Origin of the sequence: Pseudomonas sp. OG7 (genome assembly GCF_014192825.1) — a bacterium.
Classification (GTDB): domain Bacteria; phylum Pseudomonadota; class Gammaproteobacteria; order Pseudomonadales; family Pseudomonadaceae; genus Aquipseudomonas; species Aquipseudomonas monteilii.
This window is the reverse complement of sequence record NZ_JACHYK010000012.1, coordinates 1-114,509: the sequence shown is the minus strand read 5'-3', so window position 1 is coordinate 114,509 and position 114,509 is coordinate 1. Positions and strand designations below refer to the sequence as shown.

The window sequence follows — 114,509 nt, the reverse complement described above, 5'->3', positions numbered from 1 at the left end:
GAATAGGCCAGTTCGACGGTGCCACGTGCCACCCCCAGCTCCTTAGCCATGGCGCGCGCCGACGGCAAGCGGTCACCGGGGGACAACGTGCCAGCGGCAACGGCGGCCAGCACGCGGTCGTACAGTTGACGATACAGGGGCAAGGCGGACTGCTCTTCCAAGGGAGCAAAAGGCGGCTTGGGGGAGGTCATCATGGCCTAGTTCATATCCCATTTCTTGGATCAATCAAGTGGGTCAATGGTAGTCCAATATAGCTCCATCACCTACTGATGAGGGCAACTCCCATGAAATTCCCTTTGCACAACTTCATACCCAGCGTGCTCGACCTGGCCGATACCGCCCTGCGTCCCTTGGACAGCACCCATGACCTGTGCAGCGCATTCCCGGTAATGCAGCAATTGCGCCCTCATCTGACGAGCGAAGCCGACTTCGTCAGCCGCATCGAGCGTATGCGCCTTGAAGGCTATCGCCTGATTGGCGCTTATGACGCAGGCGTTCTTGTAGCACTGGCTAGTTACCGCTTTCAGGAAAACCTGGTCTACGGCGCATTCCTGTATGTCGATGACCTTGTAACCGCCGAGGCTCAGCGGGGTGGCCAGTGGGGATCGCGCTTATTGCAAGCTTTGGAACGACTGGCGCGCGCCAGCGGTTGTGCACGCCTGGTGCTCGACACGGGTTTGGCCAACGCCCGCGCGCAACGTTTTTACTTCCGTGAAGGCCTGTTGACGGGTGCACTGCGCTTTCAAAAACAGTTCGATACGCCATAACCCGCATGCACATCCAAGGAGGCAAACCTCATGACATCGTCCCAACAGCCACTTGCTCCTTTGCGCATTCTTCGCCTGGTCACCAGCCCCAATGCAGAGGCTTCGGAAAGTCTGAAGCTGTCCCAGCAGATCCTGTTCGCCTTGGCCACCGAGGCCGGCAGAAGGGGTATCCAGTTGACCGATTTAGACCTCAACACCATGGCCCCAGTCGATGCCCCTTACGCCCAGGCATTAGCGAATCAACGCGTAGTCACGGCAAGTGGGCGGGACAGTACGTTGAGCCGTTCCAACGAATTGATCGACCAACTGCAAGCATGCGACGTACTGCTGATTGCCACGCCGATGCACAACTACAGCGTGCCCGCTCCACTCAAGATGTGGATCGACCACGTGGTACGCGTGGGCAAAACGTTTGTGGGCACCGCCAAAGGCAAAGTCGGAAATCTGACGGATCGTCCGGTTTACGTCGCAATCGCTAGCGGGGGCTACATCAACGGCCCACAGGCCCGTCAACCGGACTTTCTGCGCCCCTACCTGTCCGCCGTCCTTGCCACCATCGGTCTCACTCAGGTGCATTACTTCACCGTTGAGGGTACCGCCAAGGGGGTAGAGTCACTGAATACTGGAAGGGCAACAGGGTACGGTGATGTGCAGGCGTACTTTGTTAGGCATAGCCGTCGAGTGGATCAAGTCTAAAGTCCGCTTCAGGGCCGACATCTACTCCAAGTGTTTAGGTTTGCATCTCAACTGGGCCGTATGCCAACAAGCGGCCACGCTCTTCATCGCTCATACAAAGGAAAAGAAATCATGAATCGTCTCAATTGGTTTGAAGCTTCGCCTGGTGCAGCTAAGGCCCTCGGCGGCGTGCATCATTTCGTGACCACCGCGACAAATTTGCCAGCCTCGTTGATCCACCTCGTGTTTCTCAGAGTGTCTCAAATCAACGGCTGCGCTCATTGCATTGATCTTCACTCACGCGATCTGATCAAAGCAGGTATGTCAGTGGACAAGGTGCTGTTAGTGCCGGTATGGCATGAAGCGCAATATTTGTTCTCGGATCAGGAGCGCTCAGCACTGGCTTGGGCGGAAGAAGTCACCAGGGTAAGCGAGACACAGGTATCCGACGAAGCTTATGCAGCCGCATCGGCGATGTTTGTTGAAAAGGATCTTGTTGACCTGACAGCGGCGATTGCCGCAATGAATGCGTTCAACCGTATGGGCGTCAGCTTCCGACTCAAACCTGCGGCTAGGGCTTGATGACCTAGTGACTCGGCCTGGAGAGGTAATACTTCGGAGACGGCACCTCGCTCCTATCGCGGACCGTCTGCTTCAGGCCAATTGCTGCCCTTTCCGAACGACCGCTATGGGTCGATTGCGGTCATTCGCGAGCGACCGCTATCGATCCAAAGCGGTTCTTCGTCGAGGTCGGTAATCGGCCAATAGTGGTCAGTCAGAAATCGTGCGAATGCAGTTCGGAATCTGAAAACTCAGCTCGATAATCACTGTGCGTCAGTGCCACTCCCTACAACAGTGCATACATTGACGCGCACGCCAAGTCTTTAGCTGCCCGCCGCAGAATGAGCAGCGGGCAATTTTTTGCTTGCACAGATGCCTCATCCGGTGGCGGAAATATTCCCAGACAACATTCGGATCGATATTTTCTCGGCGGGCTATCTCATCTACTACTGCCTGATCACTTTTCTCGTGGAACCACCCGATGATCGCTAGCGTTTCAATTGATGGACAGTAAGCAGTAATTGATTCGCCGCATCGATTACAAACACGTTGACCATGGTGAGTAGACATAAATTCGGTTCGGTGCCTGGAACAGGAAATGACCTTTTTACTAGACGCAGGGTGCAGTGACAACGTCCGCTATGGGTAGATTGCAGCCGTTCGCGACTGACTGCTATCGACACCCATAGCCGCCGGTGAGCCGAACATCAATCTTTGTGGGAGCGGGTTTACCCGCGAACACCGGCACAGCCGGTGCCATCCACCGCGGCGCCTGCTTCGCGGGTAAACCCGCTCCCACAGAGTCCGCGTCGCGCTGTAGTTCAGCACCCGCAATGGATCGATTCCTGCCGGTCAAGACGTACCCGTGCGCTGGTCACGTCCGATGCAAATGGCTGGTCAAGTCGAATGCAAACAGGTCGTCAACTCAGTGCAATTACCCAGCCGCTGAGCAATCCGGTCATTGCTGGCAGCCCGCATTGGCTGGAATGCGAGATTCACGCGAGCATGTTGCAGGCGACCATGTGATCGTTATCGGTGAAGTGAAGGCGTTGAACCTTCAGGAAACCACTGCTGAATTTCAAAGGGCAATATTGCAACCTCGGCGAGCCTGCCGTGATTTGAGCGTGAAGGTTCAGCCGTGAATAAAGACGCCCGGTGTTTCCGTAGGGCGTCTTTTTCACTCCTTCGCGTGGCGGGATCTGGTTGCCTGCCTCGATCGCGCCAAACGAGTTCTCAATCAAAGCGAAAGCTCACTGCTCTCAAAAATCGAAGGTCAGTCCCGCATAACCGTATATCCTATTTAGATGTCCGCATAACCTGGGTCGCCGTTTAGCGGGCACGAGCAGAAAAAAACTCAAAGTTTTCATACTGAGCTATAATGAGCGACTCACCAACTAAAAGCAAATCATGTTCATGATAACACTTCCTGGCAGCTGGATATATATACTGCTTAGCTCTTCGGATTACACTCGCTGCAAGATAGGTCGAACTGATGGAAATCCTTTAATAAGGTTCAGGAATCTTAGAACTGGCGATCCCAATCTAGGGTTGCACGTAGCATACTATGTACCCAAAAGATTGGCTCCAATCTCAAAGATTGAGTCGAGCATTCACTATGATTTTAAAGACTATAGAATCACCAATCACGAGGACACAAATTCTGAATGGTTTAGGGTCGATTTTGAGCAAGCAGAAATGTATATAGACTATCTGCTAGAAGAGCTTTTGGATCACCGGCTTTCAAATCAAGCAGATATCCACCTAGACATTCCAACAAAGATGTATGAGTCAGATCTAAGGGATATTTATGAACCTGACCCTCATGACCGAAGCTTTGCAGAATGGATTATAAAAAATACTGGAGATTAACTGTAGTCAAAAATTTCGATGCGTGTTCGTGTGTGTTAACTACATTTAATTTCCCATAAGATCAGCCCTTCGACACGACCGCATTTTTACGACTTCGCCTACGATCTATGCAATATAGAGGCAATTTTGACTCTGTTGCACTGTGTGAACACGCATAGCTACTATGCGGTCGTTGATGTTTTTCAGCGACCTGAAAAACGAACGTCCATTCGTAGCGCACCTAAAGACCGCCCGTCCAGGCGGTTTTTTTGTGGCTGGCTTTCAGGCTCTCATTCGTTGCTCCGTAATGGCCTCCTGCTACTAAATTACCCTTCCGACGCGCTTGCTCCCGTGATAAAAGCCATTTACAGCACACAGAGTGCACGGAGTGCGTTACGCCATCCGGGACAGGCTTTCCAACAGGACGGAGAAGCAAGATGCATTTGAAGCGGATCAGGGCGTCGAATTTTAGGGCGTTTGGCGATGGTACGGCGGCGCCAGCACTTGATTGGGAGCTCGCCCCCGGCCTCAACATCCTTGTTGGGGAAAACGATTCAGGCAAGACCTCGGTAGTTGATGCGATCCGCTACGTGCTCTGGACAACCAGCTATGAGTTCGTCCGCCTCTTCGAAACAGATTTTCACATCAAGGGTAAGACCCGAGCCTGTTCTTTGTTCATTGAGGCCACCCTTGTGGACCTCGACCCGGCGCAAGAGGCTTCCGTTCTCGAATGGATGACCCACGAAGCGGACGGGTCTCATAGCTTGGTCGTCTATCTGCAAGCGCGTTGGATACCACCCAAGGCCAACAAGCGTGGGCGAGTCGAGGCAATCACCTGCTCAGGTCCGAATGGCACGGGGCCCGAGATTGGTACGGCGGTTCGTGAACTCATCCGGGCCACCTACTTGCGTCCCCTTCGAGATGCCGAAGCCGAGCTACGCCCGGGTCGTCAGTCTCGCTTATCGCAAATTCTGGGCGCTCATAAGCGTATTGATGGGCAGGAGAAAAATGACTTCGACGTCGCTGCTCCAGCTACCGTCCCCAGCAACCTGGTAGGGTTGATGGCGTTTGCTCAGCACCATCTGGGCGAGCATCAGGTCATCAAGGATGTTCAGGACGACGTCAATGACAACTACCTGAACAAGTTTGCGTTTGCTGGCGATGCCCTGTCCTCACGTATCCAGATCGCTCCGGAGCTGGGCCTGCAGCCCATTCTGGAGCGTTTTGAGTTGGCGCTGCTGCCATCCTCCACCATCGATCCAGGTGAGCGATGCATTCGCGGGCTCGGCTATAACAACGCTCTGTTCATGGCAACTGAACTGGTTCTTCTGCGTGACGGTGAGGAGCTCGGATTACTGTTGATCGAGGAGCCTGAGGCCCATCTCCACCCGCAGTTGCAGGAGCGCGTTCAGCAGCTTCTGGAGCGCACCGCCAAGGCAGTTGAGCAAGATAGCCGACCTGTTCAGATCGTGATGACCACCCACAGCCCATCTCTGGCGGCGGGCGCCGACATCGCGAGCCTCACCTTGGTGAACCGTGCTCAGCTGTTCAGCTTGGCTCACGGGAAGACCAAGCTGCTGAAAAGCGATTACGAGTTCTTGAGACGTTTTATTGATGCCACCAAAGCGAACCTGTTCTTCGCTCGCGGTGTTGCGATCGTAGAGGGGCCAGCAGAATCGCTACTTTTGCCCGCCTTGGCGGCGGCCGCAGGATACTCTTTCAACGAACACGGGATCTCTTGTGTAAACGTCGGCGGGGTTGGGCTTTATCACTACGCTCGAATCCTCCAGCCGAGTGATGGTTCGGCGACTCCCATTCCTGTCGCCTGCATCACGGATCGTGACATCGTTCCTGACGAGGCCACTTACGTATCCGCTCCCAAGAAAGGTAAGCGATTCGAAAAAGACTATACGCCGGAGGAGGCCGAGGCGTTGGTCAAGACAAAGATCGACCGTGCCCAGGGCGGCAGCACAATTGTCTGTGTCTCCAACAAATGGACATTGGAATACGATCTCGCCTTTTACGGATGCGACCGGTTGATGCATGACGCGATTCATCTGGCTAAGAAGGCAAACTCGAGGGGTGAACGGCTGACGGAGGAAGATGAGAAGAAAGCCATTGTCGAATCAGCAGCGTTCTGGGAAAAACTCTCGAATGCCGGGCATTCGAAAGCGGAGCTGGCGTCCATCATCTATCAACCGCTCGTAGAGAAAGAAGCATCAAAAGCCATCACCGCCCAATACGCGGCTCACCTGATTTCAACAGGCGATTATGGGAAAGGAGATGAGCTGTTCAACAATCTGCCGCCTTATCTACAGCAGGCGCTGCGTCATCTGACTGGTAGGACGGAGCCATGACCGTCCCTGTGATCGGCGCTGGAGATCTTGATGCTCTACACGACCTGACTCCCGACTTGAACTTCAATGATCACGAGCGGCGTACGGTGCTACTGGAGAACCAGTCTCGTGACATCAACGCCGCGCCAGGTAGTGGTAAGACCACAGTGCTTGCAGCGAAGCTGTTGATGCTAAGCCGCAGATGGACCTCAAGCCGCGCAGGTGTTTGTGTACTCAGTCATACAAATGTTGCCCGTGATGAAATTCAGCGCCGGTTAGGTACAAGCCATGACGGGAGTCGCCTACTCACGCATCCTCACTTCATAGGGACGATTCACGCCATGGTGAATCAGTTTCTGGCTCTGCCGTACCTGCGAAGCAAGGGGATGACCGTCGATGTGATCGACAACGACATCTTTGCCCGTCGAGCACTAGGTTTAGCCAATGCCAATTACAGCTTGCGGCGCTATATGGAAATGAACCCAGGTGTTGCGCCCATGCTAGAGGGGCTGGTCTACAAAGGATCATCTCTGGACCTAGCCAGTGAATCCGGCTCACTCCCCAAGCCAAGCGCGAAAACCTATCCGACAATTGTCGGTATCAAACAAACACTCGCCGCCGAGGGAGTTTTCCGGCACGCGGACATGTTCGCGTACGCGGAGTGCCTGTTAACTCAATTCCCCAAGGTTCGGGCCCAGCTATCCCGTAGGTTCCCTGTCGTCTTCATCGACGAAATGCAGGATACGTCCTGGGAGCAAGAGCGTTTGTTGCAGTTGATGTTCGACGACACCGTCATCATTCAGCGCTTCGGCGATATCAATCAGCGAATCCTAGGTAGTTCGGAAGGAGCGGAACACTTGACGTTCCCACGAGGCGACGCGCTGCCGATATCCTCCAGCAAACGCTTCGGTCCTCACATCGCTCAGTCCGTGTCCAGAACACAGCTGACGGGTGCCGCTGTAACTGGAGAGAGCGAAGACCGTCACGCCTCCATGTTGATCGTCTACAGCACCGAGCGTGTACAAGATGTGATCTCGACGTTTGGAGAGCATGTCTTAGACCGCTTCAGCGATACCGACCTGACCAAAGGGAAAGTCAAAGCTCTTTGCGCTCGGAAACAGGGCGATGCCGCAAAACAGATAGCTGGGCGTACCCTACTGGACTACTGGCCTGCTTCCACTGGCGACCAACTGCCTGGGCTCAAGCTTGTGCGATTTTGGGCACTTCTCGGTGGGTCAAAACCTGCCGTAAACGCATCGTTTTCATCACGATTTGAAGAGATCCGCAGAGCGTTATTTCTGGTGCTGCGCGCTGCCAAAGCGGAGATTGTCGAAGGCTTGAAAGCTGATCATCAGCTGATTCGCAAATTGCGCGATGCTGATAAGGACGTGTCGGCTTTCCGGTTGCTGATTCGTAATCTATGCATGGCAAACGTGGCGGAAGCAGATGAAGAAAGGCGCGTCCGTATCGTGAATACGCTTTACGTAAAGCTGCGCTCGCTGCTCCCAGATCATCTGACACTGCAGATGTTCACCGAGCTTCCGGTTTTTCAACGGCCAGCGCCCATGGCTATTCACGGGCTTCACCGATCGATTTGCTCAGTCGAAAAAAAAGGTCGCAGCTTAAACATTCACATCGGCACACTCGCCTCGATGAAAGGTGAAACGCACTTGGCAACCCTCGTCATGGAGTCTCTAGGTCATCCAAGTCGTCGTTTCGATCTGGAGCTCGCGCTGCCCATCATTGCAGGGATCGGTACTCGAGCTAAAAAAACGCCTGAGAGCCAGCTATCTCAGTACCGCAATCTGTATGTCGGAATGTCACGACCTACCAGTTTTCTTTGCCTGGCAGTCAACGCAGAACGGGTTTCAGAAGAGTGTAAAGCGGCGTTAGCTGCGCAAGGGTGGGTTATTACCCATCTGCTGTAGCCGAGCAATGGCGGATTTGTGGGAGGCGACCAACGATATTTAGACAGTTATCGTGCCGTTGTTTCCCTCGCGCCTCTAGCTGAGTAAATGTATGTACTTGACCCCCCATTTGCATTCGACTTGACCGGTCGTTTGCGTCGGATTTGACCTGCCCACGCTCCGACTCTGGCCCGAAGAAATCGGCCAGTTACATGTCGCAAAGGGCTGCGATCGACCGATACCCGTCGTTCGGGACGGGCGGCGAACGGCCAGAAGCGGTCGCGGGCTCATTCCTAAAGCAGCTTGAACCCCTTCTTCGTTACCATCTCACGCAAACCTTTACGTCCGCCCATGTACTCCATGCTTGTCATGGAATTGTGCAGGGCAGCTTTCCAGGTTTTGGGCGACTGTTTGAGTCCGGTGTACTCGTACCCATCCTTGAAAAACACACGTGCGCAACGATATCCATTTCTGCGATTTACCCATCAAACAAGCAGTTGAATGCGTGTGTTCGTGGCTTCGTAGACTGGATTGCCGAGCGGCTAGCCCATTAAACGTAGCGATTGGTGACGGAGCGCGCCGCGAGCTAGAGACCGGGTATGAGCGTCTAGGGTCGATTGCGGTCATTGGAGAGTAATGCGTAGCCGATCCAACACACTTGCGCCAGTGACTCACGACGTACTCACTGAAGTCTTAGACTCTAAAGTGAAGGATCAAAGATCCCTTTAATCCATGCCAAAAACGTCCTAATTCCTCAGGGTGAATGCCAGATCTAAGGCTGGAATTCACCATGAAAACTACCTCCTCCGTCCTATTTCTTGCTTGCCTGGTGTCTCTCGGTACCGTCGCTCAAGACGCGCCGGAGCGATCAGATCTCGGCCTGGTGCAGCGACAGATCACTGCCATCGAACTGTTGGCCGACCGTGCCAACAGCGGCTCAGTCGATGCCGCAGGCGCCCGCTATCGCTTCGACTACTCGAGGTTCGCAGCAGACCTTGGACGTATGCGTCAAGGCATCCACAACTACCTTTCGCCCTCGCGTGCGCAGCCAGCTGATCAGGTCGAGCTGACCGGTGATTACCGTGCCGAAGCGGCCCCTGCGAGGCCATCCAATGAGCATGACTGACGCCCAACTAAGCGCGTTCTCTGCCGTGGCCGGGTTCACCCCGCAGCTCAGTTCAGTGCTGTGGCGCTCATCGGTACTGGTGCTCGCCTTGCTCTGGTGCACCTGGGCGTTGTGGACCGGCTACCGCGGGTGGGCGGCCGGCAACCTCAATTTCGGCGCACTCGGGGGCAGCACGCTGCGCCTGGCCCTCGTCCTGATCGTGTTGATGTTTTTCATGCTGTCGTAACCAGGAGACCTTGCTATGAACCTCTCCCGCCAATGCCACCGCCCGCTAGCACTGTTGCGGGAATCCTGTTCGCAAGTCCTGTTAGGTGGTCTGGTGCTGCTGAGCTCGACGCTGGCTTGGGCTGATCTGCCGACTATGGAGGCCCCCTCCCGCGGCGAGGGGTCGGGCCTGATCGACACCATCAAGAACTACGCCTACGACGGCGGCATCCTGCTCGGCCTGTTGATCGCCACCCTCGCCTTCCTTGGCGTGGCCTGGCATTCGCTCACCGTCTACGCCGACGTGCAAAACCAGCGCAAGACCTGGAAGGACCTCGGCGCCGTTGTGGGCGTCGGCGCCCTGCTGGTGGTGGTGATCCTCTGGTTCCTCACCAAAGCCGCAACGATCCTGTGAGGTCACTATGTCCGACGCCCCAGCCACTCTGCCTGACGGCACGCTGACCTTCCTCCCGGAACGTCTGAATCGTGACCCGGCCGTCCTGCGCGGGCTCACCAATGACGAGATGTGGGTCGCGCTGATCGTCGGCGCCGGCTTGGGTGTGATCCTCGGTGCACCGCTGGCGGTGGCCACCGCCTCCATCGCCACCCTCCCCACCTGCATGTTCATCTGCATGGCGCTGGTGCTGCTCGGTGGCGGCAAGCTACTGCGCCGGGCCAAGCGCGCCCGCCCCGAAACCTGGCTGTACCGGCGTCTACAGTGGCACCTGGCAGTGCACTGGGGTGTTGGCACTCATCAGTTGATCCTGCACTCAGGGCCCTGGACCGTCCGCCGTACGCGTCGGCATGCGGGGTCGACGCCATGAGCCGCTTCCGCAACAAAGTAGACGCGCAGCAGGCGCATATCTTCAGCCTGCGTCTGGCCGTTTCGATACTGGCACTGCTGTGCTGCGGGCTTTGGTACGGCTGGCAGTCCGCACCCTCCGAGCTCACCATTCACGTGCCGCCCGATCTGCGCTCTGGCAGTACGCGCAAGTGGTGGGATGTCCCCCCGGAAAACATCTATGCCTTCGCGCTGTACATCTTCGGCCAGCTCAACCGCTGGCCCACCGACGGCGAGGTCGATTACCACCGCGCCATCTTTGCTCTGCAGTCCTACCTGACACCGGCGTGCAAGACCTTCTTCGACGGCGACTTCGAGTACCGCAAGGCTGCCGGCGAACTGCGCGGCCGGGTGCGCGGCGTGTACGAGGTGCTGGGCCGCGGCTACAGCGACGACCCCGACCTGCGGGTGAAGCAGCTGGACAAACACAGCTGGCTGGTGAAGCTCGACCTCAACGCCGACGAGTACTACGCCGCCGAGCCGGTGAAACGGGTGGTGGTGCGCTATCCACTACGCGTGGTGCGCTTCGACGTCGACCCCGAGCACAACAAGTGGGGCCTGGCCCTGGACTGCTACGAAGGCACACCGCAGAAGCTGACGCTGCCTGGAGGTGCGGGATGATGCGTGTCTTGATCATGATGCTGGCGATAGCCGCAGGCTGGTGTTCAGCCGTTGGTGCTGTTGAGGTCAAATACTGGGATCGTCTACCGCTGGCCGTTCCACTTACGGTGGGCCAGGAGCGAGTCCTGATGCTGGATGAGGATGTCCGCGTAGGGGTACCAGGTGCGATCGCTGACAAGCTGCGCGTCCAGTCCGTCGGCGGCACGGTGTACCTGCGCGCCGCTGGACCCCTTCCCCCTACCCGGCTGCAACTGCAGTCGGTGAAGTCAGGCGACATCATCCTGATCGACATCGAGGCGCTCGAGAGCACCGAGGCACTGGAACCGGTCAAGATCGTGGCCCAGGCTCAGGCACCGGACGTGGAAGCTGCGAAGGACACGTCACCTGCAAAGACCCCGGTATCGGTGGTGCTCACCCGCTATGCGGCGCAGAACCTCTATGCGCCCCTGCGTACCGTGGCACCTCTACCCGGTGTGCGGCGGGTGCCGCTGAGCGACTCCACCGCGTTCAGCACCTTGCTGCCCACCGAACGGGTTTCGATCAAGGCACTCGCAGCCTGGCGGCTGGGCGACTACTGGGTTACCGCGGTAAAGATCGTGAACCGCGGCCCCGGCAAGGTCGCGCTTGACCCGCGTCACCTGCAGGCCACGCTGTACGCCGCAACCTTCCAGCACGCGGACCTCGGCCTTGCCGGCACGCCTGAAGACACCACCGTGGTCTATCTCGTCACCCGCGGCGGCGACCTGGAGCATGCGCTGCTGTTGCCCCCGCCAAAGCCGGAGGCTGACGATCATGAAAGCTAATGGCCTGCTGAAATGGTTGGTGCCTGCGGTCCTGCTGGGCATCGTACTGATCATCATCAAATCGTGGGTGGCCGCTCCAGATGGCCAGCCCACTCACGATCCGGACAATGCCACACTAACTGCCGAGCAGGCCAAGGCCTTGGGCATCGCCGGCGACACTCCACGCGACACCGTGGCCACGTTGATCGGCCAGGTCAAGGCGATGCGCAGCGAGATGCAGACGCTGAAGAAAGGCAACGATGCCCTGCAGACCGAGAACAACCGGCTGCGCACGCGCGAAGGCAATATCAATACGCGCATCCAGAGCACGCTGAGCAGTGTCACCCAACAGGTTACCGAACAACGCCAGCAGGCCAACGATGCCCGGCAGAAGGCCGAGCAACAGCACCGCGAGACCCAGGGGCTACTCTCCAGGCTCAAGGATCAGCTAACCGGTAAGCCCGCCGTAAAGTCGGATGTTCCTGCGGGATTCGGTCTTGAGCCAGGCGACGAGCAGCAGTTTGCAGGCCCTCAGGCACCGGCAGATGCGGTGCAGTGGATCGAACCATCGAATGCCCGCGCCGGGCAAGAGGATACCGGCAAAGCCGAGGGACCGCTGTCGTCGTTGACCTCGAAGTTCAAGGATCTGCACGGTCTGGACGACAACGCCATCGACCGTGGCCAGGATCGCTTGCGTGCCGTCGCCAAAGGCGAACGTGACCTGGAGAACGCCCAGGACCGTACTGAAGGTGCCCGCCCCGTCTACACCATCCCCGAGAACTCGACGCTGATGGGCTCGATCGCCATGACCGCGCTCATTGGCCGGGTGCCGGTGGACGGCACAGTGAACGATCCCTATCCATTCAAGGTGCTGGTGGGGCCAGACAACCTCACTGCCAACGGCATCGACCTGCCGGACGTGGTCGGCGCGGTCATGAGCGGCACCGCCGCCGGTGACTGGACGTTGTCCTGCGTGCGCGGCCAGGTCGAGTCGATCACTTTCGTCTTCAGCGACGGTACTGTCCGCACGGTGCCGCAGCCGCAGAAGGTCGTCAGCCGTAATCGCAGCAGTACGCAGACCTCGGACACCGAGAAGATCCGCGGCGGCCTGGGCTACATCTCCGACCCTTACGGCATCCCCTGCATTTCCGGCGAGCGCCGCTCCAACGCCCAGCAGTATCTGGGCAGCCAGAGCCTGATCACCGCAGCCGGCGCCGGCTTCGCTGCAGCCCTGGGCAGCGAGCAGACCAACACCTCGTTCATCAATTCGGCCAGCGGCAGCCTGGGCCTGTCCCAGAACAGCGGCAACAGCGCGCTGAACTCGGTGATCAGCGGCGGCATTGGCGACATCCGCGAGTGGATCAACAAGCTCTACGGCGAAGCCTTCGCCGCGATCTACGTGCCGCCTGGGGCCAGAGTGGCCCTGCATCTGGACCACGAAATCAGCATCGACTACGAACCCAAAGGCCGGAGAGTGAACCATGAAAGCCCATCCGTCTCGGTACTGGATCTGGATTAGCCTGCTGCTCGGCCTGCACCTGGCCGGCTGCTCCACCAGCAAGGAAGAAATGCTGCCCCACGGCGATCACACCATGCTTGATATCTGGAACGGCGGTGGCTCGGTCGGTACTCAGCAACAGCTATTGGAGGCGCGTGGCGAACTGCGTCGCCCGGTGCTTGATCCCGAACGCCTGATCAACGACCAGGGCGCCTACACGCGCACGGCGGCCAACGAGATCCGTGCTCAGTTCCCGCGCCTGCCTAACCCGGACCTGGTCATGTACGTCTACCCGCACCTGGCCGGTACCCAACAGACGCCCGTGCCTGGCTACTCAACCGTATTCCCGCTGTACGAGAAGGTCCAGTACGCGCTGCCCGGCGAGCGCCTGGACGATCTGTGATGGCCGAAGACGCGAGTCGCGACCCGCTGCGCTGGAGGCCCTGGCGTGCGGCGCAGCGTCGGCGCGCCACGCTGGCGGATGAGGCCGCCCAGTATGCGCACAACCCCAGCTTCACCGACCACCTGCCCTGGGTCGAGTATCTGGAAGAGGGACAGTGCTTTTTGCTTGATGACAACCGTTCCGTGGGCGCCGTGTTCGAGCTGCAGCCAATCGGCACCGAGGGACGTGAGCCCGAGTGGCTAATGGCGGCACGCGATGCGCTGGAAGATGCACTGCAGGACAGCTTCGACGAGCTCGACCAGACGCCCTGGGTGGTGCAGTTCTTCTGCCAGGACGACAGTGACTTTGCCCCGTACCTCGAACGCCTGGAGCGCTATATCGCGCCGCACGCGCGAGGCACGCCGTTCACCGAGGCCTTCCTCACGTCGATGCAACGTCACCTCGACGCCGTCGGCAAACCGGGCGGACTCTTCGACGACCATGTGGTGTCTCACCTTCCGTGGCGCGGTAGCAATCGGCGTATTCGCCTGGTGGTCTACCGCTGGCTCGGGGAGCAGGCTGACGAGGATGGGCAGAGCCCGGTCCAGCTGTTGAACCGCACCTGCGACCGCTTGGTGGCCTCGCTGCAGGCCTGCGGGGTCAGCCCTCGACGGTTGACCGGGCGCGATTTCTACGCTTGGTTATTGCCTTGGTTCAATCCAGCCCCTGCCCTCACCGACGAAACGCCTGCCGCATTCTATCGGCGCGTGCCTTACCCGGAAGCGGATGATGGCGAGGATCTGCCGCTGCCGTTCGACCACGATTTTGCCGAGCGGCTGTTCTTCCAGGAACCGCGCTCCGATAGCGAGCAGGGTCTGTGGTACTTCGATCAGCAACCCCACACCGTGATGGTGGTCGACAAGCTGCGCAGACCGCCGCATATCGGCCAGCTGACCGGTGAGACGCGCAAAGGCGAGGCGTTGAACGCCTTGTTCGATCAATTGCCCGAGCAGTCGGTCATGAGCCTGACCTTGGTGATCACGCCCCAGGATGTGCTTGAGGAGCAGCTCAATCGTCTGGGACGCAAAGCCATCGGCGAGAACCTCGCCTCGACCCAGACCCGCCAGGACGTGGAAGAGGCCCGCGCGCTGATTGGTCGCCAGCACAAGCTGTACCGCGGCACCTTGGCGCTGTACCTGCGCGGTGCCGATGAACAGCAACTGCGCCAGCGTTCGGTCCAGGCTGCCAACGTCCTGCTCGGTACCGGCCTGCAGCCGGTGCGCGAGGGGGATGAAGTGGCCGCCTGCAACAGCTACCTGCGCTGGTTGCCGATGGTCTACAACCCGGTGCGGGACCCACGCAATTGGTACACCCGGCTGCTGTTTGCTCAGCACGTCGCCAATCTGCTGCCGCTCTGGGGGCGCAGCATCGGTACCGGCAACCCGGGCATCACCTTCTTCAACCGCGGTGGCGCGCCGCTCTCATTCGACCCGCTGTCGCGCTTTGACCGCTCGATGAATGGCCACCTGCTGTTGTTCGGCCCGACCGGTGCCGGCAAGTCGGCCACCCTGGTCTCGGTCCTGATGCAGGTCATGGCCGTGTACCGGCCGCGACTGTTCATCGTCGAAGCCGGCAACTCCTTTGGCCTGCAGGGCGACTACTTCGCCACCCTCGGGCTGTCCGTCAACAAGGTTCAGCTCAAACCGGGCAGCGATGTGAGCCTGGCGCCATTCGCCCATTCCCGGCGTCTGATCGAACATCCTGACCAGGTCGCCAGCTTGTCGACCGAAGACTTGGATGAGGCCGCGCCGGACAGTGACGAGCAGCGCGATGTGCTGGGCGAGCTGGAGATCACCGCGCGACTGATGATCACCGGCGGCGAAGCCAAGGAAGAGGCGCGCCTGACCCGAGCAGACCGCAGTCTGATCCGCGAGTGCATCCTCGATGCCGCCCGACATTGCGCGACGACTGAGCAGCAGGTGCTGACCCGCCATGTCCGCGATGCCCTGCGTAAGGTCGCCAGCGACACTCACCTGCCCGACAAACGCCGCGAGCGCGCGCAGGAGATGGCCGAATCCATCGACCTGTTCTGCCAGGGTTTCGAGGGTGCCTTGTTCGACCGGACAGGCACACCCTGGCCAGAGAGCGACGTGACGATCGTCGACCTCGCCACGTACGCCCGTGAGGGTTACGAGGCGCAGATGTCCATCAGCTACATCAGCCTGATGAACACGGTGAATAACATCGCCGAGCGCGATCAGTACCTGGGGCGACCGATCATCATGGTCACCGACGAAGGCCACATCATCACCAAGAACCCGCTGCTGGCCCCCTTTGTGGTCAAGGGCACGAAGATGTGGCGCAAGCTCGGTGCCTGGTTCTGGCTGGCAACGCAGAACATGGCCGACTTGCCCGACGCGGCGCAGACCATGCTCAACATGATCGAATGGTGGATCTGCTTAAACATGCCGCCAGCGGAAATCGAGGAAATAGCCCGCTTCAAGAAACTCACGCCGGCGCAGAAAGCGCTGCTGCTCTCCGCAAGCAAAGCCTCGGGCAAGTACACCGAGGGCGTGGTCCTGTCGAAGAACCTGGAGACGCTATTCCGGGCGGTACCACCGAGCCTGTACCTCGCGTTGGCCATGACCGAGCCCGAGGAAAAAGCTCAGCGCTGGCGGTTGATGGAAGAGCACCAGCAGTCCGAGCTGGAAGCCGCCCTGCAGGTCGCGGCGGAGATTGATCGCCTGCGCGGCATCTCGTGAACGACACCGTCAGCGCTATCCGAGCCGTTCTGCTCAGTAAAAATCGGAAAGAGCACATTTGTACTCCTCTGGCAGTTTGCTCATCTCGCGCCGCTAAATCGAGCGCCCGACGAAACCGATCACCCCGGACTCGGTTTGTCCGCCCTCCTCCAGCACCGGATCCGGGATGCTGAAACTTGGCGCACGGATGCACACCGCTGCCACCTGCCGAGCGTTGCCCATGAACGTCACCGCCTTCACCCAAAGCAAAGCGCCGAAACCCAGAAGGGCTCGCCGTGGCCGTGCCTTCACCGCGGCTGCTCTGCTTGTCGCCGCCGAGCAGTGTCTGGCATTGACCGCGCCAACCCTCATCGCCTCCGTCACTTCGCTGCAGTGCCTGGAGTATCGGGTCGTAGGAATCTGCTACTGGCTGCTCTGTACACCCTTCGGCTGCACGGTGCGAACCTCACCGAAGATCCGTCACTTCATTCCCGAGCTGGTGGTGTCGAGCTATGCCGACACCGGCGGCAATCCCTGGAGCGAGATGTCCTCGCTGTCGACGCCGACGCCGACGTCGCAAGGAGGGAGCAACCTGATCACCCCTTCGCCGCAGCGCGATAACCTGCCACGGTTCAAGAATGTCGATGGCATTGGCCATCCCGGCGGGGCAGCCCTCACCGCTTTGGCGCACACGTTCGGCTATGCATGCCCGAGCGGAGCGGTGCCGTTTGCGCCCTATTACCTCAGCACACTCGACCCGCTGGCTTGGCGCCAGGCCGTTCCCGAATCCGTCTACCCGCAGGCGCTGGTCCCGGGAATGCGTGAGATCGGCAATCAGGCACTCGGGGACATGTGGGGCAGCGTGTATCCGCGACACGGCTTTCTGGTGCAGCCCGATGATTTCAAGGCGGCTGCCGTGATGGCCCAGCGCGCCAGCGACTTCATTACCCGCGTCGGCCAGCCGCACGTTTATCTGCCGCTGCAGCCGATGCCGGCTCCCGGCTACTGGCCGCCGCAGCCGGTGATGGAGAACAACGTCAACAACCACCGCTGGCAGTTGCTGGTCCCGGTGATCCAAAACACCTGCGCCATCTTCCCCAGCCCAACGATCCAGAGCGCCGACGGCGCCTATGCCTGGTCGCTGTGGCGGCCCTACCGCTGCTGCCAGCGTATGGGTCAGACGTTTCTGTTTAGCATCGACTTTGATGGAGGCCAGTGATGAAAAACCTCGCGCTCGGGTTGGTGTGCTTCCTTGTGTGTGCCGCAGGCCATGCCGCAGAGAACGGCTACCACCTCGGGGACCAAGCCCAGGTCCTGGATGACCGCGTGATGTACACCATCGGCGGCGGCTCCGCTGCCGGTGCGCCCTCCTCGCTTTACCGTCCAAACGGCCTCGGCGTCGGCATGTCCTGGCGGGCCAACATGATGTGCGGAAACATGAACCTCTCGAACACCCTGCAGAACCAGCTCAATGGCGCCACCCAGGGCTTCCAGCAGATCATGGGCAACGTCATCCAGAACGCCACACAGGCGGTCATGTCGCTGCCGGCGATGATCATTCAGCGCGCCAACCCTGGGCTCTATGAGCTGCTGAGCAATGGCGTGCTGCAGGGGCGCATCGACTTCGATCGTTCCAAGCTCACCTGCCAGGCAATGGCGGCGAAAATGGCCGACAAGGTCGACCAGGCCGGATGGGGTGCGCTGGCCCAGAACCAGGAGATGCAGCACAACCTTGAGCAGTCCGGCGGCGATGCCGTAATGGCGGTGAAGGATACCGAGTCGAACAACGGCAACAACGGGGTCAGCTGGGTCGGTGGGCAGAAAGCCGGAGGTAACGGACAGCAACCCATCCGGGTGACTTCGGATGTGGTAAAGGCCGGCTACAACCTGCTGCACAACCGATCCGTCGAGGACACCTCGGCCATCGGTTCGGGCTGCCAGAATGGCGCCATCTGCCAAGCCTGGTCGAGCCCCGAGGAGGCCTCGGATTGGGCGACACGGGTGCTCGGTGAAACCGAGGTGGAAACCTGCGATGACTGCGAGACGCTGCGTGTAACCGCCGGTACGGGCCTGTCGCCGCTGATCCAGGAAACCTACACGGAACACCTGGAAGGCCTGCAGCACATGGTCACGGGCGCCGACCAGCCTACCCCAGAGAACCTCAGCAAGGTCTCCAGCCCCTTGTTGCAGGTCTCCCGCGGCGTCATCGAGGGGCTGCGCGATGACCCCGACCAGAACTTGCTGGCCCGGCGTCTGGCCAGTGAGACCGCACTGTCCAGCGTGATCTACAAGGCGATGCTGCTGCAGCGCACGCTGTTCGCCGGCAGCCACGAACCGAACGTGGCGTCGGCGCAGCCGGCCACTACCGCCCTCAACAGTAACGTCGAAACCCTGGAACGCGAGATCCGCCTGCTGCAAACCGAGCTGCAGGTACGCCAGTCGCTGGCCACCAATACCGCCAGCCTGGTCCTTGATCGCCACGCCGGCGGTGCCGACGCCTCGCGCAGTATTGATCAGCGCGATCCGGAGCCGGACCGACTGCGTCGGGCTGACCAGGAAAGGAGCACGCCATAATGCCGATTTCTGTGAGGTATTCGATCGCCCACGTGCTGCTGATCCTCGGCACCATGCTGATCATGTTGCTGATTGCCTGGATGGCACTACAACTGCCCGCCGCCCAACTGGATTGGCTCGCACCAACGCGGGCAACTGCCACCTACTTCGCGTGGTGGCGCGTCCTGCTGTACACCCTGATCTTCACCGGTTGGGCCGCAGCGCTGCGCATACGGCCAGCGCCTGTGGACCAGCAACGGCTAAAGCGTCTGGGGTTGATCGGCTTCAGCTCGATCATCCTGGTCGAACTGTCTCGCATGTGAGGTGCGGCCATGAACATGAGCACCAACAGCTACCTTGAGTACTACCTGTCGCTGCTGGCCTGGATCATCAACAACGGCATCTGGAACACGCTGGTGGACACCGGGCTGTTCGCCGCTCCCTTCGGTGCGGTGATCCTGCAGGAATGGCTGTCGGCCCGCCAGCAGGGTGCTGACGAAGGCAACAAGGGCCTGCTGTCGATCCCTCGCGTCGAGAACCGGCTGTGGATGAGCTACCTGGTCATTCTGTTCGGGTGCATGCCGTTCTTCCCGTTGAGCCTTTCATCCGTGACTTTCGACGATGCCGCGAGCCAGCGCTGTGGGGTCTCAATGGCCAGGCCTGCCGACACGGCCTGGGATACGACCTTCAACACCATCGGCGAGAAGTCAGCGAATGTGCCGGTGTGGTGGTTTCTCGTGCATGCAATGAGCAAAGGCATCACCGCCGCCGCGACCGCGTCGATTCCCTGCGCGCCCGACATCCGTGCAATGCGCATGGAGATCGACAGCTCGCGCATCAATGACCAAGTGCTGCTGCAGGAAGTCGCCGACTTCACCCGAGACTGCTACGGCTTTTCGCGCTCGCGGCTGTTCACCAATCGTCCCGAGCTGGATGAATCGAAGAGCTACGACGCGTCCTGGATTGGCTCGACGTACCTACTCAACACACCGGGCTACTACGATACCGACCGCTCGCGAACGCCCCGTGTCGAGTGGCCCTATGATGAGACCCGGGACACCTCACTGCCTCAGCTCGACAACGGCGCCGGCTACCCCACCTGCAAGCAGTGGTGGAGCGACGGCACGATCGGACTGCGCGATCGCTTGGTGGCCGAGGTTGATCCATCACTGCTATCGCAGCTACGGGGCTGGCTGACGGGGCGCACCTCTACGGAGGTCGAAGACGCCACCTTGCGCGAGCTGGTGAGCCCACGGCAGCAGTCATTGAGCATGGCACCTGGGCAGGTGTTCCAGGACTACGGCAGCAGCGCCCGCGGCGGTTCGCTGACGCAAGGGCTGAACAACCTAGCCACCAACACCGGTCTCGCACTGGGCTCGTTCAGTCACTTCCCGGCGATGAATGCGCTGCGCGCGGCATTGCCAATGGTTCAAGCCTTTCTGATCATGGGCACGATCATCAGTCTGCCGCTGGTACTGCTGATCAGCACTTGCCAGCTCAAAGCGCTCATGACGATCACATTCGCGCTGTTCACGCTGCACATGCTCACCTTCTGGTGGGAGCTCGCGCGCTGGATAGACTCGAGCATACTCGAAACCCTGTACAACCAAGTTTCTGCCACAGACCAAGCACTGTTGTCGTTGCCAACAGCAGGATTCATGGATGGAACAGTCACCGCACAGGTGATCGAGTACGTGATGGGTGCAATGTTCGTAGTGCTGCCGATGTTTTTCCTCGGCATCATGAGTTGGGCGGGATACAACGTGGGCAGCGGTATGCAAACGCTCCTCACCCGGGGAACAGAAGGTGCTCAGGTACAAGCAGAGAAGGGATCTTCACAGGTCATGTCCGGTGCCCGCAGACTGAAGTAACCAATCACCTGGGGGCCCCGTTATCGTCGTACATTTCTGGGAATCTAAGGTGATGTCGAGGGTGGCTCATTTCATGCATCCGGGGCTCTCTCTCACTACTGATTGGCAGCGCGGCAATGGTCCATAAAGCAAGCATCCCGAGCGCGAGAGATATCGCAACTGAACCAACGACGAGCATCAGGATCAACTTAACTACCTGAAATCCAATTTTGCGATATTTGAACGGCACGGCGGCCAAAACGCGGGAGTTCAAAACCATGGATTCGAATCTGTTCACCACTCGACCAGCACCAACCGCAGCGCGAATAAGATGCTTGCCGATACCGGTGCTGCCAGAAGCTGAGGATGCTTGAGTCGACATTTGATTGCCTCCCTTACCTATCACCGCGCACGCGGTCCAGCCGCTACCGCTAATTTGGATCCAAGCTTTAGCTTACTCCTCTGTCGCTGAATTCCATGACCGTTGATCACTTGGACAACGCGGGTCATCGCCGGTGGCGCTCATTGGATAGGGGATATTCCCTTTGCCCAAAAGCGCCGTTGACGCAGTGCCGGATCGCTTGGTAAACCAAGTGTGCAATCGCTGGTTTTCCAGCACCCCAGGTAGCCATAACCTTTGAGGCTACGTCACGCATGTGATGGTTACCCCGAAATGCGATTCGCGTTCGGCAGCTCGCATGGTCACCGATCCCCGGTGATGAACGCTTTCTAATCCCCCGGGTTCATTGAACCTGCGTCTTCGTTGCACCTTACTCACATCCATTCCAGTGCTGGGAACTCTCCCACACGGGATGACGTTCCTCCGCACCCTTTGGAGGATCTCATCATGCTGCGTTTCACAGGCACTGAACTTCACGCCGTATTGGCCGAGGCCGGTATCAATGGTTGCAGACTGATACTGGTGAAGGACCACGGTGTTTACCTCATGTCCGAGATCGGCGAAAGCAAACCGGATGGTGGTGGCCGTAAACGCGTGGCCTATGCCACTGGCTACAACCCCAACGTCGACAACTTCGACACCTGGTGGAATCGCGCCCGCGATGAATTCGGCGGCGATGATTTTGCCGAGTACTTCGACATCGATGATCCTGTCCTCGCCAGCCTTCGCGGCACTGCAGGATCGTTGGTGGTAGAGGCCACCTCCACCCACCTGTACCTGGCCGCCGAGGTTGATCCGGCAGGCAAGTCTTGAACGCAGAAGCGAGCTCCAGGCGTACCCAGAGCGGCACCTTAACCGGGCCTCTCTGCGCGCCTCTCGCATCCATCTTCAGTCGGTTGAAGATCGCCGTTTGTCAGGAGTCCAAGGACGGAAGTCTTCGCTGGAACTCCCTGGATAGAGCCCTCTATATGAGGTAGAGATCGGAGATTGACCTCACGTCCAAGCGCGGTTTAATACATGGACGCACCCTGCTCAATGCCTTGCTCGGATTGAGCAGATCTATGCACAAACCTCACATGAGGTGTCTCGGGATCAGCTACGCGGAGGTCCCAATGTCCAGGATGAAGCGCTTTTCCGATGCGGTGGTGCTGAGCCCAGGCGTTTGGCAGCAGTTCATTGAACCTGCCACAGGCGAGGAACCCATAGGCCAGTCAGCTCTGCGCTTGGCAGACCTGCTCAACAGTGTGCTGACCTCGACACCTTCTACCTCACACTGCCCCGTTGAGCTGCAACTCGGCCGCTCGCGGCGCAACGGCACTTCAGTCTCTGCTCACCTGCCGCAGCTTCAGTTGGCTCGCATCACGCCACACAGCGGCCCGGCTTTTCTGCTCATCCGGCTATCCGGCGAGACCGTAGTCGATATCGCCGCCCTCTAACCCTGTAGCACCGCTACTGCCTGACTACCCCACCGGGAACCCTTCCCGGCTGGGCAGCGTTCCCCCTACACACCCGGAGAACGCCATGTCAGATGTCTATCTGGATGTCACCAACAAGATCGTCAGCGCCTTGAGCCAAGGCGTGATCCCCTGGATCAAGCCCTGGACCACCACCGGTTCAAATGCTGACTCCCCTTTCCCCATCAACGCCATCACCAGACGCCCCTACGCCGGGATCAACATTCCTCTGCTGTGGGCCGAGGCGCGCCTGCGAGGTTTCACCCAGGATCGCTGGCTGACCTTCAACCAGGCACGCAAAGCTGGCGGCCATGTCCGCAAGGGCGAGCAATCCACCCTCGCGGTGCTGTACAAACCCATGAGCAAGGAGGCGCACGACGAGGACGGCCAGGCCGTTCGCGATGACCAAGGCAATATCAAGATGGTGCAGTTCGCCCTCTTGCGCACGCACTGCCTGTTCAACATCGAGCAGACCGAAGGCTTGCCTGACGAGGAGCCAGGCCCCACCGAGCACGCCGAGCCGCTCGCCTTTATTGACCATGCCCCGGCCGAGCAGTTGCTGCTGGCCAGCGGCGCGCAGATCGAGCATTGCTATGGCGACAGCGCGTTCTATCAGCCGCTGCGCGATCGCATCCAACTGCCCACCAAGGCTCAATTCGAGGACGTTGGCAGCTACTACGCGACGGCCCTGCATGAGCTGACTCACTGGTCGGGTCATCGATCGCGCCTGAACCGCGATGGCATCACCGGCGGGCACGCGTTCGGCTCCGCAGCCTATGCCTTCGAGGAACTGGTCGCGGAAATGGGTGCAGCGTTTCTTTGCGCGCTGACCGCCACACAGGGCGAGTTGCGCCACGAGGAGTACTTGGCCTCCTGGCTGAAGATCCTCAAGGAGGACAAGCGTGCGATCTTCCGCGCCAGTGGCCAGGCCCGTGAGGCTTCGGAATTCTTGCTAGCCCTGCAGGCCGACCGCACCACAGAAGCGCCGAAGCGACTCACAGCGTGAATTCCCTCAACCAGCAAAAAGGCCCCGATTTGGGGCCTTTGTTTTGCCTGCAGCGCCGTGTATCGGCAGTTGCGAATGCGCAGTCGATTACTCCAGCCAGCTCTCGACGGTATCCGAGCCGTGTTCCTGCTTCCACTGCTTGAGGATCTTGTGATTGCCACCCTTGGTTTCCACGACCTCGCCGCTGTGCGGGTTCTTGTAGCGCTTGACCTCGCGCGGCTTGCGCTGAGCCGCGCTCGACGCGCTAGCGGCACTCACGCTCACGCCTTTGGACGGGTCCAGAATGGTGATCACCTGACGCAGGCTCATGCCGTACTCTTCCAGCAAGGCCTTGAGCTTCTGTTCAAACTCGATTTCCTGCTTCAGGCCGGAATCGTTTTTCATCGCATCCAGCTGTTGAAGTTGTGCGGCCAGCTGCGCTTCCAGTGCTTTGAATTCGGCAAGTTTGGACATGAGAAATCTTTCCTGAGTATGAGACACGTGAAGGTATAGTAACTGAGCCACACCCAACTTCCGAGTATTTATTCTCAGTTTAAGATGCGTTTTCGTGTTGGTTCATTACAAAGTTTTGTGACAGATCAATCAGCCAAGTTCTGGCAGAGGTGCGCCACCACTTCGCGAGGCGCCGCGCTGTTGCCAATCTTGAACAAGATCTCGCGCTGGCTGCGCGGCAACTTTTTCGCACAGCGCTTGGCGGCAGACCGAATGGCAGCATCAGTGCCATGAATTCGGTCCGCCAGCAGCACGATCAATACAGCATCACTCAGCGTCATCAGCGCCCCAGATCAGAAACATGATGCCGAGCAGTCTACCCCCACTCGAAAGGGGCGGCTATGCCGATCGGCCGGCTAACCCGACGCGCCAGACTTCGGATTATCGCACTCGCGAAAAAGGTCAAGGCGGTAAAGGGTAATGGTGTCAATGGAAGGGGCGCAAGGGTAAGAGGCTTATCCGAAAAGGCAAAAGGACCTTTTGAACGCAAGGCAGGTACTGCGATGAAACGCTGGTGGTTCAAACCTCAAAAAGGCCTTCCCGAAGAGACCACTCCCGCCGCCGAGGGTTTTCATCAACCACTGTCGGCGGAATCACTGCTCGCTGTCAGCCACCGGAAAAGGCTGCTCGAGCGCATCTGGCAATACACGGCCCTCTCCCCGCTACAGTTCGAACAACTCTACCTCGAACCGATTCGTCGCTACGCCACCTATGTACAGCAACTACCGGCCAGTGAGAGCCATCACCATGCCTATCCAGGTGGCATGCTCGACCACGGTTTGGAGCTGGTAGCGTGCAGCCTGAAGTTGCGCCAGTCCTACCTCCTCCCCAGTGGTGCCGCACCGGAAGACCAAGCCGCGCAGGCTGATGCCTGGAGCGCCGCGATTGCCTACGGCGCCCTGCTCCATGACGTTGGTAAAATCGCCGTCGATCTCCAGGTGGAGTGCCAAAATGGTGAACGCTGGCACCCCTGGCACGGCCCCCTGAACCAGCCTTACCGCTTCCGCTACCACCCCGACCGGGATTACCAGCTACACGGCGCCGCCGCAGGGCTGTTGTATACGCAGATCCTGCCCCCCGCCCTGCTCGACTGGCTCAGCAGTTACCCTGCCTTGTGGGGGCAATTGCTGTCCTTGCTGGCCGACCACTACGAGCACGCCGGCACCCTCGGAGAGTTGGTGCTGCAAGCAGACCGGGTGTCCACGGCACAAAACATCGGGGCCAACCCGATAAAGGCACTGCAAGCCCCCAAACACTCGCTGCAGCATCACCTACTTGCGGGCCTCCGTCACCTAGTCAAAAACGAGTTCAAGCTCAACCAGCCTGGCGCTGCCGGCTGGCTCACCGCGAACCATCTGTGGCTGGTCAGCAAAACCGCGACCGACAAACTACGTGCTTACCTGCTGGCTCAATCGGTGGACGGTATTCCCTCCTCCAACATCGCCTTGTTCGATGAACTGCAATCACACGGATTAGTGGACGCGACACCTGAGGGCAAAGCGGTATGGAATGCCAACGTAACAGACGATGACTGGCAACATCGCTTTACCTTTCTCCGTCTGCAGCCGAGCCTGATATGGGCTGATGAACCCCGGCCAGACTGCTTTAAAGGAACTGTTGAGCCGATGACGGAGCATCCTCTGCCGGCCGGTGAAACTTGCGAGTCGGCTTTGGATCGACCGCAACCAACGCAGGAAGAAGAACAGCCCGTACCCGAGCACCCGAACCAGGATTTTGACTATCTCGACGATTTGATGGACATGCTGCAAGAGCCGAGCGAGGTCGACACTGGACCAAGCGCGGGAAGCCTGCAGTCCACCACTACGCCACACATGGATGCCGAGGGGCTGGCCTTCCTCGAGTGGCTGCGAGACGGAATCCATACTCGTCGCTTAGTGGTCAATGACAGCAAAGCCAAGGTCCACACCGTGGACGGAACATTTTTCCTAGTCACGCCGGGCATATTCCAGCGATTTGCCGCCGAGCATCTAAAGCAAGCTGACGGAGCCGCCCATAAAGAACATTGGCGGCGGATTCAACGTGATTTTGAGAGGCTCGGCATTCATCAGAAACGAGCTAATGGGCAAAATATTTGGACCTGCGCGGTGAGAGGTCCTCGCAAAAGTAGTGTTTTGAATGGCTACCTGATGCTACGAACAGCAGGACTTACCAGTGAGCATCCGGTAGACAACCCATACCTCGCATTGATCAGGTAAACCAGCCTCGAAGGGCAGCTTTCGACCCAAACGGCCTGTCGCGAGGGGCAAAAATCGGCCAGAAGGAGCCGGTCATCACTTAGTTTTGGTAGCCGATTAAGGCTGTAACCGGTCATGGGTGTCTGTGTGCTGCCCGACATCGATTGTCACCAGAGATCATTCAGCGTGTCATGGGTTGATTGACCATTTGGCAGCGGTTACGCACCTGGCAGGACGAAAGCGCTATGACCGCTTGTACGACACTTGAGTCCGATGCGGTTCGAGAGCTGACGCCGGCGAACTCAACTTACTTTGTTCTCCAGTCGTGCCGGCAAATGTTGCTCCGGACAGCGGGTGCCCGAAGCGCTGATTTGAACGTGACGCGACTTAGTCAGGCCGTCTAACGGCGAATCCATAACGAATACTGAATCCGCCGCCGGTTCCACGCCCTCATAAACGGCTACTGCGCTCAAGAATGGCGGCCTCCCCTCGCCTGATTTGCCGCCAAGCCCTAAACGAACCGCAAAAAAAGAGCAGTGATGCACGCACCATCACTGCCCAAACCGCATCCATGAGGGATGATGCGGTACCCGCTACCAAGGAGCCAGAATGAACATTTCTACACTGACATAAGCCTTAAATATCCAGGACTAACCGAGCCGTTTTTGCGCGAGAGCAGCAAGGAGTGAATACATCATTCGCTTTCTGCTCGTCCTCGGTAAGGTACATGTCGCGATGCTCAGGCACCCCGTCCAGCACACGCGTGACGCAAGTGCCGCAGATGCCTTGTTCGCAGGAGAGAGGGATATCTACACCGACAGCTATCAATGCTTCAGCAGCCGTGGTTTCTGCTCCGACCGTGATTATTTGGCCGGTGCTGGCAATCTGCACCTCAAAGGAACCATTGTCCGCATCAGATTTCGGCTCGACACTGAAATACTCGCGGTGCAGTTGGCCTGCCGCCCACCCCTGGGCTTCTGCAGTCTTGAGGACAAAGTCCATAAACCCTGAAGGCCCACAGACATATAGATGATCCTCTGCACCGGGCGAGCTGAGCAGGCTCGGAATATCGGCTGCCTTCTCATCGTCAAAGTGGAAGCTTGCATGTCCTGCGAAAGGAGCTTGTTCGATTCGCCCTACAAATGCTGCCTGCTCCCTCGACCGCGAGCAATAGTGGAGCTCAAAATTCGCACCAACCTTCTGCAGGCTTTCCGCCATGCAGAGGATAGGGGTGATACCGATGCCTCCAGCGAAAAGCAGCGACCGTCCTTTTGCTTCGACGAGGGGGAAAAAATTCCGAGGCTCGCCGATTTTGATTTCCGCCCCCTCTAGCAGTTCATGCACGGCTTTTGAGCCGCCGCGAGAATTCGGATCGAGCAACACACCAACCACATAACGATCACGCTCATGGGGGGCGTTACACAGCGAATACTGACGGATCAAACCGTTAGGAAGATGGACATCGATGTGTGATCCGGCTTCAAAATGCGGGAGCTGTACTCCATCAGCCGCAACAAACTCCAGGCTTACAACATCGCGGGCTTCACGATTGATCGATTTAATTTGCACGGCCAGCATAATACACCTCCGGCTTCAGGAGCAGCTTTCACCGCCCCTGGAGCAATAGCATTTTTATTATTTGTCAGCTTTATTACTAAGCGACTGAACTCTCTTTGGCGATCAACTGGTGCTCATCTGCGAGCAGCCGATCAAGCACTCGACGCGACTGCACACCACCAGAATCAATGTTCAGCTTAAGAAGGCCACGTTCAGGGTAGGTCAGCAAGTTACTTTGCTGCTGCTCAAGCATGTCGAGGTCTTCACCAAAGATTTTCCCTTGCCCTTCACGGATAGTGTCGGTCAGCGCCAAGTCGTCAGGCTTGAATTTCCGGGCCATGCCCCAGAAGTACCAGTGAGAGGTTTCCGTTTCTGGCGTAATGAAATCGACCACGATACTCGAAGCCTTGAGGTGATCCGGAGCGTCATATCCTCCGTTTCCAGCGTGAGCGACACCCACCTCGATCATGACGTGGCTGGGTGGTGTGAAGCGGCAGATCTGCCAACGGTCTACAGGTACATCATCAGCGAGATCGTTGCCACGCAATGCCATTCGCCAAAATGGCGGGGCCATAATGTTGTCCATGTGTCGCGCCGTGATCACTTCGTCGCCGTTCACGGATGTGGTAGGCAGCGCCTCATCGATCTCCTTCTGGCCGATACTCGAGGAGTGAACATACGTCTCATGGGTCAAGTCCATGAGGTTGTCGATCATCAAGCGGTAGTCACACTTGATGTGGTACAGGCCACCGCCATACGCCCAATCAGGGCTCTCAGCCCATTCCAGATGATGGATCAAAGCGGGGTCGGCAAGCTCTTTCTCACCTGGCCACACCCAAATGAATCCATACCGCTCAACGACAGCGTAGGACTTGATGCATGGGAAGCCACGCACCCGCTGCCCGGGCATGGATACGGTTTTACCATCACAGCCCATCACGAGCCCGTGATAACCGCAGACCAGATTTCCATCTTCCACATAACCGAGCGAAAGTGGAGCACCACGATGGGGGCAGAAGTTCTCTACCGCAGCGACTTGGCCTTCATTACCACGATAGAAGGCAATATTTTCACCGCAGATTTTCCTTCCGAGAGGCTTGCTTTCAATTTCATCAGGCGTGCAAGCGACATACCACGAGTTTTTTAAAAACATGACATTCTCCAGCTGATTATACTTATTGCCGGTTTATTCTTAGAGGCTCAGCTATGCGCTTTGAGCTTTTCAACGATTTTACGGGCACGATTCGGGCCTACGTCGACATGTATGTCGATCATCGGCCTATCACCGAACCGGAGCATATTTTTGTACTGCGACTCGATGACGACTTTGTCTTCATCAAAGGTCATCTTCGACTGCTCGATAACTTTCTGCTTCGTTTCTTCCGGGTCGCGGACTGGGTTTGTCGCAACTGACCAGAAATAATGGCAGGTCGTTTCTGTCTCAGGGGTAACACCATGGAAACCCTTCATGTGGAAACCACCTCGATTCGGATCATTCAAATCGCAGGTTCCTGCGTCCGCCGCCCCTGACCAAATACGCAGGTGGTTGACGTGAAATTCAATTTCCTGCCAGCGGTCGACCTCACCTTTGAACGGGAAGGCAGCAGTGTAGGTTGGCGGTGGAGTTGAACCAGGCATATGGCGGACTACCCGCACCCATTCATCACCTGCCTCAACCTTCATCTCGGCATTCATGTGAACTTTGGCATTGCCACCAATGGTTCGAAGGTGCACATACCCCAGATGGCTCAAATCCATCAAGTTGTCGTGGACTAACTGCCAAGGCGCGTCGTAGTGATAGACATCACCGTCGAACAGGTAGCGACCGCTGCTGTGCACATCGTATTGGGGAGGCTCGAAGCTCGGCTCGCTATCGCTGGAACTGCCAAACCAGATCCACAGAATTTGATCCTGTTCACGGATATGGTACGCAGGGACTATGGCTTTGCCGGGGATTTTGGTTTGTCCCGGAATATCGATGCACCGACCAGTACCGTCAAAAAGAAGGCCATGGTAACCGCAACGAATTCCCCCCTCCTCCACCGTGCCATCAGACAGCGGCAGAGCGCGATGGCAGCAGCGGTTTTCCAAGGCGCAGAAATCACCTTCAAGCGTTCTGAACAAGACAATCGGCTTATTGAGAAATGTCCGGCCAATTGGCTTGTCTTTCAACTCCCATGAGAAACCCGCCACATACCACTGATCAAGAGGGAACTGCGGGGTTGGTGCAGGCTCGGCTGCTCTCGGTTCGACGATCTGTACTGACATTTTATTCTCCTTATACAGTAATCGTTGTGACGCAAGCAGCGGACGACGTTGTCGATCCCTGCTGTATGTAAGCCCATAGCTTGATAGCGACGAAGGACGGCTTACCTCATCGAAAATCTTGTGGGATTGCCTAGAGAAGACTGGAGCAGAGATGTCACGGTCATGTCTTTCACCATTCTTCTTGTTTGAGGCGCCGCCATAGGTCGGCGAGGGCCATGAGCCGAGGATAATCAATCTAGTTGATATGTCAACCAGCTTGAGCCGCATTGGGACGAACGATGACTGCTGGCGATATCCCCCAGCCGGAGCGTGAGAGTACGGCTCACGCCACGGTTTACGAGCGCTGTGGCGTGGTCAAACTCCAATCATTGCCGAGCGGTAGGGAAAGCAATGCGGTATGGTAAAACGTGCCTTTCGTCACCTCCGGAGCTATGGCCTTCACATGCACACCCCACGTCTCGACCTGAATCGCTACGTCCCTGGTCTACTAGGATTCATCTACAACAAGATGTCTGCCGGCGCTTCCGCCTGCTATCGTAAGGAGTTCGGGGTAGGAATAATCGAGTGGCGGATGCTCTCGATGCTTGCTGTGGAAGAGGACATCACCGCGAACCGAATCGCCCAGGTGATCGGCTTGGATAAAGCAGCGGTCAGCCGAGCAGTTCAGGCGCTCATCAAGTCTGAACATATCGCCACGAAGGTAAATCCGAACGACGGCAGAAGCGTGACGCTGAGCCTGACAGCCAAAGGCTTTGAGCTTCACGACCAGATCATCACCGTTGCCCTGGAGCGAGAGAAACGGCTGCTGGGCGGCCTCTCCAAAAAAGAAGTCGAGACCTTGCTCGACCTGCTCCGCCGCATGCACGGAAATGTGGCACATGCCAATTTCGCAGGGGGTGTCACTGAGGAGTGAACCACCCCAGACCTCCTACGCCTGGTAAGCAACCCAGCTCCACTCTGCGACGACCTGCACCGCCCAGCGAACAATGCGCGCCTCTCCGCCAACCTTGTTGACACCTCAACCAGATTGGGTTTATCTCTATAGCAATCGATGACTGCAAGCTGCAGATATCGATGCGGTGAAGTGCCCATGACCAGGCCCCTAAATCTGTCTAGGGGCCGCGTGCAAATAGCCGTAAAGCATGAATGCCTACACAAAAATAAGAGGCTTACCATCATGAATGCTGCATTGACACTCTCAGACCACCTGCCCGCCCTGCGCGGTAATCACCCTCGACTCACCCCGGAAGAACTGATCAGAAGCAAAACCTCCCGCCCCGAGATATCGCGGGTAAGCTCCAAACGACTCAGCGCGTGCGAGAACGCAAAAATGCGACTGCCTGAGGGTGTCATTCCAGCACGCGTCTTCGGTGAGAACCGCCGTTCTTCTAACACCGATCAGGTAATGCCGTGCGCAGGGAATGCGGCGCCCAATACCGCCAGCATCCCAAACCCGCAAGCGCTAGCCACGCCGAATCTAGGGTATGCAACGATTACCGACTGCAACTACGTCGACTCGTTCACCGCATTCTTGCTAGTGGCCTAAAGTCAAAGCATTGGCACGCGTGCATTGTGGAGCTCGAGACACGCGTCCGACTCTGCAGAACCGAATCCTGATCTCGGTACCTCTTTATGAATAATAAAAAAATCGTCGGCCTGATGGTCGCAGCAGCGGCATGTTCCTCCAATAGCTGGGCTACGCAAGGGACACACCTTGTCGGTTATGGCGCTAAAGCTCAGTCGATGGGCGGAGCATCTGTCGCATATCCCCAAGATGCAATCGCCGCTGCAAATAATCCGGCTGGCATGGCCCTAGTCGGCAATAGGGTCGATGCTGATGTCCAAATCATCTACGCATCCGCTGATTTGGAGCTCGGTTCTGCCGAAAACAAACACAGCGGTTCTATAGTTGTGCCCATTCCTGAATTTGGAGCCAACTATCAACTTACTCCCAATATCACAATAGGCGTGTCCACCTATGCCAGCGGGGTTGGCTTTAAATACGACGATCCAGTGCTTCCTATTCCTGGTCTTCGGCGGGCACGAGGAACGCTTAGTCAGGTCGACATCCTCCCCACTATCACGTACAAATTTGAGAACGGTCTAGCACTTGGCCTCTCACTTGTCTACGGCATTCAAAAGTTTAATGTGCAAGGTCTACCCGGCCCCTTTCCGGGCGGTCAAAACGAAGACTTCGGTACTGAGAAGGCATACGGTCACAGTTGGAAGGCGGGAGCCTTGTGGAGTTTTGATAACGGATTTGCTGTTGGTGCAAGCTACAAGCCGAAAATGAAAATGAGTGAGCTATCCGGCTATAAGGATGAGCTCCTGTCTGGCTCCGGCGGCTCTATTGATAGCCCCGGAAGTTATGCCCTGGGCATTAAGCAAAAATTCAATGAGAAATGGACAGCAGCCCTCGATTACGAGCATATCAGCTGGTCAAACGTGGACGCCTTTGCAGTAGGGTTCGGATGGCGAGACCAAGACCTTGTGAAGTTGGGCGTCGAATACAACTACAGCAATGACTGGCAATTCCGAGCAGGGGTGAGTCATGGCCGACTCCATACAACCGGAAAATATGCTAACCCAAACTTCCTGTTAGTCGGAATTAACAGCACAGCACTGACAGCGGGCGCCACTAGGAAAATCAGTGAAAATGGAGAGATAAATATCACTGCCGAGTACGACTATGGCACAACCTTGGATGGCTCAGGCCCAAGCGAAGGTACAAAACTTGATGCTGATATGTACACATTGACTGTTGGCTATGGGTGGAAATTTTAACTTATCTATGCGGAGCCTTGGGGATACAGCCACCATTGTATAGTAAGACAATGCAGCCGAGGGAGAGCCTATAGGGGCGCTTAACGTGCTGCGGTCACCGACCATCAAAGCCCTAATGCTTGGTGCTTGTAGTTGTACGCCCTGAAAAAATTCTACAGAGACCAGGGAAGAAAGCGTTTTATAGACGCTTAAAAATGGATGTATTAACCATGATACGGGAGCTTTCTTTATGAGTGGCAATCGCGGCGTTGTTTATCTCGGTGCAGGGCAAGTCGAAGTCAAGAAGATCGACTATCCAAAAATGCAAGATCCGCGCGGCAAGAAGGTTGAGCACGGGGTCATTCTGAAGGTAGTTTCCACCAATATCTGTGGTTCGGATCAACATATGGTACGCGGTCGTACCACTGCTCAGGTAGGCCTGGTACTAGGCCACGAGATCACTGGTCAGGTTATTGAAAAAGGACAAGACGTTGAACACCTCAAAATCGGTGATCTCGTCTCGGTTCCATTCAACGTTGCGTGTGGACGCTGCCGCTCCTGCAAAGAGCAGCACACAGGGGTCTGTCTGACCGTTAACCCTGAACGTCCGGGCGGGGCCTACGGCTACGTAGATATGGGTGACTGGACTGGTGGCCAAGCAGAGTACGTGTTTGTGCCATACGCCGATTTCAACCTTTTGAAGCTCCCTGATCGCGACAAAGCGATGGAGAAAATCCGCGACCTTACCTGCCTCTCAGACATCCTGCCGACCGGCTACCATGGAGCCGTTACCGCCGGAGTAGGCCCGGGCAGCACAGTGTATGTCGCAGGAGCTGGGCCGGTGGGATTGGCTGCTGCAGCGTCGGCCCGACTTCTGGGGGCTGCCGTTGTTATCGTTGGCGACGTCAACCCTGTTCGCCTTGCCCACGCTAAGGCTGTCGGTTTCGAAGTCGCAGACCTTTCTACAGACACCCCGCTGCACGAGCAGATCGCCGCCCTTCTCGGCGAACCTGAAGTCGATTGTGCCGTTGATGCCGTTGGATTCGAGGCGCGTGGCCACGGCCATGCGGGCGTTAAGCAGGAAGCTCCTGCCATTGTCCTAAACTCCCTCATGCAGATTACTAGGGTTGCCGGCAAGATCGGGATCCCAGGGCTGTATGTGACCGAGGATCCAGGTGCAACAGACGATGCCGCGAAGCTTGGCAGCTTGAGCGTTCGCTTCGGTCTCGGCTGGGCAAAATCCCACAGCTTCCACACCGGCCAAACCCCGGTGATGAAGTACAACCGTCAATTGATGCAGGCGATCATGTGGGATCGCATCAATATCGCGGAAGTAGTCGGCGTGCAGGTCATCAGCCTGGACGACGCCCCTAAAGGGTATGGAGAGTTTGACGCGGGTGTGCCTAAGAAATTTGTGATTGACCCACACAACACCTTTAGCAAGGCCTCGTAAATAGAGAAAAGGCAAAGCGCACTGCGTGACCATCGAGCAGTGCGCTCTTTTTTCACCCTCTGGCTAATCACATGCTCTAAACCAACCTGCCCAGGTCAGCACTAAGCTGACTGCCTTCACTACCTAATAAGAAAAATGAACAGACCCAAACCAATGAACAGTGGCGCCCTCAGCAACTTCAACGTTCAGAAAAAACTCATTATTGTTTTTTCTTGTGTAATTTTAATGGGCATGGGTGTCACGATTACTGGCTTCATAGGCAACCATCTTCTTCACAAGCTCTATATTCAGACGCAAGCGGTCAACAGCATCACCAACCTGATCTACTCCAAAGCATACGACACTCAAACACTCACAGGCGTACCGAAAACCTACGCCTCGACAGACTACACCTTTCTTAGCGCTAAAATTGATAGCTTAAAAGACACTGGTCTTGAGGAACAGCACCTAGCCAGGATCACTAGCCAGGCTCAGAAAACCACTGAAAACTCTGCGTTACCCAACACCATACCTGCAGATGTAAAGCCTCTTATAAAATCACTATCCGAAGTTTCCTCAGACCTAGAATCGACGTATGCAAAAACAACGGAAAACATCTACTTTTTACTGATAACCGGTTCGCTTATGGCAATCTTTGGAAGCGCGGCATCTGTATGGATGATCTCCAAAGAACTCGCACCTCCCCTCCAGGGCCTAGCTGAAATTGCCAGCCATATCGCGAACGGCAACCTCATCGAGACTGCCCCAACGACCAGGCATGATGAAATAGGCGAGTTGGAACGGGCCACCTCCAAAATGGCGAACGGCTTACGTAACCTTGTCGGTAACATCCAGGGATGTGCCGCCCAGCTCAACCAGGCATCCAAGCATCTTCAAAGCGAGAGCACGACCGCACAACAAGATGCATCGATGCAAAAAATTGAGGTCAACCAGCTGAGCCATGCGATTGATGAACTGGTGCTGACGGTTCAAGACATTGCAAGGAATACAGGCCAGGCAGCTCTTGCTGCTAGCGAAGCTGATACCAAAGCGGGCGCAGGCGAGGAAGCTGTAATGAACACGGTTTCTCAAATGGAGAATTTGGCGCTTGAGGTGCAGCAGCTCGGATCTACCATGACGCTTTTGCAAGGTGATGGAGATCGAATCGGGCAAATCGTGGACGTCATCAATGCGGTCGCTCAGCAAACCAACCTGCTTGCCCTTAATGCGGCGATTGAAGCGGCTCGAGCCGGCGAGCAAGGACGTGGCTTTGCCGTTGTGGCTGATGAAGTCAGGGCGCTCGCCATGCGAACGCAGCAGTCAACCACTGAAATCGAAGCGCTGGTATCTACTCTGCAAAAAAGAAGCGAGGCCGCAACTGCCTTAGTAATGCAAGGAAACACCCGGTCTATCGAAGTCGTGAAGAATGCTCGAGTAGTGCGGGCTTCCCTAGGCGAAATCAGGACATCGGTTGCAAGCATCCAGTCCATGAATCAGCAGATAGCCGCCGCCGCTGAGGAACAAGGCGCAGCCGTAGGAGAAATCCATCAAAACATCACTAATGTGAGGCAGCTTGCAGACACCTCTGCAGAAGCCTCGACCAAAGCGCTTCACGCGACTGAACACATTTCCCGACTTGGGGCAGAGCTGCGGGATTCCGTTGAAAAATTCTCGCTTTAATGCCGACCAATAGACTGGACAAGGAGGGTTAAAAAGCGCCCTCCAGTCTACTGGGCATGGCATGGGTCAGGGCGCTGCGGCAGCAGTTACAACCCAACCTTCTCCAGCAGAGCGATTAAGTGAGCTCTCTCGTCAGGGCTCAGATTGGCCGCAAGGCGCTCTTCATAAGCTCGGATCTGGTGGGTCAGTACATTCAGTTCCTGGTGCCCCTCAGCCGTGAGATTAAGAGCATAGCTTCGACGGTCTCCTTCAGTGGCACGACGCTCAATGAAGCCTCGAGACTCCAAGGCATCAATCACCTTGACCATGGCCGCTCGACTGATTGCCAGCCTTTCAGCAAGAGCCGATTGTGTCACGCCCGGTTCCATGCCTATCAGAGAGAGGGCGGTCATGCGGCCTGGCGATATCGCATCTGCTCCCACTACCGAGAAGAACATTTCATAAGATCGCACCTGGGCGCGTTTGAGGGCATATCCAAGGGTACCGGTAAGCACATCCACGTCAGGACGCGTACCTCCAACCGATCCGCCGCTCGTTGCATGAGTCACCGATGGAGCGGCTCCCTCGACCTTCTCGGCCAGAACGGTTACCGCCTGCTCCCCGTCTGAAACCGAATTTCGATTCTGCACTTTCTCGCTCCAGTGTGTTGAAAACTGGATGTTAGCATGCCAGACTGCTAACCAGGTTAACAGTATACCAAGGCACCAATTTTCGGCGGTTGCCTTGCTCACGTGGAGATAGCAGAAATGTCCTCGGATGAAGCAGTCACGAACCTGGTCGATGTCGTAATCGAAGACAACATCGCTACCGTCACCCTGAAGCGTGCACACAAGCGAAATGCGCTGAACCTGGCGCTGCTGCACGAGCTGCAAAGCGCTTTCTCGAGCCTTCCCTCTACAGTGAAAGTAGCCATCCTGACCGGTGACGGTGCTCATTTCAGCGCCGGGCTTGACCTCTCCGAGTTGAAGGAGTCAACGGCAGCCGAAGGTATCCACTCATCGATGATCTGGTACGAAGCCTTCCACAAGATCCAATTCGGTCGAATTCCGGTCATTGGCCTGCTCCATGGCGCTGTCGTAGGTGGAGGCTTGGAGCTTGCGGCCTCACTGCACGTTCGTGTAGCCGAGGCAGATACGTACTTCGCCCTGCCTGAAGGGCAACGGGGCATTTTCCTGGGTGGCGGGGGCTCAGTGAGAATCACAAAGCTCATCGGATTCTCCCGTGTGACCGAGATGATGCTGACTGGCAATGTCCTGGACGCAGATGAGGGTCACCTCATCGGACTGGCGCACTACGTTACAGAGAAGGGCCAGGGTATGAAGAAGGCCAAAGAACTGGCAGGGAAGATCGCCCAGAACGCGCCTCTGTCAAATTTCGCAATCCTGAATGCGCTACCGCTCATCGCTGAACAGCCTATGTCACATGGTCTTTTCACCGAAGCGCTTATGGCCTCCGTCACTCAAAGCGACCCTGAGGCCAAAGAGCGAGTTAATGCCTTCCTGCAGAAACGTGCCAGTAAGGTTACCCCTGTCTAGGTTGATTTGAGCCAGCAGCTCAGATGACCAGAAAAACGAATTACAAGAATAAGAGGTGTCCGATGGAAAATAACGCAGTTAGCCCTGTCAACAACAAGCTCGACATGAACCCCATTCTTCGGCCCCGCTCTGTCGCGATCATCGGGATGTCGACCAAACCAGGTTCAGCTAGCCAAGTGGTTTTGAACAACCTCCTTACCGGCGGCTATGACGGAGCAGTTCACCTTGTAGGAAGAAGTGGCGGCACCTTCGAAGGCCACACCATCCTGAGCTCGATTTCAGAGCTCCCTGAACATGTTGACCTGGCCATTTTGATGGTGCCGTCCACGGCTGTCCTGGAAACCATTACCGATTGCGTATCTCGTAAGGTTCGCGGAGCGGTGTGCTTCGCTTCAGGCTTCGCTGAGATGGGTGATGATGGGCGAAATCAGCAGCAGGAAATCGCGAAAATCGCTCGCGCTGGCAACCTGACCCTGTTGGGGCCTAACACTGTTGGCTACTTCAACTATGTAGACGCGTTCTACGTAATGATGGTGCAACTGGTGCTCCCTCCGAAGCTCGATCGGAGCCAAGGGCCTGCAGTCGCGGTGGTCGCTCAGAGCGGAGGCATTGGCGCCCACATCGCAGCGTCGCTTCAAGCCCGTGGCGTCCCACTGTCTTACATGATGACGACTGGCAACGAGGCTCAAACCGGGCTTGCCGAGCTGATCGAATACTTCGCAACTGATGCGCACACTGGCGCGGTGGTGGTTTACGCCGAACAGATCAAGTCAGCCCCTGAATTCGTAGCTGCAGTTCGCAATGCCCGCAGCCATGGCAAGCCTGTCGTACTGCTTCACCCAGGGCGAAGTGAGCGATCGCAAGAAGCCGCAAAGTCTCACACCGGTGCCCTGGCAGGTAATCATGCTGCGATGCAGCTAATGGCCGAATACGCCGGCGCGACCGTGGTGGACAGCCTGGAAGAAGCGATTGACGTAGGCCAGCTCCTGTTGCGTTACCCGAAATCTACTTCGGGGGGCTTGGGCCTTGTCACGGCCTCTGGTGCGATTTGCGGTCTCGTCCAGGACTACGTCGAACCATTGGGGCTGGAACTGCCTGATCTGGCCGAAGCTCAAGCCAACGCTTTGCGTGAACATCTCCCCGAGTTCCTTCCAGCTCGCAACCCCCTCGATTTGGGCACGTTGTTCACCTACAAACCTGAGCTGATCGAGATCGGCGTTTCCAACGTCCTTGCCGATCCAGCAGTCGGCAGCCTGCTGGTATCGATGGCCATGCCTGGCCCTGAGGCGTCGTTGATCTGGCTGCGTCATTATCTGAAAGGCACTGCCTCTCAAAGCCAAAAACCAGCCATTTTCGTGATGCAGAACGAAGATGTGCCCCTCGCTCCGGAATTCATCGAGGAGGCTCGGCAAAATCGAGCCATCATCATGCGCTCACCTGAGCGCGCCATCCGAGCACTGGCCCGCGTCACCAAATTTGGCCGGCGACAAGAAGAGCTGGACAGCAGCTCTGCCACCACGCCGATTTCCATCCCGGCAGATCTGCAACTTGGGAGCGGTGTTCAAACCGAGTGGATTGGTAAACGTGCCCTCAAGAAGCTCGGGATCACTGTCCCTAAAGGCGACCTAGCCACCTCCAGTGAGGAGGCAATCCGCATCGCGAACTCTATTGGGTACCCAGTGGTAATCAAGGCCCAAGCGGCAACCCTGGCTCATAAGAGCGAAGTTGGGGGTGTCCTTCTGAACATCTCTGACGACTCGGCCCTTAAAGACGCCTGGGCTCAGCTATATGAGAACGTCGCCAAGGGTGCACCAGGCCTCGAGCTTGAGGGCGTACTCGTTGAAGCCATGGGTCAACGTGGCCTCGAGCTGGTCGTAGGCGCTACGCGTGACCCGCAGTGGGGCCCGATTGTGATGATTGGTCTTGGAGGCGTGTGGGTTGAGGCACTCGGCGACGTACAGCTGTTGCCACCCAAGCTTCCACAGCCCGCGATCATTGATCGCTTGCTAAGCCTGAAAGCTCGCAAGCTGCTAACTGGCTTCCGTGGCACCCACGCCGTAGATCTGAAAGCTGTGGCAGAGGTCGTGGCCACGGTAGGCCAACTGATGCTTGATCACCCAGAGATCTCCGAGATTGATGTCAATCCACTGGTTGCTTACTCCGAAGGCAATGGTGTCGTGGCTCTGGATGCCCTGATCGTCTGCGATTGAACTCAACAACTTGGACATAGAACGGAGAGGCAATCATGGATCTCAAAAATACTGCCGTTTTGGTAACTGGTGGGGCTTCCGGCTTGGGCGAGGCAACTGCCAGGCATTTGGCTTCAAAGGGTGCTCGTGTTGCGATTCTGGATATCCAGCTTGAACGCGCAGAGCTGCTCGCATCGGAAATTGGGGGCATAGCAGTCCGCTGTGACGTCACCGACCCTGCAAGTGCAACAGAAGCTATCGCTCAAGCGCGGGAGGCGCACGGTGTAGCCCGCCTGCTCGTGAATTGTGCCGGAGGCGGTGCTGCGCGTCGTGTTGTAGGCAAAAACGGCCCGATGGCCTTGGAAGACTTTACCAAGGTGATCAACCTCAATTTGGTCGGTACTTTCAACATCATCCGGCTGGCAGCTGCGGACATGATTGCGGCGGAGCCTGACGCTCAAGGCGAGCGCGGCGTCATCCTCATCACCACGTCAGTCGCTGCGTTCGAAGGACAGATCGGCCAAGCGGCCTATACCGCAGCCAAAGGTGGACTGGCCTCGCTCACCATCCAACTGGCGCGTGAATTTGCTCAGTTCGGTGTTCGCGCAATGGCTGTCGCCCCGGGAATCTTCGAAACGCCGTTGATGGACAACGCCTCACCCGAACTCCGCAACGCATTGAGCGATGCGATCCCCTTCCCGAGCCGACTGGGTGATCCGAAGGAGTTCGCAGAGCTCATCGCCCACATTGCGGAAAATCGCTACCTCAATGGAGATGTGATCCGCCTGGACGGTGCCGTTAGGTTGACTCCTCGCTAAAAGGGAATGACATGCTGAGTTATAACCCGCCTACCAGAGACCTGGAATTTCTCCTCCTGGATGTCCTCGACGTCGAGAAGGAACTGAAGGAAATTCCACGCTATACCGCTGTCGATGGAATGACACTGCAATCGGTCATCCGAGAATCCGGACGATTTGCAGCTGATCAGCTAATTGCTGTCAACGCTGCGGCTGATCACGAAGGATGCAAATGGTCTGCGGGCAGCGTCGTTACTAGCTCAGGTTACTCGGATGCGTGGAACGCATTTCGAGAGTTGGGCTGGCCAACGATATCCGCTGATCAACAGGTAGGTGGGTTAGAACTTCCGCTGTTAGCTTGGAGCATGGTTCATGAGCAGGTAGCTTCTGGCAGCCACGCATTCGTGATGACAGCAACGATTAATCACTGTGTTTCAACCTGCCTCAAAAAGCATGGCAACGAAGACCTCAAAGCTACATGGCTCCCGCGCCTGACCAGCGGCGAGGTACTGTCAACGATGTGCATGACGGAGCCCCAAGCTGGCTCTGATGTGGGCCTTGTTCAAACTAAGGCGGTACCGGATCACCAGGGTGAAAGCTACCTGATTTCGGGTACCAAGATTTTTGTCAGCGGAGGCGAACACGACCTGGCAGAAAACATTCTTCATTTCGTGCTCGCCCGGCTCCCTGGGGAACCTCCAGGAGTGCGCGGTTTGTCCCTCTTCTTAATCCCTAAGCTTTCGGAAGACGGAAGTCTGAACGGGGTACATTGCGACGGCATTGAGGAGAAAATGGGTTTACATGGCAGCCCAACTTGCACCATGCGGTTTGATCAAGCACGGGGCATATTGGTCGGGGAGCCGGGAAAAGGACTGGAAGGCATATTTCCAGTCATGAAGCAGGCACGGCTTCTGTCGGGGCTGCAGGCTGTCGGCATCAGCGAGATCGCGATGCAGCAGGCCTTGTCGTATGCCCAGACTCGTCGCCAAGGCAGATCGGGCCAAAACCCCTACCCTAGCCTGCTTTCCGAGCATGATGATGTCCAGCGAATGCTACTCACCCAAAAAGCATGGACTGAGGGTGGACGAGCCTTGGCCCATTGGGTAGCCGTGATGTTGGACATCTCAGAATACCATCCAGATGTACGAGTCTCCGACAAGGCCATTGATGCACTTGATCTGGTAACGCCCATCGTTAAAGGCTTTCTGACTGAAAACGCTCAGCAGTCAGTTTACCTGGCCATCCAGGTACTGGGCGGCCACGGGTATATACGCGAGTCAGGCATCGAGCAACTAGCTAGAGATGTGAGGGTAACCACGCTGTATGAAGGTACCTCGGGCATTCAAGCCAAAGACCTTTTGATGCGTAACGTTATCGCTGACAGCGGCAAGCGGCTGGAGGGCCTCCTATCACTTATTCACGAGTGGATTGAGACGTGCGGGCAAGCTCAAACAGTGGATGAGTTTCACGCTCCGCTAAAGCACTTGCTTGACTCAGTCAGTGATATTTCGAGGTTCCTGATCGACCTGGAGCTTACAGAGCAGGGTCGTGCAACCAGTAAATGCTCTGCATACCTCAGGCTACTTGGCCATTTGATGATCGCGTGGTTTTGGGCCCGGATCGCTCGAGCAGCCAGATTAGCTTCCCGAAAAAATGACGATCCATGGTATGCGCTCAAGGTAGCGACTGCTCAGTTTTACTACGCGGAAATGCTGCCTGAGACGCTCTCCCTTGAGGCCGTATTGGCAGCTGAAACGGATAATGTTTCCTCCCTATTAGCGCAACAAGAACAATGAGGACACTCACCATGAGCCTTAAAGGGCAGGCTTACATTGTAGGCGCCTACGAACACCCTACCCGGCATGCTGTGGACAAATCTTTGAGTCAACTGCACGTTGAGGTCGCACTGGGCGCCCTCGCTGACGCCGGCTTGAGCATAGAAGATGTGGACGGCTACTTCTGTGCGGGCGATGTCGCTGGCTGGGATGCACCTGGTGTTGGCCCCACCTCGGTAGTGGAATACCTGGGTCTGAAGCTTCGGCATCTGGACACCACCGAATCTTGGGGATCGGCATACATCAACCATGTGGAGCATGCCGCACGCGCCATTGCTGCCGGGAAATGCCGTGTCGCCTTGATTACCCAAGCGGGCAGACCACGAGCCGAAAAGATGTCGCCTGAGCTAGCACATCGGCTTCAGGCTCAAACTGCCCCTGAGTCTCAGTTTGAGCTCCCCTACGGCCCAATCGTGACCAACATGTACGGCATGTGCGCGATGCGGCATATGTACGAACACGGCACGACATCGGAGCAATTGGCGTGGATTAAAGTGGCTGCGTCCCATCACGCCCAGCACAATCCAAACGCGGTGCTTCAGAATGTTGTCACCGTGGACGAAGTCTTGAACTCCCCTGTGGTTGCCACACCCCTTCACAGGTTGGACTGCTGTGTGATCAGCGACGGCGGAGGGGCTGTAGTGCTTGCCCATCCTGACGTAGCAAAAAGTCTCAATAAGCCGTTGGTAACGCCTATCGGCGCCGGTTTCACCGTGAAACACCTCAATGGCGGTTACTTCGACATCCTAGCGTCGGGTGGTGTCCAGACGGGCGCCGAAGCCTTTGCCCAGGCGGATGTTCGACCTGCAGATATCCAATACGCATCGCTTTACGACAGCTTCACAATCACCGTGCTAATCCAACTGGAAAACCTGGGCTTCTGCCCACCTGGCCAAGGCGGTCGCTTTGTCGCCGATGGTGGGCTGATTTCAGGTGTTGGAAAACTCCCCTTCAACACTGATGGAGGAGGTCTGTGCAATAGCCACCCCGGTAACCGGGGCGGTATGACAAAAATCATTGAAGCCGTCCGGCAGCTACGCAATGAGGCTCACCCAGCAGTACAAGTGCCGTCCTGCGGACTCGCGCTGGTGCACGGCACTGGAGGCCAGCTTGGAGCACGACACGGTAGCGCAACCTTGATCCTTGAGCGGGAGGTGTAAGCATGTCGAACAGAATTCCAGCGGCGCCACAACCGTGGCCAGAGACCGAAATCTTCTGGAAGGCAGCGAACGAGGACAAACTCCTGCTGCAACGCTGCCCCGCCACCGGCAAAGCATTCTTCTACCCTCGCACCTACAGCCCGTTCACCGGGGCTAGCCCTTGCGAGTGGTTCCAGGCATCAGGACGTGGAGTGATTTACTCGTTCAGCATCCTGCCTCGTGCTCAGCCGCCTTATTGCATTGCCTACGTTACGCTTGAGGAAGGCCCGAAAATCCTTACGAATATCGTCACCCCTGACTACGAATCCCTGAAGATTGGGCAGTCCGTACAGGTCATTTTCGTCGAGAGCACGGACGGGCAGAAGGTGCCCATGTTCGAGCCATCCTAAACGACCGATAATCGAACAAAAATAGGCTGACAGGGCACCGCAACCGTCGAAATGTAGTTGACCTGTCAACCTGTTTCATGAAGTAATGGTACCCATAACTACAAAAACTACATCCACGCGTTCCGTGGAGTTTGATGGAGGCACTGCACGATGCAACATCCAATCATTGCCTGTGACGCTGCCGCCCCCTCCTCCCGGTATCAGTTACCCGGTAGTTGACTTCTTAGCCCCCGAAATTCCCAGTTGCTGACCGTCCTTCATTAAACTTGGAGGTAAGTCCTTGCGCGACAATTAAGATGTAACCGTGCGGATCCAAGTATTGCTTGGTCGTATCCACACGCCCAGAAAAAGCTACACCTGCCAAATTTATTCCTAGTACAAAAATAATAGGGAAGGCAAGCAATGATAAATAACAATCATAACAGTTATTGTTTTTTGTTGATGGGCATGGCTTCAAGCGTCTCCGCCAGCGCCTCTGGTTTTGTGGATGGTAGTGAGGCGACCCTTACTGCTCGTAACTACTACATGGATCGGGAATATAAAAGTACCTCTCCACAGAATCACTCCAGAGAATGGGCGCAGGGATTCATCCTCAAAGCAAACTCAGGGTACACCAATGGCGCAGTAGGTTTTGGCCTAAACGCTATAGGCCTCATGGGAATAAAGCTGGATTCGTCAACTGACCGTAGAGGTACGGACTTACTGCCTTACAACGCTCAAGGCGAAGCGGCTGACGAATACTCGGAGTTAGGCCTCACTGCCAAGATGCGAGTGGCTAAAACCTTAGTTCAGGCGGGAATCCTGACCAACACTACTTTCCCCATGGCGTATCCTAGTGTCTCACGCCTTCTCCCTCAAACCTTTCGCGGCGTGCACGTATCGTCTACTGATCTTGAAAATTTTACGTTGATTGGAAGCTACATCGATCGCATCAACAAGCGAAATTCGACCGACTACGAAAAGTTTACAATGGGTTCACCGAATGGACGGTACAACCCAACTGCCGAATCAGACCAGGCCACCTTCCTTGGCATCGAATACCGGCCAACCAGTGCCTGGACACTGCGATATTACAACGGCACTGTAGAAAATTTATACCAGACAAATTACATCAACCTTGAAAATATTCAGAATTCTGAGAATTCCAGGCTCAAATCTGAATTTAGTTGGTATTCATCTCGAGACGAAGGAAGCGCAGGTGCTGGAAAAGTAGACAACGACACTTATCTTGCTGAATTCTCTTACTCGGTAGGTGGCCACAGCTTTATCGGGGGCTATCAAATCCTGAGTGGTGATACTGCCACCCCTTATATTTCTGGCACTGAAATGTTGACTCTTGGTAAGTACATGCTCGCGTCTGACTTCCTCAATCCCAATGAGCGCAGCTGGCAAGCCATGTACGTGTACGATTTTGTGGCATCCGGAATCCCTGGTTTGAAAGCCACAGTGCGTTATTTGAAGGGTGATGAAATCGAACTCCCCACTGCACTGGGAGGCAGTGGCCTCAGCGAAAGTGAACGGTACGTAGAGCTTTCCTACGTAATCCAAAGCGGGCCACTCCGTGATGTCGCGATCCGAGTGAGGAACTCTAAATACAGAAACGATTTTGCCAGTAATGCAAGCTTTCGTGACGAAAATCAAACTCGGATCAATGTCGACTACACCGTGAAACTCTGGTGACGGGACGTCCACTGCAGACTCATCAGCACTATAATGCCTGAAGCGAGGTAAACCATGAGTATCGACCTACGTGCATCAATAGATCTTCGCCCTATGGGTGGCTTTCAGTGGATTGCCGTTTCCATTTGCGTGTTCCTTAACCTCATCGATGGATTTGATGTGCTGGTTATGGCCTTTACTGCAAGCGCCGTTTCAAGTTTCTGGCAGCTTACCGGTGCTCAGCTAGGTTACCTCCTTGGTGCGGGCCTCTTGGGCATGTCAATCGGCTCACTGTTCGTAGCTCCTTGGGCAGATAAGTGGGGCCGACGCCCATTGGTACTCGTCTGTTTAACAGCCAGCGGGATCGGAATGATTCTTTCAGCGGCAAGCATGACCCCGGTGCAACTGGGTATAACTCGAGTGATTACAGGTATCGGCATCGGAGGCATTTTGGCCTGCAGTAACGTTGTTGCGAGTGAATACTCATCTACGCGCTGGAGAAGCCTAGCCTTGAGTCTTCAGTCAACGGGGTATGCTGTTGGGGCATTGTTCGGTGGGCTATTTGCCATTTTCCTGATTGAGCACTACGGCTGGAGGTCGGTGTTTCTAGTTGGAGGAGCTGCTACGTTAGCAATGATCCCTGTGGTTTACTTTTTGCTCCCCGAATCCATGGACTTTTTGATCACGAAGCAGCCTCGTAACGCCCTGCTGAAAATCAACAAGCTTGCGAGAAGGCTCAATCTTCAGAAGCTTGACCAACTGCCAGGCAGGGACGATGTTGCCGGTGAGAACAAGAGCAGCGTCAGAAAACTGATGACCCGTGAGTACATGAAGAAAACAGCCTGGCTATGGGCAGCCTTCTTTCTGGTTCTCTTCGGGTTCTACTTCGTGATGAACTGGACGCCAAAGCTTTTAGCGAGCGCGGGGCAAACCGCACAACAGGGCATCACGGGCGGAATGCTGCTCAGCGCAGGCGGCATCGTGGGCAGCGCGCTACTTGGCCTGCTCAGCACGAAATTCAAGACGGCTCACGTTCAAGCAGCATTCCTACTGATCACTGCCATTACGATGGTCTTCTTCGTGAAAGCGTCAGGCCTTCCGGGCTACGGGGTAGCAGTAGGACTGCTCCTTGGTGTCACGGTAAACGGTTGCGTGGCCGGCCTATACGCAATTGCCCCTACCGTCTACGATGCAAGCGTAAGGACAACCGGTGTGGGGTTCGCAATCGGTGTTGGCCGTGCTGGTGGGATACTTTCTCCTGTAGTCGCCGGGTTCCTGATCGACGATGGCTGGCAGCCAGGGTCGCTGTTCACCACTTATGCAGTAGCCTTCACGGTAGCGGCGCTTGTGATTCTGAAAATGTCTTATACCGGCAAGACCAAGCATGAGAGGATGGAGGCTGCCGCCGATAGTTAATATCGAGGATTTCAGTAGATTGATTACCTGCTGCTTCGATCAAAGGAGCAGCAGGAGTAGACGCTGGCTAGCAGAGTTGAACCTATGCCCGAATCAGTATCAACGCTTAGCAGAGAGACCGACTGGCAGTGGACATCTCTCGGCATCCCCACCAGCCAGGCCATTGAAGAAACGGAAGATTTGTGCGCGCGTATGATTGCGCACAGTCAAGTCAGCAATGAATCCTGCCAATACGAATTGACGTGGCAACATTACGGGATGGGGCCACTCGATTTAAACATTTTCCGTGGTACTCCCCACAGAGTCACGTGCTCGCCGCACACTTTTTTGACCGAGCGGAACGCCGGCTTCGATATTGTGTTGATGCAACGTGGCAGTGCCAGAGCTGTGCATGGCGGCAAGACCTGCCATCTATCACCAGGATCAATAATACTGCTGGATTCGTCGGCGAAATGGGATTTGCTGTTCCCCTCAGAGCAATACTGCATCTCTGCCCACATGGAATTAAGCTGGTTGCGGAAATGGCTTCCTGATCCGTCCATGCTGGCTGGGCACGTTGTGGATAGTAATTCGCAGTGGGCAGCACCATTGATCAGCCTGATGAATACCATCGCTTCGATTGGGCTAGAGAACGCACCGATGCCACGCTCATTGCTCGCGGAGCAAATGGCAAGCCTTCTCGCCATCGCTCTGGCTCGACCGAACCAGAACATCATTTGCCATGGCAGCGAATTGCTTACGCGTATCCGCTCAACTGTCTATAAAAATTTCGACAAGCCAGATCTATCCGCCCAGCAGGTCGCTACTGACATCGGGATATCTCGCCGCCACCTGGATAAGGTCTTGGCTTCAGCCAATACGACGTTTTTGACTTTACTCGAAAATCAGCGGTTCGAGGCTGCTCGAAGGCGTCTCGCAGATCATCACAATTCGCTCCAGATTGCCGAGATCGCTTGGTCATGCGGGTTCAGTGACCCTGGCTACTTCGCACGGCGATTCAAACGAGTTTTTGGTACGAGCCCTACAAGCTTTCGAGATCAGGAACAGCAACGTCCAGGTGTGAACTGACACCTGGGCTCCGGCCTGCCACGCTCTCGCCTGTCTCTTCGCATTCTCAGCGCTTGCCGCATCCCTCGCTAATCGCGTGCCCCTCCTCATCTCCCTGCCTGGCCGACCTCAGACGGGTGTGCTCAATCGTCCCATTCAGGGTGCTGAATTGTCCTCACCGGATGATGTGCTCTTGGCGCACCATCGAGGCGCATCACCAAGCAAGCGTGTCAAACATACAATCACAACATCCGCAGGTTGAAGGCATCTTCACCTCAAAGGAGTTAAGCACCATGTCCGAAGTCTTTGATGTCATTGTTGTCGGTGGCGGTCACAACGGGCTCACCACAGCCGGGTATATCGCCAAAGCCGGAAAATCTGTCTTGGTACTGGAAAGCAAAGCCTACTTCGGTGGTGGTGTCGCCACCAAAGAGATCACCCTCCCCGGCTTCAAGCATGACCTTCACTCCTCGGCTCACCTGGGCATTCTGCTGAACCCGTTGATCATCAACGATGAACTGCAGCTCCAGAGCAAATACGGCTTGGAGTACCTTAAACCCAGTGCAACCTACTCGACAACGTTCACCGATGGCAGCTGCCTGATCGGTTACAACGACCTCGAACGCACCATCGACAATATTGCTGCCAACACGTCGAAAAGGGACGCGGACGCGTACTACAAGCTTTACAAAGAGAGCATGGAGTTCGTGCCGATGGCAATGCACGGCCTCTTCTCCCCGCCCCCGCCATATGGGGCGTTTATCGCTATGCTCGATCAAAGTCCCATGGGCCGCAACGCTCTTCATGAGATTCAAAACAGCCCGCTTGGAATCCTCACTGAGCGCTTTGAAAGCGACAAGCTCAAAATTCACATGCTGCGCCTGCTGACGGAGCATTTCGTTGACCCTGAAGCCAGGGGCGAAGGCGGTGCCTTGTTCATGTACCCGGCGCTGTTCGAGAAGTATGGTTTCCAAACCCCACGAGGCGGCAGTGGTGGTCTGGTGGACGCGATGGTACGTCAGCTTGAAGACCATGGTGCTGACATGCGTACCAATTCCACCGTTGTGAAGGTGCTGACTTCCAATGGCAAGGCAGTGGGCGTGCGACTCGCTGATGGCACCGAGATCCGCGCTAAAGAGGCGGTAGTTGGGCAGATCCATCCCTTCAACCTGCCGAAGATGCTCGACGATAAATTAGACGATCAGGTGGTTCGTGAAATTGATCGCGCAGAGACCTCGTCCTTCTCCTGCGTAACAGCGCACTACGCCCTGGACACCCCTCCAACGTATGTTCACCCGGACATCAATGATTCCTGGCTCAACGGGCTGTGTCCAACATCGCTCGCCGATTTCAAAAATGTTGTCTACGACGTACGTAATGGACGTATCCCTAAGACTCCGTCGATGGGCACTATCGCAACCCACCACGTTGACCCAACCCGTGCACCTGCAGGTAAGTCGACCTTTCTGGTTTGGCGGATCATGCCTTACAAACTGGCCGGCGGGGCGACGTGGGCCGACCGCAAAGCAGAGGTAGAAGAAGAGACCTTGAATATGGTCGATTCTTTCCTGCCAGGGCTGAAGTCAAGCGTACTCGCCAAGGCGTTCGACACACCAGACGACATCGCTGCCTACTCCCCAACCTTCCAACGTGGTGACGTATCTGGTTTGGCAGCTCCACTGTTCCAAAGCCAAGGCCATCGTCCTACGCCGTCTCTGTCGCAATATACCGTTCCAGGAGTGGAAGGCCTCTACTTGTCAGGCGTATTCATGCACCCAACAGCTGGCGGTGTCTGCGGCGGCGGCAGGGTGACAGCGCTGCGACTGTTTGAAGACAAAGGCTGGGATTTCGACAAAGTTATTTCGTAATCTGAATACAAGAACAAGGTGTATTATGAAACTCTTTACCCTAGACAAGACCATCCTGATGGACTTGTCGACTGTCACCCCCCATGACCAAGGCATTTTGATTGAAGGAAAGATCATGGGAACCATGCCAATGAAAGTAATACTGCGACCGGAAGAGTTACGCTCCGGACTCAAGCTGGTATCACCCCGCTTAATCTTTTCGCTGCTGTCCATGCTTTTCCGCAAGTCTTCTCAGCCAAAAAAATAATTAAGCGGGAGATTCATCATGAAAGCTGCCGTTATAAATGCAACCGGCGACAAGTTTGAAATCGAAGAGATTCACATCGCGTCTCCGGTAGGTCGCGAAGTCCTTGTGCAAGTTAAAGCATCTGGCTTGTGCCATAGTGACTTGCATCTCGCACAGAATGACTTCGGTATTCCTCTGCCTGCTGTCTTTGGCCACGAGTTGGCTGGAGTGGTCATAGAAATCGGGCCTGATGTGCGAGAGTTCGCTGTTGGTGACCACGTAGTAGCCTGCCTGATTCAATACTGCGGACACTGCAAGCCTTGCCTTGATGGCCGAACCTATCAATGTAAACATCCTCATGAAACCCTTCGCGATCCAGCCCTTGGCCAACGCCTAAGTCTGGACGGGAAGCCCCTGACCCCTGCATTCGGGACTGCCGCTTTCGCCGAGCGTGCCTTGGTTCATGAGAATCAACTCGCTAAGGTTCCGGACGCCCTACCATTCCCACAAGCGTGCTTGCTTGGCTGTGGTACTGTCACCGGCGCTGGTGCGGTGATCAATACTGCAGGGGTTCGCCCAGGCGATACCGTGGCTGTCATCGGCGTTGGTGGCGTCGGCCTCAATGCGATATCCGGTGCCAAGCTTGCAGGCGCTATCCAGATCATCGCCATTGACTTACAACCCAGCAAGTTGGAATTGGCGAAATCGTTTGGGGCCACGGATGTCATCGACGCGTCTCAGGTCGATCCTGTGGCAAAGGTGATCGAGCTCACAGACGGCGGTGTTGATCACGCCTTCGAGGTTGTCGGATTGAAGCAAACTACCGAACAAGCTGTTCGTATGACTCGCGTCGGTGGAGGGGCTTACGTCATTGGAGTGCACAAGCCTGGGTCGACCATCGAGCTGAAGGTAAGCGAGGAAGTCCTTGCAACCCAGCGCAAGCTGCAGGGCGTGAACATGGGATCGAGCAACATCAAGCATGACATCCCCATGTACGCCGAGCTCTACCTTCAAGGCAAGTTGAACCTTGATGACTTGGTCTCCAAAGAGATCAGCCTCTCGGAAATCAACGAAGCCTATGCCGAACTTCAAGATGGAAAGATTGCACGAAGTGTAATCACCTCTTTTTAAGGTGATCTAGAAAGCAACGTAACTGAGCCAGGACTACAGTTAATCCTGGCTTGGTTTTGCTATCAGTTCGAACACAAGGCCTCGACTATGACCACCATCGAATCTAAAGTTGATTTAGACACCATTGCCGACCTGCCTCGACTGCTTCAGTCCCAGAAAATCGCGGTAATTCGTGAAGGGACGCCAAGTCTAACTCTACGACATGATCGCCTGGGCCGTCTCTCCGCCCTGCTTCACGCCAACCGCAACCAGCTGGCATCTGCGATCAGCCAGGACTTTGGCAACCGGGCTCAGGCAACCAGCTTGCTCTATGACGTATTGGCGCTCCTGGGGTCAATCAAACACACTCAAGAGCATCTCCCCACTTGGAGCCAGCCGGACATTAACCCCTCCCCTGCGCCTGGGGCTTCGTCACGCGTTGAGTATCAGCCAAAGGGTGTCGTGGGCGTAATCAGCCCGTGGAACTTCCCTGTACAGTTGGCTTTGGGCCCTATCGTTGGCATCCTCGCCGCCGGCAATCGCGCGATGCTCAAGCCGTCGGAGTTGACCCCGGCCACCTCTGAACTGCTCAAAGCCTTGATCGCCGGTGCCTTCGATGAGGAAGAAATCTCAGTTGTGACGGGAGGTCAGTCAGTAGGTGCAGCCTTCACGGAACTGGCTTTTGATCATCTGGTATTCACCGGGGGTACGGCGGTCGGCAAGCACGTCGCTCGGGCTGCCGCAAACAATCTGGTGCCATTGACCCTCGAGTTAGGTGGTAAGTCACCGGCAATTATCAGCACCTCAGCTGATATGGAACAGGCAGTGGCTAGGATCCTGCAGGCAAAAGCTCTTAATTCAGGTCAATTGTGCGTTGCCCCGGATTACGTCCTCGTGCCGGTAGACAAGCAGATTGCCTTCGCGCAGATCGCCACCAAAGTTGTTGCCAGGCTGTTCCCATCCATCGTTGGCAACCCGGACTACACCACCATCGTCAACGATAACCACTTCAATCGCATCTGCGGCCTAATTGAAGACGCCAGAACCAAAGGCGCGCAAATCCTCGCACTCTCTCCTGCTGGAGAGCGCTCGGTCGACGCTGAAACCCGGAAAATTGCACCCACGTTGGTGCTCAATGCTCATGATGACCTCAAGGTCATGCAAGAGGAAATTTTCGGCCCTGTCCTCCCCGTGGTGAGTTACTCGAACATTGATGAAGCTATCTCGTACATCAACAGCCGACCGCGCCCACTTGCCTTATATTACTTTGGAACGGACGCCGATGAGGAGCATAGGGTACTGGACAGAACGGTCTCTGGTGGTGTGACAATCAATGATTGCGTGTCCCACCTATCCGACGAGAACTTACCTTTCGGGGGCGTAGGCCCTTCTGGATACGGCCATTACCATGGGATCTATGGATTCCGCGCGTTCAGTCACGCAAAGGCCGTTTATCGACAGGCTGACGTCACGCCAGTTGCAGAACTGTGCAACCCGCCCTTCCGCGATCAAAACCAAAACTTCTTGGAACAAGCATTTTCTGCATTCAAGCCAACTTAGTTAAGAGGCTTGTTCAGTCCAATCTAAGAGCGCCAAAATCTGCGCTCTTTTTCATTACCCCCAAACAGCGCCATTAACTCAACAGAAAATTAAACTAACATCAGCATCATGCCGTCTTCAAGTCAGCTTCCCTAGGGCCGCCTCACTGATACCTGGCATCCGATGTCCACCAAGACCATAGAGTTGACCAGCAAAGTCAATTCAAATTAGTGAATCCAGCCTACACTAAAGACCTTGCCGCGCACCGAGATCTTTAGATGAATGATTTGGCCAACTTTACGCACATGAAGGATGGGCTCGAAGAAGACTGGCGCCTCATAGGTCGAGAGCTCTCAAAATACGCCCGTTTGCTTCCTGCAAGAATCGTCAAGCATTTAAAACAACTAGAGGGGGACTTCGGCGGGTTCCCTGTCGACCGATTGACTCACTCACTCCAGACCGCCTCCAGAGCGTACCGAGATGGTCAGGACGAAGAGTACGTTGTGTGTGCTCTACTCCATGATATCGGCGATGAACTAGGCAGCTACAACCATCCTGCCTGTGCGAGATAACCTGACTTGCACATCAATCTGAGTGCCATCGTCAAGGATCTCGTCATGGGAGCGGTGGTGAAGACTCGGGTCTGCCCAATCCCAATACGCTTGTCCTCGAGTTCTCATAATTCCTCCGTTAAATTTGATCTGTATTCCTTACTAGAAACCAAAAATAACGAATATATCCCGACAGACAAGCGGAAATTGCAACATTGAGAACTGAAACTGACAATCGGCCAAAATCTGTACATCTTAATATTATTGTACAATTTTCTCCGAAAATCTTTACAGATCGTCGCTTATAGTTCTAGCGAAATGCATCCAGTCCTCAAAGGCTTTGCGTTGAGACTCGAGATCTTCACTCCAGCAAAGCTTTGCGCCATGGCTGTACGCCACACGATTCATGAGCAACGAAGTCGTCTTATCAAGCTCCTTTAGGAGCTGATATGCACGATATTTCTGGTCGGCATTAAGCATTTAATTTTTCCTCATAACGCGCGCAGCCCACTTTCGTTTAAGTAGGGTTTTGCTGGCCGTCTGCCATCTAGACCATCAAACCCCCTGTCTTATTCCCAAAGAAAGCTGAATTCATCAGCTTAAGGAAACGTCATGCCTGAAGAATCAAGCTGATCCAACGTGTGGCAGTCGAGCGCGACCAAGACGGATGGTGGAGCCACCCCGACGAGCCAGACTTCGACGAGGACTATGCCGCCTTCAAAGCCTGGCTTGCTCAGCAGGGTCTGGAGCTGAAGCAGTGGCACATGCACTCGGATACTCGGACTGGATAAGCCAGCCTTGTTGTCGCCCTAAAAACTGCATTGATCAGACTGCCACGCGGTCATTGTCAGCAGCCGATAGACGCATCCTGAAAGGCGTACACCACCTGGTAACACCTGATTTTCACGCGAAACCCTGAGTAAGCACTTGGCTGAAGGTCAGACAATCTAAGAGGAACCAATAACAAGCCAACAAACTCAAGAGATTTCGCGGTGGGGCAAAAAGTGGGGCAAAAATGAATTCACCGCAAAAAACCATAGCCATAAAAAATCCAGTCACCGTTAAGTGACTGGATTCTTTGGAGTTTTTTGGTCGGGACGGAGTGATTCGAACACTCGACCCCTTGCACCCCATGCAAGTGCGCTACCGGGCTGCGCTACGCCCCGACTACATTCTCATAACCTCTGAGAACGATGAAGAATCTAACCTAACTCTCTGATAAATGAAAGCTTTTTCTCAAAAATTTTTCCACTCATCAGAAAAAGCCCAGCTCATTTCTTCAAAACCACCAGTACATCCTCCAACTCAACAATCATCTGCCGAATCAGCTGCTTGTACTGGCTCGATTCATCCTTAGCCTCATCACTGGAGAGCCGCAACCGCGCCCCGCCAATGGTGAACCCCTGGTCATAAAGCAGCGCACGAATCTGGCGAATCATCAGCACATCCTGCCGCTGGTAATACCGCCGGTTCCCCCGCCGTTTCACAGGGTTAAGCTGGTCGAACTCCTGCTCCCAATACCGCAGCACGTGTGGCTTTACGGCACACAGCTCGCTCACTTCACCAATGGTGAAGTAGCGTTTGCCCGGTATGGGGGGCAGTTCGTCGTTATGGCTTGGTTCCAGCATAGGCCTCAACCCGGGCCTTCAACTTCTGCCCTGGACGAAAGGTGACGACGCGCCGTGCAGTGATCGGGATTTCTTCCCCAGTCTTGGGGTTGCGGCCCGGCCGCTGGCGTTTGTCGCGGAGGTCGAAGTTGCCGAAACCGGACAGCTTCACCTGCTCGTTCTCTTCAAGTGCGTGCCGAATTTCTTCGAAAAACAGCTCGACCAGCTCCTTGGCCTCACGCTTGTTAAGCCCCAGCTCCTCGTACAGCCTTTCGGCCATCTCAGCTTTCGTCAGAGCACCCATGCCGTTATTTCCTTAACGTGGTGTTCAACCTTTGTTCGAGCGAGGTGAGGATGTTTTGCAGTGCGGCGTTCACCTCATCGTCGTTAAGAGTGCGCGATGGATGCTGCCAGGTCAAGCCAACGGCAAGGCTTTTTCTATCAGGATCAATGCCTTTACCTTGGTAGACGTCAAACAGCCTGAGGTCTGTAAGCCATTCGCCTGCATTGTCACGAATTACTTCAAGCACCGAGCTAGAAGCTACATCACGTCCTGCGATCAAAGCCAGGTCGCGACGGGTTTCCGGGAACTTGGACAGTTCGCTGAATTTCGGCAGGCGGCCTTCGACCACGTCGCCCAGCACCAGCTCGAACAGGAACACCGGGCGGTCCAGGTCCAGGGCTTTGGCAAGCTCTGGGTGGATGGCGCCGAGGTAGCCGACCAGTTTGCCGTCGCGCTCAATGGCGGCGGTTTGGCCAGGGTGCAGGGCGGGGTGTTTACCAGCGCTGAAGGTGAAGTCGCTCAGGGCGCCGGAGTAGCCCAGCAGGGCTTCCACGTCGGCTTTAACGTCGAAGAAGTCGACGCCATCGCGGCCGTTGGCCCAGCCTTCTGGCAGGCGGCTGCCGGTGATAACGCCGGCAATCATTGGCTGCTGTTGCAGGTCACCCAGCTGGCCGACGAAGCGCAGGCCGCTTTCGAACAGGCGCACGCGGTCTTGCTGGCGGTTCAGGTTGTGCTGCAGCGCCTTGACCAGGCCCGGCCACAGGGATGCGCGCATGGCGGCCATGTCGCTGGAGATGGGGTTGGCCAGCAGCAGCGGCTCTACGCCCGGGCTGAACAGTTCGAACAGTTTCGGGTCGATGAAGCTGTAGGTGATGGCTTCCTGGTAGCCGCGGGCAACCAGCAGGCGGCGCAGGGTCGGCAGGTCACCACGGGTTTCCGGCTTGCCTTGTGGGGCCAGGCGGGCTTGCGGGTAACGTACCGGCAGGTTGTTGTAACCGTACAGGCGGGCCAGCTCTTCGATCAGGTCCACTTCCAGGCTGATGTCGAAGCGGTGGCTTGGCACGGTGACGGTCCACTGCCCTTCCCCGTTCTTGGTCGTGGTCAGTTCCAGGGCGTTGAGCAGTTGCTCGACCTGCGCTGGGTCCATTTGCATGCCGAGCATCTGGGTGATGCGTTCGTCGCGCAGGGTGACCGGGGCCACGCTTGGCAGGTGCTGTTCGCTGACGGCTTCGACGACCGGGCCGGCTTCGCCGCCGACGATGTCCAGCAGCAGCTGAGTGGCGCGCTCCATGGCTTCGCGGGCCAGCTGCGAGTCCACGCCGCGCTCGTAGCGGTGCGAGGCGTCGGTGTGCAGGCCGTAGGAACGGGCTTTACCGGCGACGGAGATCGGCTCGAAGAAGGCGCTTTCGAGGAACAGGTCGCGGGTTTTTTCAGTGTTCACACCGCTGTGCTCGCCACCCATGACGCCGGCGATGGCCAGGGCGCGGGTGTGGTCGGCGATCACCAGGGTGTCGGCGCGCAGGGCCACTTCCTGGCCGTCGAGCAGGACGAGTTTTTCGCCCTCTTCAGCCATGCGGACGCGGATGCCGCCGTTGATCTCTGCCAGGTCGAAGGCGTGCATCGGCTGGCCGAGCTCAAGCATCACGTAGTTGGTGATGTCGACGGCGGCGTCGATGCTGCGCACGTCGCTGCGGCGCAGGCGCTCGACCATCCACAGCGGGGTCGGCTTGCTGAGGTCGACGTTACGGATGACGCGGCCCAGGTAGCGCGGGCAGGCGGCCGGGGCGCTGACTTCGACCGGGCGCACTTCGTCGTGGGCAGCCGGTACGGCTGGCACCACCGGGCGGGTTACAGGGGTGTCGTACAGGGCACTGACGTCGCGGGCCAGGCCGGCGATGGACAGGCAGTCACCACGGTTCGGCGTAAGGCCGATTTCGATGCTGGCGTCGTCCAGGCTCAGGTAGGTGCGAATGTTTTCGCCAACCGGGGCGTCGGCAGCCAGTTCCAGCAGGCCGTCGTTTTCTTCGCTGATCTGCAGCTCGGCGGCCGAGCACAGCATGCCGAAAGATTCGACGCCGCGCAGCTTGGCCTTCTTGATCTTGAAGTCGCCTGGCAGTTCGGCGCCGATCATGGCGAACGGGATCTTGATACCTGGGCGGGCATTCGGGGCGCCGCACACGACCTGGAAGGTTTCCTGGCCGTTGCTTACCTGGCACACGCGCAACTTGTCGGCGTCCGGGTGTTGTTCGGTGGCGAGGATTTCGCCCACGACAATGCCGCTGAACTGGCCGGCAGCGGGGGTTACGCTGTCGACTTCGAGGCCGGCCATGGACAGGCGGGCGACCAGTTCGTCACGGGAGACTTGCGGGTTTACCCAACCGCGCAGCCACTGTTCACTGAATTTCATGCTGTTCTCCTGAAAGTTGCGTCGGGCATTGACCTAGCGGAATTGCGCGAGGAAGCGCAGGTCGTTGTCGAAGAACAGACGCAAATCGTTGACGCCATAGCGCAGCATGGCCAGGCGCTCGGCGCCCATGCCGAAGGCGAAGCCCTGGAACTCTTCCGGGTCGATGCCAGACATGCGCAGCACGTTCGGGTGCACCATGCCGCAGCCCATCACTTCGAGCCAGCCGGTTTGCTTGCACACGCGGCAGCCATTGCCGGAACACATCACGCACTGGATGTCGACTTCGGCGGACGGCTCGGTGAAGGGGAAGAACGATGGGCGGAAACGTACCGCCAGTTCTTTTTCGAAGAACACGCGCAGGAATTCTTCGATGGTGCCCTTGAGGTCGGCGAAGTTGATGTCGCGATCGATCAGCAGGCCTTCGACCTGGTGGAACATCGGCGAGTGGGTGATATCCGAGTCGCAGCGGTATACGCGGCCCGGGCACACAATGCGGATCGGCGGCTGGGTGGACTCCATGGTCCGCACCTGCACTGGCGAGGTGTGGGTGCGCAGCAGCATGTTGGCATTGAAGTAGAAGGTGTCGTGCATCGCCCGGGCCGGGTGGTGGCCGGGGATGTTGAGCGCTTCGAAGTTGTGGTAGTCGTCTTCCACCTCTGGGCCTTCGGCAATGCCGTAGCCGATGTGGGTGAAGAACTGCTCGATGCGCTCGAGTGTACGGGTGATCGGGTGCAGGCCACCGGTGGCCTGGCCACGGCCTGGCAGGGTGACGTCAATGCATTCGGCAGCCAGGCGAGCGCTGAGCTCGGCCTCTTCGAAGGCAGCCTTGCGGGCATTGAGCACAACGGTGACGCGCTCTTTGGCGTCGTTGATCAGCGCGCCGACTTTCGGGCGCTCTTCGGCTGGCAGGTTGCCCAGGGTCTTCATCACCTGGGTCAGTTCACCCTTCTTGCCGAGATAATTTACCCGGATCTGTTCCAGGGCATTGATGTCTTCAGCGCGCTCCACGGCCTCCAGGGCTTGAGAGACCAGCGCATCCAGGTTTTCCATGTACAGACTCCAGATACGAAAATAGGGGAAGAGCTTTGAAGGCTCTTCCCCTATCGATGACGTTCAATGCCCGACGGCGCTAGCGCCGCCGGGTGATTGCCTCGGGTACTTAAGCCAGAACGGCTTTAGCTTTCTCGACAATCGCAGCAAACGCCGCTTTTTCGTTCACTGCCAGATCGGCCAGAACCTTACGGTCGATTTCGATCGAAGCCTTTTTCAGGCCAGCAATCAGACGGCTGTAGGACAGACCGTTGGTGCGGGCACCGGCGTTGATACGAGCGATCCACAGTGCGCGGAACTGACGCTTCTTCTGACGACGGTCACGGTAGGCATATTGACCAGCCTTGATGACAGCCTGCTTGGCAACGCGGAATACGCGCGAGCGTGCACCGTAGTAGCCTTTAGCCAGTTTCAGAATTTTCTTGTGACGCTTACGAGCGATGACGCCACGCTTAACACGAGCCATGAGTAACTTCCTCTATCTAAACCAGAATTAACGTACGCGCAGCATGCGCTCGACTTTTGCCACGTCAGACGGGTGCAGCAGGCTGGCACCGCGCAGTTGACGCTTACGCTTGGTCGACATTTTGGTCAGGATGTGGCTCTTGAAAGCGTGCTTGTGCTTGAAGCCGGAAGCGGTCTTCAGGAAGCGCTTCGCAGCACCGCTCTTGGTTTTCATTTTTGGCATGTTGGAACTCCGCATTCGATAAAAATTACACAATAATCATCAGGCCTGCCGTGCCCGGGAGATTACTTCTTCTTTTTGGGGGCGATGACCATCATAAGCTGGCGTCCTTCCATCTTCGGATGCTGCTCAACGGCGCCGTATTCGGCGAGGTCAGCTTCGACCCGCTTCAACAGCTCCATGCCCAGCTCCTGGTGGGCCATCTCACGGCCGCGGAATCTCAGAGAGATCTTGGCCTTGTCCCCATCGGTAAGGAAACGTACCAGGTTGCGTAGTTTTACCTGGTAATCCCCTTCTTCCGTCCCTGGACGAAACTTGATTTCTTTGATCTGGATCTGCTTCTGGTTTTTCTTGGCTTCGTTGGCCTGCTTCTTCTTCTCGAAGAGGTGCTTGCCGTAGTCCATCACCTTGCAGACAGGCGGTACCGCGTCTGCAGAGATTTCCACCAGATCCAGCTTCGCTTCTTCAGCGATACGGAGCGCTTCATCAATCGAGACGATGCCAACCTGCTCGCCGTCTGCGCCAATTAACCGAACCTCGCGGGCCGAGATATTCTCGTTGATCGGGGCCTTCGGTACAGCACGCTTATCGTTTCTCATTTCACGCTTAATAGTCATTACTCCGATTCTTGGCGACCACGCCGGGAAACCGCTTGTGTCAGGAGCTCAGCGAACTGGGCGACGGGCATGGAGCCCAGGTCAGCGCCTTCGCGAGTACGCACAGCGACGGTTTGCGTTTCGACTTCGCGATCCCCTATAACCAAAAGGTACGGGACCTTGAGCAAAGTATGCTCGCGGATTTTAAAGCCGATCTTCTCATTTCTCAAGTCCGACTTGGCACGGAAACCGCTACCGTTCAGGGTATTTTCCACCTCAAGGGCGAAATCGGCCTGTTTGTCGGTGATGTTCATGATCACAGCCTGGGTAGGTGCCAGCCAGGCCGGGAACACGCCAGCATAGTGCTCGATCAGCATGCCGATGAAGCGCTCGAACGAACCAAGGATGGCGCGGTGCAGCATGACCGGGCGAACTCGGCTGTTATCTTCGGCGATATAGCTGGCATCCAGGCGCTCTGGCAGGTTCGGGTCGTACTGCAGGGTACCGCACTGCCAGTTACGGCCGAGGCAGTCGCGCAGGGTGAACTCGATTTTCGGGCCGTAGAAGGCGCCTTCGCCTGGCTGGTATTCCCACTCCAGGCCGGATTCGTTCAGGGCGTCGGCCAGCGCACCTTCGGCACGGTCCCACAGCTCTTCGGAGCCCACACGCTTGGCCGGGCGGGTCGACAGCTTCATGGCGATGTCGGTGAAGCCGAAATCCTTGTACACGTCCAGGGTCAGCTTGATGAAGTCGGCGGCTTCTTTCTTCACCTGTTCTTCGGTGCAGAAGATGTGCGCGTCGTCTTGCACGAAGCCACGCACGCGCATGATGCCGTGCAGGGCGCCGGACGGCTCGTTACGGTGGCAGGCACCGAACTCGGCCAGGCGCAGTGGCAGGTCGCGGTAGCTCTTCAGGCCCTGGTTGAACACCTGTACGTGGCACGGGCAGTTCATCGGTTTTACCGCGTAGTCACGGCTTTCCGACGAAGTGGTGAACATGTTTTCGGCGTAGTTGGACCAGTGGCCGGAACGCTCCCAGAGGATCCGGTCGACAACCTGCGGGGTCTTGATTTCCTGGTAGCCGTTGACGCGCTGAACCTGACGCATGTACTGCTCGAGTACCTGGTACACGGTCCAGCCGTTGGCGTGCCAGAACACCATGCCCGGGGCTTCTTCCTGCAGGTGGAACAGGTCGAGCTGCTTGCCGATCTTGCGGTGGTCGCGCTTTTCGGCTTCTTCGATGCGCTGGATGTACGCCGCCAGTTGCTTCTTGTCGGCCCAGGCAGTGCCATACACGCGTTGCAGCTGCTCGTTCTTGGCATCGCCGCGCCAATAGGCGCCAGACAGCTTGGTCAGCTTGAATGCCTTGAGGAAGCGGGTGTTCGGCACGTGCGGGCCGCGGCACATGTCGACGTATTCTTCGTGGTAGTACAGGCCCATGGCCTGTTCGTCCGGCATGTCTTCGACCAGGCGCAGCTTGTAGTCTTCGCCTCGGGCGGTGAACACGTCGATGACTTCGGCACGCGGGGTCACTTTCTTGACCACGTCGTAGTCTTTGTCGATCAGCTCCATCATGCGCTTTTCGATGGCGGCCATGTCTTCTGGGGTGAAGGGGCGCTCGTAGGCGATGTCGTAGTAGAAGCCTTCATCGATGACCGGGCCGATCACCATCTTGGCGGTCGGGTACAGCTGCTTCACGGCGTGGCCAACCAGGTGGGCACACGAGTGACGAATGATCTCCAGTCCCTCTGCATCTTTAGGGGTGATGATCTGCAGGGTGGCGTCGTGGCTGATCAGGTCGCAGGCGTCGACCAGCTTGCCGTCGACCTTGCCGGCCACGGTGGCCTTGGCCAGGCCGGCGCCGATGGATGCGGCGACTTCGGCTACGGATACGGCGTGATCAAACGAACGTTGACTGCCATCGGGAAGAGTAATAACGGGCATGGCGCCTCCTCTCCTAGTGGTGACCCCTACCAAAGGTCACGTGGGTTGGGATGAGCCAGTACAAGATCCGACCTGCCCTCCTTGAAGGAAGCCTGCCTCACAGTGGCAGAAGCCTTTCGGCTTGCGGGGGACGAACCAGAGTGACTGGAAAGAAAAAAGATAGCTGCAAGCTGAACGTTGTCAGCTGCAAGCCGGGCATGCTAGCACGCGGGTTGCACGCCAGGCAGAAATATTTGGAAATTACGGACTTCGGCTGAACTAACGCGGAAAAATTCCTATCAGACCTTGGGAAGCAACCTACTCTTGATGAGACCTTAACCCAAGGAGTAACTGGTTATGCGAGTTCCGTCTCTTCTGGCCCTGGCGGCCGCTGGGGCCCTGCTGCTGCCGATGGCGGCGAACGCTGGCAACTTCCCACCAGGCAAGGAAGCTGGCTACATGGCCCAGTGCACGCAAGTGGCCAGCGGCCAGGGCGTTGACGCCGCGACCGCGAAAAAACACTGCGACTGCGGCGCCCAGGCCATCAAAAAGAACTTCACCGACGCGGAAATTGCTGACCTTGACAGCAATGACGGCGTGGATGCCAAGCTGATGCAGAAGGCCCAAGCCGTCGTGAAACAGAGCTGCACGCCCAAGAGCTGAAACCTTAAAGCCAGGATCAGCCAGCCATTCTTTGAGCTGGATCAATATCCTGCGAAGGTAAAAGGCGCTAGATGCGCAGAATTAGACTATGATGTATCCCGTGCTCCGTAGCCTCGGCCGCATTGCACCACTGAAAAAACTAAATGTTCTGGAGATTCACCCATGTCCAATCGCCAACAAGGCACCGTCAAATGGTTCAATGATGAGAAAGGCTACGGCTTCATCACCCCAGCAGGCGGCGGCGACGACCTGTTCGTTCACTTCAAAGCCATCGAATCTGACGGCTTCAAGAGCCTGAAAGAAGGCCAGACTGTTTCCTTCGTCGCCGAGCGCGGCCAGAAGGGCATGCAGGCTGCGCAGGTTCGTCCGGAGTAATTCGGATAGCTGTAAAAAAACCCGCCCTGGTGGCGGGTTTTTTTATGGGTGTCGCACCCGCCTGTACAGCCCTTGCATCAACCGCAGTTAACGCGGGTGACCTTGCCTTGCTCGTCCACATTCAGGTTCAGGCGCTCGGAGCGGTACTCCAGGGTAACCACGTCGTGCGGCTTGAGAATACGTGCCATCTGCGAGCCACTGGCCTTGCGTGCCTGCTCCAGCAGCTCGGCACTGCCCTGCTTGCCAATGGCGAAGTCGGCGCCGCTGGCTTCGCAGCGGCCATCGTTACCGGCCGCCGCCACGGGCGCCTTGCCGCCATCAGAACTACCGCCAGTGCTGCAACCAGCCAAGACAGCAGCCACCGCCAGGGTTGCCAACATTGCACGGGTACGGAACATGAAGCCTCCTAAATCGATCTGGGAACTGCCTGTTCCGACAGCTCCACCAAGAATTCGTTGCAAAACCGCGCAAGTCTGCCTGAACCGGGCGCCCTGAGCGAAAGGCAATCGTGACCGAATTTTACCAGTCAGCCGACGAGGCGCTTGGTTTGCGCTGCAAAGTCATGATTTACTTTAGGAAGTGAAGGCACAGTGCCTCCCCGAATACCAGGATCCGGTATTCGCCCCTCCGCCCCGGGCCCAAGCGAGAGCCTTTCATGAGCAGCCACAGCATCGATGCCGATATCAAGGTCAAATGGGCCGAAGGCCAAAGCGCGTACAGCCCTGGCACGCCGGAAGAGTTGCTGCTGATCGCTATCGACCTACTGGTGCGCGACCGCGGCGCCGAAGCGGCACGCAGCTTCGTCGACCAGGTGCTTGAGCGCTTCGCGCCGCACGCGGCTATTCCAATCGCGCCAAACGGGCGCTAAGCAGGTCGAACAGGCCCTGGGCATCGCCCTGCTCCACCCACATCACATTGGCCGGCTGCTTAAGCACGCCGTACCAGTCGGCAAGGGTCTGGCCGAAGGTCGGGCCTTCGCGACTGTCGATGCTCATGTGGATGCGCCGGCCGCTGAACAACTCGGGTTTTAGCAAGTAGGCGATGACGCTGGCGTCATGCACCGGGCCACCGGGCATGCCGTACAGGTCCATGTCGTGGGTGATGTAGGCGTTGAGGATATCCACCACCCGTTTACTGGCCTGATTGTTCACGGCGGCCAGTTGCTTGAGGCGAGCGTCGCTGGTCAGCAGCTTGTGGGTGACGTCCAGCGGCAGGTAGGTGAGCTGTACACCACTGGCCAGCACCACTTGGGCCGCATGCGGGTCGGCGTAGAGGTTGAATTCCGCTGCCGGGGTGATGTTGCCGCCGTTGAAATGGGCGCCGCCCATGACGACCACTTGCTTGATGCCTTTGGCGATTTCCGGGCGTTGGACCAGTGCCAGGGCGAGGTTGGTCTGTGGGCCCAGCATGGCCACGGTGATGCTGTGCGGTTTGGCGGCGCCGAGGGTGTCGACCAGATATTGCACGGCGTTGCCTTGGGCCAAGGGCATATTCGGTTCGTGTACGCGGACGCCGGTCAGGCCTTCTTCACCGTGGACGTCGGCGGCGTAGATGGGCGTGCGTACCAGCGGGCGGGCGGCACCGGCGTAGACGGGGATGTCTTCACGGCCGGCCCATTCACGGGCCAGGCGCGCGTTGCGCGAGGTTTTGTCCAGCCGCACGTTGCCGGCCACGGTGGTGATGGCGCGGATGTTGAGCTCGTCGGGCGAGGCCATGGCCAGAAACAGCGCGACCACGTCGTCGGCGCCGGGGTCGGTGTCGATGATCAGGTCGATCGGGGCGGCCTGGAGGGTGGTGGCGGTGGCCATGAGGGCGAGTCCTTGTAGCAGCGGTTTGAGCATGGGGTGGCACTCCTGTTGCCAGAGCATAATTATTCAGGCAAACCACAATCCCCCTGTGGGAGCGGGCATGCCCGCTCCCACAGGGATCTGCGCTGGCCAACAAAACGAGCTAGAACGTAACGCCAGAGATCAGGGCGATGTTGCTGTAGGGCTGGCACTCACCCGTACGCACCACGGCGCGGGCACTGCGCGACAGCACTTTGAAATCTTCGTGGCTCAGCCATTCCCGTTTGCCCAGCTTGCCTTTCAACCGCTCGATCTCGACCAGTGCCGGTGGCACCACTTTCTGCATTTCTTCGGCCAGTACATGCCGCTCTACCTGCAGCTCGCTCAGCACCGCCCGCAAGACACTGGCGAAATCCGGCAGGCCTGGCGTAACGGCCAGGTCGATCAGTTCCACACCTGGCGGTACCGGCAGCCCGGCATCGCCGATCACCAGAATGTCGCCATGCCCCATGCCCGCAATGGTCCGCGACAGGGCAACGTTCAGCAACGGGGTTTTCTTCATGGCGTAAGCTCCGCCAGATAGGGAATCGATGGCTGTGCACCGGCGCGGGTAACCGACAATGCCGCCGCACGCTGGCCAAAGGCGATGGCCTCGCCCTCCGCCAAACCCCGAACCAGACCGGCGGCGAAACCACCGATGAAGGTGTCGCCGGCGGCAGTGGTATCCAGCGGCTGCACCACAGGCGCCGGGAAATGCTGGTGGCCCTGTTCAGTCACCAGCAAGGCCCCTTGAGCCCCCAGGGTGATGATCACTTTACCTGCCCCCATCTGCCGCAAGCGTTCGCCTGCGCGCCGGGCACTGTCCTGGTCGGTTACCGGCATGCCAGTCAGGGTTTCAGCCTCGCTTTCGTTGGGCGTGAGGTAATCGATGCGGGCGAACCACTCCGCCGGCAAGGGGCCGGTGGCAGGCGCCGGGTTAAGAATGACCTGCTTGCCCAGCTCACGCGCCCTGGCCAAGGTCCAGGCCACGGTTTCCACCGGCACCTCAAGCTGGCAGATGACCACCTCGGCCGCTTGCAACAGTGCATCGAAGCGCTGTACCGACTGTGGCGTCAGCAGGCCGTTGCCGCCGGGGATGATGACGATGCAGTTCTGGCTGGCCGCATCCACGGTAATCAGCGCCACACCACTGGATACCCCAGGGCAGGTACTGACACCCTGGCAGTCGATGCCCTCGACATACAAGGCGCGGTGCAACTGCCGGCCATAGTCATCGTCACCTACATTACCGATCATGGCCACGCTGCCGCCCAGCCGCGCCACGGCCACAGCCTGGTTGGCGCCCTTGCCGCCCGGCACGGTGAAAAAGCTCTCGCCGGGAAGGGTCTCGCCGGCCCGGGGCAAGCGCTGGGCGCGGGCCACCAGGTCCATATTCAGGCTACCCACCACCACGACCTTGGCACTCATGACATATCCTTAGCGTTAGCGGTAATCGTTGAAGAGGTCCGGGCGTGGCCCGGTGGATTCGCGCAGCACGATACGCGGGGGGACGATGCGTTGCTCTGCCGCGCCTTGCCGCGGTGCCGCGATGCGTGCCAGCAACAGCGACGCGGCATTTTCGCCCAGCTCTCGGATGGACTGGCCCACGGTGGTCAGCGGCGGGTACACGTAGCGGCTGAGCTCGATATCGTCGAAGCCGATCACCGACAGCTCACCGGGTACATTGATATTGCGCTCGGCGGCCGCACGCAGCACACCAAAACCGATCATGTCGTTGCCGGCAAAAATCGCCGTTGGCCGCTTGCCCTCCAGCACCTGCGCCGCCGCCGCATGGCCGCCGGGGCTGGTGAAGTCGCAGTGCAGCACACGATTGCCCTGCACCTGTGCCCCGGCCCCGGCCATGGCCCGACGGAAGCCGCTCAGGCGCAGCTGGGTAACCCCGGTTTCGGCGGGGCCGCCGATGTAGGCGATATCTCGATGCCCCAGTTCCAGCAAATGCCGGGTAGCCAGATAGGCGCCCTGCTCGTGGTCGATGCGCACCAGGTCGGCATCGACGCCTTCCAGCTCGCGGTCGACGATCACCATTGGCGTGCGCACGCTGGCCAGGCTTTGCAGCAGGTCACTGTCCTGACCTACCGACGCCACCACCAGGCCGTCGATGCGCTTTTCCAGCAGCACGCGCAGGTAGCTGCGTTGCTTCTGCGGGTTGTCGTCGGAGTTACACAGGATCACGCAGTAGCCGTTGCGCTCGCAGGCGTCTTCGATACCCCGTGCCAGCTCGGCGAAGTACGGGTTGACGCTGTTGGGCACCAACAGGCCGATGGTGGCCGTGCTGCGCGCCTTGAGCGAACGCGCCACGGCGCTGGGCACGTAGTCCAGTTCGAGGATGGCGGCTTCGACCTTAAGCCGCACGTGTTCACTGACGGGTCGGGTCTTGTTCAGCACATGGGACACGGTGGTGTAGGAAATGCCCGCCAGTGCCGCGACGTCTTTGATGGTTGCCATGTTGTCAGTTCCGCCGGCCTGCGCGCCGGCTACGGTAGGTGTCGAGCACCACGGCGATGACGATCACCGCCCCGGTGATGATGCGTTTGGTCGGTTCGCTGGCACCGATCTGCGCCAGCCCGGCGGCCAGCACCGAAATGATCAGTACGCCAAAGAAGGTGCTGATGACCGAGCCGCGCCCACCCATCAGGCTAGTGCCACCGATGACCACGGCTGCGATCACCTGCAGCTCCAGGCCGGAGCCGGCATTAGGGTCGGCCGCCTCCAGTCGAGAAATCTGGAACAGGGCGGCCAGGCCGGCGAGCAGGCCCATCAGGGCAAATACCAGCACCTTGTACGGGCGCGGGTCGATACCGGCCAGGCGCACGGCCTCTTCGTTGGTGCCGATGCCGATCAGGTAGCGGCCGAACACGGTACGGGTCAGCACCAGCTGGGCTAGCACGATGACCAGCAAGGCAATTATGAACGCTGGCGAAATGCCAAAGGCGACCGGGTTGGAGAACCAGGCGTAGGCATCGCCGATATAGGCGGTGCGCGAGTCGGTGAACTGGTAGGCCAGGCCACGGGCCATCTCCAGCACGCCAAGCGAGACGATGAACGACGGAATGCGCCAGGCTACGGTGACGCCACCGGTGATGCTGCCGGCCAGCGCGGCCACAGCCATGCCCAGCAGCGCCGAGGGCAAAACGCCCCAGCCCCAGCCAAGAATCGCCACGCTCACCGTGGAAGCCGCCAGCGCCAGCACCGAGCCCACCGACAGGTCGATGCCGCCGATGATCAGCACGAAAGTCATGCCCACCGCCAGTACCATCAGGTCGGGAATCTGGTTGGCCAGGGTGCTGAAGGTGTTATACGACCAGAAGTGGCTGCTGAGGAACGAGAACAGCACGATCATCGCCAGCAATGCGCCGGCCAGGCCCAGGTAGGTGCCCAGGCCAAAATAGGTGCCACTGCGGCGCACGGGGGCGGCGCCCTGGCTGTTTAGCGGGGTGGTTTTCATGCATCCATCCTGGGGGCTGCGTCGTGCAGCAGTGCGTCACGTTTCTGATAACCGGCAAAGGCGGCGGCCAACAGCTGGTCCTGGCTCCAATGATCGCGGTCGAAGGTGTCGATCAGGCGACCGGCAGACAGCACGGCGATGCGGTCGCAAATCAGCATCAGCTCGCGCAGGTCGCTGGACACCACCACCAAGGCCTTGCCCTGGCGCGCCAGTTCGGCCAGCAGGCCGTAGATGTCGAACTTGGCGCCGACGTCGATGCCACGGGTGGGCTCGTCGAACAGCAGCACCTGGCAGTCGCGCTCCAGCCAGCGGCCGATCACCACCTTCTGCTGGTTGCCGCCCGACAGCTCGCCCACCACTTGCTGCGCGCCGGCACTGCGTATGCGCATGGCCTGGATCTGGCGCTCGGCCAGGGCCTTTTCTGCCTCGCCATCGAGTATGCCGGCCCGCGATACCGCGCCCAGGTTGCCCAAGGCGATATTGGCGCTGATCGACTGTGTCAGCAGCAGGCCTTCGCCTTTGCGGTCTTCCGTAATCAGCGCGATACCCGCCCGCACAGCCGCCTTGGGCGAGTCGATGTTAACGGCCTGGGGTGGCTGGCCTAGCGCGATGCTGCCGCTGTCGGCGCGGTCAGCACCGTAGATCAGGCGCAACAGCTCGGTGCGGCCAGCACCTATCAGGCCGGAGATACCGAAGATCTCCCCTGCCCTGACTTCGAACGACACGTCGCGTACCTTGTCGGCGCGGCTGAGCTTGTCGACCTTGAGCAAGGGCGCGCCAATCTGCCTGCGGCCCAGGTCGATATGCTCGCCCAGCTCGCGGCCGACCATCAGGTTGACCAGCTCGGCACTGCTGTAGCGCTGGATCGGCTCGTCACACACCAGCTTGCCGTCGCGCAGCACGACGATACGCTGAGCCACCCGCTGCAGCTCTTCAAGGCGGTGCGAGATGTAGACAATGGCCACGCCACGTTCACGCAGACGCTCGATCTGGGTGAACAGCAGCTCCACTTCGCGGGCGGTGAGCATGGCGGTGGGTTCGTCGAAAATCAGCACACGGCAGTCGCCGATCAGGTTGCGGGCGATCTCGACCATCTGCTGGTGGCCGATGCCCAGCTCACCGACCGGCGTATCCGGGTCGATGGCATCGAGCCCGACTTGCGCCATGGCGGCCGTGGCCAACTGGCGCAGGCGCTTCTGGCTGATCCAGCCGAAGCGGCTGGGCAGGTTATCGAGGAACAGGTTTTCCGCCACGGTCAGCGTGGGCAGCAGGTTCAGCTCCTGCATGACCATACGCACACCCAGGCGCTCGGCCTCGCTGCGGCTGCCGGGCGCGTAGGCCTGGCCGCGGTAGGTCATGTGCCCGGTGGTCGGGGTTTCCAGGCCACTGATGAGCTTGGACAGGGTGCTCTTGCCCGCACCGTTTTCACCGGTCAGGGCCAGCACTTCGCCGGCCCGCAGGTTCAGGCTGACCTCGCCGAGCACAGGCTGGGCGTAGGTCTTGCCCAACCCGCTGGCGGCGAGTACCACTTCGTTGGCCGATGCAGGCATGGCCGTTTCTCCTGCCAGCAATCAGGGCTTGGTGATGAGTTGGACCGGGGTCTGGATGACGTTGTCGGCATCCACGTCCGGCTTCTCGCCCTTGACCATTTTCAACGCCGCCTGAATGCCGTACACCGCCTGCTGGCTGGCCGCCTGATCGAGGGTGGCGAGCACGCGGCCATCCTTGAGCATGGGTTTGATGGCGTTGATGTTGTCGTAGCCCACCACTTGCACTTGGCCAGTCTTGCCGGCAGCGCGCACGGCCGACACCGCGCCCAGGGCCATGCTGTCGTTGCCGGCCAGCAGGGCTTTCAGGTCGGGGTATTCGTTGAGCATGGAGGCAGCGACGGCGTTGCCCTTGTCGATCTCCCAGTTGCCGCTCTGCACCGAGACGATCTTCATCTGTGCGGCGTCCATGGCGTCCTTGAAGCCGGCGGTGCGCTGCTGGGCATTGGTGGTGGTCGGCACGCCTTCGATGATGCCGACCTGGTCACCGGCCTTGAGTTTCTCGTTGGCCAGGTAGTCGCCGACCAGGCGCGCGCCCTTGCGGTTATCGGGGCCAACGAAGGGCACGCTGATGCCTTTGCTCTTGAGCAGTTCGGGGTCCAGGCGGTTGTCGATATTGATCACCACCACGCCCTGGTCCATGGCCTTTTTCACTGCGGAGACCAGTGCCTTGGAATCCGCCGGGGCGATCACCAGCGCCTTGGCGCCGGCATTGACCATTTGCTCGACGATGCGGATCTGCTCGCCGGTGTCGGTCTCGTTCTTGATGCCGTTGGCGATCAGGTCGAATTCGTTGGCATGCGCTTTCTGGTAGTCCTTGGCGCCGTCCTCCATGGTGCGGAAGAATTCGTTGGCCAGTGACTTCATCACCAGGGCGACCTTGGGCTTGTCTTCGGCGTGGGCGGCGGAAAACGGCAGGGCGAGGGACAAGGTAGAAACGACAGCGAGGGCCAGCAGACGACCGGGGAACGGCAGTTTCATGGACGATGACTCCGAATCTTGTGTTTTTTATCGGATCGCAAACGTTTGCGCTGCCTAACTATGGAAACAAGACCGGGGTTTGTCAAATCCGTTTGGCGTTCGGTGGGCTGAATGCTCCTGGTGCCGATTATCCAGAATTTTTCCGGAAAACCGAACACCTTTTCCTACGCCTGTTCGGAATTTCGAATGGAATACTGTCACCGTTCGCGGCACAAGGCCGCGCCATCACTCATTCGCACAAGCTGGTATGAAACATGCCTTGAGTCCTGTGCGACATACAAAAAATCTCACTAGGAAGAGAGAGAACAATAACGATGAATGCTGTACTCAAAACCTTCGCCCCCAGCGCCCTCGCCCTGCTGCTGATCCTGCCCGCCACCGCCTCGGCCAAAGAAGCCGAAACCCAGCAGAAGCTGGCCAACGTGGTTATCCTCGCCACCGGCGGCACCATTGCCGGCGCTGGCGCCAGTGCCGCCAACAGTGCCACCTACCAGGCCGCCAAGCTGGGCGTCGACAAGCTGATTGCCGGCGTGCCTGAATTGGCCGACCTGGCCAACGTACGCGGCGAGCAAGTGATGCAGATTGCATCCGAGAGCATCACCAACGAAGACCTGCTGAAGCTGGGCAAGCGCGTTGCCGAACTGGCCGAAAGCAAAGACGTCGACGGCATCGTCATCACCCACGGCACCGACACTCTCGAAGAAACCGCCTACTTCCTCAACCTGGTGGAAAAGACCGACAAGCCGATCGTGGTAGTCGGCTCGATGCGCCCGGGCACGGCCATGTCTGCCGACGGCATGCTCAACCTGTACAACGCCGTGGCCGTGGCCAGCGACAAGCAATCGCGCGGCAAGGGCGTGCTGGTGACCATGAACGACGAAATCCAGTCCGGCCGTGACGTGAGCAAGTCTGTCAACATCAAGACCGAAGCCTTCAAGAGCGCCTGGGGCCCGATGGGCATGGTAGTGGAAGGCAAGTCGTACTGGTTCCGCCTGCCGGCCAAGCGCCATACGGTCAATTCCGAGTTCGACATCAAGCAGATCAGCAGCCTGCCGCAGGTAGACATCGCCTATGGCTATGGCAACGTGACCGACACGGCCTACAAGGCGCTGGCGCAAAACGGTGCCAAGGCACTGATCCATGCCGGTACCGGCAACGGCTCGGTATCGTCGCGCGTAGTGCCGGCGCTGCAGGAGCTGCGCAAGAATGGCGTGCAGATCATCCGCTCGTCGCACGTCAACCAGGGTGGTTTCGTGCTGCGCAACGCCGAACAGCCGGATGACAAGAACGACTGGGTCGTGGCCCATGACCTGAACCCGCAAAAAGCGCGGATTCTGGCGATGGTGGCGATGACCAAGACCCAGGACAGCAAAGAGCTGCAGCGGATCTTCTGGGAGTATTGATCGTTCCGCCCTCAGGGCCGGTTCGCCGGCTCTGGGGGGTATTACGCTGCCTTGGGAGGGCTCAGGGCGCGATGCGTTTCAGGTCATTCAACAACCCCATCAGTTGCTGCAGTTTCTCTTCGCCAAACTGCGCCTGAATCTTCTGGTAATTGGCTTCCATCCCCTCCTTCATCGAGGCAAAGCACGCCTCCCCGCGCTCGGTCAGCGTCACGAAAACACGTCGCTGGTCCTGCGCGGCCTTCTGCCGCCGCACCAGCCCGTCGCGCTCCAGCCGCCCCAGCACCCCGGTCATGCTCGGTTTGAGGATGCAGGCCAGCTCTGCCAGTTGGTAATTCTCCAGCTCACTATGCTGCTTGAGGATGCGGATCACCCGCCATTGTTGCTCGGTCAGGTCGTGCTCGTTCAACAACGGCCTGAAAAATGCCATTGCGGCTTCCCGGGCCTGCAGAAGGCTCAGCGTGAGCGAAGGTTGCGTCTTGGTCATGGTCAAGCCTGTGGTTTTTCTCTGTTCACGAATTTAAGGGCATGCACGATGGAAAGTGCAATCTGTTCCACGGAAAACCCATTCAAGCCTGGCGCGCGTGCTGCGACCATCCGCTGCAAACAACAACACATCCCGGGTACGCTGCCATGGCCCCTTCACTGCAAGCCCGCCTGCCGCTGGCGGTACTCCCCGGGGGTGAGCTTGGCATAGCGGTTAAAGAAACGGCTGAAATAGGCCGGGTCTTTGAAGCCGAGCTGGTAGCAGATTTCGTTGGCCGTGCTGCCAGAGAACAACAACAGGCGCTTGGCTTCCTGCATCAGCCGCTCCAGTACCAGGCGCTTGGACGGCAGGTCGGCGATGCGTCGGCACACGTCGTTCAGCCGCGCCTCGGTCACGCCAATTTGCTGCGCGTAGCGGGCCAGCGGCCAGTGCTCCAGGTAATGCGCTTCGATCAGTGCATTGAAACGGTGGAAGATCTTCAGGTCTTCATGCCGGGCCGGGGTCGACTCCAGCGAGTTGGGGCACAAGCGCAACAGGCTGATCATGATCAACCGCGTCAGCGACTGCATTGCCGCCTCGCGCCCCGGCTGTTGCGTGGCAAATTCGTCGCTCAACGCTTCCAGCCAACCTTGCAGGCGCTGCGCCTCGGCTTGGTATTCGGTCGGCAAATTACCCAGCGCCACACAGGCCGGCTGCACCTGCATGCCTGCCGGCAGCAGGCTGGCATCGGCTTCAATCAGTTGCCACACCAGTTGCTGGCGCACGGTCAGCACATGCCCGTCGCTGTCCGCCTCGGTGACGAAAGCATGGGCCACGGTCGGCGGCGTGAGAAAAAACATTGGCCCCGATTCGATGTACTGCTGGTCATCCAGATACACGCGCACCGTGCCCGACTTCACGTAATGCACCTGAAAAAACCGGTCATGCCGGTGCACCGGCATGTTGCGCCCGAAAAAGCCCGCCAGGTTGCCCAGCCGGTCGTAATGCACCTCGCTATCGCTGTAGCGCTGGTCGTAGACCTGGCCGATGTTGATATTCGGTATCGGATGCCGGTCGCTCATGGCTGCTTGCTCGCAAATCGCTTGACCCTGTTGACGATGGCCCATGGTGCACCGCCTTGTCGGCAGGCGCCACTGGCCACCCCTTGACCATCGTTAACATATTAACTATAACATTAACACATTAACAAAATCCGCAGGACGGCCACCGCCCTGCACTGCCAGGAGAAGAGCATGAGCCATGCCCTGCATGACGTTGCCAGCGGCACTCTGTTCGGCGTCGCGCTGAACTACCAGGGTTTGCTGCAGCAGCACCACGCGGCGTTCGTCGAAGCACCGTACAAGCAGTTGCCGGTCAAGCCGGTGCTGTTCGTGAAAACCCCGAACACCCGCAACCAGCACGAAGGCCAGGTCGTATTCCCGGCCGGCGTGCAGCGCCTGCAACCTGGCCCGGCGCTGGGCGTGGTGATTGGCAAGGACGCCAGCCGCCTCAGCGTGGCCGATGCCCTGAAACATGTGGCGGGCTACACCATCGTCAACGAAGTCAGCCTGCCCGAAGACAGCTACTACCGCCCGGCCGTCAAGGCCAAGTGCCGGGACGGCTTCTGCCCCTTCGGCCCCAAACTGGTACCGGCCAGCCAGGTGGCCAACCCCGATGCCCTGGGCCTGCGCCTGTTTGTGAATGGTGAACTGCGCCAGCACAACAACACCGCCAACTGCGTGCGCACGGTGGCCCAGCTGATTGCCGAAATCAGCGAGTTCATGACCCTGCACGCCGGCGACATCCTGATCACCGGTACCCCCGAGGGCCGCGTCGATGTACAGCCAGGCGACCGCGTCGATATCGAGATCGACGGCCTGGGCAAGCTGACCAACTACATCGTCGCCGAGTGAGGAATTACCTGTGAAACACGCCCGTATCCAGTTCGACGGCCAGGTTCATGACGTTACTGTCGAAGGCGATCACCTGCGCCTGACCGACGGCCGCCTGGTCCATCAAGACCAGGTCACCTGGCTGCCGCCCGCCACCGGCAGCATGTTCGCCCTGGGCCTGAACTACGCCGACCACGCCAAGGAGCTGGCCTTCGCTCCGCCCACCGAACCCCTGGCCTTCATCAAGTCGCCGGGCACCTACACCGGCCACAACCAGGTCACCTGGCGCCCGGACAATGTCGAGTACATGCACTACGAGTGCGAGCTGGTCGCGGTCATTGGCAAGGCGGCGAAAAACGTCAAGCGTGATAACGCCCTGGACTACGTAGCCGGTTACACCGTGTGCAACGACTACGCCATCCGCGACTACCTGGAAAACTACTACCGCCCCAACCTGCGGGTGAAGAACCGCGACGCCACCACCCCAGTCGGCCCGTGGATCGTCGATGCCGCCGATGTGCCGGACGTGAGCAACCTGAAGCTGCGCACCTGGATCAATGGTGAGCTGAAGCAGGAAGGCACCACCGCAGACATGATCTTCGACATCCCGCACCTCATCGAATACTTCTCCAGCTTCATGACCCTGCAACCGGGCGACATGATCGCCACCGGCACGCCGGAAGGCCTGGCCGACGTGGTGCCGGGAGACGAAGTGGTGGTGGAAGTGGAAGGCGTCGGTCGCCTGGTCAACCGTATCGTCAGCGAAGCTGACTTCTTCAAGAACAACAAGGCATGAGCAGCATGATCAAGCACTGGATCAACGGCCGTGAGGTCGAGAGCAAAGACACCTTCGTCAACTACAACCCGGCCACCGGCGATGCCATTGGCGAAGTTGCCAGCGGCGGCGCCGAAGAAGTGGCCCAAGCGGTGGCTGCAGCCAAGGAAGCCTTCCCCAAGTGGGCCAACACCCCGGCCAAGGAACGTGCGCGCCTGATGCGCAAGCTGGGTGAGCTGATCGACCAGAACGTGCCGAAACTGGCCGAGCTGGAAACCCTCGACACCGGCCTGCCGATCCACCAGACCAAGAATGTGCTGATCCCGCGTGCTTCGCACAACTTCGACTTCTTTGCCGAAGTGTGCACACGCATGGACGGCCACACCTACCCGGTCGACGACCAGATGCTCAACTACACGCTGTACCAGCCAGTGGGTGTGTGTGGCCTGGTGAGCCCGTGGAACGTGCCGTTCATGACCGCCACCTGGAAGACCGCGCCGTGCCTGGCACTGGGCAACACGGCGGTATTGAAGATGAGCGAACTGTCGCCGCTGACCGCCAACGAACTGGGCCGCCTGGCGGTTGAAGCCGGCATCCCCAACGGCGTGTTGAACGTGATCCAGGGTTATGGCGCTACCGCCGGCGACGCGCTGGTCCGCCACCCGGATGTGCGCGCCATTTCCTTCACTGGCGGCACCGCTACCGGTCGCAAGATCATGCAGACCGCTGGCCTTAAAAAGTACTCGATGGAACTGGGCGGCAAGTCACCGGTGCTGATTTTCGAAGACGCCGACCTGGAACGCGCACTGGACGCCGCACTGTTCACCATCTTCTCGCTGAACGGCGAACGCTGCACCGCCGGCAGCCGTATCTTCATCCAGGAAAGCGTGTACCCGCAGTTCGTTGCCGAGTTCGCCGCCCGCGCCAAGCGCCTGATCGTGGGTGACCCGACCGACCCGAAAACCCAGGTCGGCTCGATGATTACCCAGCAGCATTACGACAAGGTCACCGGCTACATTCGCATCGGCATCGAAGAAGGTGCACGCCTTGTCGCCGGTGGCCTGGAGCGCCCGGCCAACCTGCCGGCGCACCTGGCCAAAGGGCAGTTCATCCAGCCCACCGTGTTCGCCGACGTGAACAACAAGATGCGCATTGCCCAGGAAGAAATCTTTGGCCCGGTGGTGTGCCTGATCCCGTTCAAGGACGAAGCCGAAGCGCTGCACTTGGCCAACGACACCGAGTACGGCCTGGCCTCGTACATCTGGACCCAGGACATCGGCAAGGCCCACCGCCTGGCACGCGGCATCGAAGCCGGCATGGTGTTCATCAACAGCCAGAACGTGCGCGACCTGCGCCAGCCGTTCGGCGGCGTGAAAGGCTCCGGTACCGGGCGCGAAGGTGGGCAGTACAGTTTCGAGGTCTTTGCAGAGATAAAGAACGTGTGTATTTCCATGGGTAGCCACCACATCCCGCGCTGGGGCGTGTGACCCACTTGCCACCGGGCCAGCCTGCGGCCCGGCGGCCTCACAAGAATAAGGAGTCAAACCATGGGCAAGCTGGCACTCGCCGCCAAGATTACACATGTCCCCTCCATGTACATGTCCGAACTGCCAGGCCCACGCCAGGGCTTTCGCCAGGCAGCCATCGACGGGCATTACGAAATCAGCCGCCGCTGCCGCGAGCTAGGCGTGGACACCATCGTCGTGTTCGACACCCACTGGCTGGTCAACGCCAACTACCACGTGCTTTGCGGCCCGCACTTCGAGGGCGTGTACACCAGCAACGAACTGCCGCACTTCATCAGCAACATGCCCTACGCCTTTCCCGGCAACCCCGAGCTGGGCAAATTGCTGGCCGAGGAATGCAACCGCTTCAATGTCGAGACCATGGCCCACCACGCCACCACCCTCGCCCCGGAATACGGCACCTTGGTGCCGATGCGCTACATGAACCAGGACCAGCACTTCAAGGTGGTTTCGGTTTCGGCACTGTGCACCTCGCACTACCTGGCCGACAGCGCCCGCCTGGGCTGGGCCATGCGCAAGGCAGTAGAAGACCATTACGACGGCACCGTGGCGTTCCTGGCCAGCGGTTCGCTGTCGCACCGCTTCGCGCAGAACGGCCAGGCGCCGGACTTCGCCACCAAGGTGTGGAGCCCGTTCCTGGAAACCCTCGACCACCGCGTGGTGCAAATGTGGCAGGACGGCGAGTGGGATGCCTTCTGCGGGATGCTGCCGGAGTATGCCGCCAAGGGCCACGGCGAAGGTTTCATGCACGATACGGCCATGCTGCTGGGTGCGCTGGGCTGGTCCAACTACGACGGCAAGGCCGAAGTGGTGACGCCCTACTTCGGCTCGTCCGGCACCGGGCAGATCAACGCGATTTTCCCGGTCACCCCGCAGGATGGAAAGTCCATCCCGGCGGCGCAGGCTGCCAACCCGGCTGCGGTGGTGTCGACCAGCCGCTTGTAACTCACCTGTCTGTGGCTGGCCGCCCACGGATGGCCAGCCGCGCCTCACCGAGGAAGCGCCCATGCCACACCTGGTTCTGCTCTACACCCCCGACCTGGAAACCGACGCCGACATCCCCGGCCTGTGCCGTGCCCTGGCCGACACCATGCTGGAACAGCGCGATGCCGAGGGCAAAGCGGTGTTCCCCACCGGCGGCACCCGCGTGCTGGCCTACCCCGCCACCCATTGCGCGGTGGCTGACGGCAAGGGCGATTACGGGTTCCTGTACGCCAACCTGCGCATGGCCACCGGCCGCAGCACCGAGGTGCACAAGGCAGTAGGCGACAACCTGCTGGCGGTGTTGAAAGCCCGCCTGGACCCACTGCTGCAACAGCGCCCGATCGGCATCACCGTGCAGATCGACCACAGCACCGCCCAGGTCTACGACGCCAAGCACAGCACCTTGCACCCACTGTTCAACCGCTAGCGCGCCGGTTCAAAACCACGCCCTCCCTGACTCATTACAGAACAAGTACAAAAACATGAGCACACTCGAACACGCCTCGCCGCGCGAGGCACACGTTGAACGGGCCGAGAGTACCCATCGGGCAGTCACCTGGCGGCTGATGCCGTTGCTGCTGGTGTGTTACCTGTTCGCCCACCTGGACCGCATCAACATCGGCTTCGCCAAGATGCAGATGAGCCAGGACCTGCACTTGTCCGACACGGTCTACGGCCTGGGCGCCGGGCTGTTCTTCATTGCCTATGCGCTGTTCGGCGTACCCAGCAACCTGATGCTGGACCGCGTCGGCCCGCGCCGCTGGATCGCCTGCCTGATGGTGGTATGGGGGCTGTTGTCCACCAGCATGCTGCTGATCGAGAGCAGCAGAGCGTTCTACATGCTGCGCTTTGCATTGGGCGCGGCCGAGGCCGGGTTCTTCCCAGGCATTCTGGTGTACCTCAACCGCTGGTACCCGGCCGGGCGCCGTGCCCAGATAACCGCGCTGTTCGCCATTGCCGTGCCTTTGGCCGGGGTGGTTGGCGGGCCGGTGTCCGGGGCTATCCTGGCCTTCATGCATGACACCGCCGGCCTGCGTGGCTGGCAATGGATGTTCCTGCTCGAAGGCGCGCCGGTGGTACTGCTGGGCCTGGTGGTGCTGGCTGTGCTACCGGAGCATTTCGAAAAAGTACGCTGGCTGAACGATCAGCAGAAAGCCACGCTGCGCGCTCAGTTTGGCGAGGAAGAACACCGCAAGCCGGTCACCTCGTTCAGCGCCATTTTCGCCAGCCGGGCCCTGTGGCTGCTGGTGGCGGTGTATTGCGCGGTGATGCTGGCGGTCAACACCCTGGCGTTCTGGATGCCCAGCCTGATTCACAGTGCCGGGGTGGGCAGCGATGCCAACGTCGGCCTGCTCAGCGCCGTGCCATACCTGGCCGGCTGCGTGTTCATGCTGGCCTGCGGCCGCTCCAGCGACCGCCTGCGTGAACGCCGCTGGCACCTGTGTGTACCGCTGCTGATGGCAGCCACGGGTATCGCCATTGCTGCGATTGCCCCCGAGCAGGCGCTGCCGGTGATGGCCGGCCTGGTGCTGGCCGGCATGGGCGCCAGCGCCGCACTGCCGATGTTCTGGCAACTGCCACCGGCATTTCTCAATTCACGCACCCAGGCTGCCGGCATTGCCCTGATCAGCTCGCTGGGCAGCATTGCCTCGTTCTTCACGCCTTACTTCATCGGCTGGGTACGTGACACCACCCACAGCGCCAGCCTGGCCCTGTACGTACTGGCCATGTTCATCGCCCTGGGTGGCCTGCTGGTGCTGCGCACCCGGGCCGCCATCGTCAACCCTTGAATCAAGAGACCTCCCCCATGCTAGACAACGCTTTTATCCAGCACGCCGCCGAACGCCTCGACCGGGCCGAACGCAGCCGCGAGCAAGTGCGCCAGTTCTCGCTGGATCAACCGGCCATTACCATCGAAGACGCGTACGCCATCCAGCGCGCCTGGGTGGCGAAAAAGATCGCCGCCGGCCGCAAGCTGGTAGGCCACAAGATCGGCCTGACCTCCCGCGCCATGCAGGTGTCGTCGAACATCACCGAGCCCGACTACGGTGCCCTGCTCGATGACATGCTGTTCGACGAAGGCAGCGACATCCCCTTCGAGCGCTTCATCGTGCCGCGCGTCGAGGTGGAGTTGGCGTTCATCCTCGGCAAGCCACTCAAAGGCCCCAACGTCACCGTGTTCGACGTGCTGGATGCCACCGAGTGGGTAATCCCGGCACTGGAAATCATCGACGCGCGCATCCAGCAGGTCGACCCGCAAACCCAGGCCACGCGTAAGGTGTTCGACACCATTTCCGACAACGCGGCCAACGCGGGTGTGGTCATGGGGGGCCGCGCCGTGCGCCCTACCGAGATCGACCTGCGCAAGGTGCCAGCCGTGCTTTACCGTAACGGCGTAATCGAGGAGTCCGGGGTCAGCGCCGCCGTGCTCAATCACCCGGCCAAGGGCGTGGCCTGGCTGGCCAACAAACTGGCCGCGTACGACGTCACCCTGCAACCTGGCCAGATCATCCTGGGCGGCTCGTTCACCCGCCCGGTCGCTGCACGCCCTGGCGACACCTTCCACGTCGACTACGACATGCTTGGCTCCATCGCCTGCCGCTTCGTTTGAGGACCTGCCCATGGACATGCCCATCAATCACTTCAAGCAACGCCTGCGCAGCGGCGAGCCGCAGATCGGCCTGTGGCTGGGTCTGGCCGATGCCTACTGTGCCGAGCTGGCCGCCAATGCCGGTTTCGACTGGCTGCTGATCGACGGCGAGCACGCGCCCAACGACCTGCGCGGCATGCTGGCGCAGTTGCAGGCGGTGGCGCCCTACCCCAGCCAAGCGGTGATCCGCCCGGTGATCGGTGATACCGCGCTGATCAAACAAGTGCTGGATATAGGCGCGCAGACCTTGCTGGTGCCGATGGTGGAAAGCGCTGAGCAGGCGCAGCAACTGGTGAAGGCCATGCATTACCCACCCAAGGGCGTTCGCGGGGTGGGTAGCGCACTGGCGCGGGCTTCGCGCTGGAACAGCATCCCCGGTTACCTGGACCAGGCAGACGAGCAGATGTGCCTGCTGGTGCAGATCGAGAACAAGGAAGGCCTGGCCAACCTGGACGAGATCGTTGCGGTGGAAGGTGTGGATGGCGTGTTTATCGGGCCTGCGGACCTGAGTGCGGCCATGGGGCACCGGGGCAATCCTGGGCACCCTGAGGTGCAGGCAGCGATCGAAGACGCCATCGTGCGTATTGGCAAGGCGGGCAAGGCTGGAGGCATTCTAAGTGCCGACGAGAAGCTGGCACGGCGTTACATCGAGCTGGGCGCGGCGTTTGTGGCGGTGGGGGTGGATACCACGGTGCTGATGCGCGGGCTGCGCGAGTTGGCGGGGAAGTTCAAAGGTACGCCACTGGCTGGTAGTACTGGGGGTGGTGTCTACTAAGACCCTCTGGAGGATGGCACCGGCGCAGCCGGTGCCATCCCCAACGATGTTCAGATATTGATGAGGGCCTTGAGCACGGTCTTGAAGGTATCCAGCTGGTCTTCACTGAACTGTCCGAACACCTTGTCCTGCTGCTCCCGGGCAATGGTCCACAAGGCCTCGGTCTCGTCCACCCCCTTCACTGACAACCGTACCCGCCCGTCGTCATCGGCAATCAGCCCTTTGCGCTTGAGGTTGGCCACCGCCTCCTCGATCTCCCGCGCCGGCATCGCCACTTCCCGTTGCAGGTCGTTCAGGCTCAGCCCCGCATCGTTCTCCAGCACCATCAACATGCGCGCCTCACTGGTCCGCAGCCCGGTGCACAGTTGGCGTGGCTGATAGTCAGCCTGGTACGCCCGCAATGCCTGGGTCATCAGGTAGTAAAGGTTGTGCTGCAAGCGGCCCTGGAAGTGGCTGCTCGGTGCCTGCCCCTCTGCGCGCTGGGTCATGCGGGTATGCGGCAGTACCATGGAATAGGCGCCCTGGTGGTACAGCAACGGCGAGCGGCCGAAATCGTCGAAGGCCACCACCTTGCCTACCAGAATCCAGTGATCGCCACCGTCCAGCTGCTGGTACTTTTCGCACTCGAAGCGTGCCGCACAGTCGGCAAACAGCGGCGCACCACCTGCGCCCGTTTCGTAGTCGATACCGGCAAAGCGGTCTTCCTTCGGCCGGGCGAAGTTGTTGGAAAGGTCGATCTGGTCAGCCGCCAGAATGTTCACGGCAAAGTGCGAGGCTTCTTCGAACACCTCATGGCTGGTCGAGCGCTTGTCGATGCTCCACAGGATCAGCGCCGGGTCCAGCGACACCGAGTTGAAACTGTTGGCAGTGACGCCGGCCTTGCGGCCACTGGGGCCGGCGGCGGTCACCACGGTCACGCCCGTGGCGAAGTTGCCCAGGGCGCGGCGGAAGGCACGTGAATCGAAGGTTTCGTTGGACATGCAAAGCTCCCGGGCAGGCTTGGCAGCCTGCCCTGATTGTTGTTGTGCTTATGGGGATGGTTAAAAAGCTGGCGGCTCAGACCATGGCCGGGTCGGGCTCCAGGCCCATCAGCTCACGGCCGAGGATTTGCGAACACACGTCGTAGTCGGTGTAGGCATGGGCGCCGGTCATGTGCGAATCGCGGAACAGCCGCTGCAGTTCGTTGCTCTCGAACCAGGCGCCACCGCCCGCCGCTTCCATCAGCCGGTCGACAGCCTGGATGCACATCTTCACCGCATAGCCCTGGTTGGTGCGCCAGAACGCCAGCGTGCCCCGCGTGGGGTATTCATGGCGGGCGCTGTACTCGGCAATCTCGTCCCAGCTCTTTTCCAGCAGCGCGCGGGCGGCGGCCACCTGGTGGGTGGATTCGGCCAGGCGCATCAGCGCCGGGGTGGCGGCGCCCACCGCTGCACCGGTGTAGGCCCGCACGCGGTTACGGGTTTTCTCGCGGAACACCTCCAGCATGCGCTCGGCAACACCCAGGCTGACGGTGGAGAAGCCACTGGCGAAATACGGGCGGTACGGGGCGAAGAAAATCTTGCTGTCGGGGTACAAGCCAAAGCCTGCCGACTTGCCCTCCATCATGTCCTTGGCCTTCTGGATGCGATGCTCGGGCACGAAGGCATCGCGCACGATCAGGGTCTTGCTGCCACTGCCGCGCATGCCAACGGCATACCAGTCATCACGGATTTCATAGTCGCTGCGTGGCAGGATGGCGAAGCAGTAGTCCTGGCTGCCTTCGGCATTCTTGCGGCGGAAACCGAGGATCGCCCATTCGGCGTGATCGCAACCAGAGCTCCAGCCCATCTCGCCGCTGAACAAAACCCCACCCTCGACCTCTTCGGTACGGCCGAACGGCGCGATACTGCTGCTGGCGGTGGCATCTGGGTCGGCGCCCCACACTTCTTGCTGCAGCTTGGGCGAGAACATCGCCATCTGGTGGCTGTGGGTGCACAGCAGGCTCATGGCCCAGGCGGTGCTGGCACACGCACCGGCCAGCAACGCGATGCACTGGGCGAATTCCGGCAGGGTGATTTCCATACCACCGTAAAGTTTGGGCAAGAAAGCGCGGTGCATGCCGATGCTTTTCAGCAAGGCAATGTTCTCTGCCGGCACACTGCGGTCCTGTTCTGCGCGCATGGCGTTGGCGGCAATGGTCGGCAGGATGGACTTCAGGTCTTCCAGCAGCGGGTTTGGCTTTTTCATGAACGGTCTCTTTCTTATTGGATTCGAAGACGCGATCAGTATGTGAGCCGTGATTGGGCGGCGGAATGCACGTTCCGAGGGGAACATTGCACTTTCCATGGCGCTGTCAAATTGCCCTGCGACAAGCATTGACCCGTGCATTTTCGATCACCACAATCCCCCTCGAGACGCGCGCGGGCCACCGCGCCCCTGACGGAGCGATGCAGTTGAAAGACCTTTCCCCTTCTGCGGTGCGTGTGTGCGATGCCGCCGTCGGCCATTTTGCCGAGTACGGCTACGACGCCTCTTCGCTGAACGAAATCGCCCAGCTGGCCGGCATGCGCAAGGCCTCCCTGTATGCCCACTTCGCCAACAAGGATGCCTTGTTCTTGGAAGTGTTCCAGCGGGCGCTGGTGCAGGAAACGGCCTTTGTCGAGCACGCCTTTGCCCAGGAAACCCGCGACGGCCTGGCACCCGGTCACTGGCTGGCCTTGCACCTGGCAGACCGTTATCGCGACTCGGCCGAACTGCGCTTTGTGCTGCGCACGGCGTTCCTGCCCCCGGCAAGCATCAAGCCGGTTGTCACATCGGGCTTCGAGCACTACCTGGACGGCATACGTGCGGGGTTCTGCCAGGCCCTGCAAGTTCGCCACGGCTGGGCAGAAAGCCGGCTGGCACTGTATGCCGATGCCTACCAAGGCATCATCGACAGCCTGTATGTGGAACTGATGTACGCAGGCCCCGGCGCCTATGAACGGCGCGCGGCAGCGCTGCTGAAAGTGCTGGAAGATTCGCTGTCGCTCAACCCCTGACGCCGGGTGCGTCAGGGTTTTATCTTTCTCATTTCATCCAGCAGCTGCATCAACTGCTGCAGCTTGTCCTCGCCGAACTGGGCGATGATCTTGTCGTAGTTGCGCGCCATTTCCTCGCTCATCGCCAAGAATGCCTGCTGGCCAACGTCCGTCAGGCTGATGAACACCCGGCGCTGATCTTCCGGCGACTTGCGCCGCCCCACGATGCCGTCGCGCTCCAGACGCTTGAGCACCCCGCTCATGCTGGGTTTGAGGATACACGCCAGTTCGGCCAGCTGATGGCTTTCCAGCTCACCTTGCTGGCGCAGGATACGGATTACCCGCCATTGCTGCTCGGTCAGGTCATGGGCATTCAACGCCGGGCGGAAGAACGCCATGGTGGCTTCGCGCGCCTGCAGCAAGGTCAGGGTCAGGGAGGGTCTTGGTGTGGTCATGCGGGCTCGTGGGGCTGAGAATAGCAAACCGGCGAGTATGCCAGTGCAGAATCATTAATACATTAATAGAATGGTTTCTACCCATTTCGTTGCAGCAACGCCCGGGCGCCTCTCGAAACGGCCTTATCACCCTTTCAATTCAGCAGGCTGCGACATGATCACCCTCGAAAGCCCCACCTACTACTCGGCGACCAAGAAGTACAACCTGAGCTTCCCCACGCTGGAAAGCGACATCGAGGCCGATGTCGTGGTGATCGGTGGCGGCTTCTCTGGCATCAATACCGCACTGGAGCTGGCAGAAAAAGGCGTGACCAATGTCGTCGTGCTCGAAGCCCGCTACCTGGGTTATGGTGGTACCGGGCGCAACGGCGGACAGATCATGGCAGGCATAGGCCACGACCTGGAGAAGATCCGCAGCAGTGTCGGCGACCAGGGTGTGAGAGACATTTTCGAGATCAGCGAACTGGGCGCCGGCATCATCAAGGCGCGCATCGCCCGCTACGCCATCGACGCCGACTTCTGCCACGGCTACGGGTACATGGGTTTCAACCGCCGCCAGGAACAGACCCTGCGCCAATGGGAAAAGGCATTCAAGGCGATCAACACACACGACGAAATCCGGTTTCTTGGCGGCAGTGAAGTGCGCCAGATCATCGGCAGCAATGCCTACAGCAGCGCCCTGCTGCATATGGGCGGTGGCCACGTACATTCACTCAACCTGCTGCTGGGCGAGGCACAGGCACTGGTCGGCCATGGTGCGCGCATCTTCGAACACAGCCCCGCTCTGGAAGTGACCTACGGCGAGCGTATCAAGGTGCGCACTGGCCGCGGCTCGGTACGCGCCAGCAAGCTGCTGTGGGCCTGCGACGGCTTCCTCAACAAGCTGGAGCCAGAACTGCACGCACGCACCATCAACACCTATGCCTTCCAGATGATGACCGAGCCATTGGCGGACGAGCTGATCGAGCGCATCAGCCCAATTCGCGGAGCCTACAGCGATATTCGCCCGGTGATCGACTACTACCGGGTCACCCGCGAAAACCGGCTGCTGTTTGGCGCCGCCACGCCCTTTATCGAGCACTTCCCGCGGGACCTGAAGGCCTGGAACCGCGCCCTGATGCTGAAGATTTTCCCCTACCTGAAAGACGTGCGCATCGACCTGGCCTGGGGTGGCCCGATGGCCACCAGTGCCAACCTGTTCCCACAGATCGGCACCCTCAGCAACCGGCCCAATGCCTTCTATGTGCAAGGCTATTCGGGCTTTGGCGTCACGCCCAGCCACATCATTTGCAAAGTCCTCGCCGAGGGCATGCAGGAAGGATCGAAACGCTATGACCTGGTCAGCTCGGTCAAGCATGCGCGCATCTTCGGCAAGGACCATTTCCGCCCGCTGCTGCTCACCGCCGGCAAGACCGTGCACCAGCTGTCGGGCTACTTCAACGGCCGTCGCTGAACCTTTTAACAGCGAGGCGTTCGTCAAGCATTACCTGGCGGTGACCTGAGCCCGGTAGTCCTTGGGCGAGCGCTCGAACTGCTTCTTGAACGAACGGCTGAAATGCGCCGAGTCGGTAAATCCCCACTTGTAGGCGATCGAGGTAATCGACTCGCCCTTGAAGAACGGGTTGGCCAGGTCATCGGCGCTGCGCTTCAGCCGTGCCCGCTGAATGTAGCGGCATACGCTATCGCCCTCCTCCTCGAACAGCCGGTACAGGTGGCGAACCGAAATGTTCAGGCGCCCGGCCAGGCTGGATGGAGTAAGCCCAGGCTGTGACAGCGACTCGTCGATTACCTGCTGCACGTAGCCGCGCAAGTTGGCACCGCTCAAGGCCCCAAGATTACCCGGCGTTTCGCCATGGCGCTCGAAGCCTGGCTCCAGCAGGGCGACAAAGGCGGTCTGCAGCGCGTCACCCTGGGCGCCATCACCGCTCACATTGCCGTCCTTGCACAGCTGGTCCATCAACACATGCAACATGCGCCCGCAGGCGTTGGTCGAGGAAATCTTGCCGAACATCGGGCCACTGCCCTGCACGTACTTGCGGACCTGCTCGCGTGACAGCGCCAACGAGACGTGCTCGATCAAACCGCTGGGGGTGATCTCGCAACGCCCGACCGAATCCATCAGCAGCAACTCGCCCGGCGCCAGGCTGACCTGCATGCCGCCTTGGGACACGGTCGAATGGCCCGCACGCTGGCTCACCAGAAAGCAATGCTGGTCATCGTCGAGGGTGGGGTTTTCGCCCAGCCGGCGGATGTTGCCGGCGTTGGTGCGCAGGTTGGCCAGCGGCAAGCCGGCGCGGGAAAAGGTGGAAACCTCGCCAATGAACAGCGAGTGATTGGACGCAAGCTCCGTCTCGAAGCGGCCGCAGATCTGCTGCATGGCCGTGGTCCAGCGTTCCAGCCCCTGACGGTTGGATTGTTGAGTATGCATGGCTGCCCTCGACGCAGGATTTGTTGTTATGCGCACATTGTTAACATGTTATCTATGTGCGCACAACTGTCATCATTTGTCGGTAGACACAGCAAGGCGTATGCCAAGCGGCGTCAAAGAGCAGGGAGCAAGGTGCTGAAATTGGCCAGGCTGGCCATCAGATGCGCCCGTTGCTGCGGGCTGATCGAAATATAGCGGCGAAACGCAGGCATGCGGTTGACCACTTCGCTACCCCCCATGTGCTCCAGCGTCAGCAACCACTGGGCCTCGTGGCAGGCCAGGGTCAGGCGCTTGAAGTCCAGCGGCATCAGTGCCGCCAGCAATGCTTCATGCTGTTGCAGGCCATCACGTAGCCGGGTGAAGCGCGCCTGGTCGCCCTTGCGGTATACACAGGTGAGGCCCGTGCGCCGCAACGCACCGGCATGGCGCACTTCAAGGCTCACGTCGCCCCCTTGCTGGGCAGCAACCTGCAACTGGAACTCGCAAGTGACGATGTGCATCAGCAAGTGCGCCTCGACACGTTCATGCACCTCGGCCCGCCAGCCTTGAGCCGGGTCTTGAAACACCCCGGCCGACGCGATGCCCTGCTGCCCCAGGTTGCGCGCCAGACACACCAACGTCGCCCCTGGGCAGTAGCCGGAAGGCGCCCGAGGCGCCAACAGCTGCTTACGCAAACTTTTGATCATGCACCACGTGCTCCACGGCATGGCCAGGCTCGGCGGCGAACTCCTTCTCAAGCACATCCTCCACCCGCGCCGGCTTGAACGGGTTGACCTTCTGCACGCACAGCGTCCAGAACAATGCGTAGGCCGCAGTCGCACCCAGCATGATGGCGAACGGCACATAGACATCGGCGGGGTTCATGCCTGGCGGTGTGATGAACGCCATGCCGATCAGAATGCCCGTGCTGGAGACGATTTGCGGCAGCGGGAACAGCGGCGAGCGGTAGGCACGCGGCAGGTCCGGGCGACGGATGCGCAGGATCACCACCGACAGCGTCACCAACAGGTAGGCAGTGCTCCACGCACACACGGCGGCCAGCACCAGGTGCAGGATGTTGTCCGGGTTGCCGCCCAGGTACCATGCGTGCAGGCAAGGGATCAGCGCCACCACCAGGATGCACAGCAGCGGCGTCTTGAAGCGCGGGTGCAGGTAGGTGAATACCTTGGGCAGCGCGCCGTCAACCGCCATGCCATAGAGAATGCGCGGCACACCGGCCATCAGCGTGTTGATGGTCGCAGCGCCAGCAAACAGGAAACCAATGCCCAGCCACACCGGGCCGATATCACCCATCACCTGCTCGGCAAAGCGCGGGATGGCCATGGGCGTGTCCAGCAGATGGACGCCGCTGGCGGCATCGAGCAGCACGTTTTCCACCTGGCGCTTCATCGCCGCACCGTAGATGAACATACAGCTGGCCACGCCGAACAGCCCCAGTGCCATTGCACGCGGCAGCACCCAGGCCGAACGACGCAGCTCGGGCGCCAGAGGCGTGACGAACTCGCAGCCAACGAACATGAACATGGCCATGCCGATCAGCGACAGGATGGTCATCAGGTCGGTGCCCACCAGCGATACGCCGAACGGGCCGTCCAGCTCCACTGCCGGTGCTACGATCAGGCCCAGCACACCGAACGCCATCAAGGTGGTCCACATACCGAAGGTGAGGATCACTTCTGCACGGCTGAAGGCGCTGACGCCAAAGGCATTGAGCACCGCGAACGCCAGCACGAAGCACACCCCCAGCAGCCACGATCCGCCGGCAGATTCTGCCAGGGTGTTGAGGTGTTCGAAGTTCACCAGCGCCATCACGCCCGAGAGGATGGTTTCGGCGGTGCCGGCAAACACATGCACGATCAGGTAGGCCGACAGCGTGCCGGTGATGGCGAAGAAGCGGCCCAGGCCGCAGTTGATGTAGTCGTACACCGAGCCAGTAGTCGGCAAGATCGACGCGGCCTCGGCGAAGGTGGTGGACTGCGCCAGCATCATCAGCGCGGCAATGACCATGGCCACGGCAAAGGCGCTGCCGCCGATGCCAAAGCCCATGGTCGCGGTGAGGATCACCGGGCTGGCCATGATCAGCCCGACAGTGCTGGCCAGTGCGGTGGGGAAACCGACCGTACCGCGGTTGAGGTGCTCGGTGAGCTTGTTATTGAGTGACATCGTTGTGCCCCGGCTTGTTTTTGTGGCGTTGAACGAGTGATTACTCTGCGCTGCGGGTGGCATGGCGTCTTGCCAATGGCTGCCGCCGGGTTTGTTGCTGCCTGCCAGCCCCTGGCAGCCACAGACATGCCGCTGTCACGCTGGCACAAGAACCGCCCTCGCCTACTCACTAAGCTGCAGGCTTTGGCTTCCTGCCCCCGGAGTTTGCATGAGCGACATTACCCTCCTTCCTGCCGTCACGGCATTCCTGGCCCGCGAGCATGGCGTGTTCATTCACGGTCAGCACCTCGCCAGCCAGTCGTCCGCGCAAGTTGCCGTGGTCAACCCGGCCAACGGCCAGACCATCGCCCACATCGCCGACGCCAACCAGGCCGATGTCGACCACGCCGTCAGCTCGTCGCGCCAAGGCTTCACAACGTGGTCGCGCACCAGCCCCGCCGCCCGCGCCGCCGTACTGTTCAAACTGGCCGACCTGTTGGAAGCCAACCGCGAAGAACTGGCGCAGCTGGAAACCTTGCAGTCCGGCAAGCTCATCGGCATCTCCCGCGCCTTCGAAGTAGAGCAGGCTGCACACTTCCTGCGCTACTACGCCGGCTGGGCCACCAAGATCACCGGGCAAACCATTACCCCGTCGCTGCCCTCGTTTGCGGGTGAACGCTACAGCGCCTTTACCCTGCGTGAACCGATCGGCGTGGTGGTGGGCATCGTGCCGTGGAACTTCGCCACCATGATCGCCATCTGGAAGCTGGCCTCGGCGCTCACCACCGGCTGCAGCATCATCCTCAAACCCAGCGAGTTCACCCCGCTGACGTTGCTGCGTATTGCCGAACTGGCCACAGAAGCTGGCCTGCCGGCCGGGGCGCTGAACGTGCTGACCGGTGGCGGCCTGGTGGGCAAGGCGCTGATCGAGCACGCGGGCACCGACAAGGTCTCGTTCACCGGCTCCGTGCCCACTGGTATCGCCGTCGGCCAGGCCGCCATGGGCGCCAAGCTGACCCGCGCGACGCTGGAGCTGGGCGGCAAGAACGCGGTGGCCTTCTTGCCCGATGTAGCAACCGACAAGGCTGTGAACGGCATCATCGAAGCCGGCTTCCTGCATTCGGGGCAAATCTGCGCTGCGGGTGAGCGCTTCTACGTGCACCGCTCGCGCATCGACCCGCTGCTGGACGCCCTGTCCCAGCGCCTGGGCCAATTGACAATCGGCTCGCCGCTGGACGAAGCCACCCAGTTCGGCCCGGTGGCCAACAAACCGCACCAGCAGAAGCTGGCCGAACTGTTCGCCATCGCACGCGCCGAGGGTAGCCAGATTATCCATGGCGGCAAGCTGGGCGACGGCCCCGGCTGCTTCGTCGCCCCCACGGTGATCCTCGCCAGGTCGGCCAGCGACACCCTGCTCAACCAGGAAACCTTCGGCCCGGTAGCCACCTTCTTGCCCTATGACGACGAAGACGAACTGCTGCACCTGATGAACGCCTCGCCCTACGGCCTCAGCGCCAGCCTGTGGACCAACGACCTGGGCAAAGCCATGCGCATGATCCCGGAAATCCAGGCCGGTACCCTGTGGGTGAACATGCACACCCTGCTCGACCCGGCGGTACCGTTTGGCGGCATCAAGGCATCCGGCATCGGCCGCGAGTTCGGCTCGGCGTTCATCGATGACTTCACCGAACTCAAATCGGTGATGATCCGCTACTGACCCACCCCTTGGCCAAGGCGTGCAAGCGCCTTGGCAGCCACGAACAAGACCCCGCCCCACCGCACACGCCCTAATAGGCCATCGCCGCCAACCGCGATGGCCCCTCGCCAAGCCGAGGGTGCCCCCGAACAACAAAGGCCCCCTGTGAAGCGGGCCGAGAACAATCGAGGGATGTGTAATGGTCAAACCGCAAACGCTGTCCACCCTGGCACTCGTCACCTTGCTGGCCAGCCAGGCCGTGCAGGCTGTTGAGTTGTACGCAGACGACGACAGCCACCTGAACGCCGACATGCTGGCGGTATGGGGCATGTTCAACAGCCGCAAGAACTACGACGGCACCCCGGGGGGATCAACCTGGCGCGAGGGCTTCATCAAGTATGGCCTCAGCGGTGACCAAGGCCTGGCTGGCAACGGCACACTGTATGGCAGCCTGAACTGGGTAAGCTCGGCCACCTGGGGCGATGGCGATGCAGCCGGCAACACCGACGGTTCCGAACGCACCACCAAGATCGAGGACGCCTTCCTCGGCTGGCGCTCGGCCGACCTGTTCCCCGTGCTGGGCAAGGACGGCGTGGACATTTCCGCCGGCCGCCAGACCATTCGCCTGGGCAGCGGCTTCCTGATCAACGATGACGGCCCGAACCTGGGCAATGGCGTGGCAGAGGGTGCGCTGGACCGTGGTGGCGCCTACTACCTGGCCGCCCGGCACGCCTTCGACCGCACTGCGATGCTGCGCCTGGGTGGCAGCGAAGGTTTGCACGGCAGCCTGCTGTGGCTGAAATCCGACAACCGCGCCCAGGCCGAAACCGAACTGGCCGCCGGCACACTGGACTACACCCATGCACTGGGCACCGTGGGGTTGACCTGGATCCACGGCATCGACGTCGCCGACCAGTGGGCCAGCGACTTCCAGAAGGCCCGCGAAGGCATGGACGTGTACAGCGTGCGCGGCGAAGGCAGTGCCGGCATCGACAATGCCAGTTTCGCCTTCGAATACGCCTGGCAGGACAAGACCGACGGCCCAGAACAAGCCTGGTACCTGCAGACCGGCTACACCTTCGCCGACCTGCCCTGGGCCCCCTCGATCACCTACCGCTATACCCGCTACTCGGCCGGCTGGGACTCGCTGTTCAGCGGCTTGTCCAACGGTTACGGCACCTGGTTTCAGGGTGAAGTCGCGGCCAATTATGCAGGCCCGTTCAACAGCAACACCGGCATCCACCATGTGGGCGTGAAGGCGACGCCGCTGGAAAACCTCACGGTCGGCGCCCTGTACTTCGACTTCGACACGGTGCGCACCCGCGACAGCCTCAACCTCGATGCCCGCGAACTGGACCTGTACATTGAATGGGCGGTCACCGAACACCTGATCATCAGCCCGCTGGTGGGCCTGTACCAACCGCGCAAGGACGAGAGTAACGGTGGCAACCAGGTGGGAGGAAATGGCACCAATGTGTACAGCCAGTTGACCGTGGCCGTGCCGTTCTGAAGCCACCTTTGAAACCGGCAGGATCCCTGTGGGTGCGGGGTGCCTGGCCCACGGAGGGGTTTGACCTTGCCTGCCCTGGCGAATACCATTCGCCAACCTACCGACCGGTAGGCGAAAAATCAGCCAGAGAAAACCATGCAAGCAGATCCTTCCCCCCCAATACGCTTCAGCTTCGCGCTGGGCCTCGGCCTGGTCGGTGCCCTCGGCCCTTCCGCTGTCGACATGTACCTGTCGAGCCTGCCGGAAATCGCCAGCCACTATCAGGCAAGCTTCACCCGTGTGCAGCTGACGCTCACCTTCTTCCTGCTGGCCATGGGCGCCGGCCAGTTGATCTTCGGCCCCATCGTCGACGCCTATGGCCGGCGAAAGCCGCTGCTGGCCGGCCTGCTGCTGTTCATCCTCTGTTCGCTCGGCGCAGCCGCAGCCCCCAGCCTCGATACCCTGATTGCACTGCGCTTCTTCCAGGGCCTGGGCAGCGCACTGACCCTGGTGGTGATCATGAGCATGGTCCGTGACGTGAGCCAAGGCGTTGCCGCGACCAAGCTGTTCGCCCTGCTGATGACCATCGAAGGCGTGGCACCGATCCTGGCACCTGCCTTGGGCGGCGTGATCGATGCGCACTTCGGCTGGCGGGCAGTGATGCTGGTACTCGCCGGCATGGGCCTGGCAGTGCTGGTCAACAGCTTGCTGAACCTGCCGGAAACCCTGCCCGTCAACAAACGTGCCCCCCTGCACCTCGGCCACGCCTGCCGTACCTATCTGGCCATCCTCGCCGACCGCCGCTTCCTGCGCCCGACCCTGGCCATGGCTGCCGTGTTCTTCTTCCTGTTCGCCTACATCGGCGGCGCCACACTGGTGTACCAGGCACACTACGGCCTGAGCGCCCAGGCCTTCGGCCTGCTGTTCGGGGCTACCGGAGTGTCGATCCTGTTCGGCGCCATGGCCGCAAGCCGCCTGATCGGCCTTCTGGGCCTGAACAACCTCACCCGCCTGGGCGTGCTGTGCATGGCTGGCGGCGCCTGCATCAGCCTGCTCGGTGCGCTCACCGGTCTGGGGCTACCGGGTGTGGCTGGCGGCATGGTGGTGGCGCTGTTCGGTTTAGGCATCGCCGAGTCGACGCTGATGTCATTGGTCATGGCCTCGCAAGACAAGGCTTTGGGCTCCACCGCAGCGCTGCTGGGCGCCATCCAGTTGTCGGTGTCCGCCAGCGCTGCCCCGCTGGCCGCCGTGGTACTCGGCCACGGCCCCACCGCGTGGGCCGCGCTGCTCGCCCTGTGCACCCTGGTGGTGTGCCTGCTGACGGCCCTCAGCTTGCGCGACACCCCCGCCAGCTTCTCGCTCGCTGGCCATTGAGGCCTTGGCACTGACGGTCAACTCGGCTGGCAGGCAGGCACAAGACGACCTACCAGTCGTTAGCGAAACTGGCTGCCACGTCACCAACAACAAATCCGACGGCAGCCAGCCCCGCGAGACCCGCCATGACCCCCGATACCAGAATTGATTTCATCTACCTGTCCGAACAGGACATGATCCGCGCCGGCGTCACTGACATGCCCGCCTGCGTCGACACCATGGAAGAAATGTTCGGCCTGCTGTACCAGGGCGACTACCGCATGGCCGGCCCGAACAGCGACTCGCACGGCGCAATGATCACTTTCCCCGAGCACTCGCCGTTCCCCACCATGCCCAAGCCCACCGCCGACCGCCGCATGATGGCGATGCCAGCGTACCTGGGCGGCAACTTCCAGACCGCAGGTGCCAAGTGGTACGGCTCGAACATCGCCAACCGCGAAAAGGGCCTGCCGCGCTCAATCCTGATGTTCACCCTCAACGATGCCGACACCGGCGCTCCGCTGGCGCACATGTCGGCCAACCTGCTGTCGGCCTACCGCACCGGTGCCATCCCGGGCGTGGGCGCTCGCCACCTGGCACGCAAGGACGCCAAGGTCATCGGCCTGGCCGGCCCGGGCGTGATGGGCAAGACCACGGTCGCCGCGTTCATGGCAGTGTGCCCGCTGATCGACACCCTCAAGCTCAAGGGGCGCGGCCAGAAGAACCTGGATGCGTTCGTTGCCTGGGTCAAGGCCACTTTCCCGCAAATCACGACGATCCAGGTGGTTGAAACCCTGGAAGACGTGGTACGCGGCTCTGACCTAGTCAGCTACTGCAGTTCGGGCGAAGTCGGTGACCCCAGCCAGTACCCGCTGGTACGCCGCGAGTGGGTCAAGCCCGGCGCGTTCCTGGCCATGCCGGCGCCGTGCAGCATCGACGCCGGCATGGAGCAGGACGACGTGCGCAAGGTGGTGGACAACACCGGCCTGTACGAAGCTTGGTTCGCCGAGTTGCCCAAGCCCGCACACAACCACGTACCGCTGGTTGGCGTGCGCTTCATGGACATGATTGCCGAAGGCAAGCTGGCCGCCGAGCAAGTGGAGGACATCGGCAAGATCATCTGCGGCGATGCACCAGGGCGCCTGCACGACGACGAAATCATCCTGATGTCGGTGGGCGGCATGCCCGTCGAGGACGTGGCCTGGGGCACCGTGGTGTACCGCAAGGCGCTCGAACAAGGCATTGGCGTAAAGCTCAACCTCTGGGAAACCCCCGTTCTCAGCTGATCCCCCCACTACCCGATAACAAGGCAAAGCCCATGACACAGATCACCAAACTGAAAACCGGCTCCAGGTTCGAAAACATGGCCAGCTACTCCCGCTTGGTGGCGGTAGACAACTGGATTCACGTCTCCAACACCGCCGGGCGCAACCCGCAGACCCAGGTCATCCCGGAGGATGTGATCGAGCAGACCCACCAGGTGTTCGCCAACATCGAAACCGCCCTGGCGGCGGTCGACGCCAGCCTGGCCGACGTCATCAACTCACGCGTGTTCATCCAGGACCCTGCCGATGTGCCACGGGTAATGGACGTGATCGGTGAGAAGTTCCGAGGTATCGACCCGGCCACCACGGTCACCTGCCCGCCTCTCGGCTCGACCGTGTACAAGGTCGAACTGGAAGTCACGGCCTATCGCGGCGCAGGGCAAGCACACGTGACCATGATCCGCCTTGGCCAGTAAAGGCTCTGACTGCCCCTGAGCACTTCCCCTGTCTGACCTGCATCGAGTAAAGCCATGTCTCCCACGATCGCCCCTGTGCAAACCAGCGCCCGTCATCCCGACGCCACCACCGTGGTCATCATCGGCGGCGGCATCATCGGCCTCACCGCCGCATTGACCCTTGCCGAACGCAACATCCCGGTGGTGGTGCTGGAAAAGGGGCGCATCGCTGGCGAACAGTCGTCCCGCAATCTGGGCTGGGTACGCAAGACCAACCGCCACGCCCACGACATCCCCCTGGCGCTGGCGGCCGACCAGTTGTGGGCCGAAATGCCGGCACGTGTGGGCAGCGACGTCGGCTATCGCCAGGCCGGTATCATGTTCATCGGCCGCAACGACACGCAGATGGGCATGCATGAAGGCTGGCTGAAAAGCGTCGAAGCACTGGGCCTGGACTCGCGCTTGCTGAGCGCGCATGAAATAGCCCAGATGGTGCCGGGTGGCCGGGCAGACTGGGCGGGCGGCATCTTTACCCCGTCGGACGCACGCGCCGAACCCACCCTGGCCGCCAGCGCCATTGCCCGTGCGGCAATGGCCAAGGGCGCGGTGGTGGTAGAGAACTGCGCAGTGCGCACCCTGGTCACCGCTGCTGGCCGAGTCAGCGGCGTGGTCACCGAACAGGGCGAGATTCGCTGCGATCAGGTGTTGCTGGCCGGCGGTCTGTGGTCACGCAAGTTCCTCGGCAACCTTGGCATCAACCTGCCAACCTTGCCGCTGACCTGCTCCGTGCTGCGCACCGAGCCCATGGACGGGCCCACCGACATCGCCGTCGGTGCACCGGACTTTTCTTTCCGCAAGCACAAAGACGGCGGCTACATCATCACCCAGCGCGGCGCGCTGGATGCCTTCCTGACCCTGGACCACTTGCTGCTGGGCAAGCGTTACCTGCCCCAGTTGCGTGCCCAGCGGGACTTCCTGCGCATCAGCTTTGGCAAGCACTTCTTCAAGGATCTGGCCCTGGCCCGGCGCTGGAAAGCCACCGATGTCAGCCCCTTCGAGCGCGTACGGGTGCAAGACCCGCTCGCCAACCCGGCACTCAACGAGGAAGCCATGCGCAACCTCAAGGCGGCCTGGCCCGTGTTCGAACAGGCACGTATCGCCAGCGCCTGGGCCGGGACCATCGACGTCACCCCCGACTCCAACCCGGTGATCGGCCCGGTGGCCAGTCTTCCGGGCCTGACCCTGGCCACCGGTTTTTCCGGGCATGGCTTCGGCACCTCGCCTGCGGCCGGCCAGCTGGCAGCAGACCTGGTGTCCCAGGCAACTCCACTGATAGACCCAGCGCCTTACCGTTTCGAACGCTTTACCTGACGTCATAGCCATGACTGGCCAAGAAAGGATTTCCCCCCGACAAGCTGTTGCGAATTTACTTACAGTGAAATACTGTATGTGCATACAGCAGAACAAGGAAATGCCTGTGTCCAGCACCGCCTCCGCCACCCCGAGCAGCTATGAACAGCTGGGTGTACGCATCCAAAAGATCATCAACAGCCCTACCGCCCAGCGCAGCCGAGCGGCGCTGATCTTCCGCCTGGAACAGGAAAGCCCGGAAGACTGGGAAACCTTGCTGGAGGAGATCGCAGAAAACGACAACGTAACCCTCGCTCACCGCGACGATGGCGGCGTACAGGTTTTCTGGACCGTACCGAAGGAAGACTGACCCCGCATGAGAGTTTCGTTTTTTGCCGCAGCCTGCCTGTTACTGACCGCTTCACTAGCCCAAGCCGATGCCCCACGCACCTTTCAGGAGGCCAAGAAGGTCGCCTGGAAGCTGTATGCGCCGCAATCGACCGAGTTTTATTGCGGCTGCAAATACAAAGGCAACAAGGTCGACCTGGCGTCCTGCGGCTATGCCCCGCGCAAGAACGCCCAGCGCGCGTCACGTATCGAGTGGGAGCACATCGTGCCCGCCTGGCAGATCGGCCATCAGCGCCAGTGCTGGCAGGACGGCGGGCGCAAGCAGTGCTCGCAGCATGACGAGGTGTACAAACGTGCCGAGGCTGACCTGCACAACCTTGTACCGAGCATCGGCGAGGTTTATTTACCTGCGGTCGCTTTTTTTCTGATCTGTTGACAGCCCCAAGATCACTGCTAGCCTCCATCGAAGGTGGGAACCTCGTGCGAGGGCTAGGCGATGCAGGTGTCGGTCGTTCCTGGGGTGCGGTGGCAAGGCCGCAAGATCAATGCTGTCATGATCGTTCGTGATGGCCCGCTCTCGAATGACTCGGTAGTTTTCGTCCCCACGTTCCACCTCCTTCAATTGGCAAAGTCAGTGCCAGAAATCACGTTGAAAGCGATAGCAAGCGATCTTAAACGCTACTTTGAATCGCTAGAAATTGCTCATCTCCCTTGGGACGAGGTCACTGACGACCAAATGTCCGGTTACATCGAAACAACCCTAATTAAGAAATATCAACTTTCAGAGCGAAGTATTTCGAGGCATTGCTCTAGCATCAAAGGAATGTATACAAAAGTATCTGAAATTGGACTTACCGATAAATTCTTTGACTATAGCTTTAGATATTATAATGAAGCATTCCTCGAAATACAGGGTGCAGCTCCCCCTTCCAAAAATTTTAGACTGCGAAAAAAATACATCAACGACCCACTATTTGAAGTATTACTTGAACATGCTTCACCTTCGGTGGGTTTTCTGAGAGACCGAAACGAACTTATTCTCTGCTTGGGCAAACAATTAGGCCTCAGATCGGCTGAAGTGACCAGCGAAAGAAATCTGAAGCTCAGCGAACTGAATCCCCTTCTCTCTCTAATAAAAAAGCGAAGAAAACTGGCTTTCTCAGTGTCGATTATCGGAAAGCGCAATAAAATTCGCGAGGTCGATATCTCGCCAGATTTAGTACAAAGAATTTCTAAGTTTATCGAAACGCATCGCCACGGCATTCCTGGAGACCAATTAATCTGCGCTCAGGATGGAAAATGCCTAAGCCCATCTTTTGCAAGTAGATTATTCGATCAAGCCAAGAAAACAAGCCTCTCTAAATTAAAGTCTTGTTATGAAGAGCTGAGCGCGCAAGATGACGCACCGTACACAATTAGCTGGAAATCAATAAAAAACTTAACTTTTCACTGCTTGCGCCATACATACGCCACAAATTTAGTCACCTATGCTTATCAAAATGGATTTGACCCATACAGCTATCTTCCTAGTCAGCTAGGTCATACAGACCCCAAAACGACCAAACAATACACTGACTTCTATGCTGTAATGCATAACATTGATCCTCTGCGCCAGGCATTCAGCATAAAGGACAGCCACAGTGAATAACACAACCACTGAAAGTGCGTATTCGGAGCATGAACAAGACGACCCACATATAGCAAATGTGGCCTACAAAGGCATATACAAAACAACAGTCCGCAAAACAATATCTATCCCTGAGAAGCTACATGGCTGCGCTCTTCTTCAGTGCATGATAAAATTCCTGAAGGTGCATACAGCATCGCGCCTCTTCAACCTATACAAATTTGCCACCTCAATTCCTCAGCTCATATCGTTCATATCAGCCAACTACCACACTCCTCAGTCGATACCGAAAAACATTCTACAAATCTACAGCCAGCACTTGAGCGATCAAGGCAATGCTCAATCCAGTATACGAACAATACTCGGCCACATGAGCTTTGTACTGGCATGGACTATAAGCCAACCATGGTTTAAAACATTACATGTCAATGACAGAGTCTTTATCTTGGCAGTGCTCGATCATAAACCTAGCATTCCCAGAAATGCTATGCTGGATGGCACCGCGCCTGCCATGTCGGAACTTGTAGACGGGAAGGAATTTGACGATCGCGATCTACTTGACTCACTAATACGTTTCTGCGCAGGATTTTTGACGGTATTTAAAAGACACCGAAGCATTATCGTTTCGAACCGACGAGTTGCAGAACGCCTGAAAATTTCTAAGTCGTCCTCAGCACCTGACATAGATTGGCATTTTCGCGAGCCTAACTGGGACGATTATAACGAAATCTTCAACGCTATAGTTGCCTCGCGTGACGCCACATTGATCGAGCGCCTGCTGCTCTCCAATCAAATTTTCAAGGACTATTTCATCAGCGCAGGCTCTCCCGACACCTTGGAGGATCTTTATAAAAAGCTCAAGACATGCGTACGTGAAGTTGGCTCAATAAGATTTACAGATAAACTTAGGACGGACAACCAATACATCACGTTCGAGCAACTCGATATCCGTAGCCTTCTAAGCCCATGCGAGGCAGAAGAAATTTGTATGCGCTGGTTCTTAGCGGTTGATCGCATACAACAAAGCGGACAAAAGCACTTAAGACTTGAAGACATTGAGATCACCCCAACCCATGCAACTGTATCCTTCTTAAAAATGAGATCCAATGAATACCAGCGAGAATCAACATCCCACAAACGAAAGACGATTAATTATAAAATACTTGAGTATTTCTTAGAGCTAAGAACGAGCCTCGAAGAAAGTTTTTTAAACCTTCCAAAAGCGAGAAACAGTGCAGATATCACAGAAGGCACCGACGCTATCAATCCTGATCTAATTAACTCGAACACCCCGCCATTCTTCCAGTTTGAAAATCCGTTCGCCAGAAGACAATCACATTCATCAATAACGTACAGGCCGATTGTTTTCGCCTGCACCCCTGGCACAAACCTGTATGAGGAAATATGCACACTCTACCCAAAAGCCAAACTGTTTCAAGAATACTTCAAGCTTTTAGTCGATGAGAATACTGCGGCACACCGGGTAGCTGATCAACGAATTCAGTTGGGGCTTGAGCAGGTAGGCCCGTCTAGCGAGCCGTTGACTTATCGCCTGAGCGCTAATGTGATCGCTCAGTCTCGGGCAATTGTAGATCCAGAGCAACCGATACTCCCTTCTGCCTTTGATCATCGAGCAAGAGCGGAGGCAGCTGCTGATGCGAGCGCGCACAGTATTAACGTGCATCAGGAAGTCTATCAAAACCGTAGCCAGACAGCTCATAGAATTGGACAGAGGAAAACTTTTGTAGACCAGGTAGGCAGACTGCAAGAATCTGACGCGCGCAAGGTAGCCTCCTACATGCAGAATACTACGATTGTCTCTCTGAGTGAGATAGATGATCTGCTTGGATGGGGCACGGAACTGTTCAAAAACAATGACATTGAAGACTTCAACCGCATGACAGATATTGCCGAGGCGAAAGGTTTCAACTGCGTACCGTTTGGTTGGCTGTCTAAACCGCAAGCTGCAGAGCGCATTATCATTATATGTCCTATTGTCGCCGCCATGATCCTATCTTTCATAAGCACTTGCCAGTCAGAACTAAAGAATTCTAAAAGCCTAGAGCGTGCCCACTCCATTCTTCTTCAGCTTTGCTATGCTAAGCTTGTTCTCAAGAATTTTGATCAGCGGACAATCGCTGACGGAAAACAAATACTGAAAGAATATGACCTACCTTCAGTCATAATATGAGAGAAGGAAATGAAATCAACCGGTGAAGCGGGGAAACGGCATACAAATCGGCTTGGAGACCACGCGTTTGCCATTCGAGACTCATCCCGAGAAAACCCCGTCGAACTTTCTTTCGAGTTTTCATGTGATAACGCCAAACGAATTTGGGCTCAAGAGACATTACTACTAGCACCCGAGATACTAACCAGGGAAAAGGGCGAGCCCATACTGGTGAAATCGATTAAATGGGCGAAAGACTGCTGCGTAGCATTGGGGCAGATATGCGAATACTGGGAGAATAATCATCCACGAAAGTCGCTCTGGAACTGGACGGAAAAAGAGCTTTCAGCTTGCCTTCAAAGCTTAATGATCAGGCGCGAAATCACAGAGAGATTTTCTTCACCTGTTTATTCGAAACAACGACTGACTGATTACACAGTACTCCTCAATCTATCCCACTCTGGGCATCTCAAGGGAAAGACTCATGATAGTTTGAGCTTCCCTGTCACGAAAACAATAAAATCGGCACTCATGCAACCGCTGCTTGACGATTTGGGGCTCACACCAGAAGAGTGGGCGAGAGGGAAAAGCCATCCACCACTCCCGCTTGGAGTTGCTTCTGTATTATTAAGCCAGGCCATATCAACCCTGGAGTCAGAAGAATCAAAGGTTGCAATGGCCTTCTATTCAGCCTGGCGATTAAGGCCCACTTCCATGAAGCTATGGTTCATTTCAAAAAACCGGCGGTTTGACATTATCCAGGCCAGTTACCTAACCCACATGGATCCATACCGACTCAAGGAGCAGCTTAAAATTCAGGGTGTTGAGCACACGATCCAATTACCATGGAAGAATCTACAAGAGTTTCGTTTTTTTCGTCGCCGCTTAATTGGAGCGTGCTTGAATATTATTTTCATCCAGACCGGACACCGCAGCCATGAACTGCTCTCCACCGTTTCAAATGACCGTCGCCGAAAAAATGGCTCACTATTAGTCAGGCAGGCGCTAGACAAGTCACTTGATGGTATCAAGGTCTATCGCCCATTGCCGGAGCTATCTTCGAAAGCAGCCGAAACTCTCTGGAACTTAAGCTTTATCGACTCAGACAAGTTCCCAATACCGTTACAACACAGTCTCCACGACAGTGGCTACGCACGGCAGGTTATGGAGAATACATTTAACCCGTCCGCAATCGCAGCTAATGAAAATTTGACACTCAACAAGCGACTAAATAGCTTTTATCAATCCGATGTGCTGCCCGTGATACCAGAGGCACACAACATCCATCCCAGACTGAGCACTCATCAATTCAGACATACATTTGCCGAATTCGCCCTGCGCAGGTTCGATGAAGACATTCATGAACGCTTACGTGAGCATTTCGTCCATAGCTCAGGGTACTCAACTTTGATCTACGAGAGGTGGAAGCTGTCGCCGGCAGTCCAGACCATGCTCGAAAAAGACTATTTATACGAACTGATCGGTAAAACTGCTGCCGGAAAATTAGAGATGCGCTTCTGGGGGCCGGCATATCATCGAATCAAAAACATGATTGAAAAAATTAATTTCGCACATCCCAGCAACCCCGAAAAGCATTATTGGAATATAGTATCTCAGGTCGAGCGGTTCACAGCATTTGAGTGGGGATTCTGCGTTCTTTTCTGCGACTCTAAACATGAGGCAAGATGCCACAACCAGTTTACGGGACTTCCGGATATAGATGGTGAGTCTACTGCTGAACGCTGCACTGGATGCCCCAACAACATGGGAAATTCAATTCAGAAAGAAAATTTGATCCGCACTGCTCTTGCACACTCTGAAATTGGACGCACCCACCCTATAAAAGCAGTCGGGAAGATTTGCTCAGACATTGCCGAACAGATTATTCGACGGGTAGAGAAATAAATTGCCTATTACATTAGATCAGTTCAAGAAAGCCCAAACCCCTGCACCTGCAGAAATCCCGTCTTGGGCAAAAACTGAAACCACCCAACTCTTATATTCCTCCACAATCAAACATTACCAATTAATCAAGTCAAAGATCGAGAGCGGCAATTCCAAATTACCTCCAACCGACCGGATACTTATCGCGAGAAGAATAGCTTTGGACTGTGGACTAAGCCCAAGTATTATTAGCACTCGAAGGCAAGCCGAAATTGTAAATCTCATCACCGAGCTAAATGAAGAATTATCGACTATTTACACCAGCACAGCGGCAGTCAAAACACCTAGCGGTCGCAAATTAACCAAGAAAGAACTTATAGCAGAGAATGCTTCACTCAAAGCAGAGATCACTAGACTGAAGACATTAGAGCTTGGCGCATACGCCCACACTATTTTAGACAGTCACCTTACACCCACATCACGTGCGCAAGCAATAACCATAGCTAAATTGCGGACAGAAATAGAACGCCTAGAAGTTGTTATTTCCAACCAGGCAGATCAAAACAGAAAATACATGGACGCATTAAACCATATCAAAGGTGATATTTAACCCCTATTCAAACGACCACCGACTCTAAGCTTCTCATCTCCGTGTATCGAGCAACGCCCCCACCCAGCAAAAGCGCCAAACCGCAGAACTTACACTTTACATTTATACTTATATTGATATAAAAAAATCCCCGCATCCCTTGCGCGCTATTGAAAGGCAGTCTACTAATGTCTAGGTACCTTATCAGCAGCACCTAGCTTGGGAGCCGCCAATGTCTAGCCGCATACACTGGGGTTTTAAAGAAGAAATACTATCGCTTTTATCGAGAGCTGCCTTGGCTTACTCTGATACTGAACAACAAATGCAACTGCTTGACGAAGCCTCTATTCTACTGTGGCGATTTGATGAAAGCGTGCTTCCTCGTCAAGCCGCCGAGTTACGCGACCTTCTACCAGTGGCCATTGAAACTTGGCTACCCCGGAAGGTATCGATGCTCTATAAAGGGGCATTGATGCAGAAGGGCATGCCCACAATACTTTGCGACACGATTCTCGTTGACATGTCGGAGGACTCGTTGACCCTAAGAGACTCTCTGATCTCCGAAGCATTGGAGCGAACTACTGGAAAGGGTCGGCCCGCCAGCTTCCGAGAACACGAAGTAAGATTCGGATTCCCTGGACTTCTTCTGCCCAACGATCTATACCCTGATGACTTTAGATCTATATTTTACACACGAATACCGAGCTACAGACGGGATCAATTCATCTATTGCTGCAGGGATTGCCTATACCCGCTCGACATACATGGCGATCACTTCCAATGCTCCTCACCATTTTGCCGGACACCCAAGTACCCACTGGCGCCTCCGCACTTTCCGACCAAATGGACAAGTAAACCGATTGCGAAATATAATTTTAATTTTCAGCCAATGCTTTCTCATTTTGCCTGGCGCACCATCGCCTGCCCACTGGTCATGGAGAAAAGAATTTTAACCTATTTAAGGAAAGTCGTCCCTAAGTCTACCCAAGAGACGATTATTCCACATAGTAATCGCCCCGGCTTTACCATTGAGGAAAATGGCCAAATCATAGAATTCAACCCTGTAGCAACTCACTCGTTACAGACAATCTCCAATTATTACTCGCAGCATGATCTCCAGCACCCCGTATGGATTGTCGTTCCTCAGGGCACTCATAAGATTCATTTTGGTCTACGCTACCGCCTCCCGGAAAACTACGTAGTTGTCACCACGCAAAGCTATTCCTATGAGTATCTGAACAAATTCTATCTAAACCGAACCCGAGGACGTCGCATCCGTTGCCCTTAGGGTATTCAGAAATAGCAGCCAGCCAAACCTATAACCATTGTTCAATTTAGCAAAATTCTATAACGACTTATTCTGTCTACCTCTCCACCCTTTACCTCCACCACAAAGCATCCACCAATTCACCCTGGCCCCCCTCAGCCAAACAACCGCTTTCACTTTGTCACCAAATACCCATCCAGCACGCACCCCGCCCGCTCAACCTGATCCATCCCCTTCCCTGCCTGGACACTGCGATCTAATGCAGCGTGTCATGCCGGTGCCCTAGCATTCGAAACTGAAACTCCGAGACCGCCTGGAACATTCCCTCAGCTTCCAGTCGCAAGCGCTCAACTTCTACGCCAAACAGGCCTGCTGCTTGCGCCTCGTGATACCGCTTGAGCGCATCGATCGCCTGGGTCATCAGGGGGTTGCCTGGATCTAGAATCGCGAAAATTTCCTTCTTCATCGGCGTGCTCCCATACGCATCTGACCAGTTTAGTGTCTTTCACATAGCGAACTCTGCACGCGCTCACAGCGCACTCAATCTTCTCCAGGAAAGCTTGGGCGAACACACGCCAGTCACTGGCTCAGCTCACCCATCACCATTGGGAAGCCCGCTCTGGAATAGGAGCAAATCCTCGCAACAATGTTGATTGCAGCTGCCACAAGGCCCGGGGCAGTCGAATGCTAAACTCACAGTCGCTCACTGCTAACTCTTCAACGAAGGAGATCAACGTGTTTAAGAACACCATCAAAGCTCTGAATCAGCTCAGTGGGCAGGGGCAGCGCGTAGAGATCGGCACTGACGAAGAAGGCTATTTTGATCGTGAGTGTCCTTCCGAGGGATGCCTGTTCCAATTCAAGATCCACATGGAGGACTGGCGCCAGATCGTTCGGGATGAGGAGGTGTTCTGTCCCAACTGCGCTCATGCTGCGGACTCGAAGAAGTGGTGGACGCAGGAGCAGTTAGCTCACGCACGCGAAATGGCTATCCATCAGGTGAGAAGTGCCATATCCACTGGAATGCGCGCAGACGCGCAATCCTGGAATGCCCGGCATCGCTCCCACGGATTCATCTCCATGACGATGTCAGTCAACAGCAAACCGCAGCAGGTACCGATGCCATTCCTGGCATTGGAGCCCATGCGCCTCAAAATCACCTGCACACAGTGCCAATGCAGATATGGCGTGATTGGCTCCGCCTACTTCTGCCCTGCGTGTGGTCACAATGCCGCAGACCACCAGTTTGAGCAAAGTATCAGTGGGATCAAGAAGACCATTGAGCAACTGGATGTCGTCAAGTCAGCCATTCCCGACCGTGATGCAGCGGAGTACACCACTCGCCTGCTCATTGAAAATTGCCTGCAGAATGCAGTGACCGCCTTCCAACGTGTGATGGAAGCACTCCATGGCTCGCTCAAGCTTGGACACCGAGTGAGGCGAAATGCTTTCCAGAATCTTGTTGAAGGTAGCCAGCTCTGGGCTGACGCAATCGGCACCCGCTATGAGCAGCTCCTACCAATCGAGCGCCTTGAACGGCTGACAATCTTGTTCCAACAGCGCCATCTGCTGGCCCACACCCAGGGCATCGTCGACGAGGACTACGTAAAAAAGAGCGGGGACAGCCGTTATCGAGCGGGTCAGCGTATTGTGGTCAGCAGTGATGACGTTTCGGAGATTGTCAGTCTTCTTGAGCAACTGACCACCAGTTTGCGCAAGGCTATTGAATCGATTCCATCCCCCACTGCTAACGAGGCGGAGGGGAGCTCTCAGGGATAAACGTTCCAACCCGGCCCATTCATTTCTGAAATAGGTATACGGTTCATGCCCATTCATGTGCGCCGATTGTTTCAAGCTCATCATTGCGGCTCCCCCTCGTACATCGACTCGGGGGCCAGCCAGATCACATCGGTGCGGGTCATTGAGCGATAGCTTGAAGAAATTGTGCGTGGCCCTCTGGGCCTGAGGTTGACGATTTCACCGTGACCACTTGACCAGCAATGGGCAGTTCGACGATCACTGACGCTTCGGCTGACTATTTAGTTGGGCCTTTTAGCGGAACGAAAACCGGCAATGAAGCTGCTGCGAGCGGATCCTGATGGAGCGGCATCCTTGTCGGCACCGACACCACTGCCATGTCCGCTAACAGCTGCTTGAGTGCTGCGCTCAGGCGGCGACCAGCATAATCTCTTTGGCCTCTGATACTTGCTCCAGCAAGCCAGGGTGTCGCATCTCCAACTCGATTACATCGGCTTGATAGCTCAGCGCAGGCAGCACCTGTTTTCCGCGCCGCAGGAAACCAGTCAGATCAGCAAACTGTGGATGCGAAATTCTTGATGCTACCGCTCGATCGTTGATCAAGACGTCCACTCGCCTAGCATTGAGCGCCGTCAGGTCACTGTCGAGCTGCATAACACTCTCTCGACTGTGTTTTATGGCACCGGACTTCATCTGGACGTGAGACAACATGAGTCCAAGGTTGACCAGGCGATCCTGGAGCAGTTTGATTTCCCCCAGACGTCCGATGCTGCTCTCCGGGATAAGGGCATGCCTTTCCAGTACAAGCTTGGTGAACTGGTATTCCTTAAGCAGCGGCCTGATCAGACCTTTGAGTTGCTGGACGTCACCCAACTCGCAGAATTGCTTGGCCGAGACTGCCAGTGATCTAAATTCCGCCTCGTCTTGCAGCAGATTACGATCCTGGATCTCGCTCACCATTTGCACCAACTGAGCGATGCCACGTGACTGGGCCTCGATCTGATCACTGATGCCATCGAGCTTCTTGCAGACGATGATGAACCCTGCCGTCGTGACCGCCAGATTAAGACCCGACATGACCAAGTTGGCTGACTGCAGTCCTTGGAGCATGTCCATACTATCTTTCATCTGGCCCATGCCAGACTCAAGTGACCCTAATCCTTGTGAAAGAGTGGATTGAAGCTGATCAAGACGTTTTTTGACCTCTTCGCCGTCATTCGGGAACACGAGGTGACCCACGATCTGGCCACCCTTCCCAGTGCCAGCAGCATGGCGAACGACACCCCCGCAGAGGTTGTAGAGCCCCACGCGAATTTTCTCCAACACTTCTGGCCTATCAGGCAGCGACCGAATCAGTGGATCAGGATTTACAGACATGAGCGAAGGTTCTCCTGGTAAGCGTCAAAATCGGCTTCGTAGCGTGATCTGCGGATCCGTGCGATTTGGAGTACGGCGGGGACGGTAATTCGAAACGCTGGGGACGCCACCTGATAGAGTGTTGCGCCTGCTGTGGCCACCGCCAGTGGCGGAGCAACCAAGCTGGCGAGCCGGCCACCGACCGCGCCAGCAATAGCCGCTGCACCACCACTTGCTACAAATCCGCCCAGGCCACTTGCGCCGGATACCAGCACCTTCACGACCTGCGCTACCTGAGCCATCATCGCTGCGTAATCCGAAAAGGTCTTCTCACGCATGTACTTGTTGACTGCCCGATCAATGATCATGCCTTCAATATCAAATAAGTCGTGGGACGCCTCAGGCTTTCCATCCAACTTCTTCGCCACGTCGGTGGCTAACTCGTGGTATTCCACGCTGCCTGACCTAAAGATACTGGCGATGGTGTTGCTCCCGAATGCACGGATCTCGGCATCTAGGACATCGGGAATGGTTTGCAGCTTCCCTCTTGAGCGATACGTCATGATGGTGGCCTTGACCTTGCTGTCCAAGGCCACTCTGCCCTTACCGTTATCGGTAATGAGATCCGCCAGCACATTGAGTTCGTCAGACGTGGCGCCTGCCAGCAGGACGGGCAGCGGAAGGTTTCGAGAAGCAACAGCTGTCATGACTGCTCCTGTCGTTTGATTACGGGTCATCCTTACCCTCAGCGTCATTTAGACCTGAGTTGTTGGGGCAATTCTAGCGAATGGCCACTACAGTGTCTCGCCCCCAGAAAGGTGGCGTCTGGAGATTCTTGAAATGCGCATGGTAGGTTGCTTGTCCCCTGATCTACTCCTGGATCAAACGGTCGGCTCGCGAAGGCTTAGCCACAGGACGCAACCCTCTTTCTCCTAGCACGGATCTCATCGAGCCAGCGGGCAGCCGACATCCTGGCGACTGGAGATTTGCATGCAGATCCCTGTCCTCCCCGGCGACCTCATTAGCAACCGTGGCTTCAAGAGCATGGCCAAGCAGCTCCGTAAATCACTGCGTGGCCCCGCGAGAATCTCCCTGGCGTTTGCCCAAGATCTCCTCGCTTAAGGCTTCGGCTACCAGCATTACAATGACCTGGAGTAATCAGCGAAGGCCGCTGAATCGACTGGGCCGTGCATTGAGCACAGCGTAAGCCTCCATGCAAACCGTATTGCATGACTTACCTGGCACAGCAGCTCTGCAATTTCATATGCCCGCTGCGTAGCTTGGCCTCAGCCCCTAGTGAAGATTTCCAGAAGCGATCGACGACAGTATTTGGCTTTTGGAGCCTCATCACTATCACTAGAGTACAAATATTCTCCACGTGACTAGTGCGAGATGCGCTGTGAATCTCAAAATCGTTCGTTGTAATAGGGCAGACCCGACCAGCAGCGCCGTGCTTAGAGATCTGCACGCATCGCATGCAATCCAGGAAATACTAGACCATTGAACGCCGAATCACGCTGATATCAGTCTTGCCAAGCTAATGGCCCATTGTCATCATTCAAGCCAAAATCACAGCATCCAACGCTCAGGTTCGTTGCTGGTACGCCTCATTGGCCGTGCTGCGCCTCTACCGAGGCGAAATGGCAGGGATGCATTGCTGAAATGCGTGGAATTTCAGGAAGCAACTCAAAATAAACTCATGGATCTCACGTAATGAAGCTCCTAAAGCAATTTTTTGCAGGCATCGCAAATTTCTTTGCGAGCCGGCCTGACGAATCCGTTGAACCCCTGCTCCCCACGATCGATGAGGCTGCGCTTCGGGAACGATTTGACATCGTGGCTAAAGCGCATGAGCACGGAGCAGGGAGAGTACCTGCCCCCGATGCGGTACAACCTAGCCCGATTGAGCTAAACATCCTCGCTGAGCTTGGCAATATGCGCTCGATGGGTTTCAAGTACGGTGTTCACCGAAAAGTGCTCATTCAGCGAAGCCTTGACAAAGTCCAGCTAACGCGAGATGCCAATCGGATGGCACAGCTAGGTGATGAGTTCGTTCGCGAGACCGATAAGCTGCTTTCCACTCATGCCACAAAGCTGAGGGTCACCAATCAGCAATTGATAGCCCGCAAGGGGCAATTGGATAACTTCAGGACGAAAAACAAGCTGCCTGAGACTGATGCCAATTTACCCAATCGCAATGCACGTAGCCGAAGATGGGCGATTCTGATCATCGCTGTTGCGATCGAAGGGGTGCTCAATGCCTTCTGGTTCGCGAGTGGCTTGGCTGATGGATTGATGGGCGGCTTCGCTTTGGCCCTACTCTTCTCCATCGCTAACGTAGCGTATTGCTTCTTTGCAGGCAGAGTGCTGACCAACATTAACCATGTGAAGCTGTTTCGCCGTGTTTGGGGCTGGGTGGCAGGGGCCACCGGGTTGCTGGCCACCAGCGCTATCGGACTCCTTGTAGCGTACTACCGTTACATCCTTGGGGTGATCGAGGATGACGAGGCAACCCCAATTTCGATGCTGACCGAAGCGTTTACAAGCGGGGTCAACCCTTTCGTGGACTTCCCGTCAATCATGCTGTTGCTGGTCACCATGGTGTTTGGCGGTGTGGCGGTCTGGCATGCTTATTACTGGACGGATACCTACCCAGGCTACGCCAAGGTTTTCAAGGCTTACAAGGACGCTTTTCTGGCGAATACCCGAGCGCTGACCGAGATTAGAAAAAAACTTGAGGATGAAAAGTCAAGGAAGCTCGACCTCCTCGAAAAAGATATAAAAAACGCAGAAGAAAGGGTACTCCGCTACAAAAGCTATATGAACGACAAAACCGTCGTCGAGAAGCTACTGGTCGCGTATACCGTCAAGGTCGAGAATACGCTCAGGTCTTTGATCCAATGCTACCGGTTTGAAAACGAATTGAAGCGACCAGCGGACTGTCCTCGCCCCGCCTACTTCAATGAACCTGTGCAGCTTGGAGAAGACAAGATGCCATGCTTCAGCACAGCAGAGGATCAGGTGCGCCTCAATGAGCAACAGCAGCTGTTAGATGAGATGACGGCAGTCCTCGAACCTACGCGCAAAAAAATTCAAGCCGCATTCAATAGCCAATTTGACCAAATCCAGCCTCTGGAAAGTCACGCCTGACAGGACGCGCTATGTCACTTTTCGAAGACGATGAAAAAACCTCTTCCTCCACCATGCTGCTATGGCTGGTAGTCATAGCCTTCCTAGGTGTACTCAGTTGGTATGGATGGTATGTGTTCAAAAAAGATGGTGAGGACAGGGTTACCCTTTGCCCTAACAAAGGGCCTACAGCGCATTACGTCGTGCTCATAGATAACACGTCACCATTCCCTTTCAACCAGAAAGCAGCGCTGTCACAGCGCATCAAGACAATGGTACTTACTAAAGTTCCTACAGGTGCCTTGGTATCTGTGTTCCTGCTTGGCGAAGACTACCAAAATCAAAGCACACCTGTTTTTGAAAAGTGTAAGCCAACGCAATGGAACGACGACATGAAGCTTGTCGCCTCCAAGCGGCTTGTCGAAAAAGAATATGATCAAAAGTTTGCTAAACCTCTGAATGACGTCATAAAGCAGATCCAGCTGGATCAGAAAGCAAAAACCTCCCCGATATTTGAAATGCTTCAGTTGGTGGGAATCAAAGGCTTTGCGGAGGCGAACGTGAAAGGCCCTCGCCATCTGATCATCTACAGCGACATGGTCGCTAATATGCCCCAGTTCAACATGTATACTCAAAAGCTACCTGCATTTAAAGATTTTGCGAATACCCCCTACGGCCAAAATGCGACTGCGAAGACGCTTGAGGGTGCCGTGGTGACATTTAATATGTTAGCAACCGAGCCTAATGCAGCCCCTTACAGAATGAGGTCTGATTTCTGGTCAGAATATCTAGAAGAGAACCATGCCACTCTTGATGAATTCAACCCAATGGAGGGCTTGTAATGGATATCAAGGCACTTGTAAGAACGGTAAGATTTTGGTTCATTACTGCTTTGATTTTCAAAGTAGTATTCGCCGTTCTCAGCTTGTATGTTGGCACCTTATTGTTCGGGCTAGCCCTGCCAATCGCAGTCATGGCAGGCTACTGGTGGGTCGGGAATAGAGTCCGGGACAACTACGACACTAACCTGACAGTCGCTAAATTCGCTGACTCGATTTACTACCTCGGCTTCCTCTTCACCGTCGTAAGCATCATCATCTGTTTGATTGACATCCAGAGCATTGGAGACAATCTGACCGACATGGCTATGCGTTTCGGAGCCGCATTGGTCAGTACGGGCATAGGCATGGTTGCGCGGACGCTCTATGTTGGTTTTCGGCCAGATCAGGATGATGCAGCACAAAGTGTACATGACCAGGCCGTAAAGGCTTCCGAGAACCTCGCTCACGTTTTTGAGCACACCCATCAGCATTTTTTGATGTTCCGCGACAGTGTGATTTCTGCATCAAAGGATGCCGTTTCGAGCGTTCAGGAGCAGATAACGGAAATGTCCAAGCGAAATATCGCTGAGATGGACTCTTATTTTGCCCAGGCCACTGAGCGGAGCAATGAAGCCCTCGCAACGATGCTCAATGATGTGAAGAAAGCCAGCGATGAAATGCTTGGCACGATCTCAGGGCTAGCCCAGAAAAGCGAGCAAACGCTGGAACGAATGGAGAGCCATTCGATGGAGTTCGGAGCAAAAGCTTCAGCTCGCCTGGAGCAAACGCTCTTCCCCGATGACATCTTTGCCAAGAAACTGAGCCCGGCACTCGATACGTTAGAAAGTGCCACAGAAGGCGTGAGTTCCAGCGTTACGACCTTGGCTGGCGACGTTAAGGACGCAGCTCGCTCAGTGGGCACTGCCATCCGGGGGCTCAATACCAAAACACAAGCTTTGGAAGAGAACCTTGCAGCCATTGGCGGCATTGTTGATAGCCAGCAACGCCTGATGGACAGTATTACCAGCCAGGGTGGCTTGGTTTTGGATCGCTTTGAGCGAGTGCAGAAGGAGTTCCTCGATACGCTTGATGACTACCAACAGGATCACCAGGACTCGGCAAAAGCAAACCAAGATGTGATTACGAAACTGACCGAGAAATACGGCGAAATCAACGAGGGCCTCGTGGCCGCAATAGGACGGCTCGACACTGAAATCGGCAAGGGGTTGAGAAGTGTTATCGACCAAGGTGCGAAAGCAAACGATGCTCTGGCCGTAAGCATGATGGACTCGCTTAAGCCACTGATCCAGGCAATCGTCGATAGCAACAAGGCCCATGGTGAAGTGTCCGCACAGGTTGAGCACAGCGGGCGCAGGCTGGATCAGGCGTATGCTCAGCTGAATGAATCCATAGCCAAGATTGAGTCAATTCAGCCACCTGTCTCTCCCGTGTCGGTCATTGCTAATCCTGAAGAGCCCGCTGCAGGCGAGGCGCCTTCTGCAGTAGCTGAGGCGAGGCCTGCTTGATGAGCCAGAAGAACGATCAGGTTTTCAATCTTTCCATTACGGAAATCTGGATGGTAATTGCGTTCCTTCTATTGTTGTTGACTGGATATCAAGTCTACAAACTCAACGCCGATAAGCGTGAGATGCAGCAGCAATTGGATAGCTTCAATGAGCTGAAAACACGTGAAAGTGCTGTTGCAGAAGCTACTCAGGCTCTGAAATCCAGGCTAGCTGGGATGGGGATCCCCAACCCCGATGAAGTGATCAGCAAACTGGTCGATGCGTCCAAAGCACGAGATGAAGCCAGTCAGTTGAGAGTATTGCTGACTCAAAAGGAACAAGAAGTCACGACGCTTGCGGCGATCGATAAGGCGCTGACAGCCGCAGGCAACAGCACCAAAGACGGCAAGGCCAAACAGCTCATTCTTGAGACATTGATGGCTTACGATCAACTTAAGAAGTTGATAGCAGACCCTGAAAAGGATCAACAGCCTACGGATATCATTAAACGAATTGGTGAGTTAAAAGCTGTAGAGCAGATACTCAAAACTGGCCTGAACAGCGAGAGTGATCCAACCCCCGAGCAGGTTCAGGAGATGGTGAAGCAAGCGCAAGCATTCGCAAAAGCTGAGAAAGAAGGGGTGAACCCTGCATCCTTGCAAAAAGCGAATGCTGACCTAAAGGGTCAAGTCCAATTTCTTCAGAACCGACTCAACAAAGGCAAGGGTGGGGACTTCCCGCCATGCTGGACAGACAGTGCGGGGAAACCGGAAATGTTCTTAACCGTTTACCTTAAGGAGAACTCTCTGAACTTCGAGCCAGCATGGCCACCTGGCAGGCTGGCAGATGCCCAAGCTCTGCCAGGTTTCAGTGACTTAATGGCCAAGCCAACCCGAAGCTATGAAGATTTTTTACGCGCTACCCGAGAGATTAAGCAACAGTCTGAAAAGCTTAAATGCAGGTACTTCGTGAGGCTTGCGAGTCAGATTCAGGATGCCCCGACGTCAGACAAACGCCGGATCCAGGTCGAAAGGAATTTTTACAAGATCGAAGTACCACGCTGGTAATCTTCCAAGAAGCCTTCGACAATAGTCGAAGGCTCAAAACTTTACCAGACAAAATAAACTCCTCATTAAAGCTAAAATCTCTTCACTCAATCACATCGCCCATCTGACACACAATCACGACCGGGCTCAGTGAATCGCCCCTGGTTTTCTAGACACTCTCCAAGCTCAGGAAATAGCGTTTCTCATACTCTACTGGAGACAGCTGCATAGCACTGCTGTGTCG

The 114,509-nt window shown here is 57.7% G+C and carries 106 protein-coding genes, 1 tRNA gene and 3 pseudogenes (1 of these 110 running past the window's edge); 73 read left to right on the top strand and 37 right to left on the bottom strand.

Annotation, left to right across the window (positions count from 1 at the left end; all coding sequences use genetic code 11):
- Positions 1-194 carry the 5' portion of a PLP-dependent aminotransferase family protein gene (locus FHW75_RS25320; protein WP_183675036.1) on the bottom strand. The gene continues 1,243 nt to the left of window position 1, outside the view, so the window shows 194 of its 1,437 coding nt (coding positions 1-194); the start codon lies at positions 192-194; the stop codon falls past the left edge of the window.
- A gap of 90 nt (positions 195-284) precedes the next feature.
- Between FHW75_RS25320 and FHW75_RS25315 the strand changes: the two genes are divergently transcribed.
- From FHW75_RS25315 to FHW75_RS25240, 16 genes and pseudogenes are all read left to right on the top strand, one after another.
- On the top strand, positions 285-767 hold the full coding sequence (locus FHW75_RS25315; protein ID WP_183675034.1) for a GNAT family N-acetyltransferase: 483 nt from the start codon (positions 285-287) through the stop codon (positions 765-767).
- A 30-nt stretch (positions 768-797) separates the two neighbouring features.
- Positions 798-1,463 carry an FMN-dependent NADH-azoreductase gene (locus FHW75_RS25310; protein ID WP_183675031.1) on the top strand — a complete coding sequence of 222 codons (666 nt, stop codon included), beginning with the start codon at positions 798-800 and terminating at the stop codon, positions 1,461-1,463.
- 111 nt (positions 1,464-1,574) lie between these two features.
- Positions 1,575-2,024: a carboxymuconolactone decarboxylase family protein gene (locus tag FHW75_RS25305; RefSeq protein WP_060501481.1), complete on the top strand. Its 450-nt coding sequence runs from the start codon at positions 1,575-1,577 to the stop codon at positions 2,022-2,024.
- Positions 2,025-2,945: 921 nt separating this feature from the next.
- Positions 2,946-3,125 (top strand): annotated as a pseudogene (locus FHW75_RS26955) (flavin reductase family protein); the annotation flags it as partial.
- Between the two features lie 291 nt (positions 3,126-3,416).
- The gene (locus FHW75_RS25295; RefSeq protein WP_183675024.1) at positions 3,417-3,872 is read left to right on the top strand and encodes a GIY-YIG nuclease family protein; all 456 of its coding nucleotides are present in this window, start codon (positions 3,417-3,419) and stop codon (positions 3,870-3,872) included.
- A gap of 416 nt (positions 3,873-4,288) precedes the next feature.
- Positions 4,289-6,208, top strand: a complete 1,920-nt coding sequence (locus FHW75_RS25290; protein ID WP_183675021.1) for an ATP-dependent endonuclease — start codon at positions 4,289-4,291, stop codon at positions 6,206-6,208.
- Positions 6,205-8,115 carry a UvrD-helicase domain-containing protein gene (locus FHW75_RS25285; protein ID WP_182375172.1) on the top strand — a complete coding sequence of 637 codons (1,911 nt, stop codon included), beginning with the start codon at positions 6,205-6,207 and terminating at the stop codon, positions 8,113-8,115. The genes FHW75_RS25290 and FHW75_RS25285 overlap by 4 nt, the downstream gene beginning before the upstream one ends.
- A gap of 769 nt (positions 8,116-8,884) precedes the next feature.
- Entirely contained in the window at positions 8,885-9,220 is a 336-nt protein-coding gene (locus FHW75_RS25280; protein WP_183675018.1) for an RAQPRD family integrative conjugative element protein, read from the top strand.
- A complete protein-coding gene (locus FHW75_RS25275; protein WP_060498902.1) occupies positions 9,207-9,446 on the top strand; it encodes a TIGR03758 family integrating conjugative element protein in 240 nt (79 codons plus the stop codon). Before FHW75_RS25280 ends, FHW75_RS25275 begins: the two co-directional genes overlap by 14 nt.
- 15 nt (positions 9,447-9,461) lie before the next feature.
- Positions 9,462-9,839: a TIGR03745 family integrating conjugative element membrane protein gene (locus FHW75_RS25270; RefSeq protein WP_183675016.1), complete on the top strand. Its 378-nt coding sequence runs from the start codon at positions 9,462-9,464 to the stop codon at positions 9,837-9,839.
- Between the two features lie 7 nt (positions 9,840-9,846).
- Complete coding sequence (locus FHW75_RS25265) at positions 9,847-10,248, top strand: TIGR03750 family conjugal transfer protein (protein WP_183675013.1); 402 nt, start codon at positions 9,847-9,849, stop codon at positions 10,246-10,248.
- Positions 10,245-10,886: a PFL_4703 family integrating conjugative element protein gene (locus tag FHW75_RS25260; protein ID WP_183675010.1), complete on the top strand. Its 642-nt coding sequence runs from the start codon at positions 10,245-10,247 to the stop codon at positions 10,884-10,886. Before FHW75_RS25265 ends, FHW75_RS25260 begins: the two co-directional genes overlap by 4 nt.
- Positions 10,883-11,689 carry a TIGR03749 family integrating conjugative element protein gene (locus FHW75_RS25255; RefSeq protein WP_183675007.1) on the top strand — a complete coding sequence of 269 codons (807 nt, stop codon included), beginning with the start codon at positions 10,883-10,885 and terminating at the stop codon, positions 11,687-11,689. The genes FHW75_RS25260 and FHW75_RS25255 overlap by 4 nt, the downstream gene beginning before the upstream one ends.
- On the top strand, positions 11,679-13,187 hold the full coding sequence (locus FHW75_RS25250; protein WP_183675004.1) for a TIGR03752 family integrating conjugative element protein: 1,509 nt from the start codon (positions 11,679-11,681) through the stop codon (positions 13,185-13,187). Before FHW75_RS25255 ends, FHW75_RS25250 begins: the two co-directional genes overlap by 11 nt.
- Positions 13,150-13,569, top strand: a complete 420-nt coding sequence (locus tag FHW75_RS25245; RefSeq protein WP_183675002.1) for a TIGR03751 family conjugal transfer lipoprotein — start codon at positions 13,150-13,152, stop codon at positions 13,567-13,569. Before FHW75_RS25250 ends, FHW75_RS25245 begins: the two co-directional genes overlap by 38 nt.
- Entirely contained in the window at positions 13,569-16,310 is a 2,742-nt protein-coding gene (locus FHW75_RS25240; RefSeq protein WP_183674999.1) for a conjugative transfer ATPase, read from the top strand. Before FHW75_RS25245 ends, FHW75_RS25240 begins: the two co-directional genes overlap by 1 nt.
- 93 nt (positions 16,311-16,403) lie before the next feature.
- Here FHW75_RS25240 and FHW75_RS26950 read toward each other — a convergent pair whose 3' ends face one another.
- Entirely contained in the window at positions 16,404-16,532 is a 129-nt protein-coding gene (locus FHW75_RS26950; RefSeq protein ID WP_256127447.1) for a hypothetical protein, read from the bottom strand.
- Between FHW75_RS26950 and FHW75_RS25235 the strand changes: the two genes are divergently transcribed.
- From FHW75_RS25235 to FHW75_RS25220, 4 genes are read left to right on the top strand one after another with little or no spacing between them, the layout of a single operon-like run.
- Positions 16,531-17,508: a TIGR03756 family integrating conjugative element protein gene (locus FHW75_RS25235; protein ID WP_183674996.1), complete on the top strand. Its 978-nt coding sequence runs from the start codon at positions 16,531-16,533 to the stop codon at positions 17,506-17,508. The genes FHW75_RS26950 and FHW75_RS25235 overlap by 2 nt on opposite strands.
- Complete coding sequence (locus tag FHW75_RS25230; protein WP_183674994.1) at positions 17,508-18,863, top strand: integrating conjugative element protein; 1,356 nt, start codon at positions 17,508-17,510, stop codon at positions 18,861-18,863. Before FHW75_RS25235 ends, FHW75_RS25230 begins: the two co-directional genes overlap by 1 nt.
- Positions 18,863-19,165 carry a hypothetical protein gene (locus tag FHW75_RS25225; RefSeq protein WP_221212582.1) on the top strand — a complete coding sequence of 101 codons (303 nt, stop codon included), beginning with the start codon at positions 18,863-18,865 and terminating at the stop codon, positions 19,163-19,165. The genes FHW75_RS25230 and FHW75_RS25225 overlap by 1 nt, the downstream gene beginning before the upstream one ends.
- A gap of 9 nt (positions 19,166-19,174) precedes the next feature.
- A complete protein-coding gene (locus FHW75_RS25220; RefSeq protein ID WP_183674992.1) occupies positions 19,175-20,713 on the top strand; it encodes a conjugal transfer protein TraG N-terminal domain-containing protein in 1,539 nt (512 codons plus the stop codon).
- A 4-nt stretch (positions 20,714-20,717) separates the two neighbouring features.
- Here the strand turns inward: FHW75_RS25220 and FHW75_RS25215 are convergent, their stop codons facing one another.
- The gene (locus tag FHW75_RS25215; RefSeq protein WP_183674989.1) at positions 20,718-21,074 is read right to left on the bottom strand and encodes a hypothetical protein; all 357 of its coding nucleotides are present in this window, start codon (positions 21,072-21,074) and stop codon (positions 20,718-20,720) included.
- A gap of 465 nt (positions 21,075-21,539) precedes the next feature.
- On the opposite strand from FHW75_RS25215, the gene FHW75_RS25210 reads away from it, so the two are divergent.
- The 3 genes from FHW75_RS25210 to FHW75_RS25200 all read left to right on the top strand — a co-directional run bounded on the left by FHW75_RS25210 (position 21,540) and on the right by FHW75_RS25200 (position 23,552).
- A complete protein-coding gene (locus FHW75_RS25210) occupies positions 21,540-21,905 on the top strand; it encodes a DUF3085 domain-containing protein (RefSeq protein WP_183674986.1) in 366 nt (121 codons plus the stop codon).
- Positions 21,906-22,204: 299 nt separating this feature from the next.
- Positions 22,205-22,528: a hypothetical protein gene (locus FHW75_RS25205; RefSeq protein WP_232104662.1), complete on the top strand. Its 324-nt coding sequence runs from the start codon at positions 22,205-22,207 to the stop codon at positions 22,526-22,528.
- Positions 22,529-22,613: 85 nt separating this feature from the next.
- Complete coding sequence (locus FHW75_RS25200; protein WP_183674983.1) at positions 22,614-23,552, top strand: ArdC family protein; 939 nt, start codon at positions 22,614-22,616, stop codon at positions 23,550-23,552.
- Positions 23,553-23,639: 87 nt separating this feature from the next.
- On the opposite strand, the gene FHW75_RS25195 is transcribed toward FHW75_RS25200, so the two are convergent.
- Positions 23,640-24,005, bottom strand: coding sequence for a histone-like nucleoid-structuring protein, MvaT/MvaU family (locus tag FHW75_RS25195; RefSeq protein ID WP_183674980.1), 366 nt, complete (start codon positions 24,003-24,005; stop codon positions 23,640-23,642).
- Between the two features lie 125 nt (positions 24,006-24,130).
- A complete protein-coding gene (locus FHW75_RS25190; RefSeq protein ID WP_183674977.1) occupies positions 24,131-24,325 on the bottom strand; it encodes a hypothetical protein in 195 nt (64 codons plus the stop codon).
- A 222-nt stretch (positions 24,326-24,547) separates the two neighbouring features.
- Between FHW75_RS25190 and mobH the strand changes: the two genes are divergently transcribed.
- Complete coding sequence (mobH, locus tag FHW75_RS25185) at positions 24,548-26,260, top strand: MobH family relaxase (RefSeq protein WP_183674975.1); 1,713 nt, start codon at positions 24,548-24,550, stop codon at positions 26,258-26,260.
- A 615-nt stretch (positions 26,261-26,875) separates the two neighbouring features.
- Here mobH and FHW75_RS25180 read toward each other — a convergent pair.
- The 3 genes from FHW75_RS25180 to FHW75_RS25170 form a co-directional block, all read right to left on the bottom strand.
- Positions 26,876-27,817, bottom strand: coding sequence for a PDR/VanB family oxidoreductase (locus FHW75_RS25180; protein WP_183674972.1), 942 nt, complete (start codon positions 27,815-27,817; stop codon positions 26,876-26,878).
- Between the two features lie 76 nt (positions 27,818-27,893).
- Positions 27,894-28,949 (bottom strand): aromatic ring-hydroxylating dioxygenase subunit alpha, encoded by a 1,056-nt coding sequence (locus FHW75_RS25175; protein ID WP_183674969.1) that lies wholly within the window; start codon positions 28,947-28,949, stop codon positions 27,894-27,896.
- 47 nt (positions 28,950-28,996) lie between these two features.
- A complete protein-coding gene (locus FHW75_RS25170) occupies positions 28,997-30,064 on the bottom strand; it encodes an aromatic ring-hydroxylating dioxygenase subunit alpha (protein WP_183674966.1) in 1,068 nt (355 codons plus the stop codon).
- A 442-nt stretch (positions 30,065-30,506) separates the two neighbouring features.
- Here FHW75_RS25170 and FHW75_RS25165 point away from each other — a divergent pair, with 442 nt between their 5' ends.
- The 4 genes from FHW75_RS25165 to FHW75_RS25150 all read left to right on the top strand — a co-directional run bounded on the left by FHW75_RS25165 (position 30,507) and on the right by FHW75_RS25150 (position 35,939).
- Positions 30,507-30,977, top strand: a complete 471-nt coding sequence (locus FHW75_RS25165; RefSeq protein ID WP_183674963.1) for a MarR family winged helix-turn-helix transcriptional regulator — start codon at positions 30,507-30,509, stop codon at positions 30,975-30,977.
- 719 nt (positions 30,978-31,696) lie between these two features.
- Positions 31,697-32,848, top strand: a complete 1,152-nt coding sequence (locus tag FHW75_RS25160; protein ID WP_183674960.1) for an OmpP1/FadL family transporter — start codon at positions 31,697-31,699, stop codon at positions 32,846-32,848.
- A gap of 229 nt (positions 32,849-33,077) precedes the next feature.
- Positions 33,078-34,280 carry a formaldehyde dehydrogenase, glutathione-independent gene (gene fdhA, locus FHW75_RS25155; protein ID WP_183674957.1) on the top strand — a complete coding sequence of 401 codons (1,203 nt, stop codon included), beginning with the start codon at positions 33,078-33,080 and terminating at the stop codon, positions 34,278-34,280.
- Positions 34,281-34,415: 135 nt separating this feature from the next.
- The gene (locus FHW75_RS25150; RefSeq protein ID WP_409347978.1) at positions 34,416-35,939 is read left to right on the top strand and encodes a methyl-accepting chemotaxis protein; all 1,524 of its coding nucleotides are present in this window, start codon (positions 34,416-34,418) and stop codon (positions 35,937-35,939) included.
- Positions 35,940-36,025: 86 nt separating this feature from the next.
- Here the strand turns inward: FHW75_RS25150 and FHW75_RS27055 are convergent, their stop codons facing one another.
- Positions 36,026-36,670, bottom strand: coding sequence for a MarR family winged helix-turn-helix transcriptional regulator (locus tag FHW75_RS27055; protein ID WP_221212581.1), 645 nt, complete (start codon positions 36,668-36,670; stop codon positions 36,026-36,028).
- Between the two features lie 15 nt (positions 36,671-36,685).
- Here FHW75_RS27055 and FHW75_RS25140 point away from each other — a divergent pair, with 15 nt between their 5' ends.
- From FHW75_RS25140 to FHW75_RS26940, 14 genes and pseudogenes are all read left to right on the top strand, one after another.
- Positions 36,686-37,474: a crotonase/enoyl-CoA hydratase family protein gene (locus FHW75_RS25140; RefSeq protein ID WP_183674953.1), complete on the top strand. Its 789-nt coding sequence runs from the start codon at positions 36,686-36,688 to the stop codon at positions 37,472-37,474.
- A 23-nt stretch (positions 37,475-37,497) separates the two neighbouring features.
- A complete protein-coding gene (locus tag FHW75_RS25135) occupies positions 37,498-39,684 on the top strand; it encodes an acetate--CoA ligase family protein (RefSeq protein WP_183674950.1) in 2,187 nt (728 codons plus the stop codon).
- Between the two features lie 35 nt (positions 39,685-39,719).
- Entirely contained in the window at positions 39,720-40,481 is a 762-nt protein-coding gene (locus tag FHW75_RS25130; protein WP_183674947.1) for an SDR family NAD(P)-dependent oxidoreductase, read from the top strand.
- 11 nt (positions 40,482-40,492) lie between these two features.
- Entirely contained in the window at positions 40,493-42,256 is a 1,764-nt protein-coding gene (locus FHW75_RS25125; RefSeq protein WP_183674944.1) for an acyl-CoA dehydrogenase, read from the top strand.
- Between the two features lie 11 nt (positions 42,257-42,267).
- Positions 42,268-43,455, top strand: a complete 1,188-nt coding sequence (locus FHW75_RS25120) for a thiolase domain-containing protein (RefSeq protein ID WP_183674941.1) — start codon at positions 42,268-42,270, stop codon at positions 43,453-43,455.
- 2 nt (positions 43,456-43,457) lie between these two features.
- A complete protein-coding gene (locus tag FHW75_RS25115; protein WP_183674938.1) occupies positions 43,458-43,844 on the top strand; it encodes a Zn-ribbon domain-containing OB-fold protein in 387 nt (128 codons plus the stop codon).
- 402 nt (positions 43,845-44,246) lie between these two features.
- Entirely contained in the window at positions 44,247-45,524 is a 1,278-nt protein-coding gene (locus tag FHW75_RS25110; RefSeq protein WP_183674935.1) for an OprD family porin, read from the top strand.
- Positions 45,525-45,578: 54 nt separating this feature from the next.
- Positions 45,579-46,919: an MFS transporter gene (locus tag FHW75_RS25105; protein WP_183674932.1), complete on the top strand. Its 1,341-nt coding sequence runs from the start codon at positions 45,579-45,581 to the stop codon at positions 46,917-46,919.
- An 84-nt stretch (positions 46,920-47,003) separates the two neighbouring features.
- Positions 47,004-47,987, top strand: coding sequence for an AraC family transcriptional regulator (locus FHW75_RS25100; protein WP_183674929.1), 984 nt, complete (start codon positions 47,004-47,006; stop codon positions 47,985-47,987).
- Between the two features lie 272 nt (positions 47,988-48,259).
- Complete coding sequence (locus FHW75_RS25095; RefSeq protein WP_183674926.1) at positions 48,260-49,834, top strand: NAD(P)/FAD-dependent oxidoreductase; 1,575 nt, start codon at positions 48,260-48,262, stop codon at positions 49,832-49,834.
- Positions 49,835-49,859: 25 nt separating this feature from the next.
- Complete coding sequence (locus FHW75_RS25090; RefSeq protein WP_183674922.1) at positions 49,860-50,081, top strand: hypothetical protein; 222 nt, start codon at positions 49,860-49,862, stop codon at positions 50,079-50,081.
- A gap of 18 nt (positions 50,082-50,099) precedes the next feature.
- The gene (locus FHW75_RS25085; RefSeq protein ID WP_183674919.1) at positions 50,100-51,191 is read left to right on the top strand and encodes a Zn-dependent alcohol dehydrogenase; all 1,092 of its coding nucleotides are present in this window, start codon (positions 50,100-50,102) and stop codon (positions 51,189-51,191) included.
- A gap of 87 nt (positions 51,192-51,278) precedes the next feature.
- Positions 51,279-52,730 (top strand): coniferyl aldehyde dehydrogenase, encoded by a 1,452-nt coding sequence (locus FHW75_RS25080; protein ID WP_183674916.1) that lies wholly within the window; start codon positions 51,279-51,281, stop codon positions 52,728-52,730.
- A 257-nt stretch (positions 52,731-52,987) separates the two neighbouring features.
- Positions 52,988-53,275: pseudogene (locus FHW75_RS26940) on the top strand (phosphohydrolase); the annotation flags it as partial.
- 1,074 nt (positions 53,276-54,349) lie between these two features.
- Here the strand turns inward: FHW75_RS26940 and FHW75_RS25075 are convergent.
- The 9 genes from FHW75_RS25075 to thrS form a co-directional block, all read right to left on the bottom strand.
- Positions 54,350-54,426: transfer RNA gene (locus FHW75_RS25075), tRNA-Pro, on the bottom strand.
- 105 nt (positions 54,427-54,531) lie between these two features.
- Positions 54,532-54,888, bottom strand: a complete 357-nt coding sequence (locus FHW75_RS25070) for a MerR family transcriptional regulator (protein ID WP_003250681.1) — start codon at positions 54,886-54,888, stop codon at positions 54,532-54,534.
- A complete protein-coding gene (gene ihfA / locus FHW75_RS25065; protein ID WP_003250679.1) occupies positions 54,869-55,171 on the bottom strand; it encodes an integration host factor subunit alpha in 303 nt (100 codons plus the stop codon). The genes FHW75_RS25070 and ihfA overlap by 20 nt, the downstream gene beginning before the upstream one ends.
- A gap of 4 nt (positions 55,172-55,175) precedes the next feature.
- Positions 55,176-57,557 (bottom strand): phenylalanine--tRNA ligase subunit beta, encoded by a 2,382-nt coding sequence (gene pheT, locus FHW75_RS25060; RefSeq protein ID WP_183674915.1) that lies wholly within the window; start codon positions 57,555-57,557, stop codon positions 55,176-55,178.
- A 33-nt stretch (positions 57,558-57,590) separates the two neighbouring features.
- Complete coding sequence (pheS, locus tag FHW75_RS25055) at positions 57,591-58,607, bottom strand: phenylalanine--tRNA ligase subunit alpha (protein ID WP_003250674.1); 1,017 nt, start codon at positions 58,605-58,607, stop codon at positions 57,591-57,593.
- 109 nt (positions 58,608-58,716) lie between these two features.
- Positions 58,717-59,073: a 50S ribosomal protein L20 gene (rplT, locus tag FHW75_RS25050; protein WP_003250671.1), complete on the bottom strand. Its 357-nt coding sequence runs from the start codon at positions 59,071-59,073 to the stop codon at positions 58,717-58,719.
- Positions 59,074-59,100: 27 nt separating this feature from the next.
- Positions 59,101-59,295: a 50S ribosomal protein L35 gene (rpmI, locus tag FHW75_RS25045; protein ID WP_003250667.1), complete on the bottom strand. Its 195-nt coding sequence runs from the start codon at positions 59,293-59,295 to the stop codon at positions 59,101-59,103.
- Between the two features lie 62 nt (positions 59,296-59,357).
- Positions 59,358-59,909 carry a translation initiation factor IF-3 gene (gene infC / locus FHW75_RS25040; RefSeq protein WP_016711338.1) on the bottom strand — a complete coding sequence of 184 codons (552 nt, stop codon included), beginning with the start codon at positions 59,907-59,909 and terminating at the stop codon, positions 59,358-59,360.
- Positions 59,909-61,831, bottom strand: coding sequence for a threonine--tRNA ligase (gene thrS, locus FHW75_RS25035; RefSeq protein ID WP_016711339.1), 1,923 nt, complete (start codon positions 61,829-61,831; stop codon positions 59,909-59,911). The genes infC and thrS overlap by 1 nt, the downstream gene beginning before the upstream one ends.
- A 336-nt stretch (positions 61,832-62,167) precedes the next feature.
- Between thrS and FHW75_RS25030 the strand changes: the two genes are divergently transcribed.
- Together FHW75_RS25030 and FHW75_RS25025 are read left to right on the top strand one after the other, a co-directional pair.
- Complete coding sequence (locus FHW75_RS25030; RefSeq protein WP_019099044.1) at positions 62,168-62,473, top strand: hypothetical protein; 306 nt, start codon at positions 62,168-62,170, stop codon at positions 62,471-62,473.
- Between the two features lie 162 nt (positions 62,474-62,635).
- Complete coding sequence (locus FHW75_RS25025) at positions 62,636-62,848, top strand: cold-shock protein (RefSeq protein ID WP_003250656.1); 213 nt, start codon at positions 62,636-62,638, stop codon at positions 62,846-62,848.
- Between the two features lie 77 nt (positions 62,849-62,925).
- On the opposite strand, the gene FHW75_RS25020 is transcribed toward FHW75_RS25025, so the two are convergent.
- Positions 62,926-63,246, bottom strand: a complete 321-nt coding sequence (locus FHW75_RS25020; protein ID WP_016711341.1) for an I78 family peptidase inhibitor — start codon at positions 63,244-63,246, stop codon at positions 62,926-62,928.
- Positions 63,247-63,503: 257 nt separating this feature from the next.
- Here FHW75_RS25020 and FHW75_RS25015 point away from each other — a divergent pair, with 257 nt between their 5' ends.
- Positions 63,504-63,716 carry a hypothetical protein gene (locus tag FHW75_RS25015; RefSeq protein ID WP_016711342.1) on the top strand — a complete coding sequence of 71 codons (213 nt, stop codon included), beginning with the start codon at positions 63,504-63,506 and terminating at the stop codon, positions 63,714-63,716.
- Here FHW75_RS25015 and FHW75_RS25010 read toward each other — a convergent pair.
- The 7 genes from FHW75_RS25010 to FHW75_RS24980 form a co-directional block, all read right to left on the bottom strand.
- Complete coding sequence (locus tag FHW75_RS25010; RefSeq protein ID WP_019096812.1) at positions 63,688-64,689, bottom strand: nucleoside hydrolase; 1,002 nt, start codon at positions 64,687-64,689, stop codon at positions 63,688-63,690. The genes FHW75_RS25015 and FHW75_RS25010 overlap by 29 nt on opposite strands.
- A 109-nt stretch (positions 64,690-64,798) precedes the next feature.
- Positions 64,799-65,197: a D-ribose pyranase gene (rbsD, locus tag FHW75_RS25005; protein ID WP_016711344.1), complete on the bottom strand. Its 399-nt coding sequence runs from the start codon at positions 65,195-65,197 to the stop codon at positions 64,799-64,801.
- Entirely contained in the window at positions 65,194-66,102 is a 909-nt protein-coding gene (gene rbsK / locus FHW75_RS25000; protein ID WP_019096813.1) for a ribokinase, read from the bottom strand. Before rbsK ends, rbsD begins: the two co-directional genes overlap by 4 nt.
- 15 nt (positions 66,103-66,117) lie before the next feature.
- The gene (locus FHW75_RS24995; RefSeq protein WP_019096814.1) at positions 66,118-67,140 is read right to left on the bottom strand and encodes a LacI family DNA-binding transcriptional regulator; all 1,023 of its coding nucleotides are present in this window, start codon (positions 67,138-67,140) and stop codon (positions 66,118-66,120) included.
- Positions 67,141-67,144: 4 nt separating this feature from the next.
- Positions 67,145-68,140: an ABC transporter permease gene (locus FHW75_RS24990; RefSeq protein ID WP_025752781.1), complete on the bottom strand. Its 996-nt coding sequence runs from the start codon at positions 68,138-68,140 to the stop codon at positions 67,145-67,147.
- Positions 68,137-69,690: a sugar ABC transporter ATP-binding protein gene (locus tag FHW75_RS24985; protein ID WP_019096815.1), complete on the bottom strand. Its 1,554-nt coding sequence runs from the start codon at positions 69,688-69,690 to the stop codon at positions 68,137-68,139. Before FHW75_RS24985 ends, FHW75_RS24990 begins: the two co-directional genes overlap by 4 nt.
- 21 nt (positions 69,691-69,711) lie before the next feature.
- Positions 69,712-70,668, bottom strand: a complete 957-nt coding sequence (locus FHW75_RS24980) for a sugar ABC transporter substrate-binding protein (RefSeq protein WP_019096816.1) — start codon at positions 70,666-70,668, stop codon at positions 69,712-69,714.
- A 314-nt stretch (positions 70,669-70,982) separates the two neighbouring features.
- On the opposite strand from FHW75_RS24980, the gene FHW75_RS24975 reads away from it, so the two are divergent.
- Positions 70,983-72,071 carry an asparaginase gene (locus FHW75_RS24975; protein ID WP_019096817.1) on the top strand — a complete coding sequence of 363 codons (1,089 nt, stop codon included), beginning with the start codon at positions 70,983-70,985 and terminating at the stop codon, positions 72,069-72,071.
- Positions 72,072-72,132: 61 nt separating this feature from the next.
- Here FHW75_RS24975 and hpaR (FHW75_RS24970) read toward each other — a convergent pair whose 3' ends face one another.
- Both hpaR (FHW75_RS24970) and hpaA read right to left on the bottom strand, forming a co-directional pair.
- Complete coding sequence (gene hpaR, locus FHW75_RS24970; RefSeq protein ID WP_027615010.1) at positions 72,133-72,555, bottom strand: homoprotocatechuate degradation operon regulator HpaR; 423 nt, start codon at positions 72,553-72,555, stop codon at positions 72,133-72,135.
- A 155-nt stretch (positions 72,556-72,710) separates the two neighbouring features.
- The gene (gene hpaA / locus FHW75_RS24965; RefSeq protein WP_025752791.1) at positions 72,711-73,616 is read right to left on the bottom strand and encodes a 4-hydroxyphenylacetate catabolism regulatory protein HpaA; all 906 of its coding nucleotides are present in this window, start codon (positions 73,614-73,616) and stop codon (positions 72,711-72,713) included.
- A 171-nt stretch (positions 73,617-73,787) separates the two neighbouring features.
- Here hpaA and FHW75_RS24960 point away from each other — a divergent pair, with 171 nt between their 5' ends.
- The 8 genes from FHW75_RS24960 to hpaI all read left to right on the top strand — a co-directional run bounded on the left by FHW75_RS24960 (position 73,788) and on the right by hpaI (position 81,136).
- On the top strand, positions 73,788-74,447 hold the full coding sequence (locus tag FHW75_RS24960) for a fumarylacetoacetate hydrolase family protein (RefSeq protein WP_025752793.1): 660 nt from the start codon (positions 73,788-73,790) through the stop codon (positions 74,445-74,447).
- A gap of 10 nt (positions 74,448-74,457) precedes the next feature.
- Positions 74,458-75,222, top strand: coding sequence for a fumarylacetoacetate hydrolase family protein (locus FHW75_RS24955; protein WP_019096820.1), 765 nt, complete (start codon positions 74,458-74,460; stop codon positions 75,220-75,222).
- A gap of 5 nt (positions 75,223-75,227) precedes the next feature.
- Entirely contained in the window at positions 75,228-76,688 is a 1,461-nt protein-coding gene (gene hpaE, locus FHW75_RS24950) for a 5-carboxymethyl-2-hydroxymuconate semialdehyde dehydrogenase (RefSeq protein WP_025752796.1), read from the top strand.
- A gap of 60 nt (positions 76,689-76,748) precedes the next feature.
- Positions 76,749-77,672, top strand: coding sequence for a 3,4-dihydroxyphenylacetate 2,3-dioxygenase (gene hpaD / locus FHW75_RS24945; RefSeq protein WP_019096822.1), 924 nt, complete (start codon positions 76,749-76,751; stop codon positions 77,670-77,672).
- Between the two features lie 61 nt (positions 77,673-77,733).
- Positions 77,734-78,138: a 5-carboxymethyl-2-hydroxymuconate Delta-isomerase gene (locus FHW75_RS24940; RefSeq protein ID WP_019096823.1), complete on the top strand. Its 405-nt coding sequence runs from the start codon at positions 77,734-77,736 to the stop codon at positions 78,136-78,138.
- Positions 78,139-78,193: 55 nt separating this feature from the next.
- The gene (locus tag FHW75_RS24935) at positions 78,194-79,501 is read left to right on the top strand and encodes an MFS transporter (protein WP_084296741.1); all 1,308 of its coding nucleotides are present in this window, start codon (positions 78,194-78,196) and stop codon (positions 79,499-79,501) included.
- A 17-nt stretch (positions 79,502-79,518) separates the two neighbouring features.
- A complete protein-coding gene (hpaH, locus tag FHW75_RS24930; protein WP_019096825.1) occupies positions 79,519-80,322 on the top strand; it encodes a 2-oxo-hept-4-ene-1,7-dioate hydratase in 804 nt (267 codons plus the stop codon).
- Positions 80,323-80,332: 10 nt separating this feature from the next.
- The gene (gene hpaI, locus FHW75_RS24925; RefSeq protein ID WP_019096826.1) at positions 80,333-81,136 is read left to right on the top strand and encodes a 4-hydroxy-2-oxoheptanedioate aldolase; all 804 of its coding nucleotides are present in this window, start codon (positions 80,333-80,335) and stop codon (positions 81,134-81,136) included.
- Between the two features lie 50 nt (positions 81,137-81,186).
- Here the strand turns inward: hpaI and FHW75_RS24920 are convergent, their stop codons facing one another.
- A complete protein-coding gene (locus tag FHW75_RS24920; protein WP_019096827.1) occupies positions 81,187-82,116 on the bottom strand; it encodes a p-hydroxyphenylacetate 3-hydroxylase reductase component in 930 nt (309 codons plus the stop codon).
- A 76-nt stretch (positions 82,117-82,192) separates the two neighbouring features.
- The gene (locus FHW75_RS24915; RefSeq protein ID WP_019096828.1) at positions 82,193-83,362 is read right to left on the bottom strand and encodes a p-hydroxyphenylacetate 3-hydroxylase oxygenase component; all 1,170 of its coding nucleotides are present in this window, start codon (positions 83,360-83,362) and stop codon (positions 82,193-82,195) included.
- A gap of 200 nt (positions 83,363-83,562) precedes the next feature.
- Between FHW75_RS24915 and FHW75_RS24910 the strand changes: the two genes are divergently transcribed.
- Positions 83,563-84,153, top strand: coding sequence for a TetR/AcrR family transcriptional regulator (locus FHW75_RS24910; protein ID WP_019096829.1), 591 nt, complete (start codon positions 83,563-83,565; stop codon positions 84,151-84,153).
- An 11-nt stretch (positions 84,154-84,164) separates the two neighbouring features.
- On the opposite strand, the gene hpaR (FHW75_RS24905) is transcribed toward FHW75_RS24910, so the two are convergent.
- Positions 84,165-84,587 (bottom strand): homoprotocatechuate degradation operon regulator HpaR, encoded by a 423-nt coding sequence (hpaR, locus tag FHW75_RS24905; protein ID WP_019096830.1) that lies wholly within the window; start codon positions 84,585-84,587, stop codon positions 84,165-84,167.
- Positions 84,588-84,741: 154 nt separating this feature from the next.
- On the opposite strand from hpaR (FHW75_RS24905), the gene FHW75_RS24900 reads away from it, so the two are divergent.
- Positions 84,742-86,040: an FAD-binding oxidoreductase gene (locus tag FHW75_RS24900; RefSeq protein ID WP_183674912.1), complete on the top strand. Its 1,299-nt coding sequence runs from the start codon at positions 84,742-84,744 to the stop codon at positions 86,038-86,040.
- A gap of 30 nt (positions 86,041-86,070) precedes the next feature.
- Here FHW75_RS24900 and feaR read toward each other — a convergent pair whose 3' ends face one another.
- From feaR to FHW75_RS24885, 3 genes are all read right to left on the bottom strand, one after another.
- On the bottom strand, positions 86,071-87,015 hold the full coding sequence (gene feaR, locus FHW75_RS24895) for a transcriptional regulator FeaR (RefSeq protein WP_025752803.1): 945 nt from the start codon (positions 87,013-87,015) through the stop codon (positions 86,071-86,073).
- Between the two features lie 113 nt (positions 87,016-87,128).
- On the bottom strand, positions 87,129-87,701 hold the full coding sequence (locus FHW75_RS24890) for a DUF3156 family protein (RefSeq protein WP_019096833.1): 573 nt from the start codon (positions 87,699-87,701) through the stop codon (positions 87,129-87,131).
- Positions 87,682-89,178, bottom strand: a complete 1,497-nt coding sequence (locus FHW75_RS24885; protein WP_019096834.1) for an APC family permease — start codon at positions 89,176-89,178, stop codon at positions 87,682-87,684. The genes FHW75_RS24890 and FHW75_RS24885 overlap by 20 nt, the downstream gene beginning before the upstream one ends.
- A gap of 208 nt (positions 89,179-89,386) precedes the next feature.
- Here FHW75_RS24885 and FHW75_RS24880 point away from each other — a divergent pair, with 208 nt between their 5' ends.
- The 12 genes and pseudogenes from FHW75_RS24880 to FHW75_RS24825 all read left to right on the top strand — a co-directional run bounded on the left by FHW75_RS24880 (position 89,387) and on the right by FHW75_RS24825 (position 103,404).
- A complete protein-coding gene (locus FHW75_RS24880; protein WP_025752805.1) occupies positions 89,387-90,874 on the top strand; it encodes an aldehyde dehydrogenase family protein in 1,488 nt (495 codons plus the stop codon).
- Positions 90,875-91,052: 178 nt separating this feature from the next.
- Positions 91,053-92,363, top strand: a complete 1,311-nt coding sequence (locus FHW75_RS24875) for a hypothetical protein (protein WP_025752807.1) — start codon at positions 91,053-91,055, stop codon at positions 92,361-92,363.
- Positions 92,364-92,498: 135 nt separating this feature from the next.
- Complete coding sequence (locus tag FHW75_RS24870; protein ID WP_019096837.1) at positions 92,499-93,716, top strand: multidrug effflux MFS transporter; 1,218 nt, start codon at positions 92,499-92,501, stop codon at positions 93,714-93,716.
- Between the two features lie 125 nt (positions 93,717-93,841).
- Positions 93,842-94,981: a tyramine oxidase subunit B gene (locus tag FHW75_RS24865; protein ID WP_019096838.1), complete on the top strand. Its 1,140-nt coding sequence runs from the start codon at positions 93,842-93,844 to the stop codon at positions 94,979-94,981.
- A gap of 32 nt (positions 94,982-95,013) precedes the next feature.
- On the top strand, positions 95,014-95,436 hold the full coding sequence (locus FHW75_RS24860; protein WP_027615015.1) for a RidA family protein: 423 nt from the start codon (positions 95,014-95,016) through the stop codon (positions 95,434-95,436).
- A 54-nt stretch (positions 95,437-95,490) separates the two neighbouring features.
- Positions 95,491-96,786 (top strand): FAD-binding oxidoreductase, encoded by a 1,296-nt coding sequence (locus FHW75_RS24855; protein ID WP_019096839.1) that lies wholly within the window; start codon positions 95,491-95,493, stop codon positions 96,784-96,786.
- A gap of 106 nt (positions 96,787-96,892) precedes the next feature.
- Positions 96,893-97,135: a DUF1654 domain-containing protein gene (locus FHW75_RS24850; protein ID WP_016711353.1), complete on the top strand. Its 243-nt coding sequence runs from the start codon at positions 96,893-96,895 to the stop codon at positions 97,133-97,135.
- A gap of 6 nt (positions 97,136-97,141) precedes the next feature.
- A pseudogene (locus FHW75_RS24845) lies at positions 97,142-97,513 on the top strand (endonuclease); the annotation flags it as partial.
- A gap of 102 nt (positions 97,514-97,615) precedes the next feature.
- Positions 97,616-98,761 carry a site-specific integrase gene (locus FHW75_RS24840; RefSeq protein WP_183674906.1) on the top strand — a complete coding sequence of 382 codons (1,146 nt, stop codon included), beginning with the start codon at positions 97,616-97,618 and terminating at the stop codon, positions 98,759-98,761.
- Positions 98,754-100,931 (top strand): hypothetical protein, encoded by a 2,178-nt coding sequence (locus FHW75_RS24835; protein WP_183674903.1) that lies wholly within the window; start codon positions 98,754-98,756, stop codon positions 100,929-100,931. Before FHW75_RS24840 ends, FHW75_RS24835 begins: the two co-directional genes overlap by 8 nt.
- A gap of 9 nt (positions 100,932-100,940) precedes the next feature.
- The gene (locus FHW75_RS24830) at positions 100,941-102,815 is read left to right on the top strand and encodes a hypothetical protein (RefSeq protein ID WP_183674900.1); all 1,875 of its coding nucleotides are present in this window, start codon (positions 100,941-100,943) and stop codon (positions 102,813-102,815) included.
- Between the two features lies 1 nt (position 102,816).
- Positions 102,817-103,404 (top strand): hypothetical protein, encoded by a 588-nt coding sequence (locus FHW75_RS24825; RefSeq protein WP_183674897.1) that lies wholly within the window; start codon positions 102,817-102,819, stop codon positions 103,402-103,404.
- 1,502 nt (positions 103,405-104,906) lie between these two features.
- Here FHW75_RS24825 and FHW75_RS24820 read toward each other — a convergent pair.
- Complete coding sequence (locus tag FHW75_RS24820; protein WP_183674894.1) at positions 104,907-105,116, bottom strand: hypothetical protein; 210 nt, start codon at positions 105,114-105,116, stop codon at positions 104,907-104,909.
- 269 nt (positions 105,117-105,385) lie between these two features.
- Between FHW75_RS24820 and FHW75_RS24815 the strand changes: the two genes are divergently transcribed.
- Positions 105,386-106,429: a hypothetical protein gene (locus FHW75_RS24815; protein ID WP_183674890.1), complete on the top strand. Its 1,044-nt coding sequence runs from the start codon at positions 105,386-105,388 to the stop codon at positions 106,427-106,429.
- Between the two features lie 387 nt (positions 106,430-106,816).
- On the opposite strand, the gene FHW75_RS24810 is transcribed toward FHW75_RS24815, so the two are convergent.
- Positions 106,817-107,785 (bottom strand): hypothetical protein, encoded by a 969-nt coding sequence (locus FHW75_RS24810; RefSeq protein ID WP_183674887.1) that lies wholly within the window; start codon positions 107,783-107,785, stop codon positions 106,817-106,819.
- Positions 107,776-108,471, bottom strand: a complete 696-nt coding sequence (locus FHW75_RS24805) for a hypothetical protein (protein ID WP_183674884.1) — start codon at positions 108,469-108,471, stop codon at positions 107,776-107,778. Before FHW75_RS24805 ends, FHW75_RS24810 begins: the two co-directional genes overlap by 10 nt.
- A 1,006-nt stretch (positions 108,472-109,477) precedes the next feature.
- Here FHW75_RS24805 and FHW75_RS24800 point away from each other — a divergent pair.
- Genes FHW75_RS24800 through FHW75_RS24785 form a run of 4 tightly spaced genes read left to right on the top strand, consistent with a single transcriptional unit; the run spans position 109,478 to position 114,286 of the window.
- Positions 109,478-110,914, top strand: a complete 1,437-nt coding sequence (locus FHW75_RS24800; protein ID WP_183674882.1) for a hypothetical protein — start codon at positions 109,478-109,480, stop codon at positions 110,912-110,914.
- 11 nt (positions 110,915-110,925) lie between these two features.
- Complete coding sequence (locus tag FHW75_RS24795; RefSeq protein ID WP_183674879.1) at positions 110,926-111,735, top strand: hypothetical protein; 810 nt, start codon at positions 110,926-110,928, stop codon at positions 111,733-111,735.
- Positions 111,735-113,240, top strand: a complete 1,506-nt coding sequence (locus FHW75_RS24790) for a hypothetical protein (protein ID WP_183674876.1) — start codon at positions 111,735-111,737, stop codon at positions 113,238-113,240. Before FHW75_RS24795 ends, FHW75_RS24790 begins: the two co-directional genes overlap by 1 nt.
- Positions 113,240-114,286: a hypothetical protein gene (locus tag FHW75_RS24785; RefSeq protein WP_183674873.1), complete on the top strand. Its 1,047-nt coding sequence runs from the start codon at positions 113,240-113,242 to the stop codon at positions 114,284-114,286. The genes FHW75_RS24790 and FHW75_RS24785 overlap by 1 nt, the downstream gene beginning before the upstream one ends.
- The last annotated feature ends 223 nt before the right edge of the window (positions 114,287-114,509 follow it).

What these genes read in the sequence shown, in the direction of transcription:
- FHW75_RS24820 (WP_183674894.1), bottom strand. Translation starts at nt 105,116, where the DNA reads ATGAAGAAGGAAATTTTCGCGATTCTAGATCCAGGCAACCCCCTGATG.
- FHW75_RS24810 (WP_183674887.1), bottom strand. Translation starts at nt 107,785, where the DNA reads ATGTCTGTAAATCCTGATCCACTGATTCGGTCGCTGCCTGATAGGCCA.
- FHW75_RS25140 (WP_183674953.1), top strand. Translation starts at nt 36,686, where the DNA reads ATGTCCTCGGATGAAGCAGTCACGAACCTGGTCGATGTCGTAATCGAA.
- FHW75_RS25025 (WP_003250656.1), top strand. Translation starts at nt 62,636, where the DNA reads ATGTCCAATCGCCAACAAGGCACCGTCAAATGGTTCAATGATGAGAAA.
- FHW75_RS25100 (WP_183674929.1), top strand. Translation starts at nt 47,004, where the DNA reads ATGCCCGAATCAGTATCAACGCTTAGCAGAGAGACCGACTGGCAGTGG.
- FHW75_RS24915 (WP_019096828.1), bottom strand. Translation starts at nt 83,362, where the DNA reads ATGAAAAAGCCAAACCCGCTGCTGGAAGACCTGAAGTCCATCCTGCCG.
- FHW75_RS25255 (WP_183675007.1), top strand. Translation starts at nt 10,883, where the DNA reads ATGATGCGTGTCTTGATCATGATGCTGGCGATAGCCGCAGGCTGGTGT.
- hpaR (WP_019096830.1), bottom strand. Translation starts at nt 84,587, where the DNA reads ATGACCACACCAAGACCCTCCCTGACCCTGACCTTGCTGCAGGCGCGC.
- FHW75_RS25020 (WP_016711341.1), bottom strand. Translation starts at nt 63,246, where the DNA reads ATGTTCCGTACCCGTGCAATGTTGGCAACCCTGGCGGTGGCTGCTGTC.
- FHW75_RS25095 (WP_183674926.1), top strand. Translation starts at nt 48,260, where the DNA reads ATGTCCGAAGTCTTTGATGTCATTGTTGTCGGTGGCGGTCACAACGGG.
- FHW75_RS24990 (WP_025752781.1), bottom strand. Translation starts at nt 68,140, where the DNA reads ATGAAAACCACCCCGCTAAACAGCCAGGGCGCCGCCCCCGTGCGCCGC.
- FHW75_RS25200 (WP_183674983.1), top strand. Translation starts at nt 22,614, where the DNA reads ATGTCAGATGTCTATCTGGATGTCACCAACAAGATCGTCAGCGCCTTG.
- FHW75_RS25165 (WP_183674963.1), top strand. Translation starts at nt 30,507, where the DNA reads ATGCACACCCCACGTCTCGACCTGAATCGCTACGTCCCTGGTCTACTA.
- FHW75_RS25215 (WP_183674989.1), bottom strand. Translation starts at nt 21,074, where the DNA reads ATGTCGACTCAAGCATCCTCAGCTTCTGGCAGCACCGGTATCGGCAAG.
- FHW75_RS25190 (WP_183674977.1), bottom strand. Translation starts at nt 24,325, where the DNA reads ATGACGCTGAGTGATGCTGTATTGATCGTGCTGCTGGCGGACCGAATT.
- hpaA (WP_025752791.1), bottom strand. Translation starts at nt 73,616, where the DNA reads ATGAGCGACCGGCATCCGATACCGAATATCAACATCGGCCAGGTCTAC.
- hpaH (WP_019096825.1), top strand. Translation starts at nt 79,519, where the DNA reads ATGCTAGACAACGCTTTTATCCAGCACGCCGCCGAACGCCTCGACCGG.
- FHW75_RS24785 (WP_183674873.1), top strand. Translation starts at nt 113,240, where the DNA reads ATGAGCCAGAAGAACGATCAGGTTTTCAATCTTTCCATTACGGAAATC.
- FHW75_RS24860 (WP_027615015.1), top strand. Translation starts at nt 95,014, where the DNA reads ATGACACAGATCACCAAACTGAAAACCGGCTCCAGGTTCGAAAACATG.
- rpmI (WP_003250667.1), bottom strand. Translation starts at nt 59,295, where the DNA reads ATGCCAAAAATGAAAACCAAGAGCGGTGCTGCGAAGCGCTTCCTGAAG.
- pheT (WP_183674915.1), bottom strand. Translation starts at nt 57,557, where the DNA reads ATGAAATTCAGTGAACAGTGGCTGCGCGGTTGGGTAAACCCGCAAGTC.
- FHW75_RS25240 (WP_183674999.1), top strand. Translation starts at nt 13,569, where the DNA reads ATGGCCGAAGACGCGAGTCGCGACCCGCTGCGCTGGAGGCCCTGGCGT.
- infC (WP_016711338.1), bottom strand. Translation starts at nt 59,909, where the DNA reads ATGACTATTAAGCGTGAAATGAGAAACGATAAGCGTGCTGTACCGAAG.
- FHW75_RS25285 (WP_182375172.1), top strand. Translation starts at nt 6,205, where the DNA reads ATGACCGTCCCTGTGATCGGCGCTGGAGATCTTGATGCTCTACACGAC.
- FHW75_RS24890 (WP_019096833.1), bottom strand. Translation starts at nt 87,701, where the DNA reads ATGATCAAAAGTTTGCGTAAGCAGCTGTTGGCGCCTCGGGCGCCTTCC.
- FHW75_RS25310 (WP_183675031.1), top strand. Translation starts at nt 798, where the DNA reads ATGACATCGTCCCAACAGCCACTTGCTCCTTTGCGCATTCTTCGCCTG.
- FHW75_RS25205 (WP_232104662.1), top strand. Translation starts at nt 22,205, where the DNA reads ATGTCCAGGATGAAGCGCTTTTCCGATGCGGTGGTGCTGAGCCCAGGC.
- rplT (WP_003250671.1), bottom strand. Translation starts at nt 59,073, where the DNA reads ATGGCTCGTGTTAAGCGTGGCGTCATCGCTCGTAAGCGTCACAAGAAA.
- FHW75_RS25275 (WP_060498902.1), top strand. Translation starts at nt 9,207, where the DNA reads ATGAGCATGACTGACGCCCAACTAAGCGCGTTCTCTGCCGTGGCCGGG.
- FHW75_RS25225 (WP_221212582.1), top strand. Translation starts at nt 18,863, where the DNA reads ATGCCGATTTCTGTGAGGTATTCGATCGCCCACGTGCTGCTGATCCTC.
- FHW75_RS25180 (WP_183674972.1), bottom strand. Translation starts at nt 27,817, where the DNA reads ATGCTGGCCGTGCAAATTAAATCGATCAATCGTGAAGCCCGCGATGTT.
- FHW75_RS24940 (WP_019096823.1), top strand. Translation starts at nt 77,734, where the DNA reads ATGCCACACCTGGTTCTGCTCTACACCCCCGACCTGGAAACCGACGCC.
- FHW75_RS24855 (WP_019096839.1), top strand. Translation starts at nt 95,491, where the DNA reads ATGTCTCCCACGATCGCCCCTGTGCAAACCAGCGCCCGTCATCCCGAC.
- FHW75_RS25220 (WP_183674992.1), top strand. Translation starts at nt 19,175, where the DNA reads ATGAACATGAGCACCAACAGCTACCTTGAGTACTACCTGTCGCTGCTG.
- FHW75_RS25160 (WP_183674960.1), top strand. Translation starts at nt 31,697, where the DNA reads ATGAATAATAAAAAAATCGTCGGCCTGATGGTCGCAGCAGCGGCATGT.
- FHW75_RS24960 (WP_025752793.1), top strand. Translation starts at nt 73,788, where the DNA reads ATGAGCCATGCCCTGCATGACGTTGCCAGCGGCACTCTGTTCGGCGTC.
- hpaI (WP_019096826.1), top strand. Translation starts at nt 80,333, where the DNA reads ATGGACATGCCCATCAATCACTTCAAGCAACGCCTGCGCAGCGGCGAG.
- FHW75_RS25015 (WP_016711342.1), top strand. Translation starts at nt 63,504, where the DNA reads ATGAGCAGCCACAGCATCGATGCCGATATCAAGGTCAAATGGGCCGAA.
- FHW75_RS25125 (WP_183674944.1), top strand. Translation starts at nt 40,493, where the DNA reads ATGCTGAGTTATAACCCGCCTACCAGAGACCTGGAATTTCTCCTCCTG.
- FHW75_RS25105 (WP_183674932.1), top strand. Translation starts at nt 45,579, where the DNA reads ATGAGTATCGACCTACGTGCATCAATAGATCTTCGCCCTATGGGTGGC.
- FHW75_RS25135 (WP_183674950.1), top strand. Translation starts at nt 37,498, where the DNA reads ATGACCAGAAAAACGAATTACAAGAATAAGAGGTGTCCGATGGAAAAT.
- FHW75_RS25260 (WP_183675010.1), top strand. Translation starts at nt 10,245, where the DNA reads ATGAGCCGCTTCCGCAACAAAGTAGACGCGCAGCAGGCGCATATCTTC.
- rbsK (WP_019096813.1), bottom strand. Translation starts at nt 66,102, where the DNA reads ATGAGTGCCAAGGTCGTGGTGGTGGGTAGCCTGAATATGGACCTGGTG.
- FHW75_RS24885 (WP_019096834.1), bottom strand. Translation starts at nt 89,178, where the DNA reads ATGTCACTCAATAACAAGCTCACCGAGCACCTCAACCGCGGTACGGTC.
- rbsD (WP_016711344.1), bottom strand. Translation starts at nt 65,197, where the DNA reads ATGAAGAAAACCCCGTTGCTGAACGTTGCCCTGTCGCGGACCATTGCG.
- FHW75_RS24790 (WP_183674876.1), top strand. Translation starts at nt 111,735, where the DNA reads ATGGATATCAAGGCACTTGTAAGAACGGTAAGATTTTGGTTCATTACT.
- FHW75_RS25120 (WP_183674941.1), top strand. Translation starts at nt 42,268, where the DNA reads ATGAGCCTTAAAGGGCAGGCTTACATTGTAGGCGCCTACGAACACCCT.
- FHW75_RS25030 (WP_019099044.1), top strand. Translation starts at nt 62,168, where the DNA reads ATGCGAGTTCCGTCTCTTCTGGCCCTGGCGGCCGCTGGGGCCCTGCTG.
- FHW75_RS25295 (WP_183675024.1), top strand. Translation starts at nt 3,417, where the DNA reads ATGATAACACTTCCTGGCAGCTGGATATATATACTGCTTAGCTCTTCG.
- FHW75_RS25245 (WP_183675002.1), top strand. Translation starts at nt 13,150, where the DNA reads ATGAAAGCCCATCCGTCTCGGTACTGGATCTGGATTAGCCTGCTGCTC.
- ihfA (WP_003250679.1), bottom strand. Translation starts at nt 55,171, where the DNA reads ATGGGTGCTCTGACGAAAGCTGAGATGGCCGAAAGGCTGTACGAGGAG.
- thrS (WP_016711339.1), bottom strand. Translation starts at nt 61,831, where the DNA reads ATGCCCGTTATTACTCTTCCCGATGGCAGTCAACGTTCGTTTGATCAC.
- FHW75_RS26950 (WP_256127447.1), bottom strand. Translation starts at nt 16,532, where the DNA reads ATGGGCAACGCTCGGCAGGTGGCAGCGGTGTGCATCCGTGCGCCAAGT.
- hpaR (WP_027615010.1), bottom strand. Translation starts at nt 72,555, where the DNA reads ATGACCAAGACGCAACCTTCGCTCACGCTGAGCCTTCTGCAGGCCCGG.
- FHW75_RS25230 (WP_183674994.1), top strand. Translation starts at nt 17,508, where the DNA reads ATGAAAAACCTCGCGCTCGGGTTGGTGTGCTTCCTTGTGTGTGCCGCA.
- FHW75_RS25110 (WP_183674935.1), top strand. Translation starts at nt 44,247, where the DNA reads ATGATAAATAACAATCATAACAGTTATTGTTTTTTGTTGATGGGCATG.
- FHW75_RS25010 (WP_019096812.1), bottom strand. Translation starts at nt 64,689, where the DNA reads ATGCTCAAACCGCTGCTACAAGGACTCGCCCTCATGGCCACCGCCACC.
- FHW75_RS25305 (WP_060501481.1), top strand. Translation starts at nt 1,575, where the DNA reads ATGAATCGTCTCAATTGGTTTGAAGCTTCGCCTGGTGCAGCTAAGGCC.
- mobH (WP_183674975.1), top strand. Translation starts at nt 24,548, where the DNA reads ATGAAACGCTGGTGGTTCAAACCTCAAAAAGGCCTTCCCGAAGAGACC.
- FHW75_RS24800 (WP_183674882.1), top strand. Translation starts at nt 109,478, where the DNA reads ATGAAGCTCCTAAAGCAATTTTTTGCAGGCATCGCAAATTTCTTTGCG.
- FHW75_RS24910 (WP_019096829.1), top strand. Translation starts at nt 83,563, where the DNA reads ATGCAGTTGAAAGACCTTTCCCCTTCTGCGGTGCGTGTGTGCGATGCC.
- FHW75_RS25070 (WP_003250681.1), bottom strand. Translation starts at nt 54,888, where the DNA reads ATGCTGGAACCAAGCCATAACGACGAACTGCCCCCCATACCGGGCAAA.
- FHW75_RS25080 (WP_183674916.1), top strand. Translation starts at nt 51,279, where the DNA reads ATGACCACCATCGAATCTAAAGTTGATTTAGACACCATTGCCGACCTG.
- FHW75_RS25090 (WP_183674922.1), top strand. Translation starts at nt 49,860, where the DNA reads ATGAAACTCTTTACCCTAGACAAGACCATCCTGATGGACTTGTCGACT.
- pheS (WP_003250674.1), bottom strand. Translation starts at nt 58,607, where the DNA reads ATGGAAAACCTGGATGCGCTGGTCTCTCAAGCCCTGGAGGCCGTGGAG.
- FHW75_RS25265 (WP_183675013.1), top strand. Translation starts at nt 9,847, where the DNA reads ATGTCCGACGCCCCAGCCACTCTGCCTGACGGCACGCTGACCTTCCTC.
- FHW75_RS24875 (WP_025752807.1), top strand. Translation starts at nt 91,053, where the DNA reads ATGGTCAAACCGCAAACGCTGTCCACCCTGGCACTCGTCACCTTGCTG.
- FHW75_RS24980 (WP_019096816.1), bottom strand. Translation starts at nt 70,668, where the DNA reads ATGAAACTGCCGTTCCCCGGTCGTCTGCTGGCCCTCGCTGTCGTTTCT.
- FHW75_RS25175 (WP_183674969.1), bottom strand. Translation starts at nt 28,949, where the DNA reads ATGTTTTTAAAAAACTCGTGGTATGTCGCTTGCACGCCTGATGAAATT.
- FHW75_RS24805 (WP_183674884.1), bottom strand. Translation starts at nt 108,471, where the DNA reads ATGACAGCTGTTGCTTCTCGAAACCTTCCGCTGCCCGTCCTGCTGGCA.
- FHW75_RS25130 (WP_183674947.1), top strand. Translation starts at nt 39,720, where the DNA reads ATGGATCTCAAAAATACTGCCGTTTTGGTAACTGGTGGGGCTTCCGGC.
- FHW75_RS24935 (WP_084296741.1), top strand. Translation starts at nt 78,194, where the DNA reads ATGAGCACACTCGAACACGCCTCGCCGCGCGAGGCACACGTTGAACGG.
- FHW75_RS25235 (WP_183674996.1), top strand. Translation starts at nt 16,531, where the DNA reads ATGAACGTCACCGCCTTCACCCAAAGCAAAGCGCCGAAACCCAGAAGG.
- FHW75_RS25115 (WP_183674938.1), top strand. Translation starts at nt 43,458, where the DNA reads ATGTCGAACAGAATTCCAGCGGCGCCACAACCGTGGCCAGAGACCGAA.
- FHW75_RS24975 (WP_019096817.1), top strand. Translation starts at nt 70,983, where the DNA reads ATGAATGCTGTACTCAAAACCTTCGCCCCCAGCGCCCTCGCCCTGCTG.
- FHW75_RS24870 (WP_019096837.1), top strand. Translation starts at nt 92,499, where the DNA reads ATGCAAGCAGATCCTTCCCCCCCAATACGCTTCAGCTTCGCGCTGGGC.
- FHW75_RS25085 (WP_183674919.1), top strand. Translation starts at nt 50,100, where the DNA reads ATGAAAGCTGCCGTTATAAATGCAACCGGCGACAAGTTTGAAATCGAA.
- hpaD (WP_019096822.1), top strand. Translation starts at nt 76,749, where the DNA reads ATGGGCAAGCTGGCACTCGCCGCCAAGATTACACATGTCCCCTCCATG.
- FHW75_RS24985 (WP_019096815.1), bottom strand. Translation starts at nt 69,690, where the DNA reads ATGCCTGCATCGGCCAACGAAGTGGTACTCGCCGCCAGCGGGTTGGGC.
- fdhA (WP_183674957.1), top strand. Translation starts at nt 33,078, where the DNA reads ATGAGTGGCAATCGCGGCGTTGTTTATCTCGGTGCAGGGCAAGTCGAA.
- FHW75_RS25270 (WP_183675016.1), top strand. Translation starts at nt 9,462, where the DNA reads ATGAACCTCTCCCGCCAATGCCACCGCCCGCTAGCACTGTTGCGGGAA.
- FHW75_RS24900 (WP_183674912.1), top strand. Translation starts at nt 84,742, where the DNA reads ATGATCACCCTCGAAAGCCCCACCTACTACTCGGCGACCAAGAAGTAC.
- FHW75_RS25290 (WP_183675021.1), top strand. Translation starts at nt 4,289, where the DNA reads ATGCATTTGAAGCGGATCAGGGCGTCGAATTTTAGGGCGTTTGGCGAT.
- FHW75_RS24795 (WP_183674879.1), top strand. Translation starts at nt 110,926, where the DNA reads ATGTCACTTTTCGAAGACGATGAAAAAACCTCTTCCTCCACCATGCTG.
- FHW75_RS25250 (WP_183675004.1), top strand. Translation starts at nt 11,679, where the DNA reads ATGAAAGCTAATGGCCTGCTGAAATGGTTGGTGCCTGCGGTCCTGCTG.
- FHW75_RS24920 (WP_019096827.1), bottom strand. Translation starts at nt 82,116, where the DNA reads ATGTCCAACGAAACCTTCGATTCACGTGCCTTCCGCCGCGCCCTGGGC.
- FHW75_RS24995 (WP_019096814.1), bottom strand. Translation starts at nt 67,140, where the DNA reads ATGGCAACCATCAAAGACGTCGCGGCACTGGCGGGCATTTCCTACACC.
- FHW75_RS25195 (WP_183674980.1), bottom strand. Translation starts at nt 24,005, where the DNA reads ATGTCCAAACTTGCCGAATTCAAAGCACTGGAAGCGCAGCTGGCCGCA.
- FHW75_RS25170 (WP_183674966.1), bottom strand. Translation starts at nt 30,064, where the DNA reads ATGTCAGTACAGATCGTCGAACCGAGAGCAGCCGAGCCTGCACCAACC.
- FHW75_RS25210 (WP_183674986.1), top strand. Translation starts at nt 21,540, where the DNA reads ATGCTGCGTTTCACAGGCACTGAACTTCACGCCGTATTGGCCGAGGCC.
- hpaE (WP_025752796.1), top strand. Translation starts at nt 75,228, where the DNA reads ATGATCAAGCACTGGATCAACGGCCGTGAGGTCGAGAGCAAAGACACC.
- FHW75_RS24865 (WP_019096838.1), top strand. Translation starts at nt 93,842, where the DNA reads ATGACCCCCGATACCAGAATTGATTTCATCTACCTGTCCGAACAGGAC.
- FHW75_RS25150 (WP_409347978.1), top strand. Translation starts at nt 34,416, where the DNA reads ATGAACAGACCCAAACCAATGAACAGTGGCGCCCTCAGCAACTTCAAC.
- FHW75_RS24830 (WP_183674900.1), top strand. Translation starts at nt 100,941, where the DNA reads ATGAAATCAACCGGTGAAGCGGGGAAACGGCATACAAATCGGCTTGGA.
- FHW75_RS25280 (WP_183675018.1), top strand. Translation starts at nt 8,885, where the DNA reads ATGAAAACTACCTCCTCCGTCCTATTTCTTGCTTGCCTGGTGTCTCTC.
- FHW75_RS24880 (WP_025752805.1), top strand. Translation starts at nt 89,387, where the DNA reads ATGAGCGACATTACCCTCCTTCCTGCCGTCACGGCATTCCTGGCCCGC.
- feaR (WP_025752803.1), bottom strand. Translation starts at nt 87,015, where the DNA reads ATGCATACTCAACAATCCAACCGTCAGGGGCTGGAACGCTGGACCACG.
- FHW75_RS25315 (WP_183675034.1), top strand. Translation starts at nt 285, where the DNA reads ATGAAATTCCCTTTGCACAACTTCATACCCAGCGTGCTCGACCTGGCC.